The organism is Plantibacter sp. CFBP 8798, from assembly GCF_014841195.1.
GTDB classification, from domain to species: domain Bacteria; phylum Actinomycetota; class Actinomycetes; order Actinomycetales; family Microbacteriaceae; genus Plantibacter; species Plantibacter auratus.
The window spans coordinates 1,080,459-1,193,053 of the sequence record NZ_JACYTS010000002.1 but is presented as its reverse complement, the minus strand read 5'-3'; the positions used below and the strand labels follow the sequence as shown (position 1 = coordinate 1,193,053).

General features: G+C 65.7%; 106 protein-coding genes, 3 tRNA genes and 1 pseudogene (2 of these 110 cut by a window edge). 54 read left to right on the top strand and 56 right to left on the bottom strand.

The window, feature by feature from the left end:
* Together cysS and rlmB are read left to right on the top strand one after the other, a co-directional pair.
* Nucleotides 1–598 carry the final stretch of a cysteine--tRNA ligase gene (gene cysS, locus IFU30_RS12655; protein ID WP_159878060.1) on the top strand. Its footprint begins 857 nt before the window's first position, so 598 of the gene's 1,455 nt are visible here — the last part of the coding sequence; its start codon lies beyond the left edge, outside the window; the stop codon is at nt 596–598.
* Nucleotides 588–1,598, top strand: coding sequence for a 23S rRNA (guanosine(2251)-2'-O)-methyltransferase RlmB (rlmB, locus tag IFU30_RS12650; protein WP_064296364.1), 1,011 nt, complete (start codon nt 588–590; stop codon nt 1,596–1,598). The genes cysS and rlmB overlap by 11 nt, the downstream gene beginning before the upstream one ends.
* Nucleotides 1,599–1,694: 96 nt before the next feature.
* Here the strand turns inward: rlmB and IFU30_RS12645 are convergent, their stop codons facing one another.
* Together IFU30_RS12645 and IFU30_RS12640 are read right to left on the bottom strand one after the other, a co-directional pair.
* On the bottom strand, nt 1,695–2,975 hold the full coding sequence (locus tag IFU30_RS12645) for a DUF4032 domain-containing protein (RefSeq protein WP_064296363.1): 1,281 nt from the start codon (nt 2,973–2,975) through the stop codon (nt 1,695–1,697).
* Between the two features lie 104 nt (nt 2,976–3,079).
* Nucleotides 3,080–4,189 carry an ABC transporter ATP-binding protein gene (locus IFU30_RS12640; protein WP_079705359.1) on the bottom strand — a complete coding sequence of 370 codons (1,110 nt, stop codon included), beginning with the start codon at nt 4,187–4,189 and terminating at the stop codon, nt 3,080–3,082.
* A gap of 256 nt (nt 4,190–4,445) precedes the next feature.
* Here IFU30_RS12640 and IFU30_RS12635 point away from each other — a divergent pair, with 256 nt between their 5' ends.
* The 3 genes from IFU30_RS12635 to IFU30_RS12625 all read left to right on the top strand — a co-directional run bounded on the left by IFU30_RS12635 (nt 4,446) and on the right by IFU30_RS12625 (nt 6,554).
* On the top strand, nt 4,446–5,414 hold the full coding sequence (locus IFU30_RS12635) for a DsbA family protein (RefSeq protein WP_192005407.1): 969 nt from the start codon (nt 4,446–4,448) through the stop codon (nt 5,412–5,414).
* A 46-nt stretch (nt 5,415–5,460) separates the two neighbouring features.
* Nucleotides 5,461–5,536 (top strand) — tRNA-Thr (locus IFU30_RS12630).
* Nucleotides 5,537–5,597: 61 nt separating this feature from the next.
* Nucleotides 5,598–6,554, top strand: a complete 957-nt coding sequence (locus IFU30_RS12625) for a DMT family transporter (RefSeq protein WP_192005405.1) — start codon at nt 5,598–5,600, stop codon at nt 6,552–6,554.
* A 42-nt stretch (nt 6,555–6,596) separates the two neighbouring features.
* Here IFU30_RS12625 and IFU30_RS12620 read toward each other — a convergent pair whose 3' ends face one another.
* Nucleotides 6,597–7,145 carry a nitroreductase family protein gene (locus tag IFU30_RS12620; protein ID WP_192005404.1) on the bottom strand — a complete coding sequence of 183 codons (549 nt, stop codon included), beginning with the start codon at nt 7,143–7,145 and terminating at the stop codon, nt 6,597–6,599.
* Nucleotides 7,142–7,561, bottom strand: a complete 420-nt coding sequence (gene msrB / locus IFU30_RS12615; RefSeq protein WP_079705364.1) for a peptide-methionine (R)-S-oxide reductase MsrB — start codon at nt 7,559–7,561, stop codon at nt 7,142–7,144. The genes IFU30_RS12620 and msrB overlap by 4 nt, the downstream gene beginning before the upstream one ends.
* Before the next feature lie 223 nt (nt 7,562–7,784).
* On the opposite strand from msrB, the gene IFU30_RS12610 reads away from it, so the two are divergent.
* The 5 genes from IFU30_RS12610 (at nt 7,785) to IFU30_RS12590 (ending at nt 12,352) form a co-directional block, all read left to right on the top strand.
* Entirely contained in the window at nt 7,785–8,087 is a 303-nt protein-coding gene (locus IFU30_RS12610) for a DUF3263 domain-containing protein (RefSeq protein WP_192005402.1), read from the top strand.
* 21 nt (nt 8,088–8,108) lie between these two features.
* Nucleotides 8,109–8,681, top strand: a complete 573-nt coding sequence (locus tag IFU30_RS12605; RefSeq protein ID WP_192005401.1) for a LytR C-terminal domain-containing protein — start codon at nt 8,109–8,111, stop codon at nt 8,679–8,681.
* A 285-nt stretch (nt 8,682–8,966) separates the two neighbouring features.
* On the top strand, nt 8,967–9,170 hold the full coding sequence (locus IFU30_RS12600; RefSeq protein ID WP_079705369.1) for a cold-shock protein: 204 nt from the start codon (nt 8,967–8,969) through the stop codon (nt 9,168–9,170).
* 204 nt (nt 9,171–9,374) lie between these two features.
* A complete protein-coding gene (gene groL / locus IFU30_RS12595) occupies nt 9,375–10,994 on the top strand; it encodes a chaperonin GroEL (RefSeq protein WP_064296567.1) in 1,620 nt (539 codons plus the stop codon).
* Nucleotides 10,995–11,173: 179 nt separating this feature from the next.
* Nucleotides 11,174–12,352, top strand: a complete 1,179-nt coding sequence (locus tag IFU30_RS12590; protein WP_192005400.1) for a hypothetical protein — start codon at nt 11,174–11,176, stop codon at nt 12,350–12,352.
* 69 nt (nt 12,353–12,421) lie between these two features.
* Here the strand turns inward: IFU30_RS12590 and IFU30_RS12585 are convergent, their stop codons facing one another.
* The 6 genes from IFU30_RS12585 to IFU30_RS12560 all read right to left on the bottom strand — a co-directional run bounded on the left by IFU30_RS12585 (nt 12,422) and on the right by IFU30_RS12560 (nt 19,087).
* Nucleotides 12,422–12,712 (bottom strand): WXG100 family type VII secretion target, encoded by a 291-nt coding sequence (locus IFU30_RS12585; protein ID WP_064296564.1) that lies wholly within the window; start codon nt 12,710–12,712, stop codon nt 12,422–12,424.
* Between the two features lie 153 nt (nt 12,713–12,865).
* Nucleotides 12,866–14,530, bottom strand: a complete 1,665-nt coding sequence (locus tag IFU30_RS12580; protein WP_192005399.1) for a sensor histidine kinase — start codon at nt 14,528–14,530, stop codon at nt 12,866–12,868.
* Between the two features lie 10 nt (nt 14,531–14,540).
* The gene (locus IFU30_RS12575) at nt 14,541–15,230 is read right to left on the bottom strand and encodes a response regulator transcription factor (RefSeq protein WP_056007716.1); all 690 of its coding nucleotides are present in this window, start codon (nt 15,228–15,230) and stop codon (nt 14,541–14,543) included.
* Between the two features lie 46 nt (nt 15,231–15,276).
* Entirely contained in the window at nt 15,277–16,920 is a 1,644-nt protein-coding gene (locus tag IFU30_RS12570; RefSeq protein WP_085510338.1) for a DNA repair helicase XPB, read from the bottom strand.
* Between the two features lie 50 nt (nt 16,921–16,970).
* Entirely contained in the window at nt 16,971–18,806 is a 1,836-nt protein-coding gene (locus IFU30_RS12565; protein WP_192005398.1) for a helicase-associated domain-containing protein, read from the bottom strand.
* A gap of 5 nt (nt 18,807–18,811) precedes the next feature.
* The gene (locus tag IFU30_RS12560; protein ID WP_124768896.1) at nt 18,812–19,087 is read right to left on the bottom strand and encodes a multidrug ABC transporter ATPase; all 276 of its coding nucleotides are present in this window, start codon (nt 19,085–19,087) and stop codon (nt 18,812–18,814) included.
* 136 nt (nt 19,088–19,223) lie between these two features.
* Here IFU30_RS12560 and IFU30_RS12555 point away from each other — a divergent pair, with 136 nt between their 5' ends.
* Complete coding sequence (locus tag IFU30_RS12555; protein WP_079705376.1) at nt 19,224–19,607, top strand: cold-shock protein; 384 nt, start codon at nt 19,224–19,226, stop codon at nt 19,605–19,607.
* On the top strand, nt 19,600–20,292 hold the full coding sequence (locus tag IFU30_RS12550; protein WP_192005396.1) for a DUF3027 domain-containing protein: 693 nt from the start codon (nt 19,600–19,602) through the stop codon (nt 20,290–20,292). The genes IFU30_RS12555 and IFU30_RS12550 overlap by 8 nt, the downstream gene beginning before the upstream one ends.
* 86 nt (nt 20,293–20,378) lie before the next feature.
* Here the strand turns inward: IFU30_RS12550 and serC are convergent, their stop codons facing one another.
* A complete protein-coding gene (gene serC, locus IFU30_RS12545; protein ID WP_192005394.1) occupies nt 20,379–21,491 on the bottom strand; it encodes a phosphoserine transaminase in 1,113 nt (370 codons plus the stop codon).
* Nucleotides 21,492–21,635: 144 nt separating this feature from the next.
* On the opposite strand from serC, the gene IFU30_RS12540 reads away from it, so the two are divergent.
* From IFU30_RS12540 to IFU30_RS12525, 4 genes are all read left to right on the top strand, one after another.
* Nucleotides 21,636–22,337, top strand: a complete 702-nt coding sequence (locus tag IFU30_RS12540) for a metal-dependent transcriptional regulator (protein ID WP_079705381.1) — start codon at nt 21,636–21,638, stop codon at nt 22,335–22,337.
* A 249-nt stretch (nt 22,338–22,586) separates the two neighbouring features.
* Nucleotides 22,587–23,756: a CHAP domain-containing protein gene (locus tag IFU30_RS12535; RefSeq protein WP_192005393.1), complete on the top strand. Its 1,170-nt coding sequence runs from the start codon at nt 22,587–22,589 to the stop codon at nt 23,754–23,756.
* A gap of 428 nt (nt 23,757–24,184) precedes the next feature.
* Complete coding sequence (locus IFU30_RS12530; protein WP_079001921.1) at nt 24,185–24,682, top strand: HNH endonuclease; 498 nt, start codon at nt 24,185–24,187, stop codon at nt 24,680–24,682.
* A 25-nt stretch (nt 24,683–24,707) separates the two neighbouring features.
* Nucleotides 24,708–24,782 (top strand) — tRNA-Arg (locus IFU30_RS12525).
* A gap of 568 nt (nt 24,783–25,350) precedes the next feature.
* Here the strand turns inward: IFU30_RS12525 and IFU30_RS21025 are convergent.
* The 9 genes and pseudogenes from IFU30_RS21025 to IFU30_RS12475 form a co-directional block, all read right to left on the bottom strand.
* Nucleotides 25,351–26,385, bottom strand: a pseudogene (locus IFU30_RS21025) (recombinase family protein); the annotation flags it as partial.
* Between the two features lie 192 nt (nt 26,386–26,577).
* On the bottom strand, nt 26,578–26,988 hold the full coding sequence (locus IFU30_RS12510) for a hypothetical protein (RefSeq protein WP_192005391.1): 411 nt from the start codon (nt 26,986–26,988) through the stop codon (nt 26,578–26,580).
* Complete coding sequence (locus IFU30_RS12505) at nt 26,985–27,815, bottom strand: replication-relaxation family protein (RefSeq protein WP_192005390.1); 831 nt, start codon at nt 27,813–27,815, stop codon at nt 26,985–26,987. The genes IFU30_RS12510 and IFU30_RS12505 overlap by 4 nt, the downstream gene beginning before the upstream one ends.
* 160 nt (nt 27,816–27,975) lie before the next feature.
* Entirely contained in the window at nt 27,976–29,139 is a 1,164-nt protein-coding gene (locus IFU30_RS12500) for a hypothetical protein (protein ID WP_192005389.1), read from the bottom strand.
* A gap of 446 nt (nt 29,140–29,585) precedes the next feature.
* Entirely contained in the window at nt 29,586–29,732 is a 147-nt protein-coding gene (locus IFU30_RS12495) for a hypothetical protein (protein WP_192005388.1), read from the bottom strand.
* 759 nt (nt 29,733–30,491) lie between these two features.
* Nucleotides 30,492–30,686, bottom strand: coding sequence for a hypothetical protein (locus IFU30_RS12490; protein WP_192005386.1), 195 nt, complete (start codon nt 30,684–30,686; stop codon nt 30,492–30,494).
* An 18-nt stretch (nt 30,687–30,704) separates the two neighbouring features.
* On the bottom strand, nt 30,705–31,271 hold the full coding sequence (locus IFU30_RS12485; RefSeq protein ID WP_192005385.1) for an MT-A70 family methyltransferase: 567 nt from the start codon (nt 31,269–31,271) through the stop codon (nt 30,705–30,707).
* A 259-nt stretch (nt 31,272–31,530) separates the two neighbouring features.
* Nucleotides 31,531–31,749, bottom strand: coding sequence for a hypothetical protein (locus tag IFU30_RS12480; protein ID WP_192005384.1), 219 nt, complete (start codon nt 31,747–31,749; stop codon nt 31,531–31,533).
* A complete protein-coding gene (locus IFU30_RS12475; RefSeq protein ID WP_192005383.1) occupies nt 31,746–32,048 on the bottom strand; it encodes a phosphoenolpyruvate carboxylase in 303 nt (100 codons plus the stop codon). Before IFU30_RS12475 ends, IFU30_RS12480 begins: the two co-directional genes overlap by 4 nt.
* Before the next feature lie 103 nt (nt 32,049–32,151).
* On the opposite strand from IFU30_RS12475, the gene IFU30_RS12470 reads away from it, so the two are divergent.
* Nucleotides 32,152–33,000, top strand: coding sequence for a hypothetical protein (locus IFU30_RS12470; protein WP_192005381.1), 849 nt, complete (start codon nt 32,152–32,154; stop codon nt 32,998–33,000).
* A 30-nt stretch (nt 33,001–33,030) separates the two neighbouring features.
* Here IFU30_RS12470 and IFU30_RS12465 read toward each other — a convergent pair whose 3' ends face one another.
* Nucleotides 33,031–34,722, bottom strand: coding sequence for a hypothetical protein (locus tag IFU30_RS12465; protein ID WP_192005379.1), 1,692 nt, complete (start codon nt 34,720–34,722; stop codon nt 33,031–33,033).
* 48 nt (nt 34,723–34,770) lie between these two features.
* Nucleotides 34,771–34,965 carry a hypothetical protein gene (locus IFU30_RS12460; RefSeq protein ID WP_192005377.1) on the bottom strand — a complete coding sequence of 65 codons (195 nt, stop codon included), beginning with the start codon at nt 34,963–34,965 and terminating at the stop codon, nt 34,771–34,773.
* 373 nt (nt 34,966–35,338) lie between these two features.
* Here IFU30_RS12460 and IFU30_RS12455 point away from each other — a divergent pair, with 373 nt between their 5' ends.
* The 3 genes from IFU30_RS12455 (at nt 35,339) to valS (ending at nt 39,755) form a co-directional block, all read left to right on the top strand.
* Nucleotides 35,339–36,490: a hypothetical protein gene (locus IFU30_RS12455; RefSeq protein WP_192005376.1), complete on the top strand. Its 1,152-nt coding sequence runs from the start codon at nt 35,339–35,341 to the stop codon at nt 36,488–36,490.
* A complete protein-coding gene (locus IFU30_RS20900) occupies nt 36,375–36,908 on the top strand; it encodes a helix-turn-helix transcriptional regulator (protein WP_342450861.1) in 534 nt (177 codons plus the stop codon). The genes IFU30_RS12455 and IFU30_RS20900 overlap by 116 nt, the downstream gene beginning before the upstream one ends.
* Before the next feature lie 186 nt (nt 36,909–37,094).
* Nucleotides 37,095–39,755, top strand: coding sequence for a valine--tRNA ligase (valS, locus tag IFU30_RS12445; RefSeq protein WP_192005372.1), 2,661 nt, complete (start codon nt 37,095–37,097; stop codon nt 39,753–39,755).
* A 217-nt stretch (nt 39,756–39,972) separates the two neighbouring features.
* On the opposite strand, the gene IFU30_RS12440 is transcribed toward valS, so the two are convergent.
* The 4 genes from IFU30_RS12440 to IFU30_RS12425 form a co-directional block, all read right to left on the bottom strand.
* Nucleotides 39,973–40,563: a JmjC domain-containing protein gene (locus tag IFU30_RS12440; protein WP_192005371.1), complete on the bottom strand. Its 591-nt coding sequence runs from the start codon at nt 40,561–40,563 to the stop codon at nt 39,973–39,975.
* A 7-nt stretch (nt 40,564–40,570) separates the two neighbouring features.
* A complete protein-coding gene (locus IFU30_RS12435) occupies nt 40,571–42,094 on the bottom strand; it encodes a glycosyltransferase (RefSeq protein WP_192005369.1) in 1,524 nt (507 codons plus the stop codon).
* Nucleotides 42,095–42,434: 340 nt separating this feature from the next.
* Nucleotides 42,435–43,643 (bottom strand): glycosyltransferase, encoded by a 1,209-nt coding sequence (locus IFU30_RS12430; protein WP_249404824.1) that lies wholly within the window; start codon nt 43,641–43,643, stop codon nt 42,435–42,437.
* A gap of 41 nt (nt 43,644–43,684) precedes the next feature.
* The gene (locus IFU30_RS12425; RefSeq protein WP_192005366.1) at nt 43,685–44,416 is read right to left on the bottom strand and encodes a hypothetical protein; all 732 of its coding nucleotides are present in this window, start codon (nt 44,414–44,416) and stop codon (nt 43,685–43,687) included.
* Nucleotides 44,417–44,967: 551 nt separating this feature from the next.
* Between IFU30_RS12425 and IFU30_RS12420 the strand changes: the two genes are divergently transcribed.
* The 5 genes from IFU30_RS12420 to IFU30_RS12400 all read left to right on the top strand — a co-directional run bounded on the left by IFU30_RS12420 (nt 44,968) and on the right by IFU30_RS12400 (nt 49,565).
* The gene (locus IFU30_RS12420; protein ID WP_192005364.1) at nt 44,968–45,267 is read left to right on the top strand and encodes a hypothetical protein; all 300 of its coding nucleotides are present in this window, start codon (nt 44,968–44,970) and stop codon (nt 45,265–45,267) included.
* A gap of 48 nt (nt 45,268–45,315) precedes the next feature.
* Complete coding sequence (locus IFU30_RS12415) at nt 45,316–46,098, top strand: SAM-dependent methyltransferase (protein WP_274605417.1); 783 nt, start codon at nt 45,316–45,318, stop codon at nt 46,096–46,098.
* A complete protein-coding gene (locus tag IFU30_RS12410; protein WP_192005362.1) occupies nt 46,095–47,396 on the top strand; it encodes a hypothetical protein in 1,302 nt (433 codons plus the stop codon). Before IFU30_RS12415 ends, IFU30_RS12410 begins: the two co-directional genes overlap by 4 nt.
* 32 nt (nt 47,397–47,428) lie before the next feature.
* Nucleotides 47,429–48,532, top strand: coding sequence for a radical SAM protein (locus IFU30_RS12405; protein WP_192005361.1), 1,104 nt, complete (start codon nt 47,429–47,431; stop codon nt 48,530–48,532).
* A 691-nt stretch (nt 48,533–49,223) separates the two neighbouring features.
* Entirely contained in the window at nt 49,224–49,565 is a 342-nt protein-coding gene (locus IFU30_RS12400) for a histone-like nucleoid-structuring protein Lsr2 (RefSeq protein ID WP_192005360.1), read from the top strand.
* Nucleotides 49,566–49,669: 104 nt separating this feature from the next.
* Here the strand turns inward: IFU30_RS12400 and IFU30_RS12395 are convergent, their stop codons facing one another.
* The gene (locus IFU30_RS12395; protein ID WP_192005359.1) at nt 49,670–50,152 is read right to left on the bottom strand and encodes a DUF3846 domain-containing protein; all 483 of its coding nucleotides are present in this window, start codon (nt 50,150–50,152) and stop codon (nt 49,670–49,672) included.
* 156 nt (nt 50,153–50,308) lie between these two features.
* Nucleotides 50,309–50,662: a hypothetical protein gene (locus IFU30_RS12390; protein ID WP_192005357.1), complete on the bottom strand. Its 354-nt coding sequence runs from the start codon at nt 50,660–50,662 to the stop codon at nt 50,309–50,311.
* A 524-nt stretch (nt 50,663–51,186) separates the two neighbouring features.
* Between IFU30_RS12390 and IFU30_RS12385 the strand changes: the two genes are divergently transcribed.
* Complete coding sequence (locus IFU30_RS12385) at nt 51,187–52,494, top strand: Shedu anti-phage system protein SduA domain-containing protein (protein ID WP_192005356.1); 1,308 nt, start codon at nt 51,187–51,189, stop codon at nt 52,492–52,494.
* A gap of 358 nt (nt 52,495–52,852) precedes the next feature.
* On the opposite strand, the gene IFU30_RS12380 is transcribed toward IFU30_RS12385, so the two are convergent.
* The 4 genes from IFU30_RS12380 to IFU30_RS12365 form a co-directional block, all read right to left on the bottom strand.
* Nucleotides 52,853–53,902 (bottom strand): hypothetical protein, encoded by a 1,050-nt coding sequence (locus tag IFU30_RS12380; RefSeq protein ID WP_192005354.1) that lies wholly within the window; start codon nt 53,900–53,902, stop codon nt 52,853–52,855.
* Nucleotides 53,903–53,934: 32 nt separating this feature from the next.
* On the bottom strand, nt 53,935–54,867 hold the full coding sequence (locus IFU30_RS12375) for a class I SAM-dependent methyltransferase (protein WP_192005352.1): 933 nt from the start codon (nt 54,865–54,867) through the stop codon (nt 53,935–53,937).
* 139 nt (nt 54,868–55,006) lie between these two features.
* Entirely contained in the window at nt 55,007–55,576 is a 570-nt protein-coding gene (locus tag IFU30_RS21020) for a uracil-DNA glycosylase family protein (RefSeq protein WP_441005553.1), read from the bottom strand.
* A 214-nt stretch (nt 55,577–55,790) separates the two neighbouring features.
* Entirely contained in the window at nt 55,791–56,354 is a 564-nt protein-coding gene (locus IFU30_RS12365) for a helix-turn-helix domain-containing protein (protein ID WP_192005350.1), read from the bottom strand.
* A 453-nt stretch (nt 56,355–56,807) separates the two neighbouring features.
* On the opposite strand from IFU30_RS12365, the gene IFU30_RS12360 reads away from it, so the two are divergent.
* The 3 genes from IFU30_RS12360 (at nt 56,808) to IFU30_RS12350 (ending at nt 61,395) form a co-directional block, all read left to right on the top strand.
* A complete protein-coding gene (locus IFU30_RS12360) occupies nt 56,808–57,815 on the top strand; it encodes a DNA-methyltransferase (RefSeq protein ID WP_192005348.1) in 1,008 nt (335 codons plus the stop codon).
* Nucleotides 57,816–58,462: 647 nt separating this feature from the next.
* Complete coding sequence (locus tag IFU30_RS12355; RefSeq protein ID WP_192005347.1) at nt 58,463–59,638, top strand: McrB family protein; 1,176 nt, start codon at nt 58,463–58,465, stop codon at nt 59,636–59,638.
* A gap of 8 nt (nt 59,639–59,646) precedes the next feature.
* Nucleotides 59,647–61,395 (top strand): DUF2357 domain-containing protein, encoded by a 1,749-nt coding sequence (locus IFU30_RS12350; RefSeq protein ID WP_192005345.1) that lies wholly within the window; start codon nt 59,647–59,649, stop codon nt 61,393–61,395.
* Here IFU30_RS12350 and IFU30_RS12345 read toward each other — a convergent pair.
* The 4 genes from IFU30_RS12345 to IFU30_RS21015 form a co-directional block, all read right to left on the bottom strand.
* Entirely contained in the window at nt 61,377–62,357 is a 981-nt protein-coding gene (locus tag IFU30_RS12345; RefSeq protein WP_342450860.1) for a PGN_0703 family putative restriction endonuclease, read from the bottom strand. The two genes, IFU30_RS12350 and IFU30_RS12345, sit on opposite strands and share 19 nt — an antisense overlap.
* A gap of 960 nt (nt 62,358–63,317) precedes the next feature.
* Nucleotides 63,318–64,157 (bottom strand): restriction endonuclease, encoded by an 840-nt coding sequence (locus IFU30_RS20685; RefSeq protein ID WP_192005342.1) that lies wholly within the window; start codon nt 64,155–64,157, stop codon nt 63,318–63,320.
* Between the two features lie 22 nt (nt 64,158–64,179).
* Nucleotides 64,180–65,259: a ParB N-terminal domain-containing protein gene (locus tag IFU30_RS12335; protein WP_192005341.1), complete on the bottom strand. Its 1,080-nt coding sequence runs from the start codon at nt 65,257–65,259 to the stop codon at nt 64,180–64,182.
* Between the two features lie 382 nt (nt 65,260–65,641).
* The gene (locus IFU30_RS21015) at nt 65,642–65,950 is read right to left on the bottom strand and encodes a helix-turn-helix domain-containing protein (RefSeq protein WP_441005552.1); all 309 of its coding nucleotides are present in this window, start codon (nt 65,948–65,950) and stop codon (nt 65,642–65,644) included.
* Nucleotides 65,951–66,117: 167 nt separating this feature from the next.
* On the opposite strand from IFU30_RS21015, the gene IFU30_RS12325 reads away from it, so the two are divergent.
* The gene (locus tag IFU30_RS12325; protein ID WP_192005339.1) at nt 66,118–66,960 is read left to right on the top strand and encodes a LysR family transcriptional regulator; all 843 of its coding nucleotides are present in this window, start codon (nt 66,118–66,120) and stop codon (nt 66,958–66,960) included.
* A 182-nt stretch (nt 66,961–67,142) separates the two neighbouring features.
* A complete protein-coding gene (locus tag IFU30_RS12320; RefSeq protein ID WP_192005338.1) occupies nt 67,143–67,796 on the top strand; it encodes a ScbR family autoregulator-binding transcription factor in 654 nt (217 codons plus the stop codon).
* A gap of 216 nt (nt 67,797–68,012) precedes the next feature.
* Here the strand turns inward: IFU30_RS12320 and IFU30_RS12315 are convergent, their stop codons facing one another.
* Together IFU30_RS12315 and IFU30_RS12310 are read right to left on the bottom strand one after the other, a co-directional pair.
* Nucleotides 68,013–68,684 (bottom strand): response regulator, encoded by a 672-nt coding sequence (locus tag IFU30_RS12315; RefSeq protein ID WP_192005337.1) that lies wholly within the window; start codon nt 68,682–68,684, stop codon nt 68,013–68,015.
* The gene (locus IFU30_RS12310; RefSeq protein WP_192005336.1) at nt 68,684–70,423 is read right to left on the bottom strand and encodes a sensor histidine kinase; all 1,740 of its coding nucleotides are present in this window, start codon (nt 70,421–70,423) and stop codon (nt 68,684–68,686) included. Before IFU30_RS12310 ends, IFU30_RS12315 begins: the two co-directional genes overlap by 1 nt.
* Nucleotides 70,424–70,651: 228 nt before the next feature.
* Between IFU30_RS12310 and IFU30_RS12305 the strand changes: the two genes are divergently transcribed.
* Nucleotides 70,652–72,076, top strand: coding sequence for a CitMHS family transporter (locus IFU30_RS12305; protein WP_192005335.1), 1,425 nt, complete (start codon nt 70,652–70,654; stop codon nt 72,074–72,076).
* 19 nt (nt 72,077–72,095) lie between these two features.
* Here IFU30_RS12305 and IFU30_RS20895 read toward each other — a convergent pair whose 3' ends face one another.
* Nucleotides 72,096–72,593, bottom strand: a complete 498-nt coding sequence (locus tag IFU30_RS20895; RefSeq protein ID WP_192005334.1) for a LysM peptidoglycan-binding domain-containing protein — start codon at nt 72,591–72,593, stop codon at nt 72,096–72,098.
* Between the two features lie 164 nt (nt 72,594–72,757).
* Here IFU30_RS20895 and IFU30_RS12295 point away from each other — a divergent pair, with 164 nt between their 5' ends.
* Nucleotides 72,758–73,792 (top strand): Gfo/Idh/MocA family protein, encoded by a 1,035-nt coding sequence (locus tag IFU30_RS12295; protein ID WP_192005333.1) that lies wholly within the window; start codon nt 72,758–72,760, stop codon nt 73,790–73,792.
* On the opposite strand, the gene IFU30_RS12290 is transcribed toward IFU30_RS12295, so the two are convergent.
* Complete coding sequence (locus IFU30_RS12290) at nt 73,755–74,957, bottom strand: glycosyltransferase family 4 protein (protein WP_342450859.1); 1,203 nt, start codon at nt 74,955–74,957, stop codon at nt 73,755–73,757. The genes IFU30_RS12295 and IFU30_RS12290 overlap by 38 nt on opposite strands.
* Before the next feature lie 116 nt (nt 74,958–75,073).
* Here IFU30_RS12290 and IFU30_RS12285 point away from each other — a divergent pair, with 116 nt between their 5' ends.
* The 3 genes from IFU30_RS12285 (at nt 75,074) to IFU30_RS12275 (ending at nt 80,357) form a co-directional block, all read left to right on the top strand.
* Nucleotides 75,074–76,288 carry an ROK family transcriptional regulator gene (locus IFU30_RS12285; protein ID WP_192005332.1) on the top strand — a complete coding sequence of 405 codons (1,215 nt, stop codon included), beginning with the start codon at nt 75,074–75,076 and terminating at the stop codon, nt 76,286–76,288.
* Between the two features lie 99 nt (nt 76,289–76,387).
* On the top strand, nt 76,388–80,125 hold the full coding sequence (locus IFU30_RS12280; RefSeq protein WP_192005331.1) for an AAA family ATPase: 3,738 nt from the start codon (nt 76,388–76,390) through the stop codon (nt 80,123–80,125).
* A gap of 16 nt (nt 80,126–80,141) precedes the next feature.
* Complete coding sequence (locus tag IFU30_RS12275) at nt 80,142–80,357, top strand: hypothetical protein (protein WP_192005330.1); 216 nt, start codon at nt 80,142–80,144, stop codon at nt 80,355–80,357.
* A 36-nt stretch (nt 80,358–80,393) separates the two neighbouring features.
* Here the strand turns inward: IFU30_RS12275 and mscL are convergent, their stop codons facing one another.
* The 3 genes from mscL to IFU30_RS12260 are packed head-to-tail and all read right to left on the bottom strand — an operon-like array spanning nt 80,394 to nt 81,871.
* Nucleotides 80,394–80,840: a large conductance mechanosensitive channel protein MscL gene (gene mscL, locus IFU30_RS12270; protein WP_124768909.1), complete on the bottom strand. Its 447-nt coding sequence runs from the start codon at nt 80,838–80,840 to the stop codon at nt 80,394–80,396.
* A 51-nt stretch (nt 80,841–80,891) separates the two neighbouring features.
* Complete coding sequence (locus tag IFU30_RS12265) at nt 80,892–81,239, bottom strand: FmdB family zinc ribbon protein (RefSeq protein WP_192005329.1); 348 nt, start codon at nt 81,237–81,239, stop codon at nt 80,892–80,894.
* A gap of 32 nt (nt 81,240–81,271) precedes the next feature.
* Nucleotides 81,272–81,871 (bottom strand): 5-formyltetrahydrofolate cyclo-ligase, encoded by a 600-nt coding sequence (locus IFU30_RS12260; protein WP_192005328.1) that lies wholly within the window; start codon nt 81,869–81,871, stop codon nt 81,272–81,274.
* Nucleotides 81,872–82,024: 153 nt separating this feature from the next.
* On the opposite strand from IFU30_RS12260, the gene galU reads away from it, so the two are divergent.
* From galU to IFU30_RS12215, 9 genes are all read left to right on the top strand, one after another.
* A complete protein-coding gene (galU, locus tag IFU30_RS12255; RefSeq protein ID WP_192005327.1) occupies nt 82,025–82,918 on the top strand; it encodes a UTP--glucose-1-phosphate uridylyltransferase GalU in 894 nt (297 codons plus the stop codon).
* 135 nt (nt 82,919–83,053) lie between these two features.
* A complete protein-coding gene (locus IFU30_RS12250) occupies nt 83,054–83,707 on the top strand; it encodes a GNAT family N-acetyltransferase (RefSeq protein WP_342450858.1) in 654 nt (217 codons plus the stop codon).
* Nucleotides 83,708–83,790: 83 nt separating this feature from the next.
* Nucleotides 83,791–84,816, top strand: a complete 1,026-nt coding sequence (locus tag IFU30_RS12245) for a hypothetical protein (protein WP_192005325.1) — start codon at nt 83,791–83,793, stop codon at nt 84,814–84,816.
* 107 nt (nt 84,817–84,923) lie between these two features.
* Nucleotides 84,924–85,577 (top strand): hypothetical protein, encoded by a 654-nt coding sequence (locus IFU30_RS12240; RefSeq protein ID WP_192005324.1) that lies wholly within the window; start codon nt 84,924–84,926, stop codon nt 85,575–85,577.
* Nucleotides 85,578–85,628: 51 nt separating this feature from the next.
* Nucleotides 85,629–85,705: transfer RNA gene (locus tag IFU30_RS12235), tRNA-Ala, on the top strand.
* Nucleotides 85,706–85,830: 125 nt separating this feature from the next.
* Entirely contained in the window at nt 85,831–87,006 is a 1,176-nt protein-coding gene (locus IFU30_RS12230) for a N(5)-(carboxyethyl)ornithine synthase (RefSeq protein WP_192005323.1), read from the top strand.
* Between the two features lie 437 nt (nt 87,007–87,443).
* Nucleotides 87,444–88,715, top strand: coding sequence for an HNH endonuclease signature motif containing protein (locus tag IFU30_RS12225; RefSeq protein WP_192005322.1), 1,272 nt, complete (start codon nt 87,444–87,446; stop codon nt 88,713–88,715).
* 384 nt (nt 88,716–89,099) lie between these two features.
* Nucleotides 89,100–90,275 (top strand): mechanosensitive ion channel family protein, encoded by a 1,176-nt coding sequence (locus tag IFU30_RS12220; protein ID WP_086474686.1) that lies wholly within the window; start codon nt 89,100–89,102, stop codon nt 90,273–90,275.
* 185 nt (nt 90,276–90,460) lie between these two features.
* Nucleotides 90,461–91,123 (top strand): MurR/RpiR family transcriptional regulator, encoded by a 663-nt coding sequence (locus tag IFU30_RS12215; protein WP_197977484.1) that lies wholly within the window; start codon nt 90,461–90,463, stop codon nt 91,121–91,123.
* Nucleotides 91,124–91,136: 13 nt separating this feature from the next.
* On the opposite strand, the gene IFU30_RS12210 is transcribed toward IFU30_RS12215, so the two are convergent.
* Entirely contained in the window at nt 91,137–92,600 is a 1,464-nt protein-coding gene (locus IFU30_RS12210; RefSeq protein ID WP_192005321.1) for an MFS transporter, read from the bottom strand.
* Between the two features lie 229 nt (nt 92,601–92,829).
* On the opposite strand from IFU30_RS12210, the gene IFU30_RS12205 reads away from it, so the two are divergent.
* The gene (locus IFU30_RS12205) at nt 92,830–94,290 is read left to right on the top strand and encodes a serine hydrolase domain-containing protein (RefSeq protein WP_192005320.1); all 1,461 of its coding nucleotides are present in this window, start codon (nt 92,830–92,832) and stop codon (nt 94,288–94,290) included.
* Between the two features lie 62 nt (nt 94,291–94,352).
* Here the strand turns inward: IFU30_RS12205 and IFU30_RS12200 are convergent, their stop codons facing one another.
* From IFU30_RS12200 to IFU30_RS12190, 3 genes are all read right to left on the bottom strand, one after another.
* Nucleotides 94,353–94,604 carry a response regulator gene (locus IFU30_RS12200; protein WP_079001938.1) on the bottom strand — a complete coding sequence of 84 codons (252 nt, stop codon included), beginning with the start codon at nt 94,602–94,604 and terminating at the stop codon, nt 94,353–94,355.
* Nucleotides 94,605–94,629: 25 nt separating this feature from the next.
* A complete protein-coding gene (locus IFU30_RS12195; RefSeq protein WP_338000150.1) occupies nt 94,630–95,595 on the bottom strand; it encodes an aldose 1-epimerase family protein in 966 nt (321 codons plus the stop codon).
* Nucleotides 95,596–95,667: 72 nt separating this feature from the next.
* Complete coding sequence (locus IFU30_RS12190; RefSeq protein WP_342450857.1) at nt 95,668–97,014, bottom strand: MFS transporter; 1,347 nt, start codon at nt 97,012–97,014, stop codon at nt 95,668–95,670.
* Nucleotides 97,015–97,144: 130 nt separating this feature from the next.
* On the opposite strand from IFU30_RS12190, the gene IFU30_RS12185 reads away from it, so the two are divergent.
* On the top strand, nt 97,145–98,251 hold the full coding sequence (locus IFU30_RS12185) for a hypothetical protein (RefSeq protein ID WP_192005317.1): 1,107 nt from the start codon (nt 97,145–97,147) through the stop codon (nt 98,249–98,251).
* A 12-nt stretch (nt 98,252–98,263) separates the two neighbouring features.
* Here IFU30_RS12185 and IFU30_RS12180 read toward each other — a convergent pair whose 3' ends face one another.
* Nucleotides 98,264–99,541, bottom strand: a complete 1,278-nt coding sequence (locus tag IFU30_RS12180) for a DUF445 domain-containing protein (protein ID WP_192005316.1) — start codon at nt 99,539–99,541, stop codon at nt 98,264–98,266.
* Between the two features lie 83 nt (nt 99,542–99,624).
* Here IFU30_RS12180 and IFU30_RS12175 point away from each other — a divergent pair, with 83 nt between their 5' ends.
* Nucleotides 99,625–99,903 (top strand): metal-sensitive transcriptional regulator, encoded by a 279-nt coding sequence (locus IFU30_RS12175; RefSeq protein ID WP_064296530.1) that lies wholly within the window; start codon nt 99,625–99,627, stop codon nt 99,901–99,903.
* A gap of 50 nt (nt 99,904–99,953) precedes the next feature.
* Here the strand turns inward: IFU30_RS12175 and IFU30_RS12170 are convergent, their stop codons facing one another.
* From IFU30_RS12170 to IFU30_RS12155, 4 genes are all read right to left on the bottom strand, one after another.
* Complete coding sequence (locus IFU30_RS12170; RefSeq protein ID WP_192005315.1) at nt 99,954–101,144, bottom strand: acyl-CoA dehydrogenase family protein; 1,191 nt, start codon at nt 101,142–101,144, stop codon at nt 99,954–99,956.
* Nucleotides 101,141–102,055 (bottom strand): DUF4349 domain-containing protein, encoded by a 915-nt coding sequence (locus tag IFU30_RS20430; RefSeq protein WP_192005314.1) that lies wholly within the window; start codon nt 102,053–102,055, stop codon nt 101,141–101,143. Before IFU30_RS20430 ends, IFU30_RS12170 begins: the two co-directional genes overlap by 4 nt.
* A gap of 62 nt (nt 102,056–102,117) precedes the next feature.
* On the bottom strand, nt 102,118–102,966 hold the full coding sequence (locus IFU30_RS12160) for an alpha/beta fold hydrolase (RefSeq protein WP_191940715.1): 849 nt from the start codon (nt 102,964–102,966) through the stop codon (nt 102,118–102,120).
* A gap of 22 nt (nt 102,967–102,988) precedes the next feature.
* Nucleotides 102,989–103,840 (bottom strand): aldo/keto reductase, encoded by an 852-nt coding sequence (locus IFU30_RS12155; RefSeq protein ID WP_192005313.1) that lies wholly within the window; start codon nt 103,838–103,840, stop codon nt 102,989–102,991.
* Nucleotides 103,841–103,888: 48 nt separating this feature from the next.
* Between IFU30_RS12155 and IFU30_RS12150 the strand changes: the two genes are divergently transcribed.
* Nucleotides 103,889–104,455 carry an NADPH-dependent FMN reductase gene (locus tag IFU30_RS12150; protein ID WP_192005312.1) on the top strand — a complete coding sequence of 189 codons (567 nt, stop codon included), beginning with the start codon at nt 103,889–103,891 and terminating at the stop codon, nt 104,453–104,455.
* Between the two features lie 11 nt (nt 104,456–104,466).
* Here IFU30_RS12150 and IFU30_RS12145 read toward each other — a convergent pair whose 3' ends face one another.
* Nucleotides 104,467–105,675 carry an MFS transporter gene (locus IFU30_RS12145; RefSeq protein ID WP_192005311.1) on the bottom strand — a complete coding sequence of 403 codons (1,209 nt, stop codon included), beginning with the start codon at nt 105,673–105,675 and terminating at the stop codon, nt 104,467–104,469.
* Nucleotides 105,676–106,028: 353 nt separating this feature from the next.
* Here IFU30_RS12145 and nrdH point away from each other — a divergent pair, with 353 nt between their 5' ends.
* The 4 genes from nrdH (at nt 106,029) to nrdF (ending at nt 110,035) form a co-directional block, all read left to right on the top strand.
* Nucleotides 106,029–106,262, top strand: coding sequence for a glutaredoxin-like protein NrdH (gene nrdH, locus IFU30_RS12140; protein ID WP_056007615.1), 234 nt, complete (start codon nt 106,029–106,031; stop codon nt 106,260–106,262).
* Nucleotides 106,263–106,346: 84 nt separating this feature from the next.
* A complete protein-coding gene (gene nrdI / locus IFU30_RS12135; RefSeq protein WP_064296523.1) occupies nt 106,347–106,760 on the top strand; it encodes a class Ib ribonucleoside-diphosphate reductase assembly flavoprotein NrdI in 414 nt (137 codons plus the stop codon).
* A 23-nt stretch (nt 106,761–106,783) separates the two neighbouring features.
* Nucleotides 106,784–108,889, top strand: coding sequence for a class 1b ribonucleoside-diphosphate reductase subunit alpha (gene nrdE, locus IFU30_RS12130; protein ID WP_079706251.1), 2,106 nt, complete (start codon nt 106,784–106,786; stop codon nt 108,887–108,889).
* 171 nt (nt 108,890–109,060) lie between these two features.
* Nucleotides 109,061–110,035, top strand: a complete 975-nt coding sequence (gene nrdF / locus IFU30_RS12125) for a class 1b ribonucleoside-diphosphate reductase subunit beta (protein WP_056007612.1) — start codon at nt 109,061–109,063, stop codon at nt 110,033–110,035.
* 77 nt (nt 110,036–110,112) lie between these two features.
* Here the strand turns inward: nrdF and IFU30_RS12120 are convergent, their stop codons facing one another.
* The 3 genes from IFU30_RS12120 to IFU30_RS12110 all read right to left on the bottom strand — a co-directional run bounded on the left by IFU30_RS12120 (nt 110,113) and on the right by IFU30_RS12110 (nt 111,556).
* The gene (locus IFU30_RS12120) at nt 110,113–110,328 is read right to left on the bottom strand and encodes a hypothetical protein (protein ID WP_191940724.1); all 216 of its coding nucleotides are present in this window, start codon (nt 110,326–110,328) and stop codon (nt 110,113–110,115) included.
* A 128-nt stretch (nt 110,329–110,456) separates the two neighbouring features.
* On the bottom strand, nt 110,457–110,837 hold the full coding sequence (locus IFU30_RS12115; protein ID WP_079705419.1) for a DoxX family protein: 381 nt from the start codon (nt 110,835–110,837) through the stop codon (nt 110,457–110,459).
* Nucleotides 110,838–110,932: 95 nt separating this feature from the next.
* Complete coding sequence (locus IFU30_RS12110) at nt 110,933–111,556, bottom strand: flavin reductase family protein (protein ID WP_197977568.1); 624 nt, start codon at nt 111,554–111,556, stop codon at nt 110,933–110,935.
* 208 nt (nt 111,557–111,764) lie between these two features.
* Between IFU30_RS12110 and IFU30_RS12105 the strand changes: the two genes are divergently transcribed.
* Nucleotides 111,765–112,595, top strand: partial view of a sulfurtransferase gene (locus IFU30_RS12105; protein ID WP_192005310.1) — the 5' portion only. Its footprint extends 21 nt past the window's final position; the window shows 831 of its 852 coding nt (coding positions 1–831); it begins with the start codon at nt 111,765–111,767; its stop codon lies beyond the right edge, outside the window.

Genomic DNA, 112,595 nt, shown 5'->3' with positions numbered 1-112,595 from the left:
CTCCGTCTACGCAGCCGACCTCTTGGCAGCAGCCCGGCCGCTCGTGGTCCGCTACTACCTCGGTGCAGCGCAGTACCGATCGACGCTCGAGTTCCATCCGGGCGCACTCGCCGAGGCCGAAGCCGCACTCGGACGCATCGAGGGCTTCCTCGATCGTGCCGCCCGCGCCGACCTGCTCACCGAGACGACCACGGCCGCCAGTCGAGCGACGCTCCCGGCCGCCTTTGTCGAGGCGATGGACGACGACCTGAACATCCCCCGCGCGCTCGCCGTGTTGCATGACGCCGTGCGCGTCGGCAACGCCGCCCTCGATGGCGGCGACGACCTGGCGACAGCCCGCGAGCGTGCGGTCGCCGTCCTCGACATGACCCGGGTGCTCGGCATCGACCCGACCGACCCTTCGTGGTCGTCGGGCACCGACCCCGTCACTCACCGATCCCTGTCCGCACTCGTCGAGCGTCTGCTCGTCGATCGCGCGGACGCCAGGGTCGCCAAGGACTTCGCAGCGGCCGACCGGATCCGCGACGAACTCACAGCGGCTGGGATCACCATCGAAGACACCCCGTCCGGAGCACATTGGAGTATCAGTGGCAAGTAAGCCTTCCCGCCCGACCGGGCCGAAGAAAGCGAAGAAGGGTCCCACCAAGGGCACCGGCGGCCTCGGCCGCAAGGCGCTCGAGGGTCGTGGACCGACCCCCAAGGCCGAGGACCGCGCCTGGCACCCGGCCGGCAAGCGGAAGGCCGCGCAGGAGCGTTACGCGGCCTCCGGCGGCACCGGCAAGCCGAGGCAGGCGGCCGGCCAGAACGGACGCCCGTCCACGAACGGCCGGACCAAGCAGAAGTCGAGCGACGAGTCCGAGGTCGTCACCGGCCGCAACTCCGTCCTCGAAGCGCTCCGCGCGAAGATCCCAGCCACCACGCTGTACGTCGCGACCCGCATCGAGATGGACGACCGGGTGAAGGAGGCGCTCAGCATCGCCACCCGACGCGGGATCCCGGTGCTCGAGGTCATGCGTCCGGAGCTCGACCGCATGGCCGGGTTCGACGGCGTGCACCAGGGCCTCGCCATCAAGGTGCCGCCCTACGAGTACGCGCACCCCATGGAGTTGCTCGACCAGGTCATCGCCCGTGGCGAGAACCCGTTGTTCATCGCCCTCGACGGCATCACCGACCCCCGGAACCTGGGTGCGATCATCCGATCGACCGCAGCCTTCGGTGGTCACGGAGTCATCCTGCCGCAGCGCCGGAGCGTGGGCCTCACCGCCTCCGCGTGGAAGACCTCGGCAGGAGCGGCGGCTCGGACGCCGGTCGCGATGGCCGCCAACCTCACCCAGACGCTCAAAGCATTCAAGGAGCGCGGCGTCTTCGTGATCGGTCTCGACGGCGACGGCGACGTCTCCCTTCCCGGGCTCGAACTCGCCGACCAGCCGATCCTCGTGGTCGTCGGCAGCGAGGGCAAGGGCCTGTCCCGCCTCGTCACCGAGACCTGCGACGCGGTCGTGTCGATCCCGATCTCGGCCTCGACCGAGTCGCTCAACGCCGGGATCGCGGCCAGCGTGACGCTGTACGAGATCGCGCGTCGCCGGAACGCCGAGTAGGCGACCGGCGCTCGCGCCGCACGAACGAGGACAGGCCCTCGGAACGGATCTCCGTTCCGAGGGCCTGTCTGTCGTCAGTCGAGGAGACGGACGTGGTCAGACGAGGTCTCGCCAGTCGACCGGTCCGGTCATGGCGGCGGGGATGCTGATCGCCTCGGTCGGTGGCACGATCATGGTCGCCTCGTCGCGGCGGTGGCGCAGGACGGTGTTCACGTAGGAACCGACGGCTTCCGCCAGAGGGATGTCGCGACCCTCGTTCTGCGCGAGGAACCAGCGGTGCTCCAGGAGCTGGTGGAAGATCTCGGCGGGCTCGAGCTTGCCGCGGAGTTCGCGGGGGATCGCCTTCACCACCGGTTCGAACACGCGGATGAGCCACTCGTGCGCCGCCATCTCCTCGTCGAACCCGTCCTTCCCGAACGAGGCCGAGTAGGCGTCGAGGTCGTTGAGCAGGCGCCTCGCCTGGTTCTCGCCGGCGTCGAGGCCGGTGAGCCGCAGGAGGCGGCGCTGGTGATGTCCGGCGTCGACGACCTTCGGCTGGATCCGCACGGTCGAGCCCTCGTCGGTCGTCTTGATCGCGAGTTCCTCGATGTCGAAGCCGAGTTCGTTCAGACGGTGGACGCGCTCGGTGATGCGCCAGCGCTCAGACGCGTCGAAGGACTCGGAGCCCGTGAGCTCCTTCCAGAGGGACCGGTAGGCGGCGACGATGCCGTTGCTCACGGTGACGGGGTCGAGTTCGGCGTCGGCGCGTCCGCCGGCCTCGAGATCGAGGAGCTCGCCGGCGATGTTCACCCGGGCGATCTCGAGGTCGTTCTCACGCTGCCCGTTCGACAGGCCGCCCTCGTAGAGCTTGCCCGTCTCGGCGTCGACGAGGTAGGCCGCGAAGGCGCCAGCGTCGCGCCGGAAGAGCGTGTTCGACAGCGACACGTCGCCCCAGAAGAAGCCGACGATGTGCAGTCGGACGAGGAGGACGGCGAGGGCGTCGACGAGGCGGGTCGCGGTGTCGGGTCGGAGGGTGCCCTGGAAGAGCGCGCGGTAGGGGAGTGAGAACTTCAGGTGCCGTGTCACGAGCACGCTCGGCAGCTCACGGCCCTTGCGGTCGCTCCGGTTCGTGATGACCGCGAGCGGGTCGACGCAGGGGATGTCGAGCCGCTGCAGCGTGCGCAGCATGTCGTACTCGCCCTTCGCCATCTCCGCGGTCGTCTCCTTGACGGCGATGACGTAGCCGGACAGGTTCGCGAACCGGACCAGGTGGCGCGAGATGCCCTTCGGGAGCGAGGCGATGGCCTCATTCGGCCAGTTCTCGAGGGGGAGCTCCCAGGGGAGATCGAGCAGCGCCGGGTCGACGGTGGCAGCGGTGATGTTCAATGCGCCGGACATGGTGCGGAGCGCTCCTCGGGGATCGTCGTACTGAGACTGGACAAGCGAAAACGACGATGGCCGAGCGATCGGAGACCGACCGCTCGACCATCGTCGGCGGGAAACTAGATCGAGGAGGACACGACCGGCTTGTTGCCCAGACGCTCACCCGATGCCGAGTCGAACGCGTGCACGTGGTGCGGCGTCGGCGCGAGGAACACCGTGTCGCCGATGTGCGCGTGGTTGCGACCGTCGACGCGGGCGACGATGTCGGTGCGCTTGCCGGAGACGTCGGTGTGGCCGTAGAGGTAGCCGTCGGCGCCGAGCTCCTCGACGAGGTCGACGGTCACCTCGATGCCGGAGCCCGAGTTGCTGGACACGGTGATGTCCTCGGGGCGCACGCCGACCGTGACGTTCTTCGACGGAGCGGCGTCGGTGATCTCGCGCTCGACCGGGATGATGAATCCGCCGAGCTTGATGCCGCCGTCGGCGATCTCGCCCTCGAACAGGTTCATGGCCGGGCTGCCGATGAAGCCGGCGACGAAGACGTTGTTCGGCTTCTCGTAGAGGTCGCGCGGGGTGCCGACCTGCTGCAGGATGCCGTCCTTGAGGACCGCGATGCGGTCGCCCATGGTGAGCGCCTCGGTCTGGTCGTGGGTGACGTAGACGGTGGTGACGCCGAGACGACGCTGCAGCGACGCGATCTGGGTGCGGGTCTGGACGCGGAGCTTGGCGTCGAGGTTCGACAGCGGCTCGTCCATGAGGAAGACCTGGGGCTGACGGACGATGGCTCGACCCATCGCGACGCGCTGACGCTGACCACCGGAGAGCGCCTTCGGCTTGCGGGTCAGGTAGTCCTCGAGGTCGAGGAGCTTGGCGGCTTCGAGCACGCGGGTGGCACGCTCTTCCTTGCCGACACCGGCGATCTTGAGCGCGAAGCCCATGTTCTCGGCGACGGTCATGTGCGGGTAGAGCGCGTAGTTCTGGAACACCATCGCGATGTCGCGGTCCTTCGGCGGCACGTCGGTGACGTCGCGGTCGCCGATGAAGATGTGGCCGTCGTTGACCTCTTCGAGACCGGCGAGCATGCGGAGGGAGGTGGACTTGCCGCAGCCGGACGGGCCGACGAGGACGAGGAATTCGCCGTCGGCGACCTCGAGGTTCAGCTTGTCGACCGCGGGGCGGGTGCCACCCGGGTAGAAACGGGTTGCGTTGTCGAACGTCACAGACGCCATGGTTGTTCTCCTTCACCGGCAGGTACGTGCCGGACGATCCGTTGTGAATGGACGCGAACCCGTCATCGATGGCCGGTTCGCCGTTCCAGTATGCCACGACCACCTGTGAATGGAAGGTCCAGCGGCCAGCGGATCTCTCGGTGGACGCACAGCCGGCTCCCGGCCTGGTTTGGGCCTCTCCCAGGCGGCAGGTCTACGATTACTCTGTTTGGCGCTGCCTCGTCTCCGCAGCGCGAGCCCCCCGAAACGAGGATCAATGTCTGGCGCTGGATCGCAGAACCGACCGACCAAGAACGAACGACGCGACGCGGCACGTGAGAAAGCGCGGGTGCTGCGCGAGCAGCAGAAGCGCCGCGACCGCCGCAACCGGGTGCTGCTCCAGGGCGGCATCGTGCTCGGTGCGCTCGCGATCGTGGCGGTGGTGGCGGTCATCATCGTGACGTCGATCAAGCCCGCTGGACCGGTCCCGACCGCGGCCAAGAACGACGGCTTCACCGTCTCCGCCGGGTTGCAGCTGGTCGGGGCCCCGGCCGGTGCGTCCACACCGACGCCGAGCGCGACCGATCCGGCCGCCCCCGCGGAGCCCGCCCCGGCTGAGACGCCGGCGGCCACCGAGACCCCCGCCGCCGACGGCGTCGAGATCGCCGTCTACCAGGACTTCCTCTGCCCCTACTGCGGTCAGTTCGAGACCACGAACGCCGAGCAGGTCAAGGGCTGGCTCGAGGCCGGCGCCGCGACGTACACGGTGCACCCCCTCGCAACGCTGAGCAACCTGTCGCTCGGGACGCAGTACTCGCTGCGCGCTTCGAACGCGGCCGCCTGCGTCGCGGAGTACTCGCCGAACGACTTCTTCTCCTTCAACACCGCACTGTTCGAGAACCAGCCCAAGGAGAACACCGAGGGCCTGACCGACGCCGAGCTGAAGTCGATCGCCAAGGGCGTCATCTCCGGCGGCGAGAAGAAGATCAACGCCTGCATCGACGACGGCACCTACAAGTCGTGGGTGAAGGACTCGACCGACCGTGCGCGCAGCGGCCCGCTGCCCGGCACCGACGTCGCCAAGGTCGAGGGGACGCCGACCATCCTGGTGAACGGCAAGCAGTACACGGGTTCGCTCACCGACGCCGAGCAGTTCGCGGCCTTCGTCCTCGCCGTCTCGAGCGAGAGCTACTCCACCGGGACGCCGACGCCGGGTGCCAGCGAGTCGCCCGTGACCAACGGCTGATCCGCCGTCATCGTAGGATGGATGGGACCGGGGCCAGCCCCTGTCGGCCGACGTGGCGCAATTGGTAGCGCAACGCTCTTGTAAAGCGTAGGTTACGGGTTCAAGTCCCGTCGTCGGCTCCAGCCGAGAACCGCCCGCTCAGCCTCGCTGAGTGGGCGGTTCCTCATTGGAAGGAACCCTCCCGTGACCCGTGTCCCAGCGCCGCTCGCGCTCCTCATCGCCGTCGTCAGCGGTGCCTTCATCGCGGTGCAGGCAAGGCTGAACGGTGATCTCGGAGCCCGCCTCGGTGACGGGTTCACCGCGGCTGCGATCTCGTTCGGCGGCGGCTTGATCATCCTCACCGTCGGGCTGGCGGTCTCCCGCACCGGTCGTCAGGGGCTCTCCACGGTGGCCGGTGCCGTCCGACGCCGGGAGATGCCCTGGTGGACGGTGCTCGGTGGGTGTGCCGGCGCGTTCCTCGTGCTCTCGCAGGGGCTCACCGCCGCCACGCTCGGCGTCGCCCTCTTCACGGTCGCGGTCGTCGCCGGCCAGACGGCGAGCGGACTCGTGCTCGACCGGATCGGCTTCGGCCCGGGAGGCGTCGTCGGGTTCAGCGTCCAGCGCGTCCTCGGGGCGGTCGTCGCCCTCGTCGCCGTCGGCGTCGCGGTCTCGGGCGAGCTCGGCGGGAGCATCCCACTCGGACTGCTCGTCCTCCCGCTCCTCGCCGGCATCGGGATCGGCTGGCAGCAGGCGGTCAACGGTCGCGTGAAGATGCGGGCGCAGAGCACGCTCGCCGCCACGTTCATCAACTTCATCGTCGGGACGGTCGTGCTGGTCATCGCCGCGGTGCTCCACGCGGTCATCGTCGCGCCGCCCGGACCGCTCCCGGGGGAGTGGTGGCTCTACCTCGGAGGCCCGATCGGATGCGTGTTCATCGCCGTGGCGGCGTTCCTCGTGCAGCACACGGGCGTGCTCATCCTCGGGCTCGGCACAGTGGCCGGTCAGACCCTGAGCGCGCTCGCCCTCGACGTGCTCCTGCCCACCGACGACGGCGGCGTGCATGTCGCGACGGTCATCGGGACACTCCTCGCGTTCGCCGCCGTGGCGATCGCATCAGCGCGGTTCAGGCGTCGTCCCACGGCATCTTCGTCCGCCGACTGAGTCGAGCCGTCGGGCCGTCGGATGCCGTGAGCGACTCCGTCCTCAGGGCATGGAGCTGAGGTGCGCCTTCGCGTTGATCGTCTTGCGGCGCCCCGTGCGAGCGTTACCCGGCTTCCCTCCGACGTACAGCCAGCCGAGGAGCTCCTCGCCCTTCTTCAGGCCGTGTGCCTTCCGGACCGCTTTGGCGCGAGTCGCGCCGCCGGTGCGCCAGAACACGCCCCAACCGGCGTCGTCGAGCAGGAGACTGACCATGTGGGCCACTCCGGCCGCGACCGCCTCCTGCTCCCAGGCGGGCACCTTCGACTTCTTCACGCTCACGACGACGGCGAGCAACAGGGGCGCGCGGAGCGGCTTCGTCGAGGGCTTCGAGTCGCCCTCCGCCTTCGCGAGCGCCCGGCCGAGCTTCACGCGGTCGTCGCCGCGGAGGGTGATGACCCGCCACGGACGCAGGGCGCTGTGGTCGGCCACTCGACCGGCCGCCGCGAGGACCTCGAGGAGTTCCGCGTCACTCGGAGCGACGTCGGTGACCTTGGACCACGAACGCCGCCCGGCGACGGCGGCGAGGACGGGGCGCTCGACCGGTTCGGTCACTCCGTCGGCTCGGTGGTGTCGGCCGCGGCGAAGTTGAGCGCGATCGAGTTCATGCAGTAGCGGTCGCCGGTGGGCGTGCCGAAGCCGTCGTCGAACACGTGGCCGAGGTGCGAGCCGCAGTTGGCGCACCGGACCTCGGTGCGCACCATGCCGAGGGTGCGGTCCTCGATGAGCTGCACCGCCTCGGGGTTCACGGACTCGTAGAAGCTCGGCCATCCGCAGCCGGAATCGAACTTGGTACCGCTCTTGAAGAGTTCGGCGTTGCAGGCGGCACAGGTGTAGAGGCCCGCGCGCGACTCGTCGAGGAGCTCACCCGTCCAGGCCCGCTCGGTCGCCGCTCCGCGGAGGACCTGATACTGCTCCGGCGTGAGTTCCTCGCGCCACTGCTCATCGGTCTTCGACACGTCGTACGTCATGCTGCTCCATTCGTCTCGGTCATCCTACGTGCGGGGCTGCCTCGTGCATGCGGCTCCCGACGTATTCCATAACACTGCACCGAGCCTGATCCTTCCCGGTGAACGTCGGCCCTCGCCGGGGTGGATGCGGCCCGGCGGCCATCGGCTGAATAGACTTGGACGGCGGCGGACCTGAGCATGACTCCACGGTCGCCGCATCGGCACCGATCGGCAGGAGATGAGCATGCAGCCAGCGTCGCGCACGCCTGCCGATGACGACGCGTCGACGCCGACGGGAGGCCTCGACCAGCGCGAGCTCGAGATCCTCGAGTTCGAGTCCCACTGGATGCAGCACGTCGGGGCCAAGGAGGCCGCCATCCGCGACCGCTTCGCCCTGTCCCCGGCCCGGTACTATCAACTGCTCGGCGCGCTCATCGACTCGCCGTCCGCCCTCGCCCACGACCCCATGCTGATCAAGCGGCTGCAGCGCACGCGCGACGCCCGACTCTCGGCGCGAGGAGCCCCGGCTCCCCGCACCGACGGCTGAGCAGCTCTCGGAGACCACACCATGGCTGAATCCTTCCCGCCCGACCGCTTCGACGAGGTCCCCGACCTCAAGCGCGTCGGTGCGCACCGTGCCCCTGCTCCCAAGGGACGCGGCTGGATCGCCTTCCTCGTCGCCGTGGTCGCCACGCTCGTGCTCGTGGGGGTCGGCACCTTCGCCCTGTTCGGGCTGAACGACCGGATCGACTTCTTCGGCGGCTCGCAGAGCCCGAGCGCCACGCCCACGCCGACCCCAACCCCGACCGAGGCTGCCCCCGTCATCGACCCCGCGGCCAGCATCCTCGTCCTGAACGGCACACCCACCGCCGGCCTGGCGGCATCGGCGGCGGCAGCGATCACGGCCGCCGGCTTCACGCAGCAGATCCCGACGAGCGATGCCAGCACGGAGGACGTCACGGCGAGCGGCGTCTACTACCAGGATCCGTCGCAGGAGGGCGTCGCCCGCGCCGTCGCGAACGCGCTCGGCGGCATCCCGATCCAGATCACGGACACGTACGCGATCCCCGTCGAGGAGGGCGAGGCACCGGTCCTCCGCATCGTCGTCGTGGTCGGCGCGGACTACCAGCCGGCCGCCTGAGCGCGGCTGAGGGAGGTCGATCTCGCGGGTCGCCGGAACGCCGTGTTTCCGGAGTGTTTCCTCCATGTTGAGTTGTCGTATCACTCCGCCCCATTTGTCGATTTCGGGGTGAATCCGCGCGGTGCTCCGGATTAGTATCTGGAACTGGCCGCTCATCCCGTCCCGTCTCGACTCGCCCCCGGGTCCGCTTCGGCGCAGGGTGGTCACCGGGGTCCCGATCCCGGATGGCAGGTCCGGGTTCGGCAACAGTCGATGCCTGCGAGCACGCAGCAATGGGAGTATGAAATGGCGAACGGAACCGTCAAGTGGTTCAACGCTGAGAAGGGCTTCGGCTTCATCACGGTCGACGACGGCGGACAGGATGTCTTCGTCCACTACTCGGCGATCGACATGAGCGGCTACAAGTCCTTGGAAGAGGGCCAGGCGGTCGTCTTCGAGGTCGGCACTGGAGCAAAGGGGCCTCAGGCCGAGGGTGTGCGCCTGGCGTAGCCGCTGATCAGGTACGCGATTCCTGCGACGCCGTCCACGTCGGTGGGCGGCGTCGTTCGTCGTTCCGGGGCTGTTCCCGGGAGTTCGCTCAGGGCGCCGGTGCTCACTTGCACTCACACCCCCTGAGTGCCAGAATCGACTTAGCACTCGTACTCATTGAGTGCTAACAACGTTCATGACGTCCGGGAGGGACGAAAAACACACATGGCTAAGATCATTGCTTTCGACGAGGAGGCCCGTCGCGGCCTCGAGCGTGGACTGAACATTCTTGCTGACACGGTCAAGGTCACCCTTGGGCCGCGCGGTCGCAACGTTGTCCTCGAGAAGAAGTGGGGCGCCCCCACGATCACCAACGACGGCGTGTCCATCGCCAAGGAGATCGAACTCGACGACCCGTACGAGAAGATCGGCGCGGAGCTCGTCAAGGAGGTCGCCAAGAAGACCGATGACGTCGCCGGCGACGGCACCACCACGGCGACCGTGCTGGCACAGGCGCTCGTCCGCGAGGGCCTCCGCAACGTCGCCGCAGGCGCCGACCCCATCAGCCTCAAGCGCGGCATCGAGAAGGCCGTCGAGGCCGTCACGGTCGAGCTCATCGCCAACGCCAAGGAGGTGGAGACCAAGGAGGAGATCGCTGCGACCGCTTCCATCTCCGCCGGCGACACCACCATCGGCGAGATCATCGCCGAGGCGATCGACAAGGTCGGCAAGGAGGGCGTCGTCACCGTCGAGGAGTCGAACACCTTCGGCACCGAGCTCGAGCTCACCGAGGGCATGCGCTTCGACAAGGGCTACCTGTCGCAGTACTTCGTGACCGACCCCGACCGCCAGGAAGCGGTGTTCGAGGACCCCTACATCCTCATCGCCAACCAGAAGATCTCCGCGATCAAGGACCTCCTGCCGATCGTCGACCAGGTCATCCAGTCGGGCAAGCAGCTCCTCATCATCGCTGAGGACGTCGACGGCGAAGCTCTCGCGACGCTCGTCGTCAACAAGATCCGTGGCATCTTCAAGTCCGTCGCCGTCAAGGCTCCGGGCTTCGGCGACCGCCGCAAGGCTCAGCTGCAGGACATCGCCATCCTCACCGGTGGCCAGGTCATCTCCGAGGAGGTCGGCCTCAAGCTCGAGACCGTCACCCTCGACCTGCTCGGCCGTGCGCGCAAGGTCGTCATCACCAAGGATGAGACCACCATCGTCGAGGGTGCCGGCGACGCCGACGCCATCGCCGGTCGTGTCTCGCAGATCCGCAAGGAGATCGACAACACCGACAGCGACTACGACCGCGAGAAGCTCCAGGAGCGTCTTGCCAAGCTCGCGGGCGGTGTTGCGGTCATCAAGGCCGGTGCAGCGACCGAGGTCGAGCTCAAGGAGCGCAAGCACCGCATCGAGGACGCCGTTCGCAACGCGAAGGCTGCCGTCGAAGAGGGCATCGTCGCCGGTGGTGGCGTCGCCCTGATCCAGGCCGGCAAGACCGCGTTCGAGAAGCTCGAGCTCGTCGGCGACGAGGCGACCGGTGCGAACATCGTCAAGGTCGCCATCGACGCTCCGCTCAAGCAGATCGCGCTCAACGCAGGCCTCGAGCCTGGCGTCGTCGCCGACAAGGTCCGCAACCTGCCCGTCGGACACGGCCTCAACGCCGCGACCGGTGAGTACGTCGACATGCTCGCTGCCGGCATCAACGACCCGGTGAAGGTCACCCGCTCCGCGCTGCTCAACGCAGCGTCGATCGCCGGCCTGTTCCTCACCACCGAGGCCGTCGTCGCCGACAAGCCGGAGAAGAACCCGGCTCCGGCCGGCGACCCGACCGGTGGCATGGACTTCTAAGTCCGACAGCAACACCTGCGCAGGGCGTCTCCTCCGGGAGGCGCCCTGCGTCGTTTCCACCAGACGCATCGGGGAGGACCCTCGATCTGTATGCCTGTTTCCGCATGGGTCCGACAGTCGTTGTAGAGACGTGACCGGAACGGCATATCGGCCCGCGCGCCAGTTCCTATGATCGAGCTATGAGACGTATCGGGGGAGCGGCGATCGCCGCCGTATTGATTCTGGGGCTGAGCGCGTGCACGCCGGCCGACCCGAAGCCGACGACGACGTCCACACCGGTGTCGTCCGCGACACCGACCACCGCCCCTGGGCCCACCACCCCCGTCAGCTCGTACGGAATGGGATGTCAGGACCTGGTCCCAGCCGACATCGTCAGCTCGGCGCTCGCGCCCTCCGTCGTACTCGAGGCCCCGTTCACGGATGACGTCAACGCGACACCGATCAACACGGCGCCCGTGGCGCTCGGAGGACTGCAGTGCAGCTGGGGGAACGGGGAGCCCCGCAGCCGGCTGCAGGGCGGCTCTCCGCTCGGGACCGAGCGCTGGGCGACGGTGATGGTGCTCCCGCAAGCGTCCGCAGTCTGGCAGCCGTTCTTCGAAGATTGGACGTCGGGCGAGCCCGGCCCCTGGGAGAACTCCACGCCGCTCTCCTGCTTCACCGGTGATGGACGTGTGCTCGATGTGTGCAGTATGCAGTTCCTCGTCGGCGACAGCTGGGTGGAGGTCCTCATCGACGGCCCGGCCGACAATGTCGCCGAGTCCGACGAAGCGGCGCGGACTGCGGTCATGCCGTTCGTCGAGTCGATCAGGGTCGCGTTGGAGCCGACGGCGACCGCGCCCCGTTTCGACTGGGGCGACACGACGGCCGGGGCGGGTGTCCTGCCGGCCGAGTGCGAGGGTTTCGTGCCCGAGGCGACGATGAGTGACCTGCTCGGCCAGCAACTGGCGTACACGTCGGCGCCGAAGAAAGGCGGGTCGGTCAGCCGAGGGGCCGCCAACGACTTCGGCGTCCCGGACTGTATCTTCGGGCTCCCTGACAGCGATTCGGCCCGCGGATTGCTCACCGCTCTGCCCCATGGGCAGTGGGCCTACGAGCAGCTGGTCGAGACGCGGATGAAGGACGGTGCGGACATCAGCTTCCTGGCAATCGACGGCCTGGGATCGCGCGACGCATTCCTGCAGTGCCGCACGGAGATCTTCTCGTCGTGCAGCGTCCACCTCACGGTCGACGGACAGTGGCTGCGCATCGACGTCAGCAACGAGAGCTCGGCCGATCCGGTGTACGGGGTGTCCGAGCTCGGCGCACAAGCGACGGCTTATGCTCAGGCTGCCGCGGCCGGGGTCCTGAGCGGCCGTTGACCCGGCTCGTCGCTGCGTTCGGAGGAGCCGCCGGCGCAGGGTCGTCGACCCGCGTCGGCGGCCAACCGCTCACCCGCTGAACATACTCGCGTTCGCCCGCTCGATCTCGGCGTACTGGGTACCCGCGACGGCGAGCGCCCGGCTGATCTCGCCGAGGTTCTCCTCGACCTGACGCTGGGTGCCCCTCCAGCGCTCGACGACACCGTGGAACGCGGCGGCCGCAGCGCCGGTCCATTGGCCGTCAAGTGCCGCCAGCTGCGTGTGCAGGCGGGCGACCTCGTTCTGGATCTGCTCGATCGTGACGCGTGCTGCCGTGGAGGCGCGCTCGACCGCGTCGCTGTCGACCTGGAAAGTGGCCATCGGGAACTCCGTTCGTCCGGGCGATGCCTGTCATCGCCGCTACCGAGACGGTAGGTGCTCGCCACCGGCCGGAACCGGCGAGGAAGGTTTCGTGCGCGCACTCCGAAGCAGGCCGGAGCCTGTGGAGGAGGGTCGAGCCAGCCCGCCGGCGGGTCAGGCCGGAGGGCCCGCGATGACGATGGGGCTCGTGGCCGCCGACGGGGCGAGCGGCAGGATGACGCGGAACGTCGCGCCGCCGCCGGGGGTCTCGGTCACGTCGACCGTGCCACCGTGCGCCGCGACGATGGAGGCGACGATGGCCAGTCCGAGGCCGCTGCCGCCCGTCTCGCGCGTTCGCGAGCTGTCGGCGCGCCAGAAACGCTGGAAGATCTTCTCGCGGATCTGTGGCGGGATGCCCTCGCCGTGGTCGACGATGGCGATGCTGGCGGTCCCTGCGCGGGCGTCCGTGCCGACCGCGAGCTCGATCGGGCTGTCGGCGGGCGTGAAGCGCAGGGCGTTTCCGATGAGGTTCGTGACGACCTGCCGGATCTTGTTCTCCTCGCCGAGGACGATCGGTGGCACGGCCAGGGTCAGTGGTTCTGCGATGGGCTTCGTGTCGGGCGTGGTGGCGTCGCCGGACGGCTTCGGCCGACGCCGGAAGCGGTTGAACGTCGCGCCGAAGATCGGCCCGGTCGAGCCCGTCTGGGGTGGTGCTTCGGCAGCGGCCGGGGACTCGTCAGTCGTTTCGGAACTATCGTCGTCGGCGGCTCGCGCCATGCGTTCGTCGCGGACGACCTGGACCGTACGCCCGGGGGCCTGGGCGGTGGTGTCGAGCGCGGCGTCGCGCGCGATCGGGAGCAGATCGACGGGGGCGACATTCAGTGGTCGCGTCTCATCGAGGCGGGCGAGCTGGAGGAGGTCCTCGACGAGCGCACCCATGCGGATGGCCTCCTTCTCGATGCGCTCCATGGCCTGTGCCACGTCCTGCGGCGTCTGGAGGGCACCCATCCGGTAGAGCTCGGCGTAGCCGCGGACGGAGACGAGCGGGGTGCGGAGCTCGTGGCTCGCATCCCCGACGAAGTTCCGCATCTGCTCGATGGTCTTCCCGCGATCCGAGTACGCGCGGTCGATGCGAGCCAGCATCGTGTTGAGTGATCGGCTGAGTCGCCCCACCTCGGTGTTCGGTGTGGAGCCCGCGAGTCGCTGGCTGAAGTCGCCGTCGGCGAATGCGGCGGCCGTCCGTTCCACCTGGCGGAGCGGTTCGAACGTGCCGGTCACCAGCCACCGGGTGAGGAGTGCTCCGACCACGATGATGAGCACGCCGAGGACGAAGAAGATCGTGAGGTAGGTCGCGATGGTGTTGTCGGTGCCCTGCATCGAGATGGCGACCCATGCCGCTCCTGTGCGGAACCCGTCGAGGGTGACCGGGACGGAGACCGCGTGGTACACGATCGTGCCGCTCGCGTTGGTGGTCGTGTAGATCTGGGTCCCGCTCGCGGCGACGTCGTTCGCGCTGAGGTGCGCCGGGTGTTCGGGAGCGATGCTGTCGTCCCACCCGGACGAGGCGCGGAGTTCGCCGTTCGTGTCGTACACGGCGACGAACAGCGTCGAGGGGGCGTCGAGCTGGAGCTGTCCGTCCTCGGAGATCTCACCGACGATCTTGCCCTTGGCGGCAGTGACCAGACTGTCGTTCGCCTGCTGGGTGAGGACCTCTTTGAGGAGCGGGGTCGTCCCCATGCCCGCGACGAGCAGGCCGAAGGCGAGGACGAGCACCGTCACCCCGGTGATCTTCGTCCGGAGTGAGACGCTGCTCCACCAGGTGGACAGGGAATCGGCCATCGCGTGGGGGCTACGCCTTTCCGGCCTTGAGCATGTAGCCGAATCCGCGCTTGGTCTGGATGAGCGGCTCGCTGGAGAACTGGTCGAGCTTCCGACGCAGGTAGGAGATGTAGCTCTCGACGATGCCGGCATCGCCGTTGAAGTCGTACTCCCAGACGTGGTCGAGGATCTGAGCCTTCGACAGGACGCGGTTCGGGTTGAGCATGAGGTAGCGGAGGAGCTTGAACTCGGTCGGGCTGAGGTCGATGGGGGTGTCGCCGACGAGGACCTCGTGGGTGTCCTGGTCCATCGTCAGCTCGCCGGTGCGGATCACTGCATCCTCGTCGGCCTGCATGGTCCGGCGAAGGATGGCCTTGATGCGTGCCACGATCTCGTCGAGGCTGAACGGCTTGGTGACGTAGTCGTCGCCGCCGACCGTGAGGCCCGTGATCTTGTCCTCGGTGTCGTCCTTCGCGGTGAGGAAGAGGATGGGCGCCGTGTAGCCGGCGCTGCGGAGGCGCTTGGTGACGCCGAAGCCGTTCATGTCCGGCAGCATCACGTCGAGGATGATGAGGTCGGGCTCCTCCTCGAGGACCGCTGAGATGGCGGCTGCGCCGTTGCCCACGGCACGGACGGCGAAGCCGGCGAATCGCAGGCTGGTGGTGAGGAGGTCGCGGATGTTCGGTTCGTCGTCGACGATGAGGATGCGGGGTCCGGTCATGACACCATTATCTGCACGTTTCTTGAGACTTTTCTGAGAGCCTGTTTCACGCGGTCTGCAGGGCGTGGGCGTCGAGGATCGTGTAGCTGTAGCCCTGTTCGGCGAGGAAGCGTTGGCGGTTCTGCGCGAACTCCTGATCGACCGTGTCGCGCGACACCAGCGTGTAGAAGCTCGCGGTGAGTCCCGTGGACTTCGGGCGCAACAGGCGGCCGAGACGCTGCGCCTCCTCCTGTCGTGAACCGAACGATCCCGACACCTGGATGGCGACGGTCGCTTCGGGCAGGTCGACCGAGAAGTTCGCGACCTTCGAGACGACGAGCACCTGCTCGGTGCCGTCGCGGAAGGCCTGATAGAGCCGTTCGCGCTCGTCGACCGGCGTTGCGCCCGTCAACTGCGGGGCACCGAGCGTCTCTGCCAGCTCCTCGATCTGATCGAGGTACTGCCCGATGACGAGGATCTGCTCGCCACGGTGCCGTTCGACGAGCTGCCGGACGACGTCGAGCTTCGCCGGGGCGGTCGCCGCGAGGCGGTATCGCTCGTCGTCGGCGGATGCGGCGTAGGTGAGTCGGTCCGCCTGGGGCAGGTCGACGCGCACCTCGAAGCACGCGGCGGGGGAGATGAAGCCCTGCGCCTCGATCTCCTTCCACGGGGCGTCGAACCGCTTCGGGCCGATGAGCGAGAAGACGTCGCCCTCGCGGCCGTCCTCCCGGATGAGCGTCGCCGTCAGGCCGAGGCGACGCCGCGCCTGCAGCTCGGCGGTGAGCTTGAAGACGGGTGCCGGGAGCAGGTGCACCTCGTCGTAGACCACGAGGCCCCAGTCCATGGCGTCGAGCAGCGCGAGGTGGGCGTACTCGCCCTTCCGCTTGGCCGTGAGGATCTGGTAGGTCGCGATCGTGACCGGCTTGACCTCCTTCACCTGCCCCGAGTACTCGCCGATCTCCTCGGCGGTGAGGGAGGTGCGCTTCAACAGCTCGTCGCGCCACTGCCGTGCCGACACCGTGTTCGTGACGAGGATCAGGGTGTTGGTGGACGCCGTCGCCATCGCCCCGGCGCCGACCAGGGTCTTGCCCGCACCACAGGGGAGCACCACGACGCCGGAACCGCCGGAGAAGAAGTTGTCGACCGCCTGCTGCTGATAGTCGCGGAGGTGCCAGCCGTCCTCCACCAGGTCGATCTGGTGCGGCGTGCCGGCGGTGTACCCGGCGAGGTCCTCGGCGGGCCAGCCCAGCTTCACGAGTTCCTGCTTGAGCGCGCCGCGTGCCCACGGCTCGACGAGGAAGGTGTCCGGCGTCGGGTGCCCGATGAGGAGGGGCGCGATCCGCTTGGCGCCGGCCACCTCGGTCAGGATCGGGAGGTCCGTGGAGCGGAGGACGAGCTCGCCCTCCTCGGAGCGTTCGATCACGAGCCGGCCGTAGCGGTTGACGGTCTCGCGCATGTCGATCGTCACGGACGCGGGGATGGAGAACTTCGAGTACCGCTCCAGCGTCTCGATCATCTGGTCGGCATCGTGCCCGGCTGCCCGTGCGTTCCAGAGTCCGAGACGGGTGATCCGGTAGGTGTGGATGTGCTCCGGCGCGCGTTCGAGCTCGGCGAACACCGAGAGATCGTGGCGGGCGTCCTCGGCGAGCGGGTGGGCGACCTCGAGCAGCACGGTGCGGTCGCTTTGGACGATCAGTGGTCCATCAGACATAACGGTCGAGTCTACCGGCGGATCCGGTGCGCAACCCCCTGAGCGAGCGCTCAGCCGGCGATCCGGACCTCGGTGATCATCGCGAGCGGCAGGGTGCGTTCGACGTCGGCCGACCGGTCCAGACCGCGCAGGCGACCGCCGGCAAGGCTCACCGGTTCGATCGTGAACGTGGATCGGCGCTCGCCGTGCTGCAGCTGCACGGTGACCGGCGTGTGGTCGCGGACGGCGATCTCCAGTTGCTTGGCCAACCATGCGCTGCTCGTGTCGCCGCTGTCGTCGGCGCGGAGCCTCGACACCAGATCCGGTTCCGTCGAGGCGGCCGGAGCGGAGAGGCTGGTGCGCATGACCGGCTGCCGGCGGATCCGGAGCGGTGCGCCGCCGTCGTCCTCCACGACCACCGGGTAGCGCGCGTCGTGGAGCGCCCAGTAGACCGTCGCCGCCTCGATCCGGCTGGTGAGCCGGTGCTCGTCGCTCGGACGGAGACCGAGCGCGACGAGGCTCTGGTCGACCGAGATCGCCGCGATCAGGCCGGCGTCGTCGGAGCGGATGTAGCTGCTGCGTCCAGGGTCGGCCGAGGCGTCGGCCGACGCGCGGATCGTCCCGACGCGGACGAGGCCGAATCGGGACGCGGCCTCGGACACGAGGTACCGCAGGGGTTGAGGGACGCCGGTCAGGGAGATCGACTCGAGGTACGCGAGCAGGTCCTCGGCCGTGTCTCCGTCGGCGAGGGCCCGGGTGACGCTCGCGGTCGTGATGCGGTACCTGGACGCCTGAGCGCGCCCCTCCGGCTCCGCGAGGGCCCGGAGTCGCACGTCGAGTTCCGCCGTCGGGGGACCGAGCGCGATGACCGTCAGGTCGTCCTGGAGGACGACCTGCGACACCTCGGCGGGGAGCATGGACGCGAGCGTCGAGGCGGCGTCGGCCGCGTGGTCGTCGACGAGGAGTCGTCCGAATCCGCTGGTCGCGCCGTCGACGGTGATCCCGAGCAGCTCGGCGACCGCGTCGACCGCCCGCGTCGGCGCCACGACGGCATCCTCCGCCAACGGGTACCACCAGCTGAGCTCTTCGACCAGGTCGACGGAACCGCGCCGGTACGCCGTCAGGATGCGATCGCGGATCGTGGCCGGGATCGCGTCGCGCCAGGCTGTCGCGAGACGGAGCCAGCGTTCCGCGGTGGCCGACGCCAGCCAGGCCTCGCCGACCTCGCTCAGGCGGATGGCGGAGCCGATCGCGTCCGTGAGCCCGGCAGTCGACGCCACGGACAGGGCGAGCTCGATCTGGTCGGGCGTGCTCGCCGCCGCGGCTGCGAGCCGTTTGAGGTCCGGCATGGACGGGGCTCCACGGCCGAGCAGGCGTGCGGGCTCGCGGTCGAGTTCATGGAGGCTCTCGCCGACGATGCCGACCGCGCCGGCCGCTCGCTCGCTCGCGAGGGCGTCCGTGTCGGGCGAGGGGCGGGTCGCGTGGGACGTCGGCGCCGCCGCCGGAAGTCGGAGTTCTGCTCGGCCTGGTCTGCCGCTCGCCGTCCACTCCTCGAACACCACGGCCACCGCGCTCACCGGCCTGATCGGACCGGCTCCGTCGTCCAGCACGAGGATGTCCCGCTCCAGCCGCTCCAGGGCGGCATCCACCTCCGACTGCTCGCGTCCGAGCGTGGTCGCGAGCGAGTGGCGCTCGGTCTTGTCCAGCGCGGCGGCGAGCACTGCGAGGGTGTCCCGATCGAGCAGTGCCATCCGGCGGGCGACGCTCGCATCATCCAACAGGGCCTCGGCGAAGTCGAAGAAGTCCGCGATGCGGGCGGAGGAGGCCCTGCGGTCGGGAGTCAGCCGGCGGAGCGCGTCGTCCGGGAGCTCCCGGAGGCGGCGCGCGATCGCGAAGGCCTCGCCCATGGTCGTCAGCGCGGCGACTGACCGCGGGACTCGCGAGACCGTCGTACGGCACCCACGATGATGAGCGTGATCAGCATCAGGAAGGCGATGGGGAGTCCGACGAGCGGCAGGATCGTCACGACCGGCCAGACGCCGACGGCGAAGTCGCCCTGCTCGAGGCCGGTGGCGGTGCCGACCATCACCGCGACGAACGCGGCGATCGAGACGGCGACGATCGTCACGACCATGTAGGCCAGGATCCGTTCGGGCCGCGAGATGCTCGGCGTCTGCTCATCAGTCACGCTCCCAGGATAGAGGCACGCGGCTGCTGCACCGAATAGGCTGGGGGCCGAGGACCGATGGTCCTCTCGATCGCGCTTCCTGCGCGATCACCGCACGGCGCTGCATTTTCTGCGCACGACACACAGCGAGGTTCCCATGCCCACCGGCAAGGTCAAGTTCTACGACGAGGAGAAGGGCTTCGGCTTCATCAGCTCCGATGACGGCCAGGAGGTCTTCCTGCACGCTTCCGCACTGCCCGCGGGCACGGCCGGCGTGAAGCCGGGGACGCGGCTCGAGTTCGGCATCGCCGACGGCAAGCGCGGCGCCCAGGCGCTGTCCGTGCGCGTCCTCGAAGCTCCGCCCAGCCTCGTCAAGCTGAAGCGCAAGCCGGCCGACGACATGGCGATCATCGTCGAGGACCTCGTGAAGCTCCTCGACGGCATCGGCGGCGACCTGCGCCGCGGCAAGTACCCGAACAGCAGTCACAGCACGAAGATCGCTGCCGTGCTGCGCAAGGTCGCGGACGAGCTGGATGCCTGACGCCGATCAGGAGACGCCCGTCGAGGATCGCGACGTCACGGCCGACACGGACACACGAGCAGAGTCGGACGAGCATCGCTCGGACGACGGCACCGATGGCGAGTCGACCCCGGCACCAGTGCCGGACGAGACCCTGATCGCCGCCGTGGAGCTCGCGCGCGAAGCGCTGCAGGAGATCACGCCCGCGAGCACGGTCGGTGAGCCGGCCGGGCACGTCGTGGTCGATGATCACGTCGTCTCGCTGCTGTTCGCGAACACGATGGCGGGCTACCCCGGATGGTTCTGGACGGTGACGCTCTCGCGGACCGCCGACGACGCCGCACCCAACGTGCTCGAGACGGAGCTGATGCCCGGCGACGGCGCGTTGCTGGCTCCGCAGTGGGTGCCGTGGTCGGAGCGCCTCGCGGACTACCGCGCCGCGCAGGAGGCAGCGGCAGCGGCTGCGGCTGACGACGCGCTCGACGACGCGGATGACACCGACGAGTTCGACGACGACGATGTCGCGCTGTCCGGGGACCCCCGCGACCGCGACCGCGACGGCATCGAACTCGAGTACGACGAGGACGACGTCGATGCGGCGTCGGACGATTCCGACGACGATGACTCGGACGACGAGGATTCCGACAACGATGACTCGGATGACGACGACTCCGACGAGGACGACGACCGGTTCGAGGACGAGTAGCACTCGCACACCGCGAGACAGACGAACGGGCGGCCGAACCTCGAGAGGGTTCGACCGCCCGTTCGGCGTTCAGCGGGGGAGACGGATCAGAGCGCCCCGACGACGTGTTCGATGCTCGCGATGAGCTGACGGACGTCTGCGGGGTCGATCGCCGTGAAGGTCGCGACGCGCAGCTGGTTGCGGCCGAGCTTGCGGTAGGGCTCGGTGTCGACGATGCCGTTCGCCCGCAGGGTCTTCGCGACCAGCGCGGCGTCGATGGCGTCGTCGAAGTCGATCGTGACGACGACCTGCGAGCGGTGGTCGGGGTTCGTCACGAACGGCGTCGTGTAGGAGGTGCGCTCGGCCCACTCGTACAGGACGCCGGAGGACTCGGCCGTCCGTGCCGATGCCCAGGCGAGGCCGCCGTTGCCGTTGATCCACGAGATCTGCTCCTCGAGGAGTACGAGCGTCGACAACGCGGGAGTGTTGAGCGTCTGCTCGAGTCGGGAGTTGTCGACCGCGTTCTTCAGGCTCAGGAACTCCGGGATGTAGCGGCCGCTCGCCGCGATCCGTTCGATGCGCTCGATCGCCGCGGGGGAGCAGAGCGCGAACCACAGGCCGCCGTCGGATGCGAAGTTCTTCTGCGGTGCGAAGTAGTAGACGTCCGCCTGGCTCGCGTCGAAGTCCACACCACCCGCGGCGCTCGTCGCGTCGATCACCGTGAGGGCGCCGGCGTCGCCGGACACGCGTCGCACCGGGGCCATGACGCCGGTCGAGGTCTCGTTGTGCGGCCAGGCGTACACGTCGACGCCCTCGACCACCTCGGGATCGATGCGGGATCCACCCGGCACCTCACGGACGTCTGGAGCGGTGAGCCACGGGGCGCCCGCCGCCTTGGCGAACTTGCCGCCGAACTCGCCGAAGACGAGATTCTGGCTGCGCTGCTCGATGAGGCCGAAGGTGGCCGCGTCCCAGAACGCGGTCGAGCCGCCGTTGCCGACGATGATCTCGTAGCCCTCGGGGGCGCGGAACAAGTCGGCCAGGCCGGCGCGCACGCGGCCGACGAGCTGCTTGACGGGAGCCTGACGGTGGGAGGTGCCGAGGAGGGACAGGCCGGCCTCGGAGAGCGCTGCGATCTGCTCAGGTCGGATCTTGGAGGGGCCGCAGCCGAATCGACCATCGGCGGGCAGAAGGGACGTGGGAATCGTGATCTCCGGCATACGGCGATTCTAGAGGCGAGGGCCTCATGGCGTCGTGCCACGGCGCCCGGATGCGTCCACGCGGGGCGGAGTGGCTTGGCGCGGGAACGTCGCCGCCGCGCACTAGGCTTACCGGGAACGTGCAATCGGGCAGGGAGGGCGTCGATGACCGATTTGATTGACACCACAGAGATGTATCTCCGCACCATTCTGGAGCTCGAGGAGGAGAACATCATCCCGCTTCGTGCGCGGATCTCCGAGCGCCTCGGGCACTCCGGACCGACGGTCTCGCAGACGGTCGGTCGGATGGAGCGCGACGGACTCGTGGTCGTGTCGGGCGACCGGCACCTCGAGCTCACCGAACCGGGCCGACGCAAGGCGGTCCACGTCATGCGGAAGCACCGCCTGGCTGAGCGCCTCCTGAGCGACGTCATCGGGCTCGAGTGGGAGTTCGTCCACGAGGAAGCCTGTCGCTGGGAACACGTCATGAGTGAGCAGGTCGAGCGCAAGCTGCTCGACATGCTCAACCACCCCACCGAATCGCCGTACGGCACCCCGATCCCCGGACTCGACGAGTTCGGCGACAGCCCCGCCGTCGCCTTCTCGCAGGGCGTCATCAACATCGTCGGCCTCGTCGAAGGACGCTCCGAGCCGGTCACGGCGACGGTCCGACGTCTCGGCGAGCCGGCGCAGGTCGACCCCGAACTCCTCCTGCAGCTGAAGCAGGCCGGCGTCATGCCGGGTCGCTCGGGAACCTTCGCGGCAGCGGGCGGCTACGTGCTCGTCACCATCGACGGTGTCGAGGGCGGCCTCGAGCTGCCCAACGAGCTCGCGACGCACATCTTCGTGGAGACCCCTGCCGCGTGAGCATGAGACGTGTATGAGGATTCCCTCATGTGCCCGTTTTCCCGTGATCGAAACGTGACTTTCCGAGGGGTAACCCGTAGGCTGTCACTCGTCCTGAAGGCCATGATCTGGCCCCAGGAAGACGACCGAGGCACCCCCTAGCCCGTCCCTCGGCCACACGAACCGACATCAATCGTCGGATGGGGCTGCGCCATGCCGATCGCCACACCGCGATCGTCGTCGCTCATGCGGGGTGCCGGAGGAATCCACTTGACTGCAGCTGGCGAGAGCGGCCCCGAACAGGCCGAGACGACCCCGAACGTCCCCCTCACCCGGAAGCAGCTCCGACTCCAGGAGCAGGCCGCGAAGCAGGCGGAGCCGACCACCCCGTCCCAGTCGGCAACCGACGACGCGCTCGTCGCCGACGTCGCTCCGGACGCACCCGTCGAGCACCCCGAGATCATCCTCGACGATGCCGTGGTCGAGGAGGCCGACGCCGCCGTCACGACCGGCGAGGTCCGTCTCGACGAGCGGCCGCTGACGAAGCCCGCCGCGCCGGAGCCGACGACCCCGCAATCCTTCACCGTGACGTCCGCCACTGACACCTCGTTCGCGACCGTCGCTCCGCTCCGCACCGGTGCGGACCGCGTCGCCCGCAGCAAGCCCCCGGTCAAGCCGACCGCGTCGACGGTCGCCGTGCGCAAGCCGAAGCCGTCCGGAGCCCGACCCGGATCCGTCCGCGGCGTCGCCACCATGGCCTTCCTCGTGCCGGCACTGGTCGCCACCGTCGCCCTCCCGGCGTATGCGGCCAGCAGCAGCGCGCAGACCACGTACGGGACGTCCGCCTCGGAGCAGTTGAAGACCTCCGGCGCCCAGAGCGTCGTCGCTTCCGACAAGGTGGCCGACGCCCCGATCTCTCGCGATCTCTACAGTGCGACGACGCCGGACGAGCTCGCCGAGCGCCAGCGGCAGCTCGACGCCGCTGCAGCTGCCAGCAACGCCACCTACTCGATCACCGTCGGCGCACGCCAGGCCGGCGACGACTACCCCTGGTTCGACCAGGCGACCGACGACGAGGGCGGCGGGCTGTCACCACTGCGCTACTACTACCGTGAGTGCGTGGACTTCGTCGCCTGGCGACTCAACCGCGACGCAGGCACGCCGAGCGGGAACTGGGCCTTCACCTGGGGCAACGGCCTGCCGCCGAGCAGTGCCTACGGCTGGGCGGACTCGTGGCAGTACAACAAGGGGACCAACGCCATCGCCGGCTCCGTCGCCTGGTTCAACTACAACCACGTCGCCTACGTGCAGTCGGTCAACGCCGACGGGACGGTCACCCTGGAGGAGTACAACTGGGGGTCCGCGCGTCACAGCTACAACACGCGCACCATCGCCGCCAGTGCCGTGGCGCTCTACCTCTACCCGCCGGGCGTCGGTTAATCCGACCCGCTCGACCTGGATCGCGTCCCTCCGTCGGAGGGACGCGATTCGTCGTCGATGCGTGTTGACCGTTCGCGACCATGCGGTGTCCGTCGTCCGAAGCCGAGGTGGCGCGGAGGGGAATTCTCCTGCAACGTGCGGAAATCCGGTCGGTGTGGGTTAATCTGGTGCTCTGCAACTCGGAGAGGTTCAGGAGCTGATGCACGCTATACGTCGCCACGTGGTCGCGAATGGTCGCGGCCTCTACGTGCTGCGGCATTCCAGCCAAGCGTGCCGCGGCTCCGCCGTGGGTCAAGAGGGTGCTGTCGTCATGACAGTGCCCTTTTTTGTTCCCCGGAGACGACTCGATCCGGCGCGTCACGGACGCTGCAGGTGGTGATCGTCGACCGGTCGCGGCAGCCGTCGTGGCCCTTCGGAAGGGAACGTGCATGCGCACACTGGTGTTGAACGCGGGCTACGAGCCGCTCGCGATCGTCTCGTTCAAGCGGGCCCTCGTGCTCGTGATGCATCACAAGGCGACCGTCGTCGAGATCGACTCCTCGCATCCCGTGGTGGCGACGAGCGGATCGTTCGATCGGCCGTCGGTCATCCTGCTCACCAGATACGTCCGGATCCCGAACGCCCGCCGGGTGCCCGTGACCCGCCGCGGGGTGCTGCGCCGTGACGGCCACCGCTGCGCCTACTGCGGGAAGGCGGCGACGACGATCGACCACGTGCAGCCGCGCTCGCGCGGGGGTGTGGACAGCTGGGAGAACCTCGTGGCCTGCTGTCTGCGCTGCAACAACGTGAAGGGCGACCGCACGCCGATGGAGATGAACTGGAGCCTCCGGGTCTCACCGGGGACGCCGCACGGCTCGCAGTGGATGGTGCGGGGCGTCGAGCGCTCGGAGCCCGACTGGGAGCAGTACCTGGCGCCCGCCGCCTGAGCGACCGGCTAAACTCGACGGGTCAGCCTCTGTAGCTCAATGGAAGAGCAGTTCCGTCCTAAGGAAAGGGTTGGGGGTTCGAGTCCCTCCAGGGGCACCAAATGTTCGTCTCTAGAACCTAGAGCCGAATCCATGCCATTTTCGCCCCGCCGTCGGAGTTCCCGAGGGCGGTTTTTCGCACCTTCGAGCCGGGCCAGGTCTTGTGTCGTTTCCTGGAGCGAGCGAAACGGCTCGGCCATCTCCGCCACGACGTTGAAGTCTTGGTCGACCACGATCCTCTCGAAGAACGCTTGGTTGAACCTGCGACGTATGTCGTCGGGTGCCCGTCGATATGCTTCGAAGCAGTTTTCTATGAGGTCGAGCGACTCCTTGAGATGCCGTTCGATCGTCGTGAACGTCACTGCGGTAGAGCTGAGGCGGTCGGCGATGCTCGATAGCTGGCGAGAGATCCGCTCTTGCTCCTCACGATACAAAGCTGCTGGGACGGCGCCGTCGAGATGGCTGTCGAGGAGCTTCCTGCTTCGCGCTTGGAGCCGCGTCTGTTCTTGAAGGAGCTCGCGCTGCTTGCGGCGAGTGTCCTCACTGCTGGCCTCGAGTTCTCCCTTGAGGTGTAGCTCGACCTCCGCGCGCAGCTCCGCCTCGATCTGGATGCCGCGGTAGAGGTCAACTACCTTGCTCTCGATGAGACCGATGCTCACCGCAGAACGTGTGCAGCCGTTGCGCTTCTCGTGGCGTCCTGAGCACACGAAGTACTCGTAGAGCGTGCCGTGACGGTTGACGGAGTGTTGGACGAGCATTCGGCTGCCGCAGTCGCAGTACAAGGAACTCTTGAGGTAGTGGTGGTTCTGCCGCACTTTCTCGCCTACAACGTGCGAGGCCATGACGTCCTGGACCTGCTGCCAGACCGCAGGATCCACCAGTGGCTCGTGTCGTCCCGGGAAGCTGGCACCACCGAAACGCACCTCGCCTTTGTAGTAAGGGTTCGAGAGGATCTTCTGCAGTTGGGTGACGGTGATCACTTTGCCTGGGCGAGAGGGGGTGGCCCGAGACATTAGCCCGCGCTCCGAGAGTTCCTTGGTGAGCTGTCGCAGCGTCCACTCGCCCGTAGCGTACGCGCTAAAAGCCCATCGGATCAGGTCCGCGCGCTCGTTGTCGACGATGACGGTTCGCACTTCGCGCCCTTCCGTACTGATTACCCCCGCGTTGCGGTAGCCGATGGGCGCCTTGCCTGGCGTTCCGCCAGTCTTGGCCTTCTGGTGCATGCCCTTCATAACCTCGTTCGCAAGGTTCCGGGAGTAGAACTCCGCGATCGACGACATGATGCCGTGCAGGAGCATGCCCGAGGGAGTCTCGTCGATATTCTCTGTGGCCGAGATCAGCCGTACGTCGGCTGTGTTCAGAGCGAGGTTGATCGCGACATCGTCGACCCTGTTCCGCGCCAGACGGTCTACTTTGTGGACGATGCAGTAGGAGATTGGATGCTGCGAGACGTAGGCCAACATGCGTTGGAGCTCCGGCCTGTCGGCCGACCGAGCTGATTCACCGCGGTCGATGAACTCTTCAATGATGTCGGCGCCGAGGGCCTCTGCCTTCCGACGGTTCGCCTCGAGCTGCGCGGGGATGGAGTAGCCGTCCGGATCACCGTCTCGGTCTGCCTGCTCGCGGGTGGACACCCGCACATAGGACACTGCGAGCAATCTCATAGATGTAGGCATGCTCCCTCCTTCTATATTAAGCCTGGTCAGGCGCACTTTTCCTCGCACCCCACTGCGGGCTCACTGACTGTAGCTCTGGCCAGCGATTAAGTCGAGATGTTCATACGCGAAAGGTGAAGCGGAATGTACAACAGGAGGCTTCAGTCGGAGCGAGCGCCGCTGGCCGCCGTGAGCCACGGTCTACTTGAGGAATAGGTAGACGCGGCCATTCCGATGCACGATGTCGTAGACCTCCGCCATGAGATCCGAGATGGCACTCAGGTTCCACGAGACGAACTCTGGCGGTATCCCGTTGGATTCGAGCATCGCGGTCAATGCTTCTAACCAGCCGAGCGACTTCAACTGCTCCTGCGCTGCCTCCTCAAACGAGTTGAAGGTTCCGCGGTAATCGGCGTGGAAGTCTTGCTCAAGGTCTGACGAGCTGCCGTCCACACTTCGTAGCGTCAGGTACGCATCGAGCGCGGACCCAACTCTGTCACGAATGCCGGCGAACGGGGCCTCGGCGTCTCCGGACGAGTCCGGGATGATCCGGATGGATCCATGCGGCCCGTGTTCGCGCGGCTTGCCTCCGGCGCCTTCGTAAGTTGTCATTGTTGAACCTCCTTTCTGTAGTCAGTTGTTTCGTTCAGCAGTGCAGCTTCGAGTTCTTCGAACACCGCCACAGTGAACAGTCGCGGATGCAGGTCGCTGGACGCTGCAATGGCACGGATGAGCGCGTCCGCGCGTGGACGGGTGGGTACGAGCCAAAGCACACGTGGGAAGACGCCTCGGAGCACCTGTTCTCTTCCAGAGCGCCGATACTGGTCGTAGACCGAACACTTGCTGAGCACGGCCCGGACGGACTCGGTGTCGAGGTCCACTTCGATGAACCAGCCATCCTCAAACTCGTCGTCGGTCAGTGTGACGGCGAGGTCCGGCCTCAGCGAGACGGGTTGGCCGGCTCCGCCAGTGAACGTTCGCCATGCAGTTACTTCGATCTCAAGATTGGTCAGAACGATGGGCCGGCGTCGGGTGATCTCCTCGATCCTGACCCGCGTCTCGGCGACGGCCAGCGTGTGGTTGAGGAAGGTGATCGAAGGATCGATTTGCCGACGACGGCCCGTCTTGTGAGGACGCTCTGTTAGCCGGTAGCCGTTGAAGTCGAGGGTCCATACCTGAGACGTCGACCCGCCGCCTGGTCCGCCGACCCTGCGCTGGATGCGAGCGACGGTGTGGAGACGCTGTAACCGTTCCATCACCCGGCTGCAAGCGCGTGCGCCAGCGTACGTCGACGCATGATCGTGGAAGTGGAGTCGCATGATCTGCTGCCCGGTGAGGAAGCGGTGCTCGCGGAGCGACGTCAGAATTGCCACATCTCGTTCCGAGAACCGCTGGCGGAACGAGTCGAGCTGAAGACGACCAAGGTGATGGAGAGACATCAGCGGCACCTCCTGATGACGTCTGAAGATGACCCTGCAAAGCAGGGGTCAGTCGTCGCACCAGATCGGGACGTTGCTGCGCGGTGCGGGGAGCCACGTCGGGCCGTCAGCCGAGCGAACGGATGGGCGATTGGTCGGGCGGCGACGACGGACGGGACGTTCATTTCCCGCCCCTCTTTCTCCGCCCGAACTGCTCGCCGGTGTCCTCAACCGCTTCGTTCGGTGCACCAAGCTCCTCGATTGATGGACTGGAGCCGTACCGCGCCTGACTCCTCGCTCGGAGGTCCACCTCGTCCGAGATGGCCTCCGGCGGCGGCAAGGTGGTCCCCGACATCCATGGTCCATCCGCGCCATCGACGGCGAGCCGAACATAGACCTCGTGCTTGCCCAGAGCTTGGAAGTCAGCGGCCTCCAGTGTCGATGCGTGTCTCGCCATCGCCGCGGCATCGTCGGGCGGAAGCTGGAAGATGACCTTATTGCGGGCGTTGGCGTCGATCGCAGCGAGCATCGAGTCAGTCATCTGGGACCGGTACTGGTGCGCGAGAACCCAGGACGTCCTCATCGCGCGCGAGCGGGCGAGAGCCTCCGGTAGGTCGACGGCCGAGAGGTGCAGGAAGTCCTGCGCTTCGTCGAGATAGATGCTGACGTCGCGACGACGGTTCTCAGGAAGTGCGGCCTGCGCCAGCGTGTGCGACCAGAGGCTGGACACGAGTAGCGACCCGAGGAGCTTTGCCGCTTCTGGACCGAGGAGGGATTTGTTCAGCGCGACAAGAAGTATCCGCGGCTTTGCGAACAGGTCCGCTATCTGCAACCTTGGCTCAACTTGTCCAAGGACCTGCCGCAGGGCTGGACGCAGCAGAAGCTGGCGAAGCCGACTCAGCGACGGAGCGATGACCTGGGCCTGCTGCGTTGCCGAGAGGGCATCGTATTGAGCCCAGAATGGTTCAAGGCCGATCGGATCGTCCAGGGTGCTGGTCAACGATCTGCGGAAGACCGGGTCCGTGAGCAAGCGAGGGAGCCACACCAGGGAAGCGTGACCGTGGTGAGCGAGGGTAAGCAGCGACGCATGCATGACGTCGGTTGTGCGCGGTCCGAACGCGGAACCGAATAGATCCTTGAATGTCGAGAGGATCGCGTCGGCGACGAGTTCCGGAGACGTTCCTGATGCCTTCAGCGGATTCAAGCCGACCGGGTGCGCATCGGAGGGGTCGAGGACGACCACGTCGTCTCGGCGATGTTCTGGAATGGCTTTGAGGAGGTCTCGAATGAGGTTTGCCTGTGGGTCGAGGACCACCACGGAGCGACCAGCGTTGAAGTCGTCCACAGCGAGCCGCACGATGACGGATGACTTTCCTACTCCAGTTGGTCCCAGGAGCAGCGTGTGGTGGCGCCGAGCGCTGAGCGGAATGCCGATCGCGACCTTCGTCGCGGGGTGGTTTCCCGTTGCGAACACACCGACGTTGGCTGCCGTCGCCGGCAGGCGCCGCGGGTGTCCCGAAGGAAGCCCTGGGTACCGCCGTTGGCCGACTGGCCAGCACAACAGCGGAAGTACTTCTGTAGTGCTGAGGGTGAGAGGCCAGCGGAGGGGAAGGATTGCGTCATCCAGTGCGCCATCAGCGTCTCGCGCTAGCGACAGCTGCAGGCCCGGTGACTGCATGGTGCGGAATGCGGAGAGCGTCGCCAGAAATGTCCGACGCTGCAGGGCCGGTCCCTCCGCGCTAGTGGCGATTCGCACCTTCGCGGCGAACGCATGCTGGCGCTGTTTCATATTCAGATCTCGTCGTAGGTCAGCGCCGGCGAGCCGGGGCCCGTGCAGCGCAGCGTCGACGAGGCCTTGGCCGGGATCGGCGTGAGCGGTCGTGCCTGGACGTGGGGGAGTGCCTGGCCCGAGGACGACCTGTAGCGCAGTCTCCACATCGGCAGGAGTGTTCGTCAGGCTCTCGAGCATCTGCTGGATGGCACCCTCTGCGTCGTCGACGTCGAGGCTAAGCGCTCGCGGACGAACTGTTAGCCGCATGGTGGTCCGCAGCGTCGTCCGGGGCCGCTCGAGTTCGGTGAGTGACGCGCCATCTAGTAGCGACCCGACGAGACTTGCGAGTCCCGGGAGTGCTTGAGGCACGGCTCCCACAAGGAAGTCGACGTGGCCGCCGTTACTTCGAACTTCGAAGACGATCGGGCGCCGAGCCCGCTGCGAGGCAAGGCGGAGGAGCAGCGCTCCTACAGCGTCCTTTTCGAGTGGGCGGGGAAGATGGATCAGGCGCCAGCGAATGACCTCACGCATGGGATTCGCCCTCCTCCGCTGCCGCAGTCGGTGGTGCCTGATCCTCGGCGTCCGTGCGTCCCTTGGCCGCGTCCGCTTCTCGCTGCGCGAGGGCGAGCAGCGCTCTAGCGAGCTTCGGAAGATCTGGTTCGTCTCGTCGAATACCGCGCACGAAGATACGCCGCTCGCGCGTCGCGTTAGATCGTTGTCGGCTCCGTTTCCCACTCGTCATGATGTGCCGCCCCCGGCGCTGACGAGTAGACCCCGTTCTCCCGGCGTGACATTGTTCCCCTGTTTCCCTCTGTGTATGACGGAACGCATTCGTTTCGTCAAGAGCAAAATGGGGGAGCGTGGAGCCGAACAGACGGGTGCCTCCTGAGCGAAACCCCCAACTGGTGCATTGGCATGAACGGCCGTCACCACCGATTCTGGCGAGCTCGAAGCAACCACAACAATGCGGTCGTGGCTGCGACGATGCCGATCAGGATGGCTAGGCCGATCCAGATTTCGCGGAGCACCTGGAGCGTTATCCAGAGACAGAGCACGCTCCCGAGCAATAGGAGACACGCGCGCCAGATGCGCTTCGTGAGCGGCTGGTGTTCGTCGGTCATGTTGAGCTCTCCTGATCGTCATGATGATGCCCTCGTCGCTGGTGAATTCGGAACAGGGAAACCCTCGAGGTCGATGTCGGAAGCGATCTCATTTCCCCATGCCTGGTACCCGCTTCGTGGTCTCCTGGCGAATAGCTCCAAGCGGCGGCCCTCTGGGTACAGTCGATCAACGATGTCGAAAAACTCCTCGGGCTTATGCGAATGGCTCTGTACTGGAGCGAAGAACCATGTGCCTTGCCCTCTGAAGGCCGGCTTCGGTGGACGCCCCCGGACGCCGAGCAGCACGTGCTCGGTCATGTTCCTCAGAGGATGTCCCAGCCCCATCCGAGCCTTGATCCAGGTGATGGTGCCCGAGTACTTGTATCCCCACGCTTCCAGCACCTCGTGACCAGTCTTGATCGTCGCGTTGGTGACCCAGAGGAAGCAGACGGAGTCCTCCAGCATGTGCTCTTGTAGGGCAGGTCCCATCGCCTTGATGGCTTCGTCGGTCATCAGGGAGTAGTGGCTCTCTGCGCCGAGGTGCCCGAGCTGTCCGGCCCTCCATGGGGGATCCGCGATGCAGACGGTGTATTTTGAGTTGGTCATTGAGTGATAGCTCCTTTCTACCTACCCGTTACGCGCCGGCGTGGTATGCAGCACGGGGTGTGGGTCGGCGAGACGTAGTGAAACTCAGTAGGTTTCGTGCGGCAACCGTCCGACCGCTGCGCACGTGTGCGCGGTCGGACGGTTGCCATCAGAGGTCGCTGAGGCCTGATGCGGGGTTGCACGGCCCCGTTGTTATTCGTGCAACGGTGCCGCGGCGGCCTGCGTTTCGAGACGACGAGTTGGACGCGGGTATATCTCGTCAACTTCCGTCGTCGTCGTGGCGATGAATCGTCCGTTGGATTGCCTGGGATGCAAAGAGCGCCTCAGTATCGAGCGCCCGCTTGGCCTCGACAGCTGCCAGGAACTTGCAGAGCCGCGCTTGCTCCCGTCGCACTGCGCCGATCTCATCGAGGATCGCCTGTGCGGCCAGGACGACAGCAATGATGATCGCGATGGCTAGAAGGAGTGCCCAGATCACCGGAACGTCGCGATCTGGAAGGCGGCTCCGCGCCCGTAGGCGCTGAGTATGTCCTTCACATCGCCTGCGGCAGCCGGCGCCGCCTGCAGGCCCTGTTCCGCCAGTCCGTACAGGGTGAGCGTGTTGGTGATGGCTGCCGCCGTGAGGAACGCCCTCGCCTGGTCCAAAGTCTGCGCGGCTTCCGCGCGCGCCGCGATGGTTTCGAGCTCTCGCCGGCTCTGCCGCGCAACAGCGCCGGAGAGCGACTGGCCTGATGAGGTCGTCGTGCCGCCGAGGATGGTGGCAATTTCGATTCGCATCTTGTGGTCCCTTTCGCTGGTGGAAGGTAATCCGAGCGGTCGTGCCCGGTGAACCCAGCCTCCAACGCCCACGTCTCGCCGTCATTGGCACAAAATAGGCATCATGGTCGAACTGAAGGATCCAACGCTGGACGCGATCGTTCGTGAGCTGGTGATCTTCCGCAAAGGAGAAGGACATCCCACCGTCGCCCGTATGAGCGGGCTGTTCTACCTCAACGAGGCGCTCGGCGAGGGGATCCCAGAGCGAGCGTTTACAGCCCTAGAGCGGCTCTACGAGAGGTACGGAACAGATCCAGAGTCGGCGATTGGAGCCTACTTCTACCTGGCGGGGTGGGGAGTTGGGCTCGACTCTGTGGACAAGAGGAGGTATCGCTACCGCGAGGAGTTCCTGCGAGACATTTCGACGCCGCTCCGCCGATCTAAGCGGGGCATGGCAGAGCTAGCAGCGATCATCCGCGACGGTGACGAAAAATCGCGGCCATGGGCCGTCGTATCGATCTTCCAGTCGGGAAACTCTTTTCAGCCCGTTCTCGACTTCAACATGGGTTATGAGTCGTGGAATGCGCCTACCGTAACGCTCTGCGGAGAGGAGGTGCCGATCGACTTCCACCTTCACGGCGCAACTCCGAGCGCCGATCGCTTCAGCCGACGAATAGTGCTGGCGGAGACCGCGTTGGACCTCGACAAGGCGTTCGGTGAACAGATGGGTTCGCTACGAGTGATCTGGCCAATGCCAGTGTGGCCAGTTTGGAACCTTGTGTCGTGGACGGCGGACCCCCGGATACTGACCCGCATGCGGACTTTCCGTCAGCGCGCAGTGGACGTGTCTCTCGAATGGTGGAGCCACATGCCGCCCAATGAGTCCGGCGGCTTAGTCTCGGACGGACTTATTTGGACAGAACGCGGTGATTTTCGCGCGATGAAATTGCCCAGTGGCTGGGGAGTTCGCTAACCGATATTGTGCGAGTTGGGTTGCGCACTATCAAACCAAGCGAAGAGCAGCCCAAGACTCGAGCGGCATCTGAAGCAACTCTTCGATCTGTCGAAGATATTTTGTACGGGCCGCCTCGTCGCGTTGGCCGCCTTGCAGGAAAATCGAGTACTCTCGAATCTCCGCATGCGAAGGGCTATTCTGTGTGGATATCGCGACTCCGACTCTCGGATCATCGACACTCTCAGACAATGCTGTGAGGCCTCCAAAGAAAATGACCTCCGCGGCTCGGCGTAACGAATCTTCGATCAGCTTCTCGGTCACGGCACCGGCTGGAGAGTCAGCATCGAGCATCTCAGCTTTGAGTCGAGCGCCTACGAGGAGTTGTTCTATAACATCGACATCCACACCCCGTGAGCGGAGGTACATGCGCATAATGTTCCGAACGTGTTCTGCTCTGAACATGGCTTCGAATCCGCTGATTGCAAGACGAACATCGTCCATCGTGTGGACGAACAGAGCACGGCGAGATGGCTCGTAATCCGCGAGCTGTCTCCAATGCGAAATTTCTGCCCCTACGCCTCCCGAGAATTTACCCTCTTCGTAAAGAGGGCGGAAGACGAAGAAGCTGTCAGTATGGGCCACGAGATAATGGTCACGGAACGGGACTTCCGCATAAATCTCAGTCTCCAGCGACCTTGCGATCGCGCCCCTAGGCGGATTCACCTGTGACTGATCGATCGGAATGTGCGTCAGGCGGCTGGACGGCGGAGAGAGCGCGCTAATTGCATCGTCTTGTGAAACGAGAAGTGGCCAACGGTCCGACAGTTGAAAACTCCTACTGTACAAGTCCTCCACTTCGGTTGGCCGAGCCAATCGAAATTCGTCGATTGCGGTCGGGCAGACGAGAACGACTTTGGAATCGGCGAACTTGGCACTTAGCCCATTGCTAATTTCAACGACCGGCGGCCATTCTTCGCCACTGACGCGCGAGCGACGCGGGCGAGAGATGGGGTGTGACAGATAGGCCGTTACAGATACGGTTTGATCAAGAAGGCGTCTTAGCGCACTCAATGGGTGTTTGACCCCAAGGGTAGTGAGCGGGGCGCCGAGGGCGGAGGAAAGCGATTCTGCCTCGACCATGTCAAGGTGTCGCCAAGAAAGTAGCCGTCCCAAAATTGCCTGCGAGCTGTCGAGGACGAGCCGGTCGAAAGTCTCACGCTTGCCCGCGATCGGCGAAGCCGTGCCCGAGGACATGTCGATAAGGTCGACGATGCCCTGTGCCTCCAACCGCCGACGGAGCCATTCTGAATGGTGGAACAGATCGTGCTCGTGTTCACCGAGTCGCTCCCACATGTCAAAGACATCATCAATAAGGAGAACGACTCTGTGGACGTCGGGAAGTATGCCCGAGGCCGTTACCCAGCCCACAGTGGAATACTGCTCACTGCGCCGAGCCGCGTAGATTGTAGGGTGAAAGGCAATGACCGCATGGTTTGCGTCGGAAGCTTCGGCCTTTTGTACGCATCTTTTCAGCGCGTCCTTCCACCAGCCCATCAGCTCTCGCCGAGTGATCTGCATCAGCAGATCACGCATATTTTTCTGCTCGCTGCTCATGGGAAATCTTGACCAGTCAACGTGCTCGAGCAGCTCGCGCTCGACGTAGAAGAATGCCAGCCGCTCGCTTGGATCGTCACCCGCGGCATGGTCAGTGCGCTCGAATCGCTCGACGATGTCGGTCAACCCAACTCCAGCCGGAGCCAGCAGCAACGATATAGACACGGAGGTTGTCTAGACGCCGGCGAGTTCTCGGATTTCGGCGAGATGTGCCGCGATCTCGGCTTCGCCCACCAGCTCGGCAGAACCGACCTGCAGGCGAGGCTCAGCATACGACTCGACAAGCGCAACACCGTACGCGATGCCTTGGTCATCCAGAAGCGTGGTGACGCGCTCAAGGCTCTCTCCGGTGCCGGACGTGGTCAACATAATTGGCATGAACTTCGCTCTCTCTCGTTCGCCTGCGGAGGACCTGCCCGGTGTGGGCGGCACCTCCCGGTCGCTCGGTGTTGGCGAAAGCATAGTGGCTTCCAATGACACTCGAGCCACGGCGTTCCGTGATGCCTCTCTAGCGCTGCTAAGGTCGCGGTTAGTTTCTGGTGCAGGAGGGCTTCTGTCCCTGGTCCCCTTGTTGTTGTATTTTTCCATGAGATATATTATATACCTCCATATCGACGTTGTGAAGTTCTTATTTCCCTCGCGGCTCTCTCCGGCACTTCGTCCTCGAGTGCGATGGATGCAGTCCTCCCCTCGATTTGACTCTTCACAAGAGCCACCTTTTCGTTCATAATGCTCCACAGCAATGCGTCCAACCAATAGTCAGCGTATCTACAAGCTCAAGGTCACGATCGTGGCTCTGGTTTCACTTGGAACCGGCATTGGCCTACAAATAGCTGCGAGTTACGCTGACCGCACGCCAGGTTTCGAATGGTTGGACTTCTGGCAGGTTGGAAGCATAGGCGGCACCCTCTTTGCCGCCGGTCTCTTCGGTATCGTCTGGGACTACTTCGACGGCAAGGACAAGGAAGCCCGGGAGGACGAGCGCATCCGTCGCCTCCTCAAGGAGTCGGCGCCGGCTTTCCGCGATGCCGTGGTCCGCGGGTTTGGAGTCGAGAGCGACGATCTGAAGCGCGTCGCCACTCCGGAGCTGCTGGATGGCATCGCGACGAATGCCTTGGCGCTCCGCCTGGACGATAGAGACTTCGCGCGGGAGATCTATCAGGAGGTTCGAGACCAGGTCATCCATGCGTCGGAGCGGTGGTACGACGCCGACGTATCGATTCGGCTCAGCAGCCTTCCTACGCCGGCCGCTGATGGACCGGCCCGTTTCGAGGTCACCATCCAGTGGGAGTACACGCTCACGCCGACAGCTCCTATCCGCAAGTTCGCCTGCACCTCAGACCGCGAAGAGTTCCATGAACTCATCTCCGACATCCCGGCGACGTCGACCTGGTTCATGACGCCACGACTTGGCTTCGATGCAAGCGATCGCGATGCGTTCGAGCTCTTGCAGTTCTCCGTAGACGGTGAAGACCGCGCCATTCGTCGGTCACAGCGAAAAGCAGGCCAGACCTACTCTGTGAATATCGGCGAGGACGTCGTTCATGCCGCTCGGCCAGTTCGGATCCGACACGTCTACCGCACGATCACGGCCCAGAGTGGACACCTGCTGACGGTCGCGCTCTCACAACCGACCCGCGGGCTCAAGCTGTCCATGGACTATACGAACACCACGATCGCTTCCATGCGGGTCAGCGACCTTATCTCGAGCGCCCGACGTCCGCGGGTCTCGCGCTTGCCACAGCAAACGCACGGGAAGGAGCTCACCATCGATGTCGATGGCTGGCTCCTTCCTCAGGCCGAAGTCTCCTTCGTGTGGACGCTCGCTAGCGAGTCTGAAGCAGACTCCGCAGCGATGCCATCAGCTGCCGCAGGCTCCAGCGTCGCTGTGTAGCGTTTCCCATGTACAGCCCATCTCCACCGCTCATCGTGCGCCTCCTCACGGCCGCAGCACATCCGCGGCTCCCGTAGCCCCACTTTGGCATGTATACATGCGCAAGTCGAGCATCGGTTTCCGACATGGTCGAACCATGGCAACAGGCAGGGCGTCCGCACCCTGGGATGCCTACGCCCGCGAACTTGGGCACAATCTCCTCCGTGCCCGTTCTGCTAGCGGCCTCAGCCAGGAGCGTGCCGCTCATGCCGCGGGAATCAGCAGCTTCACCTACCGGAAACTGGAGAAGGGCGAGTCCAATCCGGGGACACCTGCCAACCCGCGGCTTCGAACTCTGGTAGCTCTCGCCGAGGTCTTTGGGACCACGGTTCAGGAGTTGATCCCGAAGGATGGCCCCGGCATCGCGGTAGGGCGTTGACCCATTATTTCTTGACCTATCCATACGGTCCGATCGATCTGTACGGCCGTTAGCCGGCCGGTACGAGCAGTACCCGCAGTGAGCGAATCCACTTAAGTGGACGGCCGCAAAGCCATCCGGTGGCATCTCGGTCTGGCTAGCTCGCTACCTTTGCGAACTTGCAGGCAAGCCTGCGATCATAGCGTTATGCCGAACCTCGATGCGCGTTCCGAAGCTACTGTCCCTGAACAGCCGGGCCTGGATGGCCTCGAGGTGAAGTGGGATCAGGTATGGCGTGACACGCAGATCTACGCTTTCGATCCCAATACGACACGCGACCAAGTGTTCAGTGTCGACACGCCTCCTCCGACAGCGTCAGGAGCTCTTCACATTGGGCATGTGTTTGGCTATTCGCAGGCAGACATGATCGTGCGTTACCAGCGCATGCGGGGCAAGAATGTGTTCTATCCGCTGGGCTGGGACGACAACGGGTTGCCCACGGAGCGTCGGGTGCAGAACTACTTCGGGGTTCGGTGTGACCCGTCTTTGCCATATCAGGAGAACTTCGCGCCACCGCGAGAAGGGGGTGACTCCTCGTCCGCGAAAGCCGCCAATCAGGTTCCGGTATCTCGGCGGAACTTCATCGAGCTCTGTGAACGACTGACCAAGGTCGACGAGGCCACGTTCGAGGACGTCTTCAGGACGCTGGGCTTGTCAGTGGACTGGAACCACAGTTACCAGACCATTGATTCTCGGTCCCGGGCAACGAGCCAGCACGCGTTCCTGGAGAACCTCAAGCGCGGCGAGGCGTACATCTCAGAAGCTCCGACCATGTGGGATGTTACCTACCGGACGGCGGTGGCGCAGGCGGAGCAGGAGGATCGCGACCGTGAGGGGGCCTACTATCGCCTCGGTTTCAGCAAACTCAATGAACCCGGTGAGCGGGTGTTCATCGAGACGACCCGCCCAGAGCTGCTGCCCGCGTGTGTCGCCCTTGTCGCGCATCCGGACGATGAGCGTTATCGCAGTTTGATCGGCTCAACGGTGGTTTCGCCACTGTTCAAGGTTGAAGTGCCCGTTCTTGCGCATCCGCTCGCGCAACCCGATAAGGGTGCCGGGCTAGCAATGATCTGCACCTTTGGTGATGCGAACGATGTTACGTGGTGGCGGGAGCTTCAACTTCCAACGCGCGGGGTCATCGGAAGAGAAGGACGCTTCCTGCCAGACGCACCCTGGATTGCATCGGACGAGGGTCAGAAGCGGTACGCGGAACTGGTCGGGCTTACGATCTTCAGTGCGCAGAAACGTATTGTTGAGATGGCTACCGAGTCAGGTGACCTCGTCGGGGAGCCGAAGCGGATCATGCACCCCGTCAAGTTCTATGAGAATGGCGACAAACCACTTGAGTACGTAACGAGTCGGCAGTGGTACATCACGAATGGCGGACGAGACGTCACCGAAGCCGGACTCCGGGATGCACTGATTGCCCGTGGCAAGGAAGTGTCCTGGCATCCCGCGTACATGGAGGCTCGCTACCGCAACTGGGTGGAGGGTCTCGCCGGCGACTGGCTGGTGTCTCGCCAACGCTACTACGGCGTCCCCATTCCAGTCTGGTATGCGGTCGACGACGACGGCCAGACTGACTACGACCGAGTATTGACCCCGGATCGTGACCAGCTGCCTGTTGATCCGACAACTGACGCTCCGGCGGGTTACACCGAGGCCATGCGCGACCGGCCAGGCGGATTTACGGCAGATGCCGACATCCTCGATACCTGGGCGACTAGCTCGCTCACGCCTTTCATCGCGGGGAACTGGATCACTGATCCTGAACTCTTCGCGAAGGTCTATCCGATGGACCTTCGACCCCAAGGGCACGACATCATTCGCACCTGGTTGTTCTCGACCATCGTGCGCTCTCATCTGCAGCAGAAGTCGTTGCCGTGGAAGAACACCTCGATTAATGGCTGGCTTCTTGGCCCAGATGGCAAGAAGATGAGCAAATCAAAGGGCAACGGAGTGACGCCACAGGGCCTGCTCGAGCAACACGGTGCCGATGGTGTCCGCTACTGGGCCGGGCGCGCCCGCCAAGGGGTCGACACCAAGCTCAACGAGGGCCAGATGAAGATCGGCCGGCGGTTGTCGATCAAGATCCTCAACGCGTCCAAGTTCGCTCTTGCGTTCGGCACCGCACCCGAGGACCCCGCGAAGCGACTCGCTGCAGATCCGGCCGTCGTCACCCAACCGGTAGATCGAGCGATGTTGGCCGCCCTGGCAGGCGTGGTACTCCAAGCGACTGATGCCTTCGATGACATGGACTATGCCCGAATGCTCGAAGTCGTTGAGCCGTTCTTCTGGACCTTCTGCGACGACTACATCGAACTCATCAAGGACCGTGCGCATGGTGCTTCGAGCAGCGGAGCTGAAGGTGCCGCCTCAGCGAGAGCTGCTCTCGCGATTGCGCTCGAGGTGCTCTTGCGACTATTCGCCCCTGTGCTGGTGTTCGCCACCGAGGAGGTCTGGTCATGGTGGCGAGACGGAAGCGTGCACCGTCAGCCATGGCCCGACTCCGCGCCATTGATCGAAGCTGCGCATGCGGAGAACGGCGCACTTCTCGAGAGTCTCGAGCAAGCCGCGACCGTGATTCGACGCATCAAGACCGACGCCAAGGTGTCCCAGAAGACTCCGATCCTCGACATGCAGCTGCACGTACCGCACAACATCGTCGACCACATCGAGGCGGCACGTGAGGAGCTCGTAGCGTTAGGACGCATCGGGACGTTCGCAGTCGTTCCCGTCGACGGGACCGACATCACGGCCGAGAACGTAGTGCTGGGCGAAGCTCCCGCGAAGCAACCGCGTACTTAAAGAGATTGCCTGGGTGCCACGCCCTCGGCAACACGGACGGAACGTGAGTACGAGCCCACTCGGTCCGATGGCCCACGTCGAACGCACTTGTTGAGGCATCACGAGGTGGCAAAGATCCAGCCAGTTCGGAACGCGAAGCGTCCTACTCGACTCAGAGCGCCGCCGAAATGGGGCCGGGATGATTCGGCGGTGCCATCGGATGGACGCGCCTTCGTATTCAGGTAGAAGAAGTTACCGAGAACGTGAGATGCATACTTTGAGAAGCACCGCCGCGCGCCTCATGTTGGACGCCCGCGCGCATTCTAACGACTGAACCAGGGAGGCTGAGAACTGGCGTTCCTGCGATGGTCCAGAGTTTCTCTCCTTCCAATTGCAAGATGAGGACGTCCATCGGATCCGTGTGAGCCACTGAGCCCGCTTGCTTCGGAGGCGTGATGTAGATGTTGCCAGTCAGTCGCTGAGCATGAAGAGGCCAGGCTTCTTCAAACAGGGCTGACACGCTCCCGCCCTGATGTTCTATACCGAGGATTCTCGCGGTTTTGCCGCCAGCGATGATCTGTTCCACGGCATCTTTCGCTGCGAACACCCCGAGCTCGTCGGTGGGACATGGGCTGCCTACGCCGCGCTCCAAGCTAATGAGGTCGCTGGCGAGCATGGTTCCGCCGCGTAGCGATAGCCATACTGCCTCGCGCAGACGATCCACCTCGTCTTGAGCGACCGCGCGGTCGCTCGCGCTCCAGCTTGCGGTGCTGCTGCTGCTGTCAATGAACCAGGCCGAGAGCTGCTCAGCAATATTCTTCACGCGCATCACATCCTTATCTAATTTCCTTCAAGAAGCCCATGCCAACTAATTGCCTGACGGTCTCGGCGTGAAGTTCCGGTGGGATAGCGCCTGGGAGCCGCAAGTTGTCGAGGGCCCGGCGACCTTGTTCCGATACCGGCACGAAAGGTGTTCCTGGGGGCCCGACCATGGCGAGACTGTGATCGCCTGGCGCGGATAGGTCGGGGCAGAGACGGACCGACTCCGGATATTTGCTCTGGAGTGCAGTAAGAAGGCTCGTGGAACAGTCGACGAACGATACTTCGTTGGAGAGAAGAACGCAGCTGGTAGTGGTGCGTAGGAAGTTCCGAGGATTGGCGACGTCGATGACCACGGGATCCCATCGCGCAGCGATCTCGCCGAGTAGCTTGACCTCCGGGTTGCTTTGGCTGACGCCGGAGGCCGCCTTACCCACGGTTCTCGGCGGTGCGGCCGGCTGTACCCCCCAATCCTCGAGCTGTCTGCGAAGCGCAGCCTGGGCGCTTGTCGTGAGCACATCCCAGAACCAGTACCGCTTCACCAGTTCTGAGTCGGAGGCTTGGCTCCAATATGACCCGAGGCGTGCTTCGGCCAAGGGTGCAGGTGAATGGGCAACCGCTGTCGCAGCGCAGTAGACGCCTGCCACCTCGTTGATGAACTCTTCCCATCTACGCTCATCGGCCCACCACACCCCCTCCTCCTTTGCAGGGTGCGCAAGCGCATCCGCGATGGCGCCGGCAACAGTGCCAGCTTCGAGCGGCTCGGGAATCTTGAACAGTCCGCTAGATCGCTCGTCGCGGTCAGCCAGTAGTACCCGGCTGACAAAATCGGCCGCCGATGGTGATGCCACGCAGGGAGTACCTGCGGCCAGTGCTTCTGCTGGTATGCCTGAGGTGTGGATCTCGATCGAAAATCTGGACGGCAGACAGAGCACAACCGCTGCCGCGCGGACTAGCGCCGGAATGTCCTCCGCCGGCGCAGCTGGCAGAATTGCCACTTGTCGTTCCACGCCTAAATCGCGCGCAAGGCTCGTGATCTGTTCGGACGTCATCTGCGCCCTCGGGCCCCCACCTACGACAATGAGGTTGATCACCTTGTCCGCGTTCTTCAGCTCAGCGATAGCGCGAACCGCAACATCCAGATTCTTGTTTGGGGAGACTGACCCATATGCCAGTAGCGCAGGCTGCATGTCGTCGAGAGCAGGCGGGACGACACCTACGCCCAACGCCCTAGCGCGGTCAATCACGCGGCTCAACTCAGCCCTGGGGCCTTCTCTGCCGTAGACGGGCGGAAACAGTGCATAGCGTGGTTGCCGAACGCATCGGTCTGGTCGAACCGAATACGTTTGTGTGAGGACATCGAAGCCTTGTCCCGCTGTAATGAAGGCCGGTGCGGCGGAAAGCAAAGCTCTGAAGGCCTCTTCTGTTCCATCGGCCAGCGCAAGCCTCCCGAGATCGCTTCCCGCGTTCCTCAAGGCAAAGGGAGTGCTGGTCAGCCGAGCAGCTTGTTCCGCTACAAACCCATACGGATCGAGGTACACGCCCACGATCAACGAGGGCTTGTACTGCCGAACTACTTCGATGCACCGACCTAGGAGGCGAGAGTGAGTGCGTTCGGTCTGTGGCGTGTGCGCAGCGGCGGGCCCAATTGAGGTTCGATGGATGTTGATTCGGGCTCGCGGCGCCCCGTGACCTTCGTATGGTCGCGGGGAGCAGCTCTGGAAGAGCTCGTCGTTTGACCTGTCGAAGTGTGCCGCATCCTCAGCGTTTGTAACGATGTGCACGTCGGTGCCGGCCAAGGTAAGGGCCTGTGCCTCGTGCCAAACGCGGTTAACCACTCCGCCGACGACGGGGTACCACTTGGTAACAAGACAGACCGAGTCAAGAATCATGTGAGACCTCGGACAGAAGCTGAAAGGCTAGAACCTCTGACGAAGATGAGGCCGGCGTGGCTTGCGGCGAGAGGAGCTCAAGAAGGTAGCTTCCTAGCGCTTCCTCTGTCAGCCCGGGGCGATCGGCTCTTGCGAAGGCAGATTGTGCGCGCAGCCCGATGGCGTGAACGGAAGACCGGTGGTCTGCGCACCATTCGATGGTCTCCACCAGCTGCTCGTAACGGCGCATATCAACGATAACGCTGTTGAGTTTGTCGACCGCGGCCTCGCGCAGCGGCCAAGCACGCTGAACTGCAGTCGTGGACGCCACAAGGCACGCGCCCGCCGCGACTATCTCGGCTGGGACGCTCGATACGTGCCCCGCGTTGTGTGCGGCATCCTCGAGCGTCACACCGCAGTCATGAACGGACAGCAACTCGGCCACCTCACCCATGCCCACAAAGTCGCGGTGATAGATCGAAGCGCCCTTTTCGGTGGCGAGCTCGACCTCGCGGTTGACGACGTCGGAAACACCCTTCGGGCCGCGCCCGACAAGTGTCAGATGCACCTCGCGGCCATGCGCGCTCGCGTCACCAACCCCGCGTATCAGCTCAACGATCCTCTTCGCTGGCGCGAGCTTTCCGTAATGCAGCAATTTCAGGGGGCCAACTTCGTCAAATGGACCGCGAGTAGGGAACCGGTAGTCCAGCCTCTGGAGAGGAGCAAGTTGCTCGGGGATTGCGCCGAGCTGCAGAAACACCTTGGCACCAGCAAGGGTGCAAATCACTCGTCGGGAAGCTTCAACGACACGCCGATAGATCTGACCAAGCTGGGGGTCGCCGGCTAGATCGAAAAGATCGCTGCCCGCGTGCGAAATGTAGAGGGGAGTCCCCGTCTCGCGCGAGAGCAAGAGCCCCGCTACACCATACGGCTCAAGTGGGAATGCAACAATCGCGTCGAAATGCCTACGTTCGACCAGCCGGTAGGCCACGCCAAGAATCAGTGAAACCCAGGGTGTCCCATCCGGAACCGTGTAACGGCGATCAGTTGCCGTCGCGTAGTGCACCGTCAGACTGTCGTCTTCAGAGATCCTCCCAGCAGGGGTGCACGCTTGCCACGGCTCGTAGTCTCCAGGATTCGCTGTCACCACATCGACCTGTGCCCCTGCATGCGCTAGCGCTCGGGCCCACTCCAAGCCGTGGCGGCTCGTGCCTCCCATGATCGGCGGGTGCTTGCAGAGCATTAGAACCCTCAAAGCGCTCATAACTTAAGAGCTTTGCAAGTAACCCCCAGAAGCCACGACTCGCCTGACAGGGCGATCGAAGCAACCAACGATTCATCGTGATTCTTGCAGACGACAATGTCGCCGAGGGACTCGCTGGCAGGGAAGTGGATCAGAACGAGCACCTCATCGACCGCGAGTGACTCAATGGCGCTTGCGAGGTCAGCCCCTTCCACAACGCCAGCGCCCGCAGGAAGTAGGAAAAGGCTGCAGACCTCTGTGGCAAACTCCTGAACGTCGCGCCGCGTGACGATGGACTCAGCGAGCTGACTCGCCCCGATACCCGACTGCTCAAAGAGTGAGCTGCCGTCACTGATCGAGACGGACTCGTGGTACCGAGCGTGTCCCACCCCCTGCCAACTCTCGCTTTGCGCAGGCCGGTCCACGAGGTATGGCCATACTGTCGGGTCCAGATCACCGAACTCATGCAGGAGTCGCCGACGCGAACGATAGTAGGCGCTGTGGTCGCCTTCATCGCCTGGCATGGTCGGGATATGGTGAATGTACTGCGCGAAGTTCTGGTTGCAATAGTCGGTGTAGACCTGCGTGAAAAGGATGAACGCGTGCCACGCCTCATCCGCGCTTGGCGAAGGGGCAATTGGGCCGAAAAGTGACTCTGGGCTGCGACGGTCAACGAGGCTGAGCCAACGAAGCATCTCGTCGAACCACAGCTCGGCCTGCGCGAGTGGCACATCATTCTCTTTCGACACACGTTCTACTATCGCTGAGGCAAACGGTTGTGGAACCGGCGCAGGGGCCGCGCCACGAGGTATCTCAACTGGCTTCTCGCTTGTCGTCATTAGGCGCTCCTTCTCCCCACATGCTGTCTGCGAACCGCGCGGCAGGCATCGGCCGACTCGTCGCTCCTGAGATACCAACGAGGGCCGACAGGGCCGTGAGACCCACGCTTACATCCAATCTCGCGACTGTCAATGGAGAGCTTCATTTTTCGTGTATTCGCTTCCCCCGAGACGCGGAAGATCGGCTTAGTAGAGCCCGCTCTCAGGCTGCTTTCAGCTTGTTCTCGGAATGCACGGTCTGTGTCGGGATAACCCTGACTAGCGCGCTAGAGACGGCCGCAGGCCACCGCGTATCCGCATGTGAAAACGCCTGTGGGTACCTCAGATGGGCCTGTAGATCAATCAAGAACTCCGTGTTAGAGTCGCGTCTGAAGCGACCTCGGTCGGGTGCGTTTTCCTGGTCAGTCGCTGTTTCCATTCCCGCGGGTTGCGGGGAAGGCCATCGAAGGAAGAGGATAAACATGTCGGTTCACGCATTTGTTGACGCGCTCACGGAGGACCTTGCGGTCGATCAGAACGCGCTTTCTGCCACTGAACGGGAGCTGCTTGCGGCCGTCGGACAGGAGGATAGCCGCGACCCGCGGTTCAATTTTGCCCAATCGGCGAGCATGAAGGCCGTAGGGTATGTCCGCGACAACCTTACGGACCTCGCGGAACCTCGCCGAGAGAAGTTCGTGAAGTACGTATCGGACAACTTCGCAAGCAGCTATCGCGGTGCCGCAGTTCAGTCAGGTTGTATGGTGCCCTGCCGCTTGAGCTAAGAGCTCGTATGGTCCACATCTGATGCCATCTGAGTGGGGGGCGCGGCGATGAATAGTTCTGTGTGCATTGTGGGAGTTGGCATGCGCCCGGCGGCGCATATGACTCCGGATGTCTCGGAGGCGATCAGGACCAGCGACGAGGTCTACTACCTCTTAGCCGATCCTCTAGCTGAACTGGATTTGCTCGCCCTCCGCCCAGATGCTGCAAATCTGTATGAGGAATACAGTTCCAAAGCCAACCGTAGAGAGTCGTACGCGGATGTTGCGGACCGAGTGATATCCCGAGCTATCGCCGGCGCCTCGGTTTGCTTCGTCACGTACGGGGATCCCAGTTTTGGCACCATCTCCACCAGCATGATTCGGAATAGCTGTCTTGATATGGAGATTCCGATCCGTGTGCTTCCGGGCGTCTCCTCGGTTGCATGTCTTACGGCCGACCTTGGTATTGACTTCTTGGTTTCAGGCGTAACGGGCAGTGACTGCAACCGCCTCTTACGCCTGCCATCCAGCGCCCTGAGTACAGTTGTGGGTGACGTGCTGGTGCTGTGGCAGCCTGCTTCGGTGTCTTCGTACGAGCTCAGTCCTAGTGTCAGCGCCTCGGACCAGCGGGAACTCGGTAGGCGGATCGCGCTTCTGATGGGAGACGAAGCGAGCCTCTTCCGCTATCGAGCGGGAGCAGCCATCGAGGGCTTCGTGCTCGAACACTTCGACGTTTCTGACATAGCCGGCTTCGATTTCGCACTGGATGACACGATTGTTGTAGTCAAAGATACCGCTCTTCGCCACCTCCCTGTGCTGCATCGAGCAGCAATGCGTGGTGGTCGCGGATGAGCGACGCCTATATGACGGGGACCGCTCACGTTGGCTCCGGGTTTTTCTCCTCGCGGGGTCTGGAGCCGCTGCGGACTGAAGAGCTGCGTCGCGCAATTGCCGCTCTGGAGACTGAACTCAATCGGATTGCTGAAAGCGATGACGAACCGGTCTCGATATCGAGCCTCGTGATCGATGCTCATCGTGCGTTCGTGAATGAGTACTCTGATGTGGCATATCGGTTGAGGGTGGAGACGCCACTCGCTGAGCTCTACGTCGCTGATCCATGGATCGGTGCGCCGATATATCTAGGTGACAACGGGGGTCGCTTCGTCGCCTCGCTGAACGCCAATGGGGCGATGCGCGAGGCCCCCTGCGTAGACGCCAATCCGGGCTACACGGAAGCGCTCTCAAGGCGCGGCTACTCAACACGGTCAGAGAGATCTGTACGAGGTCTGCGCGTGCTGCGTCCCGGCGAGGCGCTCATGCTGCTCCGACCGACCGACGGTGGCTGGCTAACCTGCGTGCCGGTGGACTTGCCGTGGGCGGCCGCGCTACAGGTGCCCTTGATCAACACTCCGGCGGACCTCGCGCGTGAACTCGCGCTGAGAGCCACGGGCGGAGTCTTCGACCGTTCACGGCATTCGATCCTCGTGGGTGGGATGGACTCACTGATGTTGCTCGATTCTATGGAGCAGTCGTCTGCCGTCCGGTCTCAGTACCAAGAGGGTCAGGCGGTTCACTTCACGGGGATAGCCAATAGCGAGGAGAGCGAGGCTTTCCGAACTCACGCTCGTGCACCTGAGGGCTGGCTCATCGCCGAACACGCGTTGCCTTCCCTGGTGTGCGATGCAACATTCGAAGAGTTGGCCGACTGCTACAAAGATGCCTCAGGCCTTGAGATTGGGGTTGCCTTTGCGAGTGCCTCTACTCAATTCGGCGGCGGCGTGGCGAGTGTAGGTACTGGTGCAGATGCGTTGCTCACAAACTTGCCTGACGTAGCGGCCAAAGATGAGTATTCGGGTGATGCGTCCGAACCCAGCGGCTTCTACGCGGACTACGTCGACGCCAGCTTTGATCTGGATATTCTTCCGTTGTGGATCGCTGCTGAGATTGCGCAGGTGGCCATCCGTTTTCCTTATTATGGATTGTTCCCGGCGTCGCTCGTATCGACCGACTCAGAGCGCCCCGTAGGCACCGACAAGGAGTCTGTGCGTAGGGCCTTGGGATACCCTAAGGTCCCCCCGACTGGTCTACCTCACGCCATGCGAGGAATCATTATCTCGAAAAAAACTTGGGAACTGGCGCGCTCCGCCTAGGACTGGGCGGAGCTGACGGAAGGAAGAACAAGATGGTTCGCGTTGGCTCAGACGAGTTTGTCGATCCCGTGTTGCTTCAGGAGTTCGAAATCGTGCAAAAGCGCGAGCGGTTGCTTCCTGTATTAGTCCCGAACTCGATGAAGGGGCTGCTTGCCGAAGAGGCTTCCGTACTTGGTCGTGGCGTGGGGCCATTAGCTCGCTCAGTTCTGCCCACCCGCGAGCGCCTAGAGGTTCGCGCCCCAGGTGAAGTGTCCGACTTCGTCGAGGATCGGTCCAACTTCGTGGGCACCACCGATCGCATAATCAGGAAGTACGAAGATCGCGTGCTCGTCATCGCGACCGAGCGTTGCGCCGGACACTGCATGTACTGCTTTCGGCAGGATCTACTCTTTGACAGCGATCCGGATAAGGTCATCCCCGACGTCGCCCGGGACCTCAATGACCTGCTGACTGCTGATCCGCGCGTTCGGGAGGTGATTTTCTCAGGTGGAGATCCAATGACGCTCTCGGTCTCGCGTTTGCAGATTTTGCTCGATGCGGTCGCTGCTGCGGAACGGTCGATCGATGTGCGGGTACACACCAAGAACTTTGTATTCGCGCCGCAGACAGTCTCGGTTGAGAAGCTCACTGCTCTGAACGCGGTGAACGCACGCTTGGTTCTTCACGTAACTCATCCCTATGAGATCACGCCTGATTTTGAACAGGCCGTGGAACGTGCACGGGCACTCGGTCTTCGGCTCTACGCACAATTCCCGTTACTGCGAGGAGTTAACGACCATGTCGACGTTCTCCGTGCTCTGCTCGAGCGCCTCGACAACTTGGGCGTGCGGCCGCTAACAATATTTATTGCGGATCCAATTAGCTATTCTGCCGCATTCAGGATCCCATTGCGGCGCGTGCGCGAGATTGCATCGGAGCTGCATCAGTCATCGCCCGCGTGGGTAAACAGCGTCCGTTTTGTACTTGACACTCCGGAAGGCAAGATTCGTCTTGCGGATATTCCCGATGTAGGACCAGAGAGCGAGACGGTAGAAGTGGAGCGGAACGGACGGGCCTTTACATATACCGATTTCCCCGATTCTCTGGACATAGAGGGCGTTCGCGACGTGCTTTTGTGGCGAGAAATTCGTCCGTAACACTTGAGTCACAACGGCGTGCCGAGAGAGGTATCCGGACCTAGCGGTTAGTGAGAACTGAAACTCGCTACCGCGGCATGTTCCGCGCGAGCAATCGGCTGGAGTGGCACTGCCTAGAGCGCATCCGGAGGACACGTAACACTTGCGACTGGGCTGACAACTGTCAGCACGCACCTGACGACGCAAGAAGCGAACGGTCCTGGGACAGAGCTGTCGCTGGTGAACGGAGACGATGCACCCCCCTCCTCATCCCCGGCAGCTTTCTTTGTGGCGACTTTCGCCCTGACCTCGTTAGGAAGTCTCCAGTCACTCTGCCGGAGGTGTGCGACCGCTTCGCGGTGGAGCCCCAACCGGATGATGCAGACATCGGTACGGCCCCGAGCGCCACTTCCGCGTAGTCGAGTCGGTCCGGCTCGACCGAGATCCATGTCGGCGTTGTCGCATCCCAAACCGCGGGTGCGATGTCCCGGCTCTGAGGCGCTCACGTCATTTCTGAGCGAGAGGCGCCTTATCAACCGCGCGCACGCCTCTCGGCAGGACTCACCGCGAAGGAGACCAACATGTGCGCGAGACCATTTGAGGCTATTGTTGACATCATTCTGAGCGTCAGTTCCCCCGCCTGGTCTCTCTGCGCAAGTTATCGCAGCCGGAGCCCTGATGATGCTCATACGACAAAGGAGAACAAGCCCCCATGGCGCAGAAGATTGTTACCACTCTGGTCGATGACCTCGATGGCTCCGAGCTGAAGCAGGGTGAGGGTAAGACGATTACCTTCGGCCTGAAAGGCTCGACCTACGAGATCGATCTGTCCGAGAAGAACGAGAAGGCGCTGCGCGCCGCGCTTGAGCCCTACATCAAGGCCGCTCGTAGCTCGTCGAAGTCGAAGGCGGCCAGTTCGGCCGGTTCGACTCGCAGCAACAAGGAAGAGCTCTCGGCTGCCCGCAGCTGGCTCCGTGCCAACGGCCACGACATCTCTGACCGCGGACGAATCCCGGGGGCACTTCTCGAAAAGTTCCGCGCCGCCGCGAAGTAGGCCATTCGCTGGCTTGTCGTCCAAGTAGTAACTCGCTGGATGGACGGCTGACTACTGGCGGCTATTGAAGAGGCCCCCACCATTCGGTGGGGGCCTTTGCGCGTCTAAAAAGAGCGCACTCTCGCTGCGCGGATCTCGCCCCAAGCCCACATGAGGTCCAAGCTCTTTCGGTACGCCTCATCCCAGGTTCTCGCGCTGCCGTCGACGGTGATCCACTCGCCCGGTAGAAGAGCGAGTTGTATCTCGACGTCGAACGTCGACCACTCAAACAGAAGGTCGCGGAATCCCTCCGGTACATCGGTCGATTCGCCTCGGACGTTCTCCGGGCCGATCAGGACCGCGTCACCGGCCACTGAGTCGCCATCATGGATGCGGTTGTGCATCCTCATGATGAGCGTGGCTCGTTCGTTGTCGGGCAGATGGCGGATCTTGCCCTCCTCGTTCACAAACAGCGAGGCGGTGGGCTCCGCCAATGCGATGTACTCGACGTAGCCACCGACGGCGGCCTGGTAGTCGGGGAGGGTCTCGAAGGTGCGAATGGTGAGGTCGAGGTTGTCATCTGCGGGTATGACGATGCCGATGGCCATGGGAGTCACTTCCTTTGATCGTGGGGTGTACCCACAGCCGGTCGGCTGCAGGATGAAGCCCGCGATCAGGGAATGGGTTGTTTCGCTAGATGCCCGACTGCGCCACTCGAGCCCGGGTGGGTGAGCGGCGCAGTGGGCATCCAGTTGGTTGGCGACCTAGGCCACGGTCGGCTTCGCCGTCCGTGCGCTAGCGGTCGACGCGGCGCCCGAAGGTCGCTTCTCTTTGACCGCCCCATCTGGGGCGTCGAAGATCGCCGCAATCGCGTTCCTCTGCGTCGTCGCAGCGCGCTCAATCTCAGCGCGCGCGTACTCCGCTCGTTGCTGGATCGCCGGATCCGACTTGCTGCGCTCGATCCAAGCCTCGATCGCCAACCGAATCTCTTCTGTCGCTGACCGGTCGTTGAGCTGCGCCAGGATGTCGAGCTGCGCTCGAATGTCCTCGCTGAGCCGGACTGGCAGCGGCTTCATCTGCGCGGTGCGCGCAATGCTCTGTTGCGTGTGATCACTCATTGCGATCGTCCTTCCTTGACGGATGCGGCCGGCGAATCCGGTGTGGATTCCCCTATCAAGCCGCTGGCCGGCAAGGAGGATGGTTCTGCGGTACCTCTTGATTGAACCTCGATTCGATCAGGTCGTCAACCGTCTGATCGCTTACTCGCTTTTCGCGGTGGGGGAGACCACCTGGACGACGCATGCGCCCTCCTCGACGATCCTGGCTCGCTTCAGTTCGACCGTCGCGAGAACGATTGTGGCCCGACGCCCTCGGAGCATGGGTCTCGAGGGTCGAGGGATGCGGGGTGGATCGGGACGAAACGCGCTGTGCGCTCGGAGACATCTAGCGCCCGTTCGTCAGCGAACTGGACGCGGGTAGTTGACACGTCTCACTCTCCATAGGCCACGGAGCGATACCTGCTGAGAAACCTACCTGGCGGCAACCAACGCAGCGGGCTACAGTCTTCTGAGGACCGAAATCAGTGGGCAATGGCAGCTACACTCCCGCGCGATGCGGCACTAGGGCGAGAAACGGTGAACGCATGACGAATGCAGGCCCCGCGACGACGGTGCCGCGCTGGCAGCTGGTTGCCGATCGCCTCGAACGAGAGGTAGCTGGCCCTACTGCTGAACAGCTTGACATCGCAGATCGCCTCGGCATTTACCTCCCGGAACTCTTGCCCGTTCCCGTCGCTGCAGTCTTGATCCGTAAGTCTCTCGAAGCCGAGCTGAGACTCATGTTCCGGGTTGCCCGGGAGATTCCACGGGTGCTGGGCGACATCGAAGACGAGCTTGGAGTTGCGCGCACAGAACGGCTCCACACTGGCACCCGCGAGGAGCTGAGCGCCTGGTTCGAGTCTCGATACATCCTCAAGACGGTGCGTGGTCTGCGGGCGCTACGACCACAGGTCGGCGATGTAGTTGTCAGTGGTGGTTGGAAGGCAGGGGAGCGGCGGGTCATTTCCACCATCCACGACAGCGGCCGAGTCTTTATGAAGCTGAGGCCACCTCGAAGTGCGTGGCCCAATAATCTCGAGGTGATCGAGCGCGTCGGGTCGCCCGGATACGCCGCTGCATTCAGGAGTGCGGGTGAGTCACTGCTTGACTCAACAGTCTCGTTTTCGACAAACCTGGACAACTTCCTGCCTCTCGCCAGATTCGAACTGGAGAATCACGTACCCGAACCCGAGGCGATCAGGGCTCTCGAGGAATTGCTGGAGTCAGGGGAACAGCGCGAGGAGCCTCTGCAACAGGTGCTGACTCAGCACCCCGAACTGCTCGCGTCAACCGTAGTCGGAGGCTGGAAAACGTTCGTCATTCCCAAGCCGCGACTCGGCTCCGAATACGTACCTGATTTCCTTGTGCTCGGCATCAATAGTGTGGGACCCCAATGGGTCACGATTGAAATTGAGGGTGCGCGCCACAAGATACTCACTAAGCAGGGGAGGCTTGCGCAGCAGACGCGGCATGCGTTAGACCAGGTCGAGGATTGGCGCGAGTGGCTAGCTCGCAATGTGAGCTACGCGCAGATGGAGAGGGGGTTTCACGGACTAACCTCGCGCGCCCCAGGCCTTGTGATTATCGGTCGCGACGACCCCGTAGCCGAACGCCAAGCCTCACGGGCGCGGTCTGAAGAGTCGGCGAGAATCGCTGTGCACTCTTGGGACTGGCTGCTTCGTGGCGCGCGAAACCTGACTGGAAACACGCTCTACAAGACTAGGTTTGCGGCTGATAATCTGAATGAGCAGGTAGGGCGGCAGGTTGTTTCGCTTCCTGCGTCATCAGCATCGACCTTTGACGAGATCCTCGATGATCTTGATCAAGAAGAATTCAACCGCATGCCCTGGTGAAGGCGCATAACGTAACGGCCAGTCCGGCTGGGCCGGTTCTGGGCGTTTTCACTCTCGTGTCTATGGTAGCCAGGGGTATTGATATAAGCGAAATTCGGCGCATCCGAGAATGACTCGATCGGGCCGCCCTGGGAATGCAGACACGCGTAGGGTGGACTCCTTCCCGAAATCTTATGCCGATGCGACGAGCGATCATCCTACATAGCGTCGGAGGACGTCAGCTAGCGACTGCCACCAACGGCCGGAAGCTTCGGAGGAACAGCGAGTTAGGCGTGTCGCGCAAAGAGAGTCGGCCGTCGGGACAGGGCGCTATTCCTACGGCGTCAGATGGTCGCGCGAACATTGTCCTCCACGCTCATCACGGGGCGAGATGAAGGGTCCCAGATGCCTGAAGAGCAAGGGCGGCCATCGCGGTTGTCTGGGCGATAGTCCACATGATGACTTGGCCTGATCCGTATACCCAGTAGCTGGGCGGGGCGGATACTTCGTTGAGCATGACGAGGAATGGTAGACCCGTGTCAGCTACAGCCGAGCTAGTTTCACTCTTCTGCCTCCATGCTGCCAGCGTGACGTCGGCCGCTCGACGATGCGCCTGGAGCACGATCCTTCGCAGATAGACCTGTGGCACCACAAAGACAACCAAGCCGATTGCGAGCACTAAAGACGTGAATCCAATGGAACCGGCGTCGGCTCGGCCCGCAAAAAGTGCAACGAAGAGAAGGGCACCGAGTGACCAGTCGCGAGCAATTGCGGCGTGAAAGTCGGCAATAGGTCTTAGTTTTGCTCTAATTGCCTCGGGCAGCGGCGGAACCGGAAAATCGACTAACCGACGTAGTGCTCGCATCTCACTCAGGACGAGCCACAAAGCCAGCCCGAGCGCAGTCGAGATGCCAAGGGCGAACACTACAACAAGCAAGAAGCCGCTCCACCTGGACTCAGGTAGGTACAGATTGAGGGAGAACCACATTGGCCGCAGGGACGTGAGTTCGAAGATGCCGAGTTGGAGGGGGAAATTGAAGAAAGCAACATACGCCGCGCAACACAGGGCAAAGAACAAGAGTAGAGAGGCGAGAGCGTGATACCGCTTACGCGAAGCAACGTCAAAATAGTACTGTATTACAGGTCGGATCGCATTGCTCGGCGAAGTAAAAATCAGAATTACATCAGCGTAGAGGCGGTCAATCGCGCGGGCACGTGCCGATATGGAGCCAAAAACCCAGCCGATCCCTAGCGCTCCAAGAATAAAGGCGGGAGATTGCAGGTAGCTCTCAGTGACGTCGCTGACTAACGCGATGATCGAGCCGACTAGGTAGATGATTGCCGCCAGTATGACGCTAGTGGCAAATCGGTTGATGCGAGAGAAGATCTCGGGTCCTTCGGACCACAGCTTGTGACGAAGCGTAGGCATAGATGGGGACACGGCTCACCGGCCTTTTCAAATTAGTTGCGACGGAGGGTTATCATGTCGTAAGTATGCAGACCTGCTCGTACACTTTCAGCCATCAGGTATCCCGCGATTACGTTCTCGAGGAGGCGGAGGCGGAGGATCTTTCCGGCAATGAATGCGATGTTCGAATGGGACATGAAGCGTTCAGCAAGGTGTTCGAATCGTTCGAGGTTTGGTAGTACCTCGTTTGACAGCGGGGTGACGTGGACAACCTCGAATCCCGCGCCTTGGGCCGCATTAATCCAATCGCTCTGAGTTGCTGTCGCGGATACGGCCATGGACCGTTCGGTCAGTTTAAGCGCATCCATTAACTCAGCATCGCCCAGCGGAATGGCGTCCGTGCGCCACGCATCGACCACTACAAATGGAGCACCAGGCGCGAGCACCTTGTGCACGCTCGCGAGCGCCACTGCGTGATTCTGAGCATGGCAGAAGCTTTCTATGGAAAAAGCAGCGCCAACCGACTGAGGTCGGAAGTCGAGCGATTGGAAGTCTCCTACGCTTACCGAGGCATTGTGTGTTGCTTTCAGTCGCTTTCGGGCGCTTCGTTCGTGGCCCGGCGACAGGTCGATGCCGTGAAAGTCAGTCGAAGGAGCGAGGTCTGATATGACCTCGAGGTTGTAGCCTCGCCCGAACCCCAGTTCCAATACCAGAGGCAGCTTTAGGGTGTCCTGTATCGCGTCCCAGACCAGGCGGGGAGCTCGCTTGTACCCCTGAGGGTCGAATTGCCCATTCTCAGATAGAGCCATATGAATCGAGCCCTGTTGTGAGTGAAATAGTGCATAACCTAGAGAACTTTTTCTGTAGTATTTCACTATATCCGCAGCCGAGGAGGGTCTCGTCATGATCCGGGAAAGGTCGAAATACTTGCTAAGTCTCTTGACTCTCGATGCGAGAGTCTGGGGGCCGGGCGTATTGTTTGACATATGAGACTCAATATACAGAGAATTGATCCGCTGTCAATAGCCGAGTGGAACTTTGCGATGTGCCAGGTCGTATCGAGCGCTGTCTTTCGAGGGTCGACGGGCCTGCGCCGCGTTCCGCGAGTCTATGGGTGGCCAGAACCTACGCGAGTGACCAATCGAACGGCATCTCTCCTCGACTGACCAGGTAGTGGTTGGCATCGTAGAACGGCCGGCTCTTCTCGAAAAGCGGGAACTGACGCGCGACCCTGTTACGTGGAGTCGGGTGTCCTGTCGGTTTAACTGCTTCTGGATCGGTTACCCAACGGCGTAACTCAAATGCCCTGCTCCCAAGAAGTATGACCGGCACGGGCCGGTCGAGCTGGCTAATCGCTCGTAGGGACGCGCCTAGCATCGGGCCCCACAGCGCGCACCTTGTGGCGAGACTTGCGGGGCTGAGCGTGAGTGCTGTGTTGAGCAAGAGAGCGCCGCGGCTCGCCCACTTCGTCAGGTCGCCGTGGTTGGGCGCGACGAACGATGGGTCCGAGGCGAGGTTCGTGTATATCGCGTCGAGAGCGTTCGTGACCGGTCCGCGAGAGCCTGTGGAGAAGGCGAGTCCGGTGGCGTTCCGGGAGTTCGGGTACGGGTCTTGTCCCACGATCACCACGCGCACATTGCTCAGCGGAGTTGAATTATAGGCTGCAAAGACGTCGCCTTCGGCTGGAGAGGTCATTCCTCGGACTGCGTAGGCATGAGCAACGAGATCGCTAATCGTCGCAGCGGTAATGCTATGGGAGGTCAGCGCGTCTACCCACTCGTGCGAGAGGAGTGGTTGTTTCATATGTGTTCCTTCGAAAGCTGCTTCGTGCTGTCGGGATCCGGTATGGCCACGACCACGATCTGAGGCTACAGGGCGGCCGACTTAGATGCCGTAGATGTGGATAGCCCTACTCCAGAGGCGCACGTCGCAGGACCTCGAGAGCGTTGGCGAGTGTGGAGTTATCCACGTCGCGTATTAACGCCACGATAGCGGCGATCGCCTGGGCCCGGCTGTCTGAAATTTGATCTGAGTGAAACTGGCCCGCCTCAGCTTTCGAAAGGGCGTGTCGTGTGCGCTGGCGGCTAGGGCGGCGAGCTTCGCGGATTCTGCTCGCGAAATCGACGGTCATTGGTTCGTCTGACAGGGGCGGAAAGAAGATGAGGTCTGGCTTGTTCCCGTCGTGCTGCAACTTGCCGAGTTCGCCGTTGATCCCATAGACGCTCATGAACAAGTTCATTTGCCCCATGGCGGGCGTCCGGCGCCCGAGTTCGATGAGTCTCAGGTACTCCGCTGACATCTGTAGCTGGCCGGCTGCCTCGCTTCGAGAGAGCCCGACCAGTTCGCGGAACTCGCAGAGCATCCGTCCAAAGCTGCGGTTGTCGACCTCATGGTTCGGGCCGATGACCATGTCGACGTAGACAGGCACCCGGGTAGCGGGGTGATCATCGGGTATTCCTTCGCTGGCGTTCACTCGTTCAGGATACCAACAACTACCTAAAGTTGCGCTTGGGCTGGAGCGATCCGGGTGCTAGGCTCCAACTAACACCAACTATTCGAAAGCGAGCGCGTGAACGAGACAGGGTTAGATCAGTCACAAGAGCTGCTTCGTGCTGTTCTGGGTGTGGTGGCCGTTACGCCAGATGACACGACCGTTGCTCGCGTTGCGAAGGGCGCCTTTTGCGTATCATCGGTGATCGCGGTGGCCTCCCTTGCGGCGGTGATCCTAGCTCGCCCAGAGCCCCGGCTTCGGCCGAGTAGGATGGCTTAAGGCCCAGTGAGGGGCACGTAGGTCAGGTCTGAAGGACTCAGAATCAGCCTCTCCCTGGCATTGGACTCGGCGCGCGTCCTGCGCCGGACCAGCAAATGAGAATGCGCAGTTTGCTCTTCGCATCAATCATCTTGAGGATTTAGGACACACAAACGGATGCAGCACCTCGCGAAAATCATCCCGCTCCCTCCGAGCCGGTCGTCAGTGGAGGGTGGTCATCTAAAGCAGACGCCGGCCAATCGTGCGCTCAATCCAACCGCTACCCCTCAGGCATATTTCACTGAGGGCGACCTGCCGCAGCAGGCTTATTACGCCGATGAGCGCTCCTTAATCCTTTTGGGTGACGTTCGAACCGAGCTGCAGCGCCTCATCGATTCGGGCATCCAGGTCGATTCTATCGTCACGTCGCCGCCATATTACGGCCAGCGAGACTACGGCGAGACTGGCCAGATGGGTCTTGAGGAACATCCTCGTCAGTTTATCGATGGTTTGTTGGATGTATTTGGTCTCTGTCGTCAGCTCCTCAAGGAGACTGGGTCACTTTGGGTAAACATAGGCGATACATACTGGAGCGGTAAGGGGGCCCATAAGAGCGGCGAAGTCAAGCAAGGAGCGAGGCGATTCGGCCTGAGACCCCAGGATCGCCCGGGTGACGGACTGTGGGCCAGGCCGAAACAGCTCCTTCTCATTCCGCATCGACTAGCTATCGGCCTGCAGGACGACGGTTGGTTAGTTCGCAACGACAACGTCTGGGTCAAGCCGAATCCAATACCTGACCAGGTGCGGGACCGGTCGTCAATGTCTCACGAGTATGTCTTCCATTTGACCAAGAACCGCTGGTACTACTACGATCGACACCCTGTGGGGCGCCAGATGCCTTCGGGGAGCGTTCTGCCACCGCTCGACACCTGGATTACGAAGCCCGCGCGTGGCCGCTCGTTCCACAAGGCGGCCTTCTCCGAGGATCTCGTTCGAACGCCTATTCTGGCCACAACGCCCCCCGGTGGTGTCGTGTTGGACCCCTTCAATGGGACAGGAACGACGATGGCGTTCGCACGGAGGCACGGTTTCCGTTCCATCGGGATCGACATCAGCGAAGAGTATTGTGCCATCGCGGCAGATAGGCTGAGGTCTCTTAAGGAGCACGACGACGAGGAGGCCTAGTGCCGCTATTTCTGCCCGCCAACGTCATCGAGCGTGCCGTCACTCGGCTACGAAACTCCCGGGCGCAGCCGAAGTTGCTCGACTACCTCATCTTCAGGCGAGCACTCGTCAACGCGGGTGGTCCGACGAGCCAGGTCGTCACGGGTATGGCGTCCCAGCCTTTCCAGCAGGCCATTCGCGAGTGGGCACGTATTCGCTCCGACTCGGAGCCTGCGCCTCACTTTTTCAATCCGTTCGGATCGGCCAGTTCCACGGACAATGGTTTCCGTTCAGACAAGTATCCGTCTAACGGGCCCTCGGACACCGCTTCAGGATGGGCGACGTCGCTGGCGTCGCCCCCGTTCGTCTCAGTACCCGGAAGTTCGCCTCGGACGTTTAGATTTGTCGAGATCTCGGGGAGCGACCTGGAGCGAGCGTTTCTGCGGTCGGAAAGCACGGACAACGACCGGAACAGGAAGCCGCGTCTCGCGGACACTGCCGTCTGGTGGCTGCGCGAGCGTGATTTGACGTCTGTTGGGCTGACTGAGGACGCGGAGCTGTCAGACCTCATTGCTAGTCTTCTATCCGAGGTCGGCTTGTCGGATATTGAAGCATCAGCCCTGTTCGACCCGTCACTGCTGTAAACGCGAACGGATCGGAGCTGCAGGATGACTCTCTCACTTGCGTCAGAAGTAGCCAACGTGGCTGATTATTTGCCCGCGTCGCCCGCGGCAGCCTCCCCGGCCGGTCCTCCGGCTGCTGCCGTTGCACCGGTTGCAGCTGAAGTGGCGGGCGACGACACTCGGTCCGTTCTGGAGTATGTTGAGCGTCGTGGATTCCACTTCGCGCCTTGGCAGGTGGCGTCCTACATCACAGCGATTCGCACGAAGCCGTTCGTCATATTGGCAGGGGTTTCGGGCACAGGCAAGAGTGCCCTCCCTCGACTCGTCGCAGAGGCCACCGGCGCAATCGCCACGACGGTTCCTGTGCGCCCCGATTGGAACGACAGCAGCGAGTTGTTGGGCTATAAGTCGCTGACTGGCGATTTTGAGCCCGGACACCTGCTGAGATTTGCGCGCGAGGCGAAAGCAAATCCGGATATGCAGTATTTTTTTCTTCTCGATGAGATGAATATTGCGCGACCGGAGTACTACTTTGCAGAGGTTCTATCAAGGATCGAGGAAACAGGCGTGTTGCTTGATCCTGCAGGAGCGACTCCTCTGAAACCGGAGGCTGGTGCGGAGTGGGGTTCGATTGCTATGCCTGCTAACCTCGCCGTCGTCGGTTCCGTAAATATGGACGAGACAACGTTCGGATTCTCTCGTAAAGTGCTCGATCGCGCCTTTGTCATAGAATTCTCGGAAGTTGACCTGAGCCTTATCGGTCAGGGCGAGCTCGCGGCACGACCCCGGGCCTGGCACTCGGATGCATGGCGACGTGAAAGCGCAACCTTGTTCCACCATCCACGGAGCACTGAGCCGAGCGTAATTCGCGTGGTAGAGACGCTTAGCGAACTCAATGCGGTGTTGAAACTGGCGCAGTTGCACTTCGGGTATCGCGTTCGCGACGAGGTCGCCATGTTCGTTCTAGCCGCTGAACGGAGCCCTGACCAGTTCGAGTCTGCTGAGGGCGGACAGATTGACCCTTTGGACCTTGCAATCTCGATGAAAGTACTACCCCGCATTCAGGGATCTGGTGTCGTGATTTCGAATCTCCTCCGGCAGCTCGCAGAATGGGCTCAGCCAAGCGATGGTGCTGGCTCGGCGTTCCCCGTTTGCGCTCAGCGGATTGATTTGATGCAACGAAGGCTCGTTGAGACCGGCTTCACGAATTACTGGACATAGTCACCTCAATGGCCCAGCTCGCACGCGTCGAGACTAATGCCCTCGTGGTGGAGATCACGGGCTCCGCAACGCACCCGACCTCGGTTCAGTCAGGCGCCGATCGAACTAGATCAGCACACTTTGGTGCATCCGTAAATGGTTCGAGAATCGACACCAATCTGGAGCCGGTGATTTTCGAGGAGCGCGACTACGAACTTGTTGTCCGAAGTAAGGTGTCGACTTCGCAGCCGTCCGTCGACTTCCGTGATCCGACAGTAGTGGTGCGCCAAACTGCAGTCGTTGCAGCAAATGTGTTGCTGCTGACATTACGGTTTCGAGGTCAGGTAGGTAGAACAGAGTTTGTCTGTCACGCCGGCGGAGATACTCTGACCATCGAGACGGAGGTTTTTCCCTCCAAGATGGACTACGTCGACGATTACGAGGAGCTTATTGCCGACGTCGCCTCGATTCACCGTGCTCTAACCCTGGAATACCTACGGGGGACATACCGTCAGGCCAAAGCTGAGCGTGAGTTTACTGGTTCGGGAATTGAATGGCTATCTATTCTGCGCAGTAGCCTAGATGAGCTAGGTGCCGCCATTCAGTACATTAGTTCATCACCGGGACGCGAGCTGGTCCGGGAAGAAGCTCTGACGCCCATCCATCGTTCGCGAGGTTCGAGCGCCGGTGCCATCCGTGCAGTAGTGCGAGGCCTCGGGTCAGGCGACTTTCTGAGTGCACCTGGGATCGGAATGGTGCGATCGGAGATCCGAGTGTCGCGGTCCTTCGAGACGCTTGACACATTGGAACACCGCTGGATTCGGTCACGTCTGAAGTTCGTGCATAGGCGCCTGACTGAGCTGGAGCTGGAACAGCGCGGACGAGTGCTCCGTGCGACAGTGCGCTCCGGTAAACCGGCCCCGCGTCTCGAAGCGGAGCTGGCGGAGATTGAGGAGATGCAGGAGGTAGTAGGCAAATTTGTGCTTTCGCCGGTACTTTCTGCCGTGACTGCCGATGCGCCGGCGTCAGTTACTTCCCTCCGCCTCCAGACTGGGATTGGCTACAGTCAAGCGCATAGCCTGCTGAATATGTTGAGCGCGGCCTTGACGGCCGGCGATGGGAGAAGCCAGTATTCCTCTTCTGACCTCCACGAACTGTACGAGACGTGGTGCTTCCTTAAAGTTGCCAGACTCGTAGGAGAGATGTTAGGAGCGGACGTCGATATTTCAGACATGCTTCCGGTTGATGCGTCGACCCTGAGGTATTCGCTTCGCAAAGGTCTTTCTCGCTCGGTCAAGGTTGCCGGGGAACACGTTCAGGCGGCGCTGTCGAGTAATCCAGCCTTTGAGGTACCCACCGGAATACAACGACCCGACATCGTTCTGCGGGTGGCCACCGCAGACGGACTTGATGTAATGATCGTGTTCGACGCAAAGTATCGGATAGATGCCTCGGCGGCATATATTCAGCAATTCGGTGCCGCGGGCGCCCCGATCGATGCTGTGAATCAACTCCATCGATACCGCGACGCTATTCAGGTGCTCGACAACAGCGATCATCCCATCCGTCCGGTTATTGCTGGTGTGGCGCTATATCCGTGGCCTGTCTCTGTGCCCGGATACCGACTGCTCGACGCCGCTGTCGAAGTAGGAATTGGGGCGTTGCCCCTTTTGCCCGGGAATGATACGGACCTCCGTGTGTGGCTATCAGGACTTCTTACCTCTTTGGGGGTACACGTTGTCGGAGATCGCGGCTGCGATCAAAAATTCTTGGCGTAGCTCATGCTCGAGTGCTCCAGCCAAAGGTCTTCGCTTTCGGCATGCTCGATGTAGCGCAACTGGAGCTCGCCCATCGCTGCGCGCTCTAGCGAGTTTGACGAGACGTCAATTGCTGCATTGAGGAACTTTGCGAGGTCAACATGGACGGCAGATGCTGGCGCGGAGAGATGGTCTCTATAGCTCTTGAGGATGTCGACAGCTACAAGATCGAGAGGGTGACTCACCAGCAGAAGAGTGACGGGCATCCACGCTGAATGCTCAACCTGGAGAGCTTTTGTGCCTAGCGCGTGGCAACGCAGAAGCTGGCTGACCGTATAGTCCGTCAAAGCGCTCGTGGGCGTCCGCCAAGTATCTGAGTCATTCGCCATCTGACGGTAAAGGGGGTTCTCGGCGATAGGCAGCTTCCGGGAGCTGAAGCGGTCGGTGTACTTGAGTTCTAGAACTACCCCTTCGATCCCGCCAGCGGTCCGGACCGTGATGAGAGCATCCAAACGCGTCATATCTCCGAGGTAGCGGCTTCGAGCGCGCGGCGCGTACTCAATTTCAAGGTTGAGGAGCTCCACGAAGTCCGGACGAGCGAGCACCGTACCCAGTGCGCGCAGCAACCATTGTCTGTTTGCCCCCAGCGGGCCGAGCAGATTGACGAGTAGCGTCTGGCTTGACGTCATGTGCGTCGTCATTCGAAAGGGATCGACTCCCCATCCCTGCGTCCGTCGCACCTTGAACATGTTCTGGGACTCTCTGGATGTGAAGTTCATTCCAGCCGCGGCAGCCGGTTGGGGGAGAATGCTGCCGAGTGGTCGTCCCCAGGCGGTGCACCCCCATGTTGATACCCCCAGGTGTGCGGCACGGTACCAGGACTGGTGGAACCGGGCCCGCCTGGCATGCTTCGACTCAGAGAGCCGCGGTTGGTCGCCGATCGTCTCGAGCGAGACCGGCGCTGAAGAGTTTTGCTGGCGCACCCTCTCACGCTACATGTCTCTGCCGCTACGCGGCGCTATGCGATTTCGTGACCGATCGGTTCTGGCAGGGTTGGCTATTGTGGTAGCGTCGCCGAGCCGAACTGGTGAGGTTTCAGGAGGAAACTGGTGGACAGCGAACTGTTTGATCTGGGAGACGAGCGCCCGACGGAACCACACACGGAGGCGGTGTCTCGCCCCATGACTCAAGTCCAGCGTCAAACGATCCGCGAGCTCTTCTCTCAGATCGGCATAACCGAAGCTCGTTCGCAATTCGAACTTGTAGCGGAACTAACGGGTGTTCGCCTCACAAGAGTTGCTGAGTTGCAAGACGGTGCGGCTGACACATTAATTCAGATGCTTCGTCGACGGGTTGCCCGGCCAACCCGCGCGCTTACCGGTGATTCCTGGGCAGACCGCGAAGAAGATACCTGGATTGATAGGTTGTAAAGTTCTGGCGGCCCAACTTGCAGTGTTGATTGGCCCTGCTGCCAAGAATGGCTGCCGCGCAGGAAGCCATCTCGTGGCTAGAACAGACGGCGCTGGGAGACAGCGCCGACGCGACTTCCTCACCCCTTCGGATCCGAGGCTGAAGCGGACCAGGATGAAGCCTCCGAGTAAGACCGCTGGTTGAACATGTACCGTCTGCTGAATGGGCCGGGGCGACGCGGTTGATGCTACCGACTTTGCTGGAGCAGGCGAACCAGCCATTCCTATCCGGCGTCAAACAGATTTTTTCAGAGACGGGCCCGCGGCACGTGAATGGTTCCGGAAAGCTTTGTCCGGTCGTGTCGCCTGCATTGCGGGCCTTGGTCTGGGACGCGGGATCGCCCTTCGCCTCCCGCATCGCCTCCACCGGCGCTGCGTCAGGAGAGCGCGCATCCACGGCAGTATGTCGCCTGTAGTTGCATAGAGGAATCAAGCGTGCGCGCGACGATCGCTATCCCAGCTGGAGGGTCCGTTTCAGGATGGAATAGCCAGATCTTCCCGGAATGAAACTGCATCGAAGGTGAAGGTAGCCTGATTTATCCCGACGCCCGCGTCAGCTAGAAATGTGGATAGCTGGATACCGCTCATTGCGATTATTCCAGTCTTATTTAATAAGCGGTGGGCGCCGCTTGAGAAATTGCCCGTCGTGAATAGGAGCATAACTGTAGCGTCGAAGGGGCGCAGATTCATTCCCTGCCAAATGTGTATCGCCCCGCCCGTCCGAGCGAGCTCTACGGATCCGACGAGCTCCCGGATGTGTGCTGTCTGTATCGGGCGAGTTGGATAGTGCTTGGCTTGCCCGACAAGCCACAGGCCTACCCGGTGGTCAATGCCGCCATAAGGGGACAAATTGTCGAGTCTGCCCACCAACTCAAGTCGACCGTAGAAGTCGATTCCCCCGTCGTCACGTCGAGGTGAGGTTTGGGGATTCAGTGATCCCATCAGTCTCAGAATCGCTGTGCACGCATGCTCGAATTGAACGTCATCAAGGTTGATCAGTGCTTCGTGTATAGCGCCGATGTGAAGGCGGTTGGCGCGAATCTGCCGCTCCTCGGTGGATAGCGAGACATCCTCCGTGGAGGAGCCGCGTACGTATTCGTCCTCGCTGCCGTATACCTCGAGTGTCCAAGCTTGACCAGCATTCGATGCGGCCGTCTGGGCGTCAATGATGAAGACCCTCACCGGTTCGATGAGTGCTTCCGCGATCTCTTGAGCAGCGTCCAAATCGTCGGCGTGCCCAGCGCGCCATAGTTCGGTGGCGATTCGATCATGCAACAACTGCGGTTCGTCGGTCGGAGACGCCGATTCCGCCACGAGAGCGAATACTCGTCGAGGGCTAAGCTTCGTCATTAGCGCTGTCGTCCTGCGACACTGCGTGGGCTTTGACTATCCAGGCAGCCTTCCGCCGAAGCGCGGCAAGCACTGTCAGAGACTCAGCATCGAGGGACTCGATTGTATCTGATCCCATTTCATTTAGCGACGCCAGCGCGGACTTCGCGTTGGGAAGCCACCTTGCTGAGCGAGCTTCCGTTCGAACAATCGCCAGTGCGTCGCTGAAGCTCTGGTCGTCATCCTTGAGTGCGACTAGGGCGTCGTCGTTCTCGAGGATAAGCTTGAGTTCGCGGATCTCGCTGTAGCTTCGCAGCTTCGGTCCGTCTTCGCCCCTGGTGAGCCATCCGTAGAATAGCTCGCGGTTGTCTTCGTTGTTGAAAGTTCGCTCAGTCTGTGACCAGCCGAGCCATTCTCGAACTAAAGGCTGCCCTACGGTCTCGTGGAATATCGGATACATTTCAGGGGTGACGAACTCGCCGTATTCCTCGTCCTCCATCATCTGCGTGAGTGCGGAGAATGCGCGATTTCGTCGATTGACTTCATTGACTGTAAGACCTAGCCGGGATGCCACTTCGCGCGCCGTTAGATCAGGCTTGCTGATGAGACGGTAGACAAGTAGGGCACTCTGATACCCGCCCCACTCCTTAGGGCCGCCGACGTGACGAATACCCATAATGGCTAGGAGGTCGTCCTCCGAGGCGTCTGTGGCCAAGAGAACGGGAACCCCGGCGAAAACGGCGGAGACATGCGCACCGAGATCCACTCCGCCTGCGTGGTCGCGTTCCAGGAGTTTTAGTGCTGCAGTTCGTCTATTTCCCTCGACGACTACATAGTTATTTGCATCGCCGTCAAGCGCTCGTACGACAATTCTTTCGACCGGAACGAACCCATTCTCTGATATCGACAACTTGAGTTCGGATACACCATCGGCTTTTACCTTCTCCAACGCGGCGGCCTGAACCTTGTCTTCGGCGATGCGGGCTTCGGCAACGAGCGCTACCGATCCGGGTTCGGTGAACCGAAAATTGTTTGGGTCTAGGAGAATGTTTTTCAGAGGAACAGTAGTCGTGTCGAAGGTCACCATGGAAACTATCGTAGTAGCGCGTCGGCCGTATGCCGAGGTCTGCACACTTGTACTCGTGATTGGCTGCTCAAGCGTACGAACCCTGGCGCGACGAGGGGATGATCGCTTCAACGCTAACGAGGGTGAGATGGGGCCGATGCGCGGCTGCTTTGTCTGCCCGATGTGAGGCCCGCCGCCCGTGACGGTGCAAGTTTCTAGCGCTGCCTGTGGCGGCCAGCGATTCGGACGAGTAGGTCTCATGAGAGGTCCAGGGTCTACGTTTTGATCATCTCTGCCTGCGGAGCTACTGATTTCGTGTTTCGGATTCCCCCCACCAGCGCTTCCTGGCCGACGCCCTCGAACCATAGGAAGTAGGCCAGTTCGTTTTTTCGCCGTCTGCCGGCTATCCCAGCACCGCCTTCACTGTCTTCGGGTCCCGCCCCATCTTCCTGCCGATGGCGTTCAGCGAGAGACCCTCGGCATGGAGTTCATGAGCTCGATGAACCTCCGCTGTACTGAGCGGTTGCCGGCCAAGCTGCAGCCCGTGGTCTCGGAGGTGCTTGGCGATCGTGTTCCGGTGCACTCCGTGTCGTTGTTGCAGCTCGTAGACCGAGTCACCCGCTCGGTATTCAGCGACCAGCCTTTCGACGAGGCTGGGGGAGACGGACTTCAGCTGACGGAAGCTTGATTGGCCCTCGCGAACGGGCGCCATCAGCAACCGTTCGAAGTCCGGAGATCGACTGAAGTTGAACAGGGGTTGTGCCTCTATACTTGGGTTCGCGAGGTGGTCGCTTTGGAGCACAGTCGGAGGTACGGTCGTCCAGGCGAGCACGGCTTCGCCTGTCGGGTAGGGCTGCGAGCACGCCGTAGGCTCGAACCATGACGCACGACCTCCACCGCCAACTCGAACGCGACGCCATCACCCTTCGTCAGCTGCGGTCGGCCGTGGTCGTCGCGGATGCTCGGACGCTCGGTGCCGCGGCGAACCTGCTCGGGGTCGCACAGCCGAGCCTGGCGCAGCAGCTGCGGCGGCTCGAGGCTGCGCTCGGGGTCGAGCTGTTCAGCGTCCTGGGGGAGGAGTACCGCCCGACGCGTGAGGGGCAGCGCTTCCTGCTGAAGGTCCGCACCTTCATCGACGTCGTCGCCGACATGGATCCCGCGTCACCGGCTCGGCACATCCGGGTCGGCCGTCCGCCGACGACGTGGGACGCGGTCGTCTCCGAGGCCGGTCGCCGCATCGACGTCCCGGCGGTCGCCGTCGCGATCGAACCGGTCGAGCAGCTGCACCTCGTCACCACCGGTCGTCTCGACGCCACCATCGTGCGTCTACCGATGGAGCTGCCGGACGAGCTCGCCGCCGAGGAGATCGCTGCGCTGCCGCTCGGCGTCGTCATGCGCGCGGCGCACCCGCTGTCGGCGAAGGACGTCATCGAGTGGTCCGATCTCGCCGACCAGGAGCTGCTCCGTCCCGAGCCCGGCAAGGACCCGGCGTACTCGGCCTGGTTGGCCGGCGCGCTCGCGGCGCGCGGCTGGTACCCGCGCTCGCTGACGATCGACGCGGGGAACGACACCCTGTTCCTCGACGCCCTGCGCTTCGGTGAGCGACTCGTCGCCCTCCGTCCGGTAGCTTCGATGCGGGAGGACGACGGCCTGTGCTGGCGACCGTTCGCCGACGCACCTGAGCTCCGCGAACGGTTCGCCCTGGTCACCCGACGCGAGTGAGTCCGCTCGGTCGCGGTCGGTGATGACACCCTCGATGCGCCCTTTTGCGACCCGACCGGGATCTTCTCACGATCAAGTCGGTCGACTTGTTCCGAATTTCTGCCGCGTTCGACACCGTCTTCTCAGCTCGGAGTGGGTACGCTTATCCCTGAATCGGGGGATGACAGAAGCAGGAAACGCACATGCCCGAACGACGACCACAGCAGCAACGAGGTCATGAACGACGCCAGACCGTCGTCGAAGGTGCCGCCCGCATGTTCGACCGGGTCGGCTACGGACAGGCGAGCCTGTCGGACATCGCCCGCGAGGCGGGGACGACGCAGGGCTCGCTCTACTTCTACTTCCCCTCGAAAGAGGAACTGGCGATCGCCGTCATCAACGAGCAGAGCACGCGCTCGATCGCTGCGCTGACCGCGCCGACCACCGCGCCCTCGCCGTTCGGTGGGCTGGTCCAGGCCTCCCGCCTCATCACCGAGCAGCTGCTCACCGACCCCATCACCCGCGCCGGCTTGCGGCTGTCCCTCGAGCAGGGCGTCATCCAGGCTCCGACGACCGCGTTCCACGAGCAGTGGATCGCGAGCGTCGAGGAGCGGGTGCAGGCCTCGATCGAGCTCGGTGAGCTGCAGTCTCCGCTCGAGCCGGCGGAACTGGCGAGGTCCTTCGTCGCGTTCTTCACCGGGACGCAGCTCATCTCGAACCTGCTGGCCGGCCGGACCGACCTCCTCAACGCGGTCGACACCATGTGGCGGATCCTCATCGCGGCGGTCATCGTCGCGGATCGCCAGGCCGAGGTGCTTGCCGTCCTCGACGCAGCCTTCGAGGCGCAGGACGCCTGAGCGGTCGGGTGCACGTTAGGGGCTAGCCCTGACGCATGCGCCGTGAGGTCACCCTAAACTGAATCGGGTGATTAACTCACTTTGCTGATCGTCGTGCGACGACGGATGGATCACGGTGTGCGGGGGCATTCCGCGTTCCATCGGCGAAGAGTTGGTTCACGTGCCGGGCTGGGCGATGTCGTGGGGGGATCGCCCAGCCGACGGCGTGTGGACGCCTCAGCGGCCGACGCCTGGCGGCGCGTATCGGTGCTCTGGACGCCCGGTGGTCCCGTACCGCAGCTGCGTCGTCAGGAGACCTCGAGCGGCCAGCGCGGAGAGGTACCGTTGCGCCGTCGCGCGTGAGACGCCGACCAGCTCGGCCACTTCGGCGGCCGAGCGCTCTCCGTCCGCCTCCGACACCGCTTCGAGGACTGCCGTCTCCGTCGCGGATCTCGACCGGGTCGTCGCCCCAGCGTCGCCGGAGTGCAGAATGCGCAGGGCGCGCTCGATCCTCTCCTGGTCGGCGTTCACCGCCTCGTCGAGGACGTTGCGGAAGCGGGCGTAGGCGGCGAGCCGGTCCTGGAGCACCTGGGGCGCGAACGGCTTCACCAGATACCCGAGGGCTCCCGCACGAAGCGCTCGGCGCACGGACGCACCGTCCGACGCTGCGGAGACGACGATGGTGTCGATCGGGAGGTCCACGAGGAGCTCGAGCCCGTTCCGATCGGGAAGGTAGCCGTCGAGGAGCACGAGGTCGGGCGGCTCGGCGGCGATGCTCCGTGCGGCCTCGGCAGCAGACCCGACAGGACTGAGCGCATGGAACCCGTCGACCTCGTCGACGATCCGGCAGTGTAGGCGGGCGACGTGGAAGTCGTCGTCGACGACCAGCACGGTGAGATCGGCCGCCATCATCCGTCTCCCGCCATGGACGGCGCCGGTACGACCGTCCCGGGGAGCCGCGCGCAGAAGACCGCTCCGTGTTCGCCACGGACGCCGGGAGACGCCAACCAGACGTCCCCTCCTCGACGACGGGCGATGTCTCGTGAGAGGGGCAGACCGAACCCGTGGCCGTGGACGTCGTCCAGATCGCCGTGGTCGCTGGTCGGGGAGGCGGGTGGAGCGTCGTCCTGGCCGGTCGCCACGACGCCGTCGCCCGAGTCCATCACGGAGCAGTGCAGCTCGGTGCCGTGGTCGAGAACCTCGACCTCCACCCAGGCCGGTCGGACCCGGCCCGCGACGGCCGCGTTCACCGCATTGTCGAGCAGGTTGCCGAGGACGGTGGTCACGTCCTCAGGATCGCACAGGGAGCCGGTGACGAGGGTCTCGGAGCCGATGGTCACGAGCACCCCGCGTTCCGCAGCTTCGACGCCCTTCGCGCCGAGGAAGGCCTGGAGGTAGGGCTCGGTGAGTCGGTCCGCGTGTTGCACCGGGTACTTCAGCGGTCCATGGTCGAGCACGTTGGCGAGATAGTCGCGGGCCTCGGCGTCCTGCCCGGTTTCGAGGAGTCCGGAGATCGCGTGCAACCGGTTCGCGAACTCGTGCCGCTGCGCGCGGAGGGCGGTCGTCATCGTCGCGACCGCGTCGAGCCGCCGGGTGAGCGCCTCGACGTCGGTACGGTCGCGGACGACGACCACCCGCCCGAGGTCGACGCCGTCCTGGGACACGGGCCGGACGTCGACGAACAGGACGCGGGACCCGACGACGAGCTGGGCCGAGGTCGGGGTTGCGGCGTCGTCCACGACGAGGTCCACCAGTGGATCGGGCAGGTCGAGGTCGTCGAACCGGCGCCCGACGACCGACCCGATGTCGAGGAGCCTGGCCGCCTGATCGGTGCACACCGTCACGACGCCGTCCGGCGAGACACCGAGGACGCCTTCGCCGACCCCGCCGAGGACGGCAGCCTGGTTCTGCACGAGCGCGGCGAGTTCCTCCGGTCCGAGGCCGAGGGTCAGCCGCCGCAGCCGGCGCCGGATGAGCATCGAAGCGACCAGGCCGATCGTCAGCGCGAGGAGCGCTGCGCCCGCGACCAGCATGGTCTCGCCCACGACGTCGGCGAACACGCGCTGCGGGGCGAACCCGACGCTGATCTCGCCGACGACCTCGCCGGCGCCGGACGAGACCACGGCCCCACCGGTGTCGGAGGACTCGGCGGCGAAGACGGGCACCTTGGCGCGCGCGGACGGGCCGAGGGTGCCGGTCTCCCACGAGACCGACTCCGTACCGGCCAAGGCCGCTTCCGCGCTGGTGCTCACCCGGAGCCCGAGCTGGTCGGGGTCGGGGTGCGCCAGACGGATCCCGCGCTCGTCGGTGATGACCACGAAGAGCGCCCCGGTCCGTGCGCCGACCTCACGGCCGAGCTCCTGCAGGGGGCCGGCCCGGAGGTCGGCCGCCGTCGGCGTCCCCGGGGTACGTGCCTCGAGCGTCACGGCGGTGCGGACGTCGGGATCGCTCGCGACACTCTGGGCGATCGCGAGGGCGGTGGACTGGGCCTCGTGCACGAGGCGCTCGCTGCTCATCCAGGCGAACACGCCCGTGCACACGGCGACGACCGCGATGACGACGACCAGCTGCAGCACGAGCACCTGCGCCGCGAAGCTGGAGCGCCCGCCCCGTCGTCGACCTGGCCGCTCCGCTTCGTCGCCGATCATGGCTCCGATCGTACGTCGCCGGGGCGATGGGCGGCGTCGACCGCGTGATGAGCAGAATGCGCAGAAGGTGGTGTAACCCGCAGATCCGAGCCGAACGCCCACAAGCGAGACAGCTCCGTGCCGCTCCCGTACGGTTCCGGGAACGCCCGCCGCGCTCGGTCCATCGCCCGTGTCGCCGCGCCGCGTCCCGTCGTGCACACCGCGGTGCACGCAGACGAAGGAGTCGACATGCTGGTCATTCTCGGATTCGCGATGATCCTCACCTTCATGGTGCTGATCATGACGAAGCGCCTCACCCCGATGGTGGCGCTCATCATCGTCCCCACGGTCTTCGGGCTGTTCGCCGGGGCCGGACTCGGGCTCGGCGACATGGTCATCGAGGCGATCGGCAGCCTCGCTCCGACCGCCGCCCTGTTGATGTTCGCGATCATGTACTTCGGGATCATGATCGACGTCGGGCTCTTCGACCCGCTCGTCCGGTTCATCGTCCGTGCGCTGGGCAATGACCCGGCGAAGATCGTCGTCGGTACGGCGCTTCTGGCGGGCGCGGTGTCACTCGACGGCGACGGGTCGACGACCTTCATCGTGACGACCGCCGCGATGCTGCCGATCTACCTACGGCTCGGCATGAACCCGGTCGTCCTCACCTGCGTCGCCGGGCTCGCGAACGGCACGCTCAACATCGTCCCGTGGGGTGGGCCGACCGTCCGAGCCGCCTCGGCCCTGGGCGTCTCGCCGACCGAGATCTTCGTCCCGATGCTGCCGTCGCTCGCCGCCGGCCTCGTCCTCGTGTTCGCCTTCGCCTGGTTCCTGGGACTGGGGGAGCGCAAGCGCCTCGCGGGCGTCGACCTCCTCGGCGACGGCGCCTCCGGCGTCGCCGCATCGGGTTCGGGTTCCGGGTCCGCCGACCACCCGCTCACCGGCGGCATGTCGACGACCTTCTCGACCAGTGCCCGTGGGCGCCTCGCGACCCTCGTCCGCCCTGACGACACGGCAATGGCCGACACGATGCTCGACCCCGAGCGCGACACCCTGCGCCCGCGACTCATCTGGGTCAACCTCGTGCTCACGGTCGCGGTCATGACGCTGCTCGTGCTCGACCTCGTGCCGTTGCCCTACGTGTTCATGGTCGGCACCGCCATCGCCCTCCTGGTGAACTTCCCGCGGCTCGCGCAGCAGTCCAAGGAGATCGTCGCCCACGCCCCGAGCATCGTCGGCGTCGTCTCGATGGTGCTCGCGGCCGGTGTGCTGATCGGCGTCCTCAACGGGACCGGCATGGTCACCGCGATGGCCGATTGGATCGTCGACATCATCCCGACGGAGCTCGGTCCGTTCCTCGCGGTCATCACCGGGGTGCTCAGCATCCCGATGACGTTCTTCATGAGCAACGACGCGTTCTACTTCGGCATCCTGCCGGTGCTGGCCGAGAGCGCCTCGACCTTCGGCATCGAACCGGTCGAGATGGCGCGGGCGTCGATCACCGGCCAGCCGGTCCACCTGCAGAGCCCGCTCGTGCCGGCCATCCTCCTGCTCGTCTCGCTCGCCAGCGTGAACCTCGGCGACCACCACAAGAAGGTCCTGTGGCGCGCCGCGATCGTCTCGCTCGTCATGCTCGTCGTCGGCGTGCTCGTGGGCACCATCCCGTTCGGCTGACACCGGCGGGCGCCGAGGCTCAACGCGTGGTCGTCCAGTCGAGGTTGACGATGTCGCCGATGTAGATGTCGAGTCCGAAGCCGGGCATCGACGGGTTCATGCGGAGCAACTGCTGCTGCGGCAGGTCGAAGCGCTGCGCGATGTCGAAGAACACGTCGCCGGCGACCACCGTGTAACTGATCGGATTGCCATCGGCGTCCGAGACGACCGGGCCGAGCGCACCGTCCCTCGGCCCGAGGTCGAACGCGGGGCCCTCCGGAATCGGTTCCGCCGGTTCCGCCGGCGCGTTCGGCACGATCGGCGCCGGTTCAGGAGGCAGCGCGTCGCGCGCGGTCGAGGTGGGCACCGGGGCGACCGAGGGCGACGGGTCCGGCTGCTGGGTGACGACGACCGTCACCGGAGGCGGGGCCGGCTCCGAGACGCAGCCGCTGAGGGCGAGGAGACCGACGACGCCGATCGCGAGGGTCCGGGCGTGCGACAGCGCACGTCGACGTCCGGTCGATTCCTTCGGCCCCACAACGCATCCCCCCAGGATGGACCGAGCCCTCAGCGCGGTCGGCGGGGCTCGGTCGAACCCTCAGCCTACGGCGAGGCGCCGCGAGCCCGAGCAGGGCTACCCCCGTAATCCCGAGCGCCGAAGGCCCTCCAGTAGGCTGCTGGAACGCGCATCGAAGGAGAGCCATGACGGAGCAGGACATCGACCGGACCGGAACGGGAACCCCAGCGGCAGGCCCGTCCACCGGCTTGCGATGGGGCATCCTCGGCCCCGCCGGCGTCGCGAAGAGCTTCACCGCCGACCTCCGACGGCACGGATTCGACGTCCGGGCCGTCGCCTCGCGATCCGCCGAGACCGCCGCCTCGTTCGCCGCCGAGTTCGACATCCCGAACGTCCACGTGGGGTACGAGGCGCTCGCCGCCGACCCCGAGGTCGACGTGATCTACATCGCGACCCCGCACCCGTTCCACGCCGAGCAGGCGGTGCTGGCGCTCGACGCCGGGAAGCACGTCCTCATCGAGAAGCCCTTCACGCTCAAAGCCGCCGAGGCGCAGGCGGTCGTGGCGCTCGCCGCGGAGCGCGGCCTGGTCGTCCTCGAGGCGATGTGGACCCGGTTCCTCCCGCACATGGTCCGGCTCCGCGAGCTGCTTGCCGACGGTGTCATCGGACAGCCGCGCAGCCTCGTCGCCGATCACACCCAGCTGCTCTCGGACGACCCGGAGCACCGCATGAACAACCTCGAGCTGGGCGGCGGCGCGCTGCTCGACCTCGGCGTGTACCCGGTCTCCTTCGCGTCGTCCGTCTTCGGGACCCCGACGACGATCCAGGCCACGGCCGCGCTCCGCGACACGGGGGCGGACGTGCAGGTCGCGACCCTCTTCGGCTACGCGGACGGCCAGGTGGCGAACACCCTGTCGGCGAGCAACACCGTCGGCCCGAACCGCGCGGCCATCGTCGGGACCGACGGCTGGATCGAGTTCGACCGCGTCTGGTACACGGCGACGACCTTCCGGGTGTTCGGCACCGACGGCGAGGTCGTGGAGACCTACCGTTCCGAGGTGGACGGCCGCGGCATGCACTTCCAGGCGTGGGAGCTCGAACGGCTCGCCTCCGAGGGCCGCCTCTCCGGTGACATCATGCCGCTCGCCGAGACGGTCGCGATCATGGAGACCCTCGACGAGGTCAGGCGCCAGATCGGCGTCCGGTACCCGGGCGAGTGACCCGAGGCATCTGAACACGCGGGTCGAGACCGCTCCGTCGTGCCCGAGCGCCCTCGTGCAACTCGATGGCGTCACTGTAGTGCCCGATCAGCGCGCTGCTGACGCTCTTCCAGCTGCGCGGCAGGACGCCTGCCCGAGCCGCGGCACCGAACGCCGCCCGCTTCACCTCGTCGCCCACGAGGTCCTGGACGAACCCGCGCAGCTGTTCGAGCCTGCCGGGTTCGTAGAGCCACCCGGTGCGGCTCGAGTCCACGAGGTCGACCGGCCCACCTCGACCGGTCGCGACGACGGGTACGCCAGAGGCCATCGCCTCCTGGATGGTCTGGCAGAAGGTCTCCGACTCGCCGGGGTGGACGAACACGTCCAGTCCCGCCATCGCGACCGCCAGCTCCTCGCCGCCCAGGAATCCGGTGAACACCGCGTTCGGCAGCCGCTGTTCGAGTGAGGCACGCAGTGGCCCCTCGCCGACGATGACGAGCTTGACGCCCGGGAGCCCACCGAGCACCGCGAGGTCCTCGACCTGCTTCTCGGCCGCGAGCCGACCGACGTAGCCCACGATCCGTTCGCCGCCGGGAGCGACGGAACGACGCCAGGCTTCGCTGCGCCGCTCCGGTGAGAACCGCACGGCGTCGACGCCGCGCACCCACAGGCGGACCCGCGGGATGGCGTGCGCCTCCAGCTGAGCGATCGACTGCCGTGACGGCGCAAGCGTGAGCGTCGACCGGCCGTGGAGGCGCTCGACGTGCTGCCACAGCAACGCTTCGGCGACCGGGAACCCGTACCGTCCGGCGTAGGCCGGGATGTCGGTCTGGTACACGGCGACGGTCGGGACGCCCAAGCGCTCGGCGGCCTGGACACCGCGCCAGCCGAGGACGAACGGCGAGGCCAGGTGCACCACGTCGGGGCGGAAGCCGCGGAGGAGCTCGGTGATCCGGCCGACTCCGCCGGCGGCGACCCGCACGTTCCGGTAGCGGGGGAGCGGGATCGACGGGACGCCGTCCACCCGGAAGCCCTCGTGGAGCCGTGGCGTCGAGGCTCCGGCACCGGGGGCGATGACGAGCACCTCGTCCCCTCGGTCCGCGAAGTGCTCCATGATGCGGAGCAGGGAGTGGGTGACGCCGTTCATCTGCGGCAGGAACGACTCGGTCACGATTGCGATCCTCACACCCATGATGCTCCGCGTCGTACGGGTCGCAGCGGTGCCCGGCGGGCGACGTGTCGGTGACCATCGGGTGACATCGCGGTGCCGCACGATGAGACGCAGCCTGCTTTACTTATCGCATGAGTACTGGTGGATTCGGAAGCGGCGGCGGGATCGCGTCGGAGCGGATCGAATCCTTCTCGTACACCCCGGCGCGGCGGCTCCGGCCGAACGCGAAGGTCCTGCCGGAACACGCCCGTGGTCATAACCGGGCGCTCGTCCTCCAGACCCTCTTCGCCAGCGGCGCCATGAGTCGGGCCGACATCGCCCGCGCCACCGGCCTGACCCGGGTGAGCATCTCCGACCTCGTCGCCTCGCTCATCGCGGACAACCTCATCGTCGAGGTCGGCCTCCGCGAGACCTCTCGCCCGGGCAAGCCCGCCACGCTCATCGACATCAACCGCGACGAGTTCCAGATCGTCGGCCTCGACCTCTCCGACACCGAGGTGTTCAGAGGTGCTGTGCTGACCCTCGACGGCGAGGTCGTGACGATGCTCGAGGTACCGCTCGACGGCGCCACGGGGGCGGACGCGATCGCGAAGGCCGTCGCGCTCGCCGCAGACCTCGTCGAGGAGGCGACGGTCGAGGTGCTGGGCATCGGGGTCGGTTCGCCCGGCGTCGTCGACATGACCGGCACGGTCCGGAGCGCCCCGAACCTCGGCTGGACTGACGTCGACCTCCAGGGGGCGATCGAGCAGGTCGCCCAGGTGCCGGTCCTCGTCGCGAACGACGCCAACGCCGCGGTGCTCGCTGAGTACAGCTTCGGCGGGGCGGACGGCGACCTCATGCTCGTGAGCGTCGGGAACGGCGTCGGGGCGGGGCTGCTCGTGGGCGGCCATCCGCTCTTCGGGAGCCGGTTCGCCGCCGGCGAGATCGGCCACGTGGTCGTCGGTACCGACGGCGGGCCGCTGTGCGCCTGCGGGAAGCGGGGGTGTCTCGAGGCCTGGCTGGCCGTGCCGCACCTGCGTGAGCTCCTCGCAGCGGCCGCGGCGAGCGATCTTCCCGCCGCGGAGGTCGAGCAGCGTCGCGAGGAGATCCTGCGCGCCGCGGGGGAGCGCCTCGGTGTCTCGCTCGCCGCGATCGTCGGTGCACTGAACCTGTCGGAGATCGTGGTGAGCGGCCCGGAGGAATTGCTCGACGGCGTACTCCTCGACGCGGCGATCGAGACCGTGCGGGCGCGCACGATGACCGAGTTCCACGGCGGCGTGCAGATCCGGATGAGCGAGCAGGGCGCCGACATCGTCCTGCGCGGCACCGCGGTGATGGTGCTCTCCGGCCTCCTCGGCGTCTCCTGACCCTCGGACGACGCGCGCGTCGCACATTTCCTCGGCGGACTCGGCGAAAAACCGCACCGCTTCCCGGTGTTTCCACTACCGGGCACGTATGGTGCAAGTGTGTGGCGGCTAGAGAAGAGACGGGATGACGGCGACGTGACGTCCGGAGTCGAACGGGAAGCAGCGGAGGCGCAACTCCGCGAGGGTCCCGTGGCGGCATCGGCAGGCGTGGTCGACACGGCGCTGCACGCCTGGCGTCAGCAGCTCAGCACGGTCGGCGGCCCCTCGCCGCTGCTCCACTTCGTGGACGCACCGACGACCCGGGTGGAGCTCAGCTCGACGCATCCCGGTGGTCTGCCCCAGTTCATCTCGGGCAAGTCGACGTTGCTGTCGAACCTCATCCGCGACGAGATCGCGCTCCGCGGTGCGAAGCGCGCCGCCGACCGCATCACGACGAAGGGCATCGAGCTCTCCACCGTCCGCGGCATCGACGCCGTCCACCTCGCCGTCGGCCTCGCCCAGTGGACGCATCAGGGTGAGGACTTCAGCGCGCCGGTCCTGCTCCGGCCGCTGGCCATCCGCCGGTACGGTCGCGACTACGAGGTCAAGCTGCGCGGCGCCACGACCGCGAACCCGGAGCTCGTCCGCGCCCTCCGCGAGCAGTTCGGCATCGTCCTCGATCCCGACGAGTTCGTCGCGCTGAGTGAATCGGGCGGGGTCTTCAAGCCGCAGCCCGTCATCGACCGCCTCCGCTCGCTCGCCGCCGGGCTCGAGTGGTTCACCGTCCAGCCGCGTCTTCTCGTCTCCTCGTTCGCCGCCGTCGGTCACTCCCTGCTCGACGACGCTGCCAAGCTCGACCACCCGATCCTCGACGCCGTCGCCGGCGACGACGGTGCGGTCGGCCTCGTGCGCAGCAGCTTCACGCCCGTCGACGCGCCGGGCCAAGATGACCGCCCGCCGTCGACCGACACCCTCCTGCTCGACGCGGACGTCGAGCAGGAGAACGTCATCGCGCAGATCGGTGCCGGCAACTCGCTCGTCGTCACGACGCTTCCGGGCACGGGCGGCACGCAGACCATCGTGAACGCGATCGGCGTGCTCGCGTCGCAGCACAAGCGCGTCCTCGTCGTCAGCCCCCGCCGCTCCACGCTCGAGGGCATCCGCCACCGCCTGACCAAGGTCGGTCTGCCCGGTCTGTGCGCGTCGCCGTCGACCCTCCGCCGCGACCTCATCCAGGCGATTACACGCAACGAGCGCGCGATCCCGCCGCAGGTCGGCGAGGTCGACGACGCACTCGTCCGGCTGCGTCGGGTCCTCATCGACTACCGCACCTCGCTGCAGGCGAAGGACCCGGACCTGCGGGTCTCGGTCATCGAAGCGCTCGAAGCACTCTCGAAGCTCTCCAAGCTGCCGCACCCTCCGGGAACCCTGGTCCGCCTCGACCGCCAGACGCTCGTCGGGCTCGCCGCAGGCCGCTCCCGCGCGGCGGAGGCGCTCGAAGGCGCGGCCGCCCTCGGCGAGTTCCGGTACGGTCCGGGCGACTCGCCCTGGTACGGCGCGTCGTTCGACACGACCGCGGAAGCCCAAGAGACCCACGACCTCGCCAAGCGCCTGCACCGTAAGGACCTGCCGCAGCTCCTGGAGCGCGCGTACGGCCTCATCGGGCAGACGCAGATGCGGCCGTTCGAGTCCATCGACGAGCTGGGCATCTACCTGCGACTCCTCGCGGACATCCGGGAGACGCTCGACCGCTTCCAGCCCGACGTCTTCGACCGGTCGCTCGCCGACCTGATCGTCGCGACGAGCCCGCGGAAGGACTCCGCCGCGATGTCGTCGGCGAGCCGCCGGCGACTCAAGGCCTTGGCCAAGGAGTACCTGCGGCCCGGCGCACACGTACCCGACATGAACGCCGCCCTCCGCCGGATCCAGCAGCAGCGCACCCTGTGGCAGCGCTACGTGACGACCGGCGCGCCGCCCGAGGTGCCGCTCGGCATCGCGGACGTCGAGCAGGCGTACCAGACGGTCGCCGCGAAGCTCGAGCTGGTCGACCAGCCGCTCGGTATCGCCGACACTCCCGACCGCCTCGGACGCCTCGCGATCCCGAGTCTCGTCCGCACGATCTCCGAGCTCGCCGCCGAGTCCGAGGTCCTCCACAACCTCCAGGAGCGCACCGCGATCCTCGCCGGCCTGCGCGAGCAGGGTCTCGGCGAGCTCATCATCGACCTCTCACAGCGGCACGTGCCGCGGACGCGCCTCGCCGACGAGCTCGAGCTCGCGTGGTGGCAGTCGATGCTCGAACTCGTGCTCACCGAGGACCGCGGTCTGCTCGGTGCGAACACGAGCGTCGTCGAACGTCTCGAGTCCGACTTCCGGCTGGTGGACGAGGCGCACGCCTCCGCCTCCGGGCAGCTCCTCGCCTCGCTGCTGGCCGACACCTGGAAGATCGGTCTCGTCGACCACGCCACCGAGGGCATGGCGCTCCGTTCGCTCCTCAAGCGCGATCGACCGCTCCGAGCGGCCGAGCTCGAGCAGGCGGCACCCACGTTGTCCCGTGTCCTCGCGCCGGTCTGGCTCGTCTCGCCGTACGAGGTGCCGCGCATCCCCGAGAGCGCGTCCTTCGACGCCGTCTTCCTGGTCGACGCGGGGGCGACGCTCCTCGCCGAGAACGTGGACGCCATCCGTCGTGCGCGTCAGGTCGTCGCCTTCGGTGACCCCGTCACGCAGAGTCCGTCGCCCTTCGAGATCCGTCTGACGGATCAGGAGACGACCCCCGAGCAGCACGCCGACATCGCCGAACTGCACCGTGAGTCGGCGCTCGAACAGCTGAGCTCCGTCCTGCCGACCCTCATGCTGACGCGCTCCTACCGTGCCGGAGGCGAGGACCTCGCAGAACTCGTCAACGAGCGGTTCTACGGTGGCCAGATCGACTCCCTGCCGTGGGCGGGTTCGTTCTTGGGCCACGGCAGCCTGAGCCTCGACTACGTGCCCGGCGGGCTCGGCATGCCCGACCCGGTCACCGGAGCGGTGGAGAGTGTCGACGTCGAGGTCGAACGGGTCGTGGAACTCGTCCTCGAGCACGCCTCGAACCGCCCGAAGGAATCCCTGATGGTCGTGACCGCGAGCGACAAGCACGCGGTCCGGGTCCAGCAGGCGGTCCTCGCAGCGTTCTCCCGTCGGGCCGACCTCTCGGACTTCCTCCTGCGCGAGCGGGCGGAACCGTTCACCGTGCTGACGCTCGAGCAGTCCGTGGCCGAGAGCCGCGACCGTGTCATCTTCTCGATCGGGTACGGCCTGACGCCGCACGGGCGGGTCCTGTCCGACTTCGGCGCGCTGGGTCAGCCCGGCGGCGACCGGCTGCTCGCGGTCGGTATGACGCGCGCACGGCGGTCCATGGTGATCGTCTCGTGTGTCCGCCCCGAGGACCTCGACCAGAACCGGATCCAGCACGGCATCCTCGCGCTCGCACGCATCCTCACGGACACGTCGCGCCGCGCCTCCGAGGATCAGGCGACGCACGAGGCCGAGCCAATGCTCGTCGACCTTGCGACGCGCCTCGAGACGCTCGGGATGCGGGTCGACATGGGCTACCGCGGCAAGCTCGCCCTGGTCGCCTCGTGGGGTGGCCGAGCCGTGGTCGTCGAGTGCGACGAGGAACTGGGTGACGCGAGCCTCCGTGAATCGCTGCGGCTCCGCCCCGACGTCCTGCGCCGCCTCGGCTGGCACTACGTCCGCGTGCACAGCTTCGACCTCTTCGCCGACGCCGAGGCGGTCGCGCAGCGCGTGGCCGGTGTGCTCGGGCTCAACACGACCGAGCACCTCGACACCGCGCCGATCGCCGTGCAGGTCCCACGCCACTGATGGTCGGACACTGATCATGCAGGACGATCAGGAGCCACGGATCGTCCGTCCCCGAGGATCGAGGCGGGCGATCCGGCCTGGTGCTCCCGGGACGGATCCCGCGCCGCAGCTGCCGGCCGATCCCGTCAAGGCGGCGGAGGAGACCGACGCCGCCTGGGGTGGCACAGTCAAACCCGCTGGCGGCGGTGGCAACGACGACGAGCTGCAACGCAACGTCCCGCCCCACTGGTGAGCGGGACGGGACGTCGGTGCTGCTGGACGAGCCGGACTAGCGGCCGTCGGTCGTGTCGTCGCGTGCGGGCGGCAGCGGAGCGCTCGTGCCCGTCTTCAGCACGTCGCGGATCTCGGTGAGGAGCGACAGCTCGCTCGGAGCTGCGGCCTCGTCGGCGATCGTCGGCTTCGTGGTGACGCGCTTGAAGTGGTTCATCGGCAGCACGATGACGAAGTAGACCACCGCGGCGACCAACAGGAACTGGATGGTCGCGCCGATGAACGCGCCGAAGTGGATGACGGCAGGGTCGCCGTCGACCGTCGGGATGGAGACGTTGAACGCGTCGTTCAGGCTCTCCGCGCGGAAGAGCGCCCCGAGCAGTGGGTTGAAGATGTTCTCGACGAGCGAGTTGACGATGGCGGTGAACGCGGCCCCGATCACGACGGCCACGGCCAGGTCGATCACGTTGCCGCGGAGGATGAACTCCTTGAAGCCTTTGAGCATGGGGTCTCCCTGTGGATCGGGGATGGGCAGGACCCTGGCTACGCTACCGGCTCAGGACGCGGCGCTCCCGGCGGAGGCCGGTGTGGCGCTGGAGCCGGAACCGGAGCTGGAGGAGCCGCCCGAGGAGGAGGATCCGCCCTTGGTGTCCGAGGAGGACGAGCTCGACGACCCCTCCGAGGACTTCGAGGAGGCCGGGATGGAGCTCGAGCCCTTGCCTGCACCGGCGCGGGAGTCCGTGCGATAGAAGCCGGAGCCGTTGAACGTGACACCGACCGCGCTGAAGAGCTTGCGCAGCTTGCCGGAGCACGCCGGGCACTCGGTGAGGGAGTCGTCGGTGAAGGACTGCTGGACGTCGAAGGCGTTGCCGCACTCGGTGCAGCGGTAGGCGTAGGTGGGCACGGGGTCTCCTGGGATGTGGTGGGTCGGCGCGCTCAGCGGCGCGGTCTGACCTGGTCGAAGTCGAGGATGCGGCTCGGGGTCACGGCACCGCCGACGGGTTCGTCGTGGATCTCGCGCGGGACCTCGTCGAGGATCTCGGTGTCGTACAGCACGGCGTAGACGGGAGGGCAGCGCTCCATCGAGCCGAGCGTCTTGTCGAAGTACCCGCGACCCCAGCCCATGCGCATGCCGTGGGCGTCGACGGCCGCCGCGGGGACGAGGATGAGATCGACGTCGTTGATCGCGATGGGACCGAGGGTGGTACCCACGACCTCGGGGGTGCCGGCGAAGCCCACCGTCTCGATGCCCTCTTCGCCGATCGTCCAGTCGAGGAGCCCGTCGGTGCGGGTGATGGGGAACAGGATGCGGATGCCCGCCTCCTGAGCCCACTGGAGGAAGGGACGGGTGTCGGGCTCGCTCGGGGAGGAGAGGTAGCAGGCGATGGAGCTCGCGCCGAAGCGGGAGACGAGGGCTCGGAGGTTGTCCGTCAGGCCGGTGGTCGAGCGCTCCTTCTCCAGGGAGGTGAGCAGCTCCCGCCGCTCACGGAGCTCGGCGCGCAGCGCTCGTTTCTCGTGTTCGGCGGGGCTCGTCATGCGACCCATTCTAAACTGCTCGTCGTCGCGCCCGGCTCGTTGCCCGACGTCCTACCCGACATCCGCCGCCTCGTCCAGGGGTTCGGGGGATTTCACCCTCGATCGAGGGGGTATTCGGCCACTTCACCGACTCCACACGATAGGTTTTCCCTCATGACCACTCGTGTTACCAAAGCAGTCATCCCCGCAGCAGGTCTCGGCACCCGGTTCCTTCCGGCGACGAAGGCCCTGCCGAAGGAGATGCTCCCCGTCGTCGACAAGCCGGCCATCCAGTACGTCGTCGAGGAGGCCGTCAGCGCCGGGCTCGCCGATGTGCTCATGATCATCGGCCGCAACAAGAACGCCCTCGCCAACCACTTCGACCGCGTGACCGAGCTCGAGCTCAACCTCGCGAAGAAGGGCGACACCCAGCGCCTCGAGAAGGTCAACGAGTCGAGTGAGCTCGCCGACATCCACTTCCTGCGCCAGGGAGACCCGAAGGGCCTCGGCCACGCCGTCCTGCGGGCCAAGCGCCACGTCGGCAACGAGCCGTTCGCCGTGCTCCTCGGCGACGACCTGATCGACGCCCGCGACGTCCTCCTCGAGCGCATGCTCGACGAGCAGGACAAGCGGAACGCGACGATCATCGCTCTCATGGAGGTCGACCCCGATTCGATCCACATGTACGGTGCAGCAGCCGTTGAGGCCACCGACGACGCCGACGTCGTCCGGGTGACCGGGCTCGTCGAGAAGCCCGCGAAGGAGGACGCCCCGTCCAACCTCGCCATCATCGGCCGCTACGTGCTGAAGCCCGAGGTGTTCGAGATCCTCGAGCGCACCGAGCCGGGCAAGGGCGGCGAGATCCAGCTGACCGACGCGCTCCAGGAGATGGCCGCCGACGTCGAGGGCACGGGCGGCGTCTACGGCGTCATCTTCCGTGGCCGTCGCTACGACACGGGCGACCGCCTCGACTACATCAAGGCGATCGTGCAGCTTGCGGTCGACCGCGAAGACCTCGGTCCCGAGCTGCGTCCGTGGCTCAAGGACTTCGCCGGGGACCTCGACTGAGTCCACCCGACGACGCACGACGCGCCCCGGGTCCGCAGCTGCGGATCTCGGGGCGCGATGCTGTCGACGACGTGGTGTCGGTGCATCGGTGAGCGCTCCACTAGGCTCACCACAGAACGCGAGAGGGGTGGCACGGTGGCGCAGGTCGTACCCGTTCTGAGCAGTGGGCGAGTGAGCATCCGGCCGATCAAGGTCCGTGACGCGAGGCCGCTCGAGCGCGAGCTCGCGGAGAACCGAGCCTGGTTGCGCCGCTGGGAGGCGACGAGCCCCTACGGCCCGGTCCCGGCCGACAGCCGTGCGGCGATCCGGTCGCTGCAGAACCACGCACGCTCGGGTGCCGGCCTCCCGTTCGTCATCGAGGTCGACGGGGAGTTCGCCGGCCAGCTCAACGTCTCCGGCATCACCTACGGATCGCTGGCCTCGGCGTCGATCGGCTACTGGGTCTCCCAGCGGTTCGCGGGTCTCGGTGCCACACCGATCGCGACCGCCTTGGCCACCGACCACTGCTTCACCGCCCTGCAGCTCCATCGTCTGGAGATCTGCATCCGGCCCGAGAACGCTCCGAGCCTGCGGGTCGTCGAGAAGCTCGGGTTCCGGTACGAGGGACTGCGGCGCCGCTTCATCCACATCGACGGCGACTGGCGTGACCACTTCTGTTTCGGCCTCGTCCGCGAAGAAGTCCCGGGCGGCGTCCTGAACCGGTGGTTGGACGGCCAGGTCCCGAAGGACGCGTGCGTGATCCCCGAGGCCGACCGTCTCGCGGCCGCGATGCCGTTCCCCACCCGCTGACCCGGTAGCCGTTTTCCCCTCTATCCGGGGACACACCCGACGACTGCCCGTCTCCGGTCGTTGCACCCGCTACGGTCAGGGACATGGACGGCGGATTCCTGAGCGGTGGGGTGATCATTCTGGTCGCAGCGATGCTGTGGCTGGTGTACCTGGTGCCGTCGTGGGTGCGTGACAGTCAGTTCTCCGCCAGCGAGCGCAACGCGATCCGGCTGCAGCAGACGCTCCGTGTGCTCGCCGAAACGGCTGAGGTCCCGGAAGCCGTCCGGCTCGAGGCGACGTCGCGTGAGGTCGCCGCGCAGCGCAAGCTCCTCAAGCAGCTCGAGGCCAGGACGAAGGCGACGGCCGAGGCCGCGGCGCGCGTCGAACTCGCCGAAGCCGACCGGATCCGCCGCGAGGAGGAGGCCAGGGCCGTGCAGGCCGAAGCCGCCGCCCGTGCCGCGGAGGATGCTCGTCGTGCGGCCGCTGCCGCAGCCCGTGCCGTGCAGCGCAACGCCCGAGCGGCGAAGCTCGCGCGAAGCCGTCGTCGCTCCAGACTGCTCGCGACCACCGTGTTGGTCGCCTCCATCATCGGGTTCTGCTCCGGCGTGACCGCGTTCCTCGCGGGTGGCGGTCTCGTCCTCGGTATCTCGTCCACGGTCGTCGGTCTGCTCGCTCTCTCTGCGCTCTCCCGGATGTCACGCATCGCCCACCGTGCCGTCGCGCCGGTACCGGCGGTCGCTGTCACCACCAGGCGTGTCGAGTCGGCGCTCTTCGAGTACAACGAGCCCGTCAAGGCGGCGTCGCAGGCGCAGACGTGGACCCCGACGTCCATCCCGAAGCCGCTCCACCTCTCCGTGGGTTCGTCGGCTGCCGCCGAGCTGGCGAAGGCCGACGCCTACGATCGCCTGCGCCAGGCGGCCATGCAGGAGGCCATCGCCTCCCGCGCCGAGCGTCTCGCGCCGGTCGTACCGACGATCGTCCGTCGTCCGGAGCCCGTCGCCGCTCCGCAGCCCGAGCGCGTCGACCCGCAGCCGGCCCCGAGTCGTTTCGCCTCGATGGGTGTCATCGACGAGGGCGAGATCGCCGCCGGCGGCTCCACCCTGTTGCAGCGTCGCCGCGCCGCGGGCTGAGTCCCGACCGCGCCCGTCCGGTCGTTCATGAACCGGTCACCGGCGACGGATAGACTCGTCGAGGGGGTTCGTCGCTCGGTTCTCGTCGACGCCCTGGAACGCGAAAGGTGACCATGGGCGTGTGGCGGAAGAGCCGGCGGAAGCCGATGAAGCCCTACGTCGCGCCCCCTGAGGTGGCTCCGCCGCCGGTCGAGCACGCGGTCGAGGAAGGTCTCCTCATCGCGCGGTCCTGGACCGTGGTCGAGGTCACGAACTGGATCATCGAGCGAGCACTCCGCGACGGTGCCTCCTACGACGCCGAGGCGACGCAGACGGCCGTCCGGCGTGAGCTGGGACGCATGGCGGACGAGCAGGAGGAGTACGCCGACCTCGCGCGGGAGGCGCGCCAGACGGCGTTCCAGCGGCGGGGGAGTGCTCGCCACCAGCACGACTACCGCGCGGGTGACCTGAGCGCCCTGTCCCGTCGCCGCGAGGTGTACTCGGGGCTCGCCGCCGAACTCCGTCGGGTGAGCAAGGACGAGGAGTTCGTCGCGGCGATCGCGGAATCCGCTCGTGAGCGTGCGTGGGGCGACCTGGAGCGCGCCATCCAGGCGAAGCTCGACCGGGTCCTCGACGAGCCGGTCGTCGACGAGCACTATCGGCGTGCCCGGAGCCAGCGGCTCCGCTGGTTCCGCGATCTCGACCTCGCTGCCCTCATCGCCGCCAATCCGAAGGACGGCAGCATGCCGGTCGACGACGGCCCGAACCCCTACGAGGACTAGCGCGGCCGGTTCGAAACGGCTCGCCGGTTCTGCTAGCCTGGACGAGTAGTTGGGCCCATGGCGCAGTCCGGTAGCGCACCTCGTTCGCATCGAGGGGGTCAGGGGTTCGAATCCCCTTGGGTCCACCAGCTGCAACGACAACCCCGCACCTCACGGTGCGGGGTTGTCGCGTTTCCGGGCGTCGGCAGCGCCCGCGTCCTGTACGGTCAGGGGCACGGCGCCGCTTCGGTTCCCGTGAACGGGACGAGCAGTCATGCCAGCAGCATCCGAACCGACCCTGCAGCACGACGCCGTCCTCGGGGTGATCGGCACCTCGCTGAAACCCGACGAACGACGCGTGCCGATCCACCCGGCGCACTTCGAGCGCATCCCGGAGGAGTTCCGGTCTCGGATCGTCGTGGAGCACGGCTATGGTGCCCGGTTCGGCGTCTCCGACGAGGAGATCGCGCCCTACGTCCGCTCGTTCGCGACGCGCGCCGAGGTCATCGCGCAGGCGGACGTCGTCCTCCTGCCGAAACCGCAGCTCGAGGACGTCCAGGAGCTCCGGGACGGGCAGACGCTCTGGGGCTGGCCGCACTGCGTCCAGGACGCCGCGCTGACGCAGCTCGCGATCGACAAACGACTCACACTGATCGCCTTCGAGGCGATGAACCACTGGGCCGCCGACGGCAGCTTCGGGTTGCACGTCTTCCACAAGAACAACGAGCTCGCCGGCTACAGCTCGGTGATCCACGCGTTGGAACTCTGCGGCTCCACCGGCAGCTACGGCCGTCGCCTGACCGCCGTGGTCATCGGGTTCGGCGCGACCGCCCGAGGTGCCGTGACCGCGCTCAACGCCCATGGGATCCACGACGTGCGCGTGCTCACCAACCGCCGGGTCGCGGCGGTCGCGGCGCCCATCCATTCCGCCCGCATGATCCAGTTCGACCACGACGACGGCCCGTACCTCAGCGAGGTCATCACCGACGAGGGCCGCGTCCCGCTCGCACCCTTCCTGGCCGAGAGCGACATCGTCGTCAACTGCACGCTGCAGGACCCCAACGCACCACTGCTCTACCTCCGTGAGGACGATCTCGGCGCGTTCCGGCCCGGGAGCCTCATCGTGGACGTCTCCTGCGACGAGGGCATGGCCTTCGAATGGGCGCGTACCACCGGGTTCGACGACCCGATGTTCACCGTCGGGCGCGGGGAGATCAACTACTACGCGGTCGACCACAGTCCGTCGCTCCTGTGGAACTCGTCCAGCTGGGAGAACAGCGAGGCGTTGCTGCCGTTCCTGCCCACCGTCCTGGCCGGACCGGCCGCCTGGGCCGACAGCCTGACCGTCCAGCGGGCCGTCGAGATCCAGGACGGCGTCATCCTCAACCCGGCGGTCACCGAGTTCCAGCACCGGTCGGCCGAGTACCCGCACGAGGTCATGCTGGGCTGATCGGTTCTCGGCCAACCGTTCAAGCAGTGGGGCCGCGGCGGGCCTCTCGGTGTACCGCTGACGGAGGCACCGCGCCCGGGAGGCCCCTCGTGGGCACTTCGACAGGCTCAGCGACCGGGAGAGGTGCACCCGGCTTCACCCCGGTCCCCGAGCAACCCTCGCCGTCCCTGAGCAGCCCTCTCCGGTCCCTGAGCCTGTCGAAGGGCATTCGTAGGCACTTCGACAAGCTCAGCGACCGGAAGGGGTGCACCCGTACTCACTCCGGTCTCCGAGCGACCCTCTCCAGACCCTGAGCCTGTCGAAGGGCGCGCGCATTCACTCCGGTTCTCGAGCAACCTCCTCCGCTCCCTGAGCTTGTCGAAGGGCCCACGAGAAAACTCGCACAGCCGAGACCACTCAGCATCTGGAATGTCAGTGGTTCATGGTGGACTGGAGTCATGACCGAGACCACTCTCACCGCGATCCGCGCGAGCGACGAGTACGCCGCGCGCCTCGCGGAGTTCTCGGACCATTACGCGGACATCCAGCGGCGGCGTGCTGCTCTGGACGTCGAGGAGGCTCGGCTCCTGGCCCGCTCCGCCGCATACGCGGACGCCTTCGCAGACGTCACGGTTCCGGCGATCTTCCCGCCGGCGGAACGGCAGGCGCTCTCCCGCCGCTCCACCTGCGCAGCCCTCGCGATGGCGACCCGAACGCCCGAGCGGACCGTGCAGCGGGCGACGAACGACGCCGAGCGCCTCGTGAACGACGCGCCCGCCGTGCTCGCGTCCCTCGAGGCCGGCCGCATCTCGGCCCGGCACGCGCAGACGATCATCGACCAACTCAGTGACGTGCCGACCGCAGGACGGACGGTGTTCCTCGCTGAGGTCCTGCCGGTCGCGGAAGAGTCCACCAACGCGAACCTCCGCAGGCGAGCCCGCGTCCTGCGCGAACGCCTCCACCCCGAGTCCATCACCGCCCGAGCGGTCCGCTCGGAGGCCGACCGCCGGGTCGAGTTCGAACCGGCCGCCGACGGCATGGCGTGGGTGCACCTCTTCACCACCGCGCCGATCGCGCAAGGCATCCTCGAGCGCGTCGAAGCAGCCGCCACCGAATCACGCCAGGCCGGCGACACCCGCACGTGCGCCCAGCTGCAGGCAGATGCCCTCGCGGCGCTCGCCCTGACCGGTGTCACGCCCGAGGACGTCATGTCGAGCCCCGTGCTCCCGCACCCCGTCGAGGTCCAGGACCACATCAAGCCGACCGTGCAGATCACCGTGCCGGCGCTCACTATGGCCGGCGTCTCCGACGCACCCGGCATGCTCGACGGCTACGGTCCGATCGACCCCGAGACCGCGGCACGTATCGCGGTGAACGCGCCCAGCTTCACCCGGATCCTCGTCCAGCCGGAAACCGGCGCGATGCTCTCCGTCGGCCGCAATCAGTACCGCGTTCCCGCCGGCCTGCAGCGGGCGGTGCGCCTCAGGGACGGCACCTGTCGGGCACCGGGCTGTGGGAGACGCGCCAGGGCCTGCGACCTCGATCATTCGGTCGCCTGGGAGGACGGCGGCGCGACGGATGCCGGGAACCTCGCCTGCCTGTGTCGACATCACCATCGGATGAAGCATCTCCCCGGATGGAACCTCGACCACGGGCCCGGTGGCGTCCTCGAGTGGACGACACCCGACGGGAAGCGCCATCGAACGAAACCGGACCCTGCCCCATTCTGACTCCCGCCGGTCCCTGTGCCTGTCGAAGGGTTCTTCGTGGGCACTTCGACAGGCTCAGTGACCGGGAAACGTCTGTCCGCACCGCTGCGGTCCCGGAGCTGTGCCGCCCTTCGACGGGCTCAGTGACCGGAAGGGGTTCGCCCGCCATGTCTCGGTCCCTGAGCCTGTCGAAGGGCAGCCCGGGCCGTGCCACCTCGGTGAATGGGGAGGTTCGCTCGGTCCACGTGGGACGCGCCAGCCACGTGAACTCGGCCTGAGAGGTTCGTGGCAGGCCGCGCAAGCGGTCGAGCATGGCATGCACCCGCCCCTACGCTGGACGCTTGCGCCGTACGGTATCGGTCGGCGGAGGAACACCTAGTGCACGACCGGCTCGAGGAGGCAAGGATGTTCGTATGGCAGAGCTGGTGGGGTGTCGCCGCAGCGGCCGGGATAGCGCTGATCGCAGCGCTCGTCGTCATCGTGATCGTGTCGGTCTCCTTCCGGATGGCGGCGCGGCGGAGCGACTGGCCGGGTGCGCTCGCCGGGAGTGCCAGGCACCCCTTCCGGGCCCTCGTGATCCTGGTCGCCGTGTGGCCGGCGGTGGCGGCGACGCTTCCCGATGAGACCGCCCGTGGGTTCATCGACCAGACCTTCCGGATCGCCGTCATCGCCGCAGCGACGTGGCTGGTCGCCGCGCTGCTCGCCTTCGTCATCGGGCTCGGCCAGGCCCGGTACCGCATCGACGTCCCGAACAACAAGGTCGCCCGCCGCATGCAGACGCAGCTCGCGCTCGTCCGTCGCCTGGCGATCGCGGTCGTCGTCATCGTCGGTGTCGCGTCGATCCTCCTGACGTTCCCCGGCGTCCAGGGCGTCGGGGCGAGCGTGCTGGCCTCCGCCGGTGTCGTGAGCATCGTCGCCGGCCTCGCGGCGCAGTCCGTCCTCGGGAACGTGTTCGCCGGGATCCAGCTCGCCTTCAGCGATGCGATCCGGGTCGACGACGTCGTCATCGTCGAGGGGGAGTGGGGCCGGATCGAGGAGATCACCCTCACCTACGTCGTCGTCGGCATCTGGGACGATCGCCGCATGGTGCTCCCGTCCACCTACTTCACCTCCACGCCCTTCCAGAACTGGACGCGGAACACGAGCGAGCTGCTCGGGTCGGTCGAGTTCGACCTCGACTGGTGGGTGAGTCCCGCGGTCATGCGGACCGAGCTGGAGCGCATCCTCGACCGCACCGACCTCTGGGACGGCCGGGCGCAGGTCCTGCAGGTCACGGACGCCGTGGGCGGCTACGTGCGCATCCGCATCCTCGTCACCGCGGTGGACGCACCGACCCTCTTCGACCTCCGATGCCTCGTGCGCGAGCAGATGGTCGAGTGGATCCTCGCGCAGAACCCGTCGGCGATCCCGCGCAACCGGGTGCAGATGGTCGAGCAGGAGCCTCGTCCGGTGCCGAAGCGCGGCGGGCCGGTCACCGAGCCCGTCGGGCTGTTCAGCGGCAGCGCCGAGGCCGAACAGCGCGCGAGCCTCTTCACGTCCTCGATCACCCTGCCCGACCTGGACGACGAGCCCGAACGCTGAGCGTCGCACGACCGGACGCGTGTGCACCGAATCGTTGTCGTTCCGGCGATCCTGTATGCGCTTCCCGTCGCTACCATCAAGGGAACCTCGCCGGGTGACCTGCCGGCGGGCCGTCGGTGCTGCTGCCGACACGAACGGACGGCGCCGGCCCGAACCCCGGCGACGGCATGCGAAGGAGACCGCGCGTGAACGACGACACCCTCTTCCTCACCGATGAGGACACCGCCGTCCCCGGCGAACGCCCGGAGCAGCGTCTCGAACGACGCTCCGCGTCCGTCCTGAAGCACCGACTCCTCGAGCAGGAACGCAAGCAGTTCGAGGAGTCCCTCGCCTCGGCCAAGGCGGACGGCGCCCTCGAACGCGCAGCGGCCCTCATCGTCTCCGCCCGGCGACGCTTCCTCATCGGGGCGTCGAAGTCGTTCACCTACGCGTCCCTCCTCGCCGCGGACCTCAGCTACGGCCTCGCGAACGTCACGCTCATCGACGGCACCATCGTGCGTCCCCTCGACGTCCTGAGCGACGTGCGTACGAGCGACGTCATGATCGCCGTGTCGCTACAGCGGTACCGGAAGTACACGATCGACTCCGTCGTCCCGTTCGCCGAGGCGGGAGGCAGCCTCGTGCTCATCACGGACGCGCCGGACGCCCCGCTGACCCCGTACGCCGACGAGACGATCGTGCTCGGCCGTGCCGAGGACGGCCACCCGAGTTCCTCGATCGGGATCGCGCTCACCCTGCACATCCTCGCCACGCTCACGACGGCCAGCGCCAAGGGCGCCGGCCGTCGGGCGGTGGAGCGGGAGCGCCTCGCCGAGACGCTCGGGGTCTACGTCTCCGACGAGGACTGAGCGCGGACCGGGCTCAGCTTCCCGAGCCTTTCTCGTCGCGCACGATCGACAGGGGTTCCGTGATGTCCTCGAGGGACTTCCGCGCGGCGTCGACCCCGAAGATGAGGGCGATCAACCCGCCGAGGACCATCACCCCTGCGCCGACGAAGTAGCCCACGGTGAGCGGACCGCGGTCGGTGCCGTCGCCGATCAGGATCCCGTAGAGCAGCGGCGCGACCGAACCCGCGATCTGTCCGATCGCGAAGAAGTAGCCGATCACCTGGCTGCGGAGCTCGAGCGGGAAGATCTCGCTCACGGTCAGGTAGGCGCTTGACGCACCGGCGGAGGCGAAGAAGAACGAGACGCACCAGAAGATCGTCTGGGTCGTCGCGTCGAGCGCACCGGCGTTGAAGAGCACCGCCGACATGGCCAGCACCGCCCCCGAGACCCCGTAGGTGAGGAAGATCATCTGGCGACGACCCCAGGTGTCGAACAGCCTGCCGAGGAGGAGTGGGCCGAGCAGGTTGCCGATCGCGAAGGGGAAGAAGTAGTACTGCGTCGACGAGGGGCTCGTGCCGTAGAAGTTCTGCAGCACGAGCGCGTAGGTGAAGAAGATCGCGTTGTACAGGAACGACTGCGTGATCATCATCGCGAGGCCGACGAAGGTGCGCTTCGGGTACTTCGAGAAGAGGACGCCGAAGATGGTCCGGATCGGGATGTGGCCCTGGGCCTGCACCGTGAGCGCCTTCGACTCGTCGACCGGCTCGATCGTCCCGCCCTGCTTGCGGACGGTCGCCTCGATGTCGTCGACCGTGGCCTCCGCCTCCTGTTCCCGACCGTGCGTCATGAGCCACCGCGGACTCTCGGGGATGTGGCGGCGCAGGAAGATGATGGCGAGACCGAGGACCGGCCCGATGAAGAATCCGATGCGCCAGCCGACGTCCTCGGCGAAGTAGTCGGTGTTCAGCAGGAACAGGTTCGCCGCCGATCCGAGGGCGGCGCCGCCCCAGTAGGTGCCGTTGATGGCGATGTCGACGTGCCCGCGGTACTTCGACGGGATGAGCTCGTCGATGGCCGAGTTGATCGCCGCGTACTCGCCGCCGATGCCCATGCCGGCGAAGAACCGGAAGATGGCGAGGAACCAGAACGTGGGGGACAGGCCCGCGATGCCGCTCGCGACGAGGTAGATCGCGAGGGTCAGGATGAAGAGCTTCTTGCGGCCGAGGCGGTCCGCCATGCGGCCGAAGACGAGGGCACCCGTCACCTGGCCGAGCAGGTAGATCGTCCCGAGGAGGCCGACCTCCGCCGCCGACAGCCCCAGCGACTTCTGGAATCCGGCGGAGGCGACGATCTGGATCTCGAGGCCGTCCAGCACCCATGAGAAGCCGAGACCGACGACGATCATCCAGTGGAACCGGGTCCACGGCAATCGGTCCATCCTGGCGGGGACGAGGCTCCGCACCGGGGCAGGTAGCCCGGAGGTCGACGTGTTCGACATGGAATGACTCCTTCCACGGCCGTCCCGTCGACGGTCGATCCGGGAGATGACGCTACTCCCGCGGCGGGCATCGGACGTCGCTGATCGGTGCCCCTTGACTTCGTCCTAGCGGAGGAGCACCCTACGCCCGGCACCCCGTCCGATGGCGCCCGGTGGCGCGGAATGGTCGTACGCTCGAAGCGCGACGAGATCGCGGACGGCTGCCGAGGGCCGTCGAGGAGGAGGCGGCATGCACCTGGTCGAGGACAGCACCGAGACGGACATCACGCGGGTCTTCCAGGACCGGATCACCTCCGGCGTCGCCCCGGGGTCGTACGTCGCCGTGTTCGACCGCGAACGGGTCCGGTTCGAGCAGGGGTTCGGCGGGGTCGCCGTGGGCGGTCCGGTGCCCGACGCCGACACGCTGTTCCGCATCGCCTCCTGCACGAAGAGTTTCACCGCGGCCGTGCTCCTCATCCTCCGCGACGCCGGCCGCCTCGACCTGGACGCGCCAGTGGACGGGTTCGTGCCGGAGTTCGCGCCGGTGCTCCCTGACGGGATCGCCGTCCGGCCGACCGTGCGTATGCTCCTGACGATGTCGGGTGGGCTCGGAACGGACGATCCCTGGGGTGACCGCCAGGAGTCGATCAGCGTGGACGAGTTCCGGCGGCTGCTCGTGCGCGGCGTCCGATGCGTCACGACACCCGGGACGGCGTTCTCCTACTCGAACCTCGGCTACGCGTTGCTCGGGCAGGTCATCGAGCGTGTGACCGGTGGCTCCTACATCGACGCGGTGACCTCGCTCCTGCTGGAGCCGCTCGGACTCGGCGCCGTGTTCGAGCGACCCGAGGGCGACGGGGCGGTCACGGCGACCGGTCATCGTGTCCGCCGCGAACGGGCCGTCGATGAAGACGGCCGATTCGTCGAGGTCCCGTTCTCCGGCCCCGGGGTCTTCTCCTCGATCGGCGGACTCTTCGCCTCGGCCTCCACCCTGATCGGATGGGTGCGCTGGCTCGACGGCGCCTGGACCGGGGACGAGACCGGACCACTGTCGAGCGCCAGCCGCCGCGAGATGCAGCAGCTGCACCGGCTGGCTCCGTCGCGGCCCACCCTCGACGGCGTGCCGCCGAGACTCGCGCTCGGCTACGGCTTCGGCCTCTTCGTCGAAGAGGACGCCGACCTCGGGACGCTCGTCTCGCACTCGGGCGGCTACCCCGGTTACAGCGCCCACATGCGGTGGCACCCGACATCGGGGTTCGGCGTCGTCGCCTTCGAGAACGCCGGCTACGCGGCCGTGGCGAAGCCCGCCGAACAGGCCCTGCGGCTGGCGATCGCGGGCGCCAAGGCCTCCGGTGAGCTGCCGGAACCGGCGATCCGCCCCTGGCCGGAGACCCTCGTGGCGTCGATGACCGCGACCGGGCTGCTGTCGCACTGGGACGACCGCGTCGCCGCGTCGCTGTTCGCCGAGAACGTCGCCCTCGACCGCCCGCTGGACGAGCGGCGCGAGGCGGTCGACGCCGCTGTCACCGCCGTCGGTGGCATCGCCGAGGTGGCTTCGGGACGTGCGACGCCGATCTGCGATTCGCCGGACCACCTGGTCTGGTTCGTTGAGGGGACGGAGGGCCGCCTCCGCCTGGAGGTCCGGATGACACCCGTGCTTCCGCTCCGGGTCCAGACCTTCACGGCGACGGTCGACGACCAGCGGGAGTGAACGCCGAACGCCGGTAGCTGAGGCTCAGCTACCGGCGTTCAGGTGGAACGGTGTGGCTCGGTTCAGCCGATCGAGTCGTCGTCGCCGTTGCCGTTGCGGTTCGTCGGGGAGATGTCCTCCGTCGACTCGACGTACTCGTAGTCGGTCGTCGTCGGGCCGTCGTGGTCGCCGGTGTTCGTCGCTTCGCCGACGGGACGGTAGATGAGCTGGCCTTCGCCGTAGGGCAGGACGAGCTCGCCGTCCTGACCGTCTTCGAGCGGGATGATCTCGCTGTCGAGCGGGCCGCCGGTGAGTTTCGCAAGAGTCTGTGACATGTCGCCAGCCTAGCCCCGACGACTGTCAGAGTGCTGCGATGGTCCAGGACACCCGGTGTGGTGTATTGGGAGCCAGGACGACGAGGTCGGTCCCGGTCGAGAAGGCGTCGGGTGGGCAGGTCATCGGTTCGACGGCGAGCCCCAGTCGGTTCAGCTCCGCGACGGGCTGATCGGCCGTGTGCACCTGGACCCAGGGCAGACCGTCACCCCAGTGCATGGCGACGCCGCTGCCGGATGGCGTCGTCACGCGCACCGTGACCCGGCCGTCGACGTCGCGATCGAGCGCCGTGTACGCGTGGTCGACGAAGGTGTCGCCGATGGCCCGGGGTGACCGGAAGTCGAAGTGCTCCGTCGCCTCCGTGTCGACCGGCTCCAGCGAGACCGGGATGAGCCGGTCCGGCGTGACGGTGAGCACCTCGGCAGCGGGCAGTTCGAGCGTCCAGTCGTCGACACGGCCCTCACCCGCGACGAGGTACGGGTGCGGTCCCGTGCCGTAGGGCGCGTCGACGTCGCCGAGGTTCAGCGCCTCGACGTCGGTGCGGAGTCCGTCGTCGTCGAGCGTGTAGGTCGCGGTGACCTGGACGCGGAACGGATAGCCCTCCTGCGCCTCGATGACCACGCGGAACGCCGCCGACGCCGTGCTCGACGACACGAGGTCCCACTCCGACCAGGCGGCGAGCCCGTGGAGGGCGTGACCGCGAGCGGGTTCCGTGAGTGCGAGCTGGTGGTCGACGCCGGCGAAGGTGTATCGGCCGTCGACGACGCGGTTGGGCCACGGGGCGAGCATGGCGCCGCGGAACGCCGGACGGACCTCCTCGGCGTCGAACGGGACCACGAGGTCTCGGCCGTCGTGCCGCAGGAACCGCAATGAGGCACCGACCGAGGCGATCGACGCGGTGTACGCACCGTGCTCGAGATCGACACGACGTCCCGAGATCGGACGTCGGTCGACGGAGGCGGACGGGGACACGGCGCTGGTGGATTCGATCACGGCCCCATTCTGTCGCATCGACGCCGACCGACCCGGCCGACTGGCGGTGCGGGTCGGGCGGTGGGACGCGGCTCAGTCGAGGGAGCGGCCGCGCATGTCCGAGAGGAACAGTGCGGCGACAGCGGCGACGACGAAGAAGGCGGCGAACACGGAGAAGAGCAGGGCCTGTCCTGCGAGGAGGAGCACCGGAACCGACAGCGGGGCGATGATCGAGGCGATGCGGCCGATGCCGGCGGCCCATCCCGCCCCCGTCGCACGGAGCGCTGTCGGATACAGTTCCGGGGTCGTCGCGTACAGGGCGCCCCAGGCTCCGAGGTTGCAGAAGGACAAGCACATGCCGAACACGATGATCGTCGGTTCGGTCGTCGCCGTGCCGAACAGGACCGCCGACACCGCGGAGCCCGCCAGGAAGGTCGCGAGGGTCTGCTTCCGGCCCCAGGCCTCGATCAACCATGCCGAGACGGCGTAGCCCGGGATCTGGGCGAGGGTGATGATCAGGGTGAAACCGAAGGACCGGACGAGGGAGAACCCGGAGGCGACGAGGATCGTCGGGATCCAGATGAACGCACCGTAGTAGGAGAAGTTGACGCAGAACCACACGATCCAGAGCGAACCGGTGTCGCGGCGGTGCGTGGGTACCCACAGCCCACGGAGGCGCTCGCCGGCGGAGAGACCGGCGCTCACGGGGGTGTCGGTGGTGGTGTCGACGGCTGGCTCCGGGTGGGCGACGTCGGCCGAGGCCTCGAACTCGCGGACGACGGTTTCTGCCTCGCGGTGGCGCCCACGCGACTCGAGGAAGCGCACCGACTCCGGCAGTCGCGTCCGCACGATGGCCGCGTAGACCGCGGGCAACGCGCCGATGGCGAGCGCCCAGCGCCACCCGTCGTCGCTCGTCGGCACGACCAGATAGCCGATGAGGGCGGCGGCGATCCACCCGATGGCCCAGAACGCCTCCAGGAACACGATGATCCGCCCGCGGATCCGCGGCGGGGCGAACTCGCTCATGAGGGTCGAGGCGACGGGCAGCTCGGCGCCGAGTCCGAGGCCGACGATGAACCGCAGCACGATGAGCACGCCGAGTCCCCAGGCGAGGGCCGAAGCGCCCGTCGCGATGCCGAACACGAGGAGCGTGATCGCGAAGACGTGGCGTCGACCGACCCGGTCGGCGAGCAACCCGCCGAGCGTCGCACCGATGGCCATGCCGAGGAACCCGGCTGAGGCGATCCAGGAGAGCTCCGTGTTCCCGAGCTGCCACTGCACGGCGAGCTGGGCGAGCACGAAGGACACGAGTCCGACGTCCATGGCGTCGAGGGCCCAGCCGACGCCGGAACCGACGAGCAGTCGCCCGTGGGCCTTGGTGAACGGGAGCGCATCGAGGCGCTCGCTGCGGGTGCGGGGTGTGGTGGGGGCGGTGGACACGTCACCATTCTGGTGCAGGATGTGCCCACCGGCGCCGGTCCGTCGCAGATAGGCTGACGGCATCGAACTGCAGGCGTGCGGCCGGGCAGTTCACCCGCTCCGCCCGCCGTTCCGTCGAAAGGCCACTCCCGTGACCGATGCACCGCCTCCCGACCCGCAGCAGCCTGACGGCCGCCCGACGCAATGGCCCGCGGGTCAGCAGCCGCAGCACCCCTCCGGTCAGCCGCAGCAGCAGCAGCCGCACGGACAGCAGCAGCAGCCCTACGGCGGGCAGCCGCAGTACGGGCAGGGACCGCAGCAGCAGAACCCGTACGGGCAGCAGCAACAGCCGCAGTATGGTCAGGGACCGCAGCAGCAGAACCCGTACGGACAGCAGCAGAACCCGTACCAGCAGAACCCGTATAGCGGGCAGCAGAACCCCTCCGGTGGGCAGCCGCAGCAGCCGTATCAGCCGCAGCAGAACCCGTACCAGCAGCAGCCACCGCAGGGTCCTCCCGGGTACGGCCAGCAGCCGCCGCCTCCCGGCGCCCCGGAGCGCAAGCGGACGGGGCTCATCATCGCCCTCGCCGTCGGTGTCCCGCTCGTGTTGGCGGCGATCATCACCGTCGTCGCCCTCGTGCTCACGCAGGGTGGCGCACCGGTCGCGGACCCGAGCCCCACCCGCTCGGCCACGCCGACGAAGACCGCGTCTCCCACGCCCACGGAGACGGACTCGACGCCCGAGCCGACCAAGACCTACGTCAACATCCCGCCGGATCTCGATTTCGCAGCAGGACAGGACGTCCCCACCGACTGGACGGCCTACCTCACGAACGACTTCGACTCGTCGTGGGCGGCAGCGGGTCAGGACGCGAACGGGATCGACATCTACACGAACGCCTCGACCTCGTGCGAGGTGCGGCTCGGCAACATCGCACTGACTCCGGAGGAGATCGCGGTCGGTGACGACCAGCGCTCGAGCGACGCCTATCTGTCGAAGTACGTCGGGGCCGACTACGTCAAGGCGGACGGCACGACCGAACAGCTGAACTACAACAGCGGTGGCGGGCTCATCGAGTTCCGGGTCCTGTCGTGGACGCAGGCGACGGGGGAGCGCACCTACTGGGGCGTCCGGTCCCTCACGAAGATGGGGACGCTCGTCGTCTTCACCTTCACCTGCAAGGACCAGGGCTCGCTCGATCTGCTGGCGAACGACGTCGTGAACCTCATCTCCGTGGAGCTGCTCCCGAAGCGCTGACCGGTCCCGTCGTCAGAACGCGCGGAGGACCGCCTGCGCGACCGTGAAGATCGCGAGGCCGGCGAGCGCGCCGACGATGGTGCCGTTCAATCGGATGAACTGCAGGTCGCGTCCGACCAGCAGCTCGATCTTCTGGGTCGTCTCGCGGGCGTCCCAACGCTCGACGGTCTCGGTGATGATGCTCGCGATGTCGTGCCGGTAGCGGGTGACGACGTAGGACAGGGCGTCCGCGACGCGGGTGTCGACGCGGGTGGAGAACGCCCGGTCGGTCGACAGTCGCCGGCCGAAGTCCGCGATGGTGCCGGCGATCCGCACGCGGAGGTCGCTGTCGGGGGCGTCGAGTGCCTCGAGGAACGCGCTCTTCGCGGCCGCCCAGGTCTTACCGGCGACCTCCCGGACACGAGGGCTGTCGATGACCTCGTGCTTGGCGTTCTCGAAGCGGGTGATGGTCGCGTCGTCGTGCTGCAGTTGCTCCGCGAGCTCGCCGAGGTAACCGTCGAGGGCATGACGGAGCTGGTGGTCGGGGTCCGCGCGGACGGCCTGGACGAAGGACACGGCCTCGCGGTAGAGCTTGTCGTCCACGAGCCGGTCGACGAAGGACGGCACCCAGGTCGGCAGACGGCTCGAGACCAGGCGTTCGAACGCCTTCGGATTCGTGCTCAGCCATTCACCCGTGCGGTCGAGGAGGAGGTCGACCGCGTCGTGATGTGCGCCGACGCCGACGATGTGCTCGACCCAACGGCCGATGTTCGGGGCCCACTGCGGGTCGATGAGGTGTTTGGACGCCAACGCCTCGATGACTTCGCGGACGTCGTCGTCGGACAGCGTCTCCAGCAGACCCCGCACCGCGATGGACCCCTCGGCGGTGACCCGCTCGGCGTTCGCGGGCTCGGACAACCAGCCGCCGAGCTTCTCCGAGACGGAGACGGACGCGAGCTTCTGCCGCACGACCTCCTCGGAGAGGAAGTTGGTCTCCACGAACTCGCCGAGGCTGACGCCGATCTCGTCCTTGCGCTTCGGGATGATCGCCGTGTGGGGGATCGGGATGCCGAGCGGGTGCCGGAAGAGGGCGGTGACGGCGAACCAGTCCGCGAGCGCCCCGACCATGCCGCCTTCCGCAGTGGCCCTGACGTACGCCAACCACGGGTAGCGTCCCTCGAGCGCGAACGCGACGGCGAAGATGACCGCCATGACGAGGAGCAGTCCGGTGGCCAGGCGCTTCATCGAGCGCAGGGCTCGCGCGCGGTCCGCGTCGGCAGCGGTGAGTTCGAGTGTGGGGGAGCTCGTCATCCGCCCATCCTAAGCTCGTCGACCGTGTCCTCCGGTCCGATGGAGGAGGAGGGCACCGTACCCCCTGGTGGTACCCTGAGCCGGTGATCGAAGACATCAAGAAGCGGGCCCTCCACCGGACGAAGATCCTCGAGGGCCAGATGCGTGGCCTCGAGAAGATGATCGAGAACGAGGACTACTGCATGGACATCATCACGCAGTCGCTCGCCATCCAGAAGTCGCTGGGGTCCCTCAACAAGCTGCTCGTCGAGAACCACCTGCTGACGCACGTCACGCAGATGTTCGAGGAGGGCGGGGACAGCAAGGACGCCGCGGTCGGCGAGCTCCTGCGGATCTTCGAGCTCAGCAACAACCGCGGCTGAGCCGAGCCGTCAGGCCGGCCCGAGCCGTCGCACGGGCCCGAGCAGAGCGGTCAGGCCGGTCCGAGCCAGGCGTTCGCGACCGTGGCGTGGGCGGACTCGTCGTCGGAGGGATGGAACATCCCGGCGAGGACGTCGCGGTACAGCCGGCCCAATTCGCTCGCGGCGAAGTAGCTGCCGCCGCCGGCGACCCGGATCGCCTGGTCCACGACCTCGCGGGCGGTCTCCGTCGCGCGGACCTTGAGCCCGACGAGTTTCGGGAACCAGAGCGCGCCATGGTCGACCCCGTCGTCGAGGTCCCGGGCGATGCCGGCGAGCTGTGGCAGCATGCCGTCGTACGCGATGGCGGCCGAGGCGATCCGACGGCGGATGTCGGGGTCCGCCGCGTAGCTCGCGCCACCGGCCTTCTTCGACGTCTTCCGGTGGGCGGTCTCGACCGCGAGTCGGAGGGCGCGTTCGCCGATGCCCGTGTACACGGCGGCGATGAGGGTCTCGAAGCAGGCGAAGATCCCGAAGACGATGGGGTCCGGGTTGGGCCCCGGGTCGAGGCGTCGGACGATGTGCTCCGCCGTCGACTCGGCGCCCTGGAGCAAGGTCGTCCTGCTCTGGCTGGCGCGCATCCCGACGGTGTCCCAGTCGTCGAGGATCTCGAACCCGCCGCGCGAGCGCTCGATGAACCCGTAGACCACCTTCGGACCGTCGGCCGAGGTCGTGTCGAGCCCGGTCGTCCCCAGCCAGGTCCACGCGGGCGACAGCGAGGTGAAGATCTTCCGGCCGTGGAACCGATAGGAACCGTCGGGGCCCGGACGGGCTTCGGTGTCGGATCCGAAGAGCACGAGGTCGTTGCCAGCCTCGCTCACCCCGAACGCGTAGAGCTCGTCCCCGGCAGCTCCCTCGAGGACGAAGCGGAGCGAGTCGTCTCCTCGGGTGTGGAGCAGTCGCGCGACACCCGTCCACACGAGGTGCATGTTGATCGCGAGGGCGGTCGCCGGGGCGGCGGTGGCGAGCCGGGATTGGAGCAGCGTGACCTCGCCGAGGCCGAGGTCGAGACCGCCGAACTCCGCGGGGACGAACGCCCGGAGATAGCCGCACGCTCGCAGCTCGGCGAGGTCCTCGTCGAAGAAGGCGTTCTCGCGGTCCGCCACGGCGGCACGTTCGCGGATGCGCTCGACGAGCCCGTCACTGAGGATCGAGGCGGGGTCGAACGATCGATCGGACGGGTGGTGCTGCGCTTGAGCGGTCACCGGTCCATTGTCGCATCGGGCCCGGCCGAGGTGGCAGGTGTCTGCGAGCGGCGAGCAGCGCGCCGACGGCCCGACCTGACGAGGAGCACCACGACCGCGGCGACGACCGCGAGGGGGAGCAGCCACGGCACCAGGACGCCGACCACGACGACCAGTCCCGAGGCAGCGGCGACGAGCGCGTTCCACCCGGCGACCACGCCGCCCCAGAAGTCGGTGGGCACACCCGGCGCGACCGAGCCTGGGGCCACGAAGCTCACGAACACGGAGGAGAAGTCGACCTGATCGGCGAGCGCGTCGCGCTGGGCGACGAGCCCGTCCAGTTCCGCCTGCCGCTGGGACAGGCTGGTCTCGGCGGCGAGGAGGTCGGCCGTCGTGGTCGAAGCCGCCATGAGTCCGAGCAGTCGGTCGACCGAGGCCTGGAGGGCTGTGACCCGCGCGTCGAGGTCGGCTGCCTGTGCCGTGACGTCCACCGCGGACACGGAGAGGTTGTTCACCGTGCCGAGCGCCTGCAGCTGCGCGAGCACGTCGTCGAAGTCGTCGGCGGGGATGCGGACCGTCAGGGTCGCCTGCGCGGCCTGGTCGGAGGTGCCCGGAGTCTCGTCGCGGCTGTCGACGCGCCCGCCCGCCTCGGTGACGATCCGGGTGGCGTCCGTCGCGGTGCTGATCGGGTCGTCAGCGGTGACGGTGAGTGAACCAGTCGTGACCACCTGCTGTTGCGTGAGGTCGGGGGAGGCGGCGCCGTCGACACCGACCTGCGCGTCGCCGGCGACCTGGCCGGGCGCGGGCATCGCAGCTCGCGAGTCGCTGCCGGCCTCGGTGCTCGACCCGGCCGAGCAGCCCGAGAGGACGAGCCCGACGAGGACGGCGGAGACGAACACGGTGGTGGTGCGGGTCACTGCGGAGCGCTTCATGGCATCACCCTAGGGAGCCGCCGCACCGCGGAGGTGCAGGGACCCTGGGAAGCGGGTCACGATCAGGTCTCGCGACGCGACCGCTGTTCGAGTTGCAGCTCGGCCCAATCGCCGATGGCCTTCGTGGTCTCCGCCGGGCGGTCCCGGTGCACGTTGTGACCGGCGCCCTGGACGATCGTCAGGCTGACCTGGCGGTTGGCGAGGACCTCGGCGGCGAGCGCGCCGCGGAAGAGGCTGTACACCTCAGGGTCGGAGGCGATCACGAAGGTCGGGTTGCGCAGAGCGGCCGCTGCGGGGCGGACGTCCCACGGATGGTTCTGTTCGCTCGTCTGCTCGATCGCCCACCGGCTCGCCTCGGACACCGCCTGGACCTTGATCTCCACGTCGAGTGGGTGCCACTCGGGGTTCTTCGCGCGGACCGATGCGATCGTGTTGTCGGCGAAGGCGGCCTCCTGGCTGGCCCGGATGATCTCGGCGTCGTGGTCGTCGAGCGCGATGGCGGGGTCGAGCAGCACGACCGCCGCCGCCCATCGGGGATCGGCTGCGGCGGCGACCGCCGTGGCGGCGCCTCCGAGCGAGTGTCCGACGACGAGGTCCCACGCGGCGTGCCCGACGCCGGGCACGGGGGTCGGCCTGGTGGCCAGCAGATCGGCGGCGTAGGCCTCGACGCGGTAGTCCAACGCACGAGGGGCGACGCCGTGGCCGCGGAGGTCGACCGCCTCCACGAGCCAACCGCGATCGGCCAGGGCGGCGCAGATGCGCCAGGTGCTCGGACCGTTGCTGCCGAGTCCGTGGACCACGAGCGCCCGAGCCGGCGCGTCGTGGCGACCCCAGCGGTGACGTGGGAGCTCCACGGGCGTGATCGTGCGGGCGGCGAGGCTGGATGCGGTGTCGACGACGGGCTCGGTCATGCGTTCAGCCTACGGTCTCGCGTCAGTCGAGCCGGTCCGGGTCGGTGCCGGTGCGCTCGCCGTTCTCGAGCGCCGAGATGGCGGCCAGGTCGTCGGCGTCGAGGGTGAAGTCGAACACGGCGAAGTTCTCCGAGATCCGCGCCGGTGTGGCCGACTTGGGGATGACGATGTTGCCGAGCTGCAGGTGCCAGCGCAGCACGACCTGCGCGACCGTGCGCCCGTGCTTCTGGGCGATGGCCCCGAGGTCGGAGGTGGCGTCGGATCCGTCCGCGGCGGGCGCGAAGAAGCGGCCGCGGGCGAGTGGTGACCAGGCCTCCGTCGCGATGCCGTGTGCCGCGTTGACGGCGCGCAACTCCCGCTGGGGGAGGAACGGGTGGAGTTCGATCTGGTTGACGGCCGGGGTGACCTCCGCCGACTCCAGGAGTCGTTCGAGATGGCTGCGGTGGAAGTTCGAGACGCCGATGGAGCGCGTACGTCCCTCGGCCCGCAACCGCTCGAGCGCGCGCCAGGTCTCGCGGTAGCGGTCCTGCCCCGGGGCCGGCCAGTGGATGAGGTACAGGTCGACGTGGTCGAGGCCGAGGAGGTCCAGGCTCGTGTCGAACGCGCGCAGCGTCTCCTCGTACCCCTGATCGGTGTTCCAGACCTTCGTCGTGACGAAGAGCTCGTCGCGGGGGATGCCCGACTCGCGGATCGCGACGCCGGTGCCGCGCTCGTTGCCGTACAGCGAGGCGGTGTCGATGTGGCGGTACCCGACCTCCAGCGCCGTCTGCACGATCTCGGTGCTGGCGAGGTCCGGGACCTTGTAGACGCCGAAGCCGAGCTGGGGGATCGTGTGCCCGTCGTTGAGGAGGACGGTCGGGGTGCTGTCTGCCATGGCACCAGTATCCTCGACAGGGCCACCGTCACCGTCGAAAGGGAGCCCATGCCGCAACTCATGATCGTCACCGGGAGTGTCCGTCCCGAGCGGGTGGGCGGTGCCGTCGCCGACTGGGTCGCGGGTGTGGCCGAGGCGGACGAGCGGTTCACCGTCGACGCGGTCGATCTCCGGGAGCTGGCGTTGCCGTTCATGGACGAGCCCGCGCACCCGCGGAAGCGCGCCTACGTCCACCCGCACACGATCGCCTGGGGCGAGCGGGTCGATCGCACGGACGCCTTCGTGTTCGTGACGCCCGAGTACAACTACAGCTACGCGCCCGCCCTCAAGAACGCGCTCGACTACCTCATGCACGAGTGGGCGCGGAAGCCGGTCGGGATCGTCAGCTACGGCGGGCTGTCGGGCGGAACCCGCGGCGTCGTCGCGCTTCGACCCGTCCTGCAGGCACTCGGCCTCGTCAGTACCGGTGCGAACGTTGAGATCCCGTACGTTTCACGGCAGATCGCCGATGGGGTGTTCACGCCCAACGACCGCCAGACGACCATGCTCCCGATGCTGCTGGGCGAACTGGCCGCACTCGACGGGGCCCTCGCGCCGCTGCGCGCCGCCGACTGAAGCGGCGCGGCTCAGGACGGGTGGGTGTTGATCGGCTCGGTGTCGGGGATCGGGCTCGCATCGCGGCCGCGGAGGTCGGGGTGCCACCGGTGACCGATCCACGGGATGACGAAGCCGAACAGCGCGAACACGCCGGCCACCCAGAACGCGCCGACCGCTCCGGAGCCGTCGATGAGGAAACCTGCCGCCGCCGACCCCATCGCGGCACCGATGAGCTGACCGGTGCCGACCCAGCCGTAGGCCTCGGCGGTGTCGCTGAACTTCACACTCGCCGAGACGATGGCGAACAACACGGCGAGGGCCGGCGCGATGCCGATACCGGCGACGAAGAGGGTGACCGACAGCCACCAGGCGTTGAGGAAGAGGCTCGCGACGGCGAGTCCGGCGAAGACGATGAAGATCCGCCGCGCCAGCGCGTAGGGACCGATCGGCGTGTGTCCGAGGGCGAGGCCGCCGGCCAGCGAGCCGACCGAGAAGATCGCCAGGACGATACCGGCCTCGAGGCCGTCGTGCCCGAAGGTCGCGACGACGCCCGCCTCGACGGCCGAACAGGCGCCGATGAGGAGGAAGCCGACGACGGTGGCGAGGAGGACCGGCGGGCGCTTGAGCACCTGTCCGAGTTTGCGACGGCTCCTCGGGATGCGGACGCGCCCGACCTCCGGTGAGGAGATGAACCACAGGCAGCCGACGACCATGATCACCGCTGCCAGGGCGATGCCCCAGACCGTGCCGACCTGGGTGGACACGAAGGTGGTCACGACGGGCCCGAGCACCCAGATGATCTCCTGGGCCGAGGCGTCGAGGGAGAACAACGGGGTGAGCTGCTGGGAGGTGACGAGCTTCGGGTAGATGGTGCGGACCGCGGGCTGGACGGGCGGCGTGCTCAGCCCGGCGACGAATCCGATCGCCATGTACGCGGGGACGGTCATGGTGACGAGGGCGATGGTCGTGACGGAGACGGCACAGACCGCGAGGGTGAGGAGGAGCACCTTGCGGATGCCCCAGACGCCCATCCACCGGCTCGTGAGGGGGCCGGCGATCGCCTGCCCGATGCTCGTCGCGGCGAGGACGAGCCCGGCGGCCCCGTAGGACCCGGTGACCTGCTCGATGTGGAGCAGGAAGGCCAGCGAGAGCATCCCGAACGGGAAGCGTGCGGTGAGCTGCGCCGCGATGATCCGGGCGACGCCGGGGGTACGAAGAAGGTCACGGTAGCTGCTCACAAGGACACCAGTCTAGGGACCGGCTCCGACACGCGCGACACGCCCGCGACACGCCCAAACCGACAACGGATGTCGGAGGTGCGGAGGAGAATCTCGCCTGTGGATAGATATCCCTCAGACGGGGGAGAAAAGGCCGTCAATCCGGGATTTTCGCGTCGCCCACGGGCGCTGTACCCAGTGGAGAACCGGTGGATAACTCGCCCGAAACGGTGGAGAACCCGGTGGAAAACTACAGGGCTGTAACTACTAGCCCTTGTGGTCGACCTGAAGACCGCCATCTATATGTAGTATTGGAACCCCGGCGCAGGACGCCGCGGGAATCACCAGATTTTGAGGGGAAGGCACGAAGAGCTATGGCAATCACGGTCTACACGAAGCCCAGTTGCGTGCAGTGCACCGCGACGTACCGCGCACTCGACAACAAGGGCATCGAGTACAACATCCTCGACCTCTCGGTCGACGAGAACGCGCTCGAGCAGGTCAAGGCCCTCGGCTACCTGCAGGCACCGGTCGTCATCACCGAGGAAGACCACTGGTCGGGCTTCCGTCCCGACAAGATCGAAGAGCTCGCCGCACGTCTGGCTTGAGCCCACGGTCGCAGGCGTCATCATGAGCCGGCTCCAGCAGCACCGCACCATCCGACCGTCCGGACGTCGACGAGGAGGCCACCCGTGCAACCACGGCTGATCTACTTCTCCAGCATTTCCGGCAACACGCATCGCTTCATGCAGAAGCTCGACCTGCCCTCGTTGCAGATCCCGCTGTATGCGAAAGACGAAGCCGTGCACGCCACGGCACCCTACGTCCTCGTGACCCCCACCTACGGCGGGGGCAACGGCGACGGAGCGGTGCCCAAACAGGTGATCCGGTTCCTCAACGTCGAGGCCAACCGCTCCCTGATCCGCGGGGTCATCGCCGCCGGCAACACGAACTTCGGCGAAGCCTACGGGCTCGCCGGCGACGTGATCGCCAGCAAATGCAAGGTCCCGCACCTGTACCGCTTCGAACTCTTCGGAACCCAGGACGATGTCACCACCGTCCACAATGGATTGGAATCATTTTGGCAGCAGCGCCAGTTTCAGTGATCGACGCACCGTCGACGAGCCAGATGGACTACCACTCGCTCAACGCGATGCTCAACCTCTACGGCCCGAACGGCGAGATCCAGTTCGACAAGGACCGTGAGGCCGCGCGGGAGTACTTCCTCCAGCACGTCAACCAGAACACCGTCTTCTTCCACTCGCTGAAGGAACGGCTCGACTACCTCGTCGAGAAGGAGTACTACGAGCAGGCAGTGCTCGACAAGTACTCGTTCGACTTCATCCAGGAGCTCAACGACCTGGCCTACTCGAAGAAGTTCCGCTTCCAGACCTTCCTCGGCGCGTTCAAGTACTACACCTCGTACACGCTGAAGACCTTCGACGGCAAGCGCTACCTCGAGCGGTTCGAGGACCGCGTCGTCATGACCGCCCTCGGTCTCGCCGACGGCGACCAGCAGCTCGCGGTCGCGCTCGTCGAGGAGATCATCGCGGGTCGGTTCCAGCCCGCGACGCCCACCTTCCTCAACTCGGGCAAGGCCCAGCGAGGCGAGCTCGTCTCCTGCTTCCTCCTCCGCATCGAGGACAACATGGAGTCGATCGCCCGTGGCATCAACTCCGCGCTCCAGCTCTCGAAGCGTGGCGGCGGCGTGGCGCTCTCGCTGTCGAACATCCGTGAGTCCGGTGCACCGATCAAGCAGATCGAGAACCAGTCGAGCGGCATCATCCCCGTGATGAAGCTCCTCGAGGACTCCTTCAGCTACGCGAACCAGCTCGGCGCGCGTCAGGGCGCCGGCGCGGTGTACCTCAACGCACACCACCCCGACATCCTGCGATTCCTCGACACCAAGCGTGAGAACGCCGACGAGAAGATCCGGATCAAGACGCTGTCCCTCGGCGTCGTCGTCCCCGACATCACCTTCGACCTCGCGAAGAAGGGCGAGGACATGTACCTGTTCTCCCCGTACGACGTCGAGCGCGTCTACGGTGTGCCCTTCGGCGACATCTCGGTGAGCGAGAAGTACCACGAGATGGTCGACGACTCCCGCATCAAGAAGACGAAGATCAACGCCCGCGAGTTCTTCCAGACCATCGCGGAGATCCAGTTCGAGTCCGGCTACCCGTACATCGTGTTCGAAGACACGGTGAACAAGGCGAACCCCATCAAGGGCCGCATCAACATGTCGAACCTCTGCTCGGAGATCCTCCAGGTCAACACGCCGACCACCTACAACGAGGACCTCTCGTACAAGGAGATCGGCAAGGACATCTCCTGCAACCTCGGCTCGCTGAACATCGCGCTCACGATGGACTCGCCCGACTTCGGTCGCACGGTCGAGACCGCCATCCGCGGCCTCACCTCCGTGTCCGACCAGAGCCACATCTCCTCGGTGCGTTCGATCGAGGACGGCAACGACAAGTCGCACGCCATCGGCCTCGGCCAGATGAACCTCCACGGCTACCTCGCCCGCGAGCGCGTGCACTACGGCAGCCCCGAGGGCATCGACTTCACGAACATCTACTTCTACACGGTGGTGTTCCACGCGCTGCGCGCCTCGAACCTCATCGCCAAGGAGCGCGGGGAGACCTTCGACGGTTTCGCCGACTCGCAGTACGCGTCGGGTGAGTTCTTCGACAAGTACATCGACCAGGTCTGGGAGCCTGAGACGGCTCGTGGCCGCGAGCTCTTCGAGCAGGCCGGCGTGCAGATCCCGACGCAGGCGGACTGGACGGCCCTCAAGGCGTCCATCCAGGAGTACGGCATCTACAACCAGAACCTCCAGGCCGTCCCGCCGACCGGTTCGATCTCCTACATCAACAACTCCACGTCGTCGATCCACCCGATCGCGTCGAAGATCGAGATCCGCAAGGAAGGCAAGCTCGGTCGCGTGTACTACCCGGCTCCGTTCATGACGAACGACAACCTGGAGTACTACGAGGACGCCTACGAGATCGGTGCCGAGAAGATCATCGACACGTACGCCGCCGCGACGCAGCACGTCGACCAGGGGCTGTCGTTGACGCTGTTCTTCAAGGACACCGCCACCACGCGCGACATCAACAAGGCGCAGATCTACGCGTGGAAGAAGGGCATCAAGACCATCTACTACATCCGTCTCCGGCAGCTCGCGCTCGAGGGCACGGAAGTCGACGGCTGCGTCAGCTGCATGCTCTAAGGAGCTTCGCGCTTCGCCATCCGCACTTCGACAGGCTCAGTGACCGGGTTTCCGGTCCCTGAGCCTGTCGGAGGCTCATTCGTATCACCGGTCCGTCGAGGGCCATCAGCATCACCGGTCCCTGAGCCTGTCGAAGGGCCAACCCCACTTCCCGATAGAGGACACCAATTCATGTCAGAGAAGCTCAAGCTGGTCGACCGCGTCCAGGCGATCAACTGGAACAAGATCGAGGACGAGAAGGACGTCGAGGTCTGGAACCGCCTCGTCAACAACTTCTGGCTGCCCGAGAAGATCCCGCTGTCGAACGACGTCCAGTCGTGGAACACCCTGACGCCGCAGGAGCAGCAGCTCACCATGCGCGTGTTCACGGGCCTCACGCTCCTCGACACGATCCAGGGCACCGTCGGCGCCGTCGCCCTCATCCCCGATGCGATCACCCCGCACGAGGAGGCCGTCTACACGAACATCGCGTTCATGGAGTCGGTGCACGCGAAGAGCTACTCCTCGATCTTCTCCACGCTCAGCAGCACGAAGGAGATCGACGAGGCGTTCCGCTGGTCGGTCGAGAACCCGAACCTGCAGAAGAAGGCGTCCATCGTCCTCGACCGCTACCACGGCGACGACCCGCTGAAGCGGAAGGCCGCCTCGACCCTCCTCGAGTCCTTCCTCTTCTACTCGGGCTTCTACCTGCCCATGCACTGGTCGAGCCGCGCGAAGCTCACCAACACGGCCGACATGATCCGCCTGATCATCCGCGATGAGGCCGTGCACGGGTACTACATCGGCTACAAGTTCCAGAAGGGACTCGAGAAGCTGACGCAGGCTGAGCGCGACGACGTCAAGGACTACACGTTCTCGCTGCTCTACGAGCTCTACGACAACGAGGTGCAGTACACGCAGGACCTCTACGACGAGGTCGGTCTCACCGAGGACGTCAAGAAGTTCCTGCACTACAACGCCAACAAGGCGCTCATGAACCTCGGCTACGAGGCCATGTTCCCGAAGACGGTCACGGACGTGAACCCGGCGATCCTGTCGGCGCTCTCCCCGAACGCCGATGAGAACCACGACTTCTTCTCGGGCTCCGGCTCCTCCTACGTGATCGGCAAGGCCGTGGTCACGGAAGACGAGGACTGGGACTTCTAGTCGCTGCGCTGAACGCCTGAGGGCCGGATGGAATCCACGATTCCATCCGGCCCTCAGGCGTTCAGCGTGTAGCGGCATCAGCCGCCGAGGCCACCGAAGCCGGCCAGGAAGAAGTAGAAGAACGCCGTCGCGCCCTGGACGACCGGGAGGAAGAGCGCCGCGATCGCGGTGACCACGATCGTGAGGATGACGACGAGTGAGACGAGACTCACGACACCGTTGCGTCCGGCGCTCGGCGTCTCGACGGATTCGGCGACGAGCAGCTCGTCCATGGTCGCTTCGGTCGTCAGCATCGTTCTCCCTGTGGCTCTGGTGTCCTCGACCCTACCTGGCGATCCGCCGTGCGCCGCTGACTCGCCCGAGGATGTTCGAATCCGACGCGGAAACGCGCAGATTCGGGCGACTCAGCGACGGCTGGTGGTCAGCGGCGGGTGGACCAGAGGGCCCAGGCGATGAGCACGGGCTGGAAGAAGAGCCGGGTGAACCGGCGGCTGTCGGTGTCGAGACCGAAGGCGTCGCGGCGGTTGAGCCACTGGGAGAGGTTGCCCGGGAAGATCGCGGTGAAGAACGCCGCAGCGAGGTTGCCGACGGCCGTCCGCTTCACGCCTGAGGCGAGTGCCGCACCCAGCGCGATCTCGACGACGCCCGAAGCGAGCACGGTGGTGTCCTCGTCGATCGGCACCCATTCCGGCACCTGCGCCTGGAAGTCCTTCCGAGCGAAGGTCAGGTGGCTGATGCCGGCGAACACGAGTGCGCCTCCGAGCAGCAGACGTGCGGCGGTGCGGGCTTTCGATCCAGCCATGAGGGTCCTCTCGACGATGGTGATGTCACCACGCTATCCGGAGATCGGTGGACCGACGGCGGGTTGGAGTGCACAGATGTCCAGCAGCAGGCCGCTCAGCCGTCGATCTGCGAGTTCGCGTCGAGACGGTGCCAGGTGCGGTTGTGGTAGACGAGCGGCGCGCCGTCGAAGCTGGGGCTGAATGTCGGGACGGCGGGAGCGGGCGCCTCGGCGGCAGGCTCGGCCCGGACCGGCTCCTCGGCCGCTTGCAGCTGCGAGACGCTCGACTCCAGCGCGTGCACCGCGATGACCGTCGAGGTGCCCGCCTCCATGCGGTTGACGATGCGTCCGCGGATCCAGACGCCGTTGCCCGTGAAGTACGGCTCGCCCGTGGGCAGGCGGTCCCAGATGGAGGTGTCGGCGAAACGGTCGATCCCACTCGTCGCGCAGAGCTTCGCGATGTGCAGTTGCTCGGAACCCAGGAGGTGGACGACGACGGTGTCGGACGCGGTGATGGTCGGCGCGCTCGAGGACAGCGACGACACGGAGAAGACGAGGAGCGGCGGTTCTGCACTGACGGAGAAGACCGAGGTGGCGGTGAGTCCCACCGGCCCGCTGCCGTCGTCCGCGGTGATGACCGAGACGCCGGCCGGGTGCTGACGGAACGCCGCTTTGAAGTCGTCGGGGGACAGGGAGGCGAAACCGGGGGCGACCTCGCCACCATCGACGGGGGACGGCAAGGCGGTCACGGAGGCGGCTGCCGGGTGGACTGAGCTCACGGGGGATCCTTCGAACGGCTGTGGACGACTGCTGCAACGCCGATTCGGTGGACGCTGCACAGGCTACGTTTCGCTCATCCGGCCGGAGCTGCAACTCTGTTACCCGGTGTGACGGCGACCGAGCGGTCGGGCGTGGGTCGCGTCGACCTCGCGTGCGTACGCTGGACGCATGCCCATCCTCATCGCCCCGGACGACCTCGCCGCTGTGATCGCCTCCGAGACGCCGGTGCGCGTCCTGGACGTGCGGTGGCGACTCGACGCACCGGACGGACGGCCCGCCTACCTCGAGGGGCACCTGCCCGGCGCGGTGTACGTCGACCTCGACCACGAGCTGGCCGACCACGTGCCGCCCGGAGTACCGGCCGTCCGAGGCCGCCACCCCCTGCCCGATCGCGAGGCGCTTCAGGCCTCCGCGCGATCGTGGGGCGTCGACGACGGCGACGTGGTCGTGGTCTACGACGATCTCAAGAGCCTGTCGGCGGCACGAGCCTGGTGGGTGCTGCGGAACGCCGGCATCGCGGACGTCCGCATCCTCGACGGCGCGTTCCGGGCGTGGACGGACGCCGGACTGCCCGTGGAGCGCGGCGAGGTCGTCCCGGAACCCGGGACGGTCACGTTGACGACGGGTGTCCTGCCGACCATCGACATCGACACCGCCGCGACGTGGGCGGGCGAAGGACGGGTGCTGCTCGACGCGCGTGCGGGCGAACGGTACCGGGGCGAGGTCGAACCGATCGACCCTCGGGCCGGTCACATCCCCGGAGCGCTCAGCACACCGACGACCGCCAACGTCGGCGCAGACGGCCGATTCCTGTCGCCTGAGACCCTCCGCGAGCAGTTCCTCGCCGCGGGCGTGCCTGAGGACGCGACGGTCGCGACCTACTGCGGCAGCGGGGTGACCGCGGCGCACAACGCGGTCGCACTCACCCTGGCCGGCTTCGAACCGGTGCTGTACCCGGGGTCATGGAGCGAGTGGGCGAACCACCCGGAGCGTCCGGTG

What these genes read in the sequence shown, in the direction of transcription:
- IFU30_RS12440 (WP_192005371.1), bottom strand. Translation starts at nt 40,563, where the DNA reads ATGCGCGTGAAGAATATTGCTGAGCAGCTCTCGGCCTGGTTCATTGAC.
- IFU30_RS12325 (WP_192005339.1), top strand. Translation starts at nt 66,118, where the DNA reads ATGACGCACGACCTCCACCGCCAACTCGAACGCGACGCCATCACCCTT.
- IFU30_RS12380 (WP_192005354.1), bottom strand. Translation starts at nt 53,902, where the DNA reads ATGCCTACGCTTCGTCACAAGCTGTGGTCCGAAGGACCCGAGATCTTC.
- IFU30_RS12220 (WP_086474686.1), top strand. Translation starts at nt 89,100, where the DNA reads ATGTTCGTATGGCAGAGCTGGTGGGGTGTCGCCGCAGCGGCCGGGATA.
- nrdE (WP_079706251.1), top strand. Translation starts at nt 106,784, where the DNA reads ATGGACTACCACTCGCTCAACGCGATGCTCAACCTCTACGGCCCGAAC.
- IFU30_RS12335 (WP_192005341.1), bottom strand. Translation starts at nt 65,259, where the DNA reads ATGGTGACCTTCGACACGACTACTGTTCCTCTGAAAAACATTCTCCTA.
- IFU30_RS12550 (WP_192005396.1), top strand. Translation starts at nt 19,600, where the DNA reads ATGCCTGACGCCGATCAGGAGACGCCCGTCGAGGATCGCGACGTCACG.
- IFU30_RS12490 (WP_192005386.1), bottom strand. Translation starts at nt 30,686, where the DNA reads ATGACCGACGAACACCAGCCGCTCACGAAGCGCATCTGGCGCGCGTGT.
- IFU30_RS12305 (WP_192005335.1), top strand. Translation starts at nt 70,652, where the DNA reads ATGCTGGTCATTCTCGGATTCGCGATGATCCTCACCTTCATGGTGCTG.
- IFU30_RS12225 (WP_192005322.1), top strand. Translation starts at nt 87,444, where the DNA reads ATGACCGAGACCACTCTCACCGCGATCCGCGCGAGCGACGAGTACGCC.
- IFU30_RS12600 (WP_079705369.1), top strand. Translation starts at nt 8,967, where the DNA reads ATGGCGAACGGAACCGTCAAGTGGTTCAACGCTGAGAAGGGCTTCGGC.
- IFU30_RS12460 (WP_192005377.1), bottom strand. Translation starts at nt 34,965, where the DNA reads ATGTTGACCACGTCCGGCACCGGAGAGAGCCTTGAGCGCGTCACCACG.
- IFU30_RS12605 (WP_192005401.1), top strand. Translation starts at nt 8,109, where the DNA reads ATGGCTGAATCCTTCCCGCCCGACCGCTTCGACGAGGTCCCCGACCTC.
- IFU30_RS12150 (WP_192005312.1), top strand. Translation starts at nt 103,889, where the DNA reads ATGCCGCAACTCATGATCGTCACCGGGAGTGTCCGTCCCGAGCGGGTG.
- IFU30_RS12540 (WP_079705381.1), top strand. Translation starts at nt 21,636, where the DNA reads ATGACCGATTTGATTGACACCACAGAGATGTATCTCCGCACCATTCTG.
- IFU30_RS12505 (WP_192005390.1), bottom strand. Translation starts at nt 27,815, where the DNA reads ATGTCTCTCCATCACCTTGGTCGTCTTCAGCTCGACTCGTTCCGCCAG.
- IFU30_RS12610 (WP_192005402.1), top strand. Translation starts at nt 7,785, where the DNA reads ATGCAGCCAGCGTCGCGCACGCCTGCCGATGACGACGCGTCGACGCCG.
- IFU30_RS12485 (WP_192005385.1), bottom strand. Translation starts at nt 31,271, where the DNA reads ATGACCAACTCAAAATACACCGTCTGCATCGCGGATCCCCCATGGAGG.
- IFU30_RS12580 (WP_192005399.1), bottom strand. Translation starts at nt 14,530, where the DNA reads ATGGCCGATTCCCTGTCCACCTGGTGGAGCAGCGTCTCACTCCGGACG.
- IFU30_RS12200 (WP_079001938.1), bottom strand. Translation starts at nt 94,604, where the DNA reads ATGTCACAGACTCTTGCGAAACTCACCGGCGGCCCGCTCGACAGCGAG.
- IFU30_RS12315 (WP_192005337.1), bottom strand. Translation starts at nt 68,684, where the DNA reads ATGGCGGCCGATCTCACCGTGCTGGTCGTCGACGACGACTTCCACGTC.
- IFU30_RS12295 (WP_192005333.1), top strand. Translation starts at nt 72,758, where the DNA reads ATGACGGAGCAGGACATCGACCGGACCGGAACGGGAACCCCAGCGGCA.
- nrdH (WP_056007615.1), top strand. Translation starts at nt 106,029, where the DNA reads ATGGCAATCACGGTCTACACGAAGCCCAGTTGCGTGCAGTGCACCGCG.
- IFU30_RS12530 (WP_079001921.1), top strand. Translation starts at nt 24,185, where the DNA reads ATGCGCACACTGGTGTTGAACGCGGGCTACGAGCCGCTCGCGATCGTC.
- mscL (WP_124768909.1), bottom strand. Translation starts at nt 80,840, where the DNA reads ATGCTCAAAGGCTTCAAGGAGTTCATCCTCCGCGGCAACGTGATCGAC.
- IFU30_RS12385 (WP_192005356.1), top strand. Translation starts at nt 51,187, where the DNA reads ATGACGAATGCAGGCCCCGCGACGACGGTGCCGCGCTGGCAGCTGGTT.
- IFU30_RS12475 (WP_192005383.1), bottom strand. Translation starts at nt 32,048, where the DNA reads ATGCGAATCGAAATTGCCACCATCCTCGGCGGCACGACGACCTCATCA.
- IFU30_RS12285 (WP_192005332.1), top strand. Translation starts at nt 75,074, where the DNA reads ATGAGTACTGGTGGATTCGGAAGCGGCGGCGGGATCGCGTCGGAGCGG.
- IFU30_RS12635 (WP_192005407.1), top strand. Translation starts at nt 4,446, where the DNA reads ATGTCTGGCGCTGGATCGCAGAACCGACCGACCAAGAACGAACGACGC.
- groL (WP_064296567.1), top strand. Translation starts at nt 9,375, where the DNA reads ATGGCTAAGATCATTGCTTTCGACGAGGAGGCCCGTCGCGGCCTCGAG.
- IFU30_RS20900 (WP_342450861.1), top strand. Translation starts at nt 36,375, where the DNA reads ATGGCTGGCTCCTTCCTCAGGCCGAAGTCTCCTTCGTGTGGACGCTCG.
- IFU30_RS12565 (WP_192005398.1), bottom strand. Translation starts at nt 18,806, where the DNA reads ATGGGCGAGGCCTTCGCGATCGCGCGCCGCCTCCGGGAGCTCCCGGAC.
- IFU30_RS21020 (WP_441005553.1), bottom strand. Translation starts at nt 55,576, where the DNA reads ATGACCTCTCCAGCCGAAGGCGACGTCTTTGCAGCCTATAATTCAACT.
- IFU30_RS12405 (WP_192005361.1), top strand. Translation starts at nt 47,429, where the DNA reads ATGGTTCGCGTTGGCTCAGACGAGTTTGTCGATCCCGTGTTGCTTCAG.
- nrdF (WP_056007612.1), top strand. Translation starts at nt 109,061, where the DNA reads ATGTCAGAGAAGCTCAAGCTGGTCGACCGCGTCCAGGCGATCAACTGG.
- msrB (WP_079705364.1), bottom strand. Translation starts at nt 7,561, where the DNA reads ATGACGTACGACGTGTCGAAGACCGATGAGCAGTGGCGCGAGGAACTC.
- IFU30_RS12310 (WP_192005336.1), bottom strand. Translation starts at nt 70,423, where the DNA reads ATGATCGGCGACGAAGCGGAGCGGCCAGGTCGACGACGGGGCGGGCGC.
- IFU30_RS12115 (WP_079705419.1), bottom strand. Translation starts at nt 110,837, where the DNA reads ATGGCTGGATCGAAAGCCCGCACCGCCGCACGTCTGCTGCTCGGAGGC.
- galU (WP_192005327.1), top strand. Translation starts at nt 82,025, where the DNA reads ATGACCACTCGTGTTACCAAAGCAGTCATCCCCGCAGCAGGTCTCGGC.
- IFU30_RS12120 (WP_191940724.1), bottom strand. Translation starts at nt 110,328, where the DNA reads ATGCTGACGACCGAAGCGACCATGGACGAGCTGCTCGTCGCCGAATCC.
- IFU30_RS12415 (WP_274605417.1), top strand. Translation starts at nt 45,316, where the DNA reads ATGAATAGTTCTGTGTGCATTGTGGGAGTTGGCATGCGCCCGGCGGCG.
- IFU30_RS12155 (WP_192005313.1), bottom strand. Translation starts at nt 103,840, where the DNA reads ATGGCAGACAGCACCCCGACCGTCCTCCTCAACGACGGGCACACGATC.
- IFU30_RS12360 (WP_192005348.1), top strand. Translation starts at nt 56,808, where the DNA reads ATGCAGCACCTCGCGAAAATCATCCCGCTCCCTCCGAGCCGGTCGTCA.
- IFU30_RS12510 (WP_192005391.1), bottom strand. Translation starts at nt 26,988, where the DNA reads ATGACAACTTACGAAGGCGCCGGAGGCAAGCCGCGCGAACACGGGCCG.
- IFU30_RS12245 (WP_192005325.1), top strand. Translation starts at nt 83,791, where the DNA reads ATGGACGGCGGATTCCTGAGCGGTGGGGTGATCATTCTGGTCGCAGCG.
- IFU30_RS20430 (WP_192005314.1), bottom strand. Translation starts at nt 102,055, where the DNA reads ATGAAGCGCTCCGCAGTGACCCGCACCACCACCGTGTTCGTCTCCGCC.
- valS (WP_192005372.1), top strand. Translation starts at nt 37,095, where the DNA reads ATGCCGAACCTCGATGCGCGTTCCGAAGCTACTGTCCCTGAACAGCCG.
- IFU30_RS12640 (WP_079705359.1), bottom strand. Translation starts at nt 4,189, where the DNA reads ATGGCGTCTGTGACGTTCGACAACGCAACCCGTTTCTACCCGGGTGGC.
- serC (WP_192005394.1), bottom strand. Translation starts at nt 21,491, where the DNA reads ATGCCGGAGATCACGATTCCCACGTCCCTTCTGCCCGCCGATGGTCGA.
- IFU30_RS12570 (WP_085510338.1), bottom strand. Translation starts at nt 16,920, where the DNA reads ATGTCTGATGGACCACTGATCGTCCAAAGCGACCGCACCGTGCTGCTC.
- IFU30_RS12410 (WP_192005362.1), top strand. Translation starts at nt 46,095, where the DNA reads ATGAGCGACGCCTATATGACGGGGACCGCTCACGTTGGCTCCGGGTTT.
- IFU30_RS12205 (WP_192005320.1), top strand. Translation starts at nt 92,830, where the DNA reads ATGCACCTGGTCGAGGACAGCACCGAGACGGACATCACGCGGGTCTTC.
- IFU30_RS12400 (WP_192005360.1), top strand. Translation starts at nt 49,224, where the DNA reads ATGGCGCAGAAGATTGTTACCACTCTGGTCGATGACCTCGATGGCTCC.
- IFU30_RS12180 (WP_192005316.1), bottom strand. Translation starts at nt 99,541, where the DNA reads ATGACGAGCTCCCCCACACTCGAACTCACCGCTGCCGACGCGGACCGC.
- IFU30_RS12645 (WP_064296363.1), bottom strand. Translation starts at nt 2,975, where the DNA reads ATGTCCGGCGCATTGAACATCACCGCTGCCACCGTCGACCCGGCGCTG.
- IFU30_RS12320 (WP_192005338.1), top strand. Translation starts at nt 67,143, where the DNA reads ATGCCCGAACGACGACCACAGCAGCAACGAGGTCATGAACGACGCCAG.
- IFU30_RS12350 (WP_192005345.1), top strand. Translation starts at nt 59,647, where the DNA reads ATGGCCCAGCTCGCACGCGTCGAGACTAATGCCCTCGTGGTGGAGATC.
- IFU30_RS12390 (WP_192005357.1), bottom strand. Translation starts at nt 50,662, where the DNA reads ATGAGTGATCACACGCAACAGAGCATTGCGCGCACCGCGCAGATGAAG.
- IFU30_RS12585 (WP_064296564.1), bottom strand. Translation starts at nt 12,712, where the DNA reads ATGGCCACTTTCCAGGTCGACAGCGACGCGGTCGAGCGCGCCTCCACG.
- IFU30_RS12160 (WP_191940715.1), bottom strand. Translation starts at nt 102,966, where the DNA reads ATGACCGAGCCCGTCGTCGACACCGCATCCAGCCTCGCCGCCCGCACG.
- IFU30_RS12455 (WP_192005376.1), top strand. Translation starts at nt 35,339, where the DNA reads ATGCGTCCAACCAATAGTCAGCGTATCTACAAGCTCAAGGTCACGATC.
- IFU30_RS12230 (WP_192005323.1), top strand. Translation starts at nt 85,831, where the DNA reads ATGCCAGCAGCATCCGAACCGACCCTGCAGCACGACGCCGTCCTCGGG.
- IFU30_RS12395 (WP_192005359.1), bottom strand. Translation starts at nt 50,152, where the DNA reads ATGGCCATCGGCATCGTCATACCCGCAGATGACAACCTCGACCTCACC.
- IFU30_RS21015 (WP_441005552.1), bottom strand. Translation starts at nt 65,950, where the DNA reads ATGGCGCCCGTTCGCGAGGGCCAATCAAGCTTCCGTCAGCTGAAGTCC.
- IFU30_RS12355 (WP_192005347.1), top strand. Translation starts at nt 58,463, where the DNA reads ATGACTCTCTCACTTGCGTCAGAAGTAGCCAACGTGGCTGATTATTTG.
- IFU30_RS12495 (WP_192005388.1), bottom strand. Translation starts at nt 29,732, where the DNA reads ATGTGGAGACTGCGCTACAGGTCGTCCTCGGGCCAGGCACTCCCCCAC.
- IFU30_RS12260 (WP_192005328.1), bottom strand. Translation starts at nt 81,871, where the DNA reads ATGACGAGCCCCGCCGAACACGAGAAACGAGCGCTGCGCGCCGAGCTC.
- IFU30_RS12590 (WP_192005400.1), top strand. Translation starts at nt 11,174, where the DNA reads ATGAGACGTATCGGGGGAGCGGCGATCGCCGCCGTATTGATTCTGGGG.
- IFU30_RS12430 (WP_249404824.1), bottom strand. Translation starts at nt 43,643, where the DNA reads ATGGGAGGCACGAGCCGCCACGGCTTGGAGTGGGCCCGAGCGCTAGCG.
- IFU30_RS12275 (WP_192005330.1), top strand. Translation starts at nt 80,142, where the DNA reads ATGCAGGACGATCAGGAGCCACGGATCGTCCGTCCCCGAGGATCGAGG.
- IFU30_RS12210 (WP_192005321.1), bottom strand. Translation starts at nt 92,600, where the DNA reads ATGTCGAACACGTCGACCTCCGGGCTACCTGCCCCGGTGCGGAGCCTC.
- IFU30_RS12555 (WP_079705376.1), top strand. Translation starts at nt 19,224, where the DNA reads ATGCCCACCGGCAAGGTCAAGTTCTACGACGAGGAGAAGGGCTTCGGC.
- IFU30_RS12375 (WP_192005352.1), bottom strand. Translation starts at nt 54,867, where the DNA reads ATGTCAAACAATACGCCCGGCCCCCAGACTCTCGCATCGAGAGTCAAG.
- IFU30_RS12575 (WP_056007716.1), bottom strand. Translation starts at nt 15,230, where the DNA reads ATGACCGGACCCCGCATCCTCATCGTCGACGACGAACCGAACATCCGC.
- IFU30_RS12470 (WP_192005381.1), top strand. Translation starts at nt 32,152, where the DNA reads ATGGTCGAACTGAAGGATCCAACGCTGGACGCGATCGTTCGTGAGCTG.
- IFU30_RS12420 (WP_192005364.1), top strand. Translation starts at nt 44,968, where the DNA reads ATGTCGGTTCACGCATTTGTTGACGCGCTCACGGAGGACCTTGCGGTC.